107 protein-coding genes, 3 tRNA genes, 1 pseudogene and 1 riboswitch (2 of these 112 cut by a window edge) are annotated in these 115343 nt (G+C 63.4%); of the genes and pseudogenes, 53 read left to right on the top strand and 58 right to left on the bottom strand.

From position 1 onward, the window contains the following. From J3E61_RS15020 to J3E61_RS15005, 4 genes are all read right to left on the bottom strand, one after another. Positions 1-495: the 5' portion of a glycosyltransferase family 2 protein gene (locus J3E61_RS15020; protein WP_210084088.1), read on the bottom strand. 363 nt of this gene lie to the left of the window's left edge; only the first 495 of its 858 coding nucleotides appear in the window; its start codon is at positions 493-495; the stop codon falls past the left edge of the window. 188 nt (positions 496-683) lie between these two features. Further along, complete coding sequence (locus tag J3E61_RS15015; protein ID WP_210084087.1) at positions 684-1175, bottom strand: hypothetical protein; 492 nt, start codon at positions 1173-1175, stop codon at positions 684-686. Positions 1176-1191: 16 nt separating this feature from the next. Then, complete coding sequence (locus tag J3E61_RS15010; protein WP_210085572.1) at positions 1192-2562, bottom strand: exopolysaccharide biosynthesis polyprenyl glycosylphosphotransferase; 1371 nt, start codon at positions 2560-2562, stop codon at positions 1192-1194. Positions 2563-2683: 121 nt separating this feature from the next. After that, on the bottom strand, positions 2684-5008 hold the full coding sequence (locus J3E61_RS15005) for a nucleotide sugar dehydrogenase (protein ID WP_210084086.1): 2325 nt from the start codon (positions 5006-5008) through the stop codon (positions 2684-2686). Between the two features lie 435 nt (positions 5009-5443). Here J3E61_RS15005 and J3E61_RS15000 point away from each other — a divergent pair, with 435 nt between their 5' ends. Then, positions 5444-6211 (top strand): hypothetical protein, encoded by a 768-nt coding sequence (locus tag J3E61_RS15000; RefSeq protein WP_210084085.1) that lies wholly within the window; start codon positions 5444-5446, stop codon positions 6209-6211. A 178-nt stretch (positions 6212-6389) separates the two neighbouring features. Here J3E61_RS15000 and J3E61_RS14995 read toward each other — a convergent pair whose 3' ends face one another. Continuing rightward, positions 6390-7766 carry an O-antigen ligase family protein gene (locus J3E61_RS14995; RefSeq protein WP_210084084.1) on the bottom strand — a complete coding sequence of 459 codons (1377 nt, stop codon included), beginning with the start codon at positions 7764-7766 and terminating at the stop codon, positions 6390-6392. A gap of 509 nt (positions 7767-8275) precedes the next feature. Here J3E61_RS14995 and J3E61_RS14990 point away from each other — a divergent pair. From J3E61_RS14990 to J3E61_RS14980, 3 genes are read left to right on the top strand one after another with little or no spacing between them, the layout of a single operon-like run. After that, the gene (locus J3E61_RS14990; RefSeq protein WP_210084083.1) at positions 8276-9514 is read left to right on the top strand and encodes an NAD-dependent epimerase/dehydratase family protein; all 1239 of its coding nucleotides are present in this window, start codon (positions 8276-8278) and stop codon (positions 9512-9514) included. 8 nt (positions 9515-9522) lie between these two features. Next, positions 9523-10770, top strand: a complete 1248-nt coding sequence (locus tag J3E61_RS14985) for a glycosyltransferase (RefSeq protein WP_210084082.1) — start codon at positions 9523-9525, stop codon at positions 10768-10770. Then, positions 10767-12158 (top strand): UDP-glucose/GDP-mannose dehydrogenase family protein, encoded by a 1392-nt coding sequence (locus J3E61_RS14980; protein WP_210084081.1) that lies wholly within the window; start codon positions 10767-10769, stop codon positions 12156-12158. Before J3E61_RS14985 ends, J3E61_RS14980 begins: the two co-directional genes overlap by 4 nt. Here the strand turns inward: J3E61_RS14980 and J3E61_RS14975 are convergent. Then, entirely contained in the window at positions 12045-13457 is a 1413-nt protein-coding gene (locus J3E61_RS14975; protein ID WP_210084080.1) for an O-antigen ligase family protein, read from the bottom strand. The two genes, J3E61_RS14980 and J3E61_RS14975, sit on opposite strands and share 114 nt — an antisense overlap. Before the next feature lie 163 nt (positions 13458-13620). Here J3E61_RS14975 and J3E61_RS14970 point away from each other — a divergent pair, with 163 nt between their 5' ends. After that, positions 13621-14889, top strand: coding sequence for a hypothetical protein (locus tag J3E61_RS14970; RefSeq protein WP_210084079.1), 1269 nt, complete (start codon positions 13621-13623; stop codon positions 14887-14889). On the opposite strand, the gene J3E61_RS14965 is transcribed toward J3E61_RS14970, so the two are convergent. Together J3E61_RS14965 and J3E61_RS14960 are read right to left on the bottom strand one after the other, a co-directional pair. Beyond that, on the bottom strand, positions 14886-15689 hold the full coding sequence (locus tag J3E61_RS14965) for a glycosyltransferase (RefSeq protein ID WP_210084078.1): 804 nt from the start codon (positions 15687-15689) through the stop codon (positions 14886-14888). The two genes, J3E61_RS14970 and J3E61_RS14965, sit on opposite strands and share 4 nt — an antisense overlap. After that, positions 15686-16429, bottom strand: coding sequence for a hypothetical protein (locus tag J3E61_RS14960; RefSeq protein ID WP_210084077.1), 744 nt, complete (start codon positions 16427-16429; stop codon positions 15686-15688). Before J3E61_RS14960 ends, J3E61_RS14965 begins: the two co-directional genes overlap by 4 nt. Before the next feature lie 150 nt (positions 16430-16579). Here J3E61_RS14960 and J3E61_RS14955 point away from each other — a divergent pair, with 150 nt between their 5' ends. Further along, positions 16580-17344: an SGNH/GDSL hydrolase family protein gene (locus J3E61_RS14955; protein ID WP_210084076.1), complete on the top strand. Its 765-nt coding sequence runs from the start codon at positions 16580-16582 to the stop codon at positions 17342-17344. A gap of 10 nt (positions 17345-17354) precedes the next feature. Here the strand turns inward: J3E61_RS14955 and J3E61_RS14950 are convergent, their stop codons facing one another. Continuing rightward, on the bottom strand, positions 17355-18716 hold the full coding sequence (locus tag J3E61_RS14950) for a hypothetical protein (protein WP_210084075.1): 1362 nt from the start codon (positions 18714-18716) through the stop codon (positions 17355-17357). Between the two features lie 228 nt (positions 18717-18944). Between J3E61_RS14950 and J3E61_RS14945 the strand changes: the two genes are divergently transcribed. Continuing rightward, positions 18945-19589 carry an FkbM family methyltransferase gene (locus J3E61_RS14945; protein ID WP_210085571.1) on the top strand — a complete coding sequence of 215 codons (645 nt, stop codon included), beginning with the start codon at positions 18945-18947 and terminating at the stop codon, positions 19587-19589. A gap of 13 nt (positions 19590-19602) precedes the next feature. On the opposite strand, the gene J3E61_RS14940 is transcribed toward J3E61_RS14945, so the two are convergent. Then, positions 19603-20907 carry a sugar transferase gene (locus J3E61_RS14940; RefSeq protein WP_210085570.1) on the bottom strand — a complete coding sequence of 435 codons (1305 nt, stop codon included), beginning with the start codon at positions 20905-20907 and terminating at the stop codon, positions 19603-19605. A gap of 878 nt (positions 20908-21785) precedes the next feature. Further along, positions 21786-21932, bottom strand: a complete 147-nt coding sequence (locus tag J3E61_RS14935) for a hypothetical protein (protein ID WP_192722188.1) — start codon at positions 21930-21932, stop codon at positions 21786-21788. Between the two features lie 494 nt (positions 21933-22426). Here J3E61_RS14935 and J3E61_RS14930 point away from each other — a divergent pair, with 494 nt between their 5' ends. The 5 genes from J3E61_RS14930 to J3E61_RS14910 all read left to right on the top strand — a co-directional run bounded on the left by J3E61_RS14930 (position 22427) and on the right by J3E61_RS14910 (position 28296). Further along, complete coding sequence (locus tag J3E61_RS14930; RefSeq protein WP_192722189.1) at positions 22427-24166, top strand: DUF4012 domain-containing protein; 1740 nt, start codon at positions 22427-22429, stop codon at positions 24164-24166. 59 nt (positions 24167-24225) lie between these two features. After that, positions 24226-25341 (top strand): glycosyltransferase family 4 protein, encoded by a 1116-nt coding sequence (locus J3E61_RS14925; RefSeq protein ID WP_210085569.1) that lies wholly within the window; start codon positions 24226-24228, stop codon positions 25339-25341. A gap of 9 nt (positions 25342-25350) precedes the next feature. Further along, positions 25351-26256, top strand: a complete 906-nt coding sequence (locus tag J3E61_RS14920) for a methyltransferase domain-containing protein (protein ID WP_210084074.1) — start codon at positions 25351-25353, stop codon at positions 26254-26256. Between the two features lie 193 nt (positions 26257-26449). Then, positions 26450-27010, top strand: coding sequence for a CatB-related O-acetyltransferase (locus tag J3E61_RS14915; RefSeq protein ID WP_192722489.1), 561 nt, complete (start codon positions 26450-26452; stop codon positions 27008-27010). Further along, on the top strand, positions 27010-28296 hold the full coding sequence (locus J3E61_RS14910; RefSeq protein WP_210084073.1) for an oligosaccharide flippase family protein: 1287 nt from the start codon (positions 27010-27012) through the stop codon (positions 28294-28296). Before J3E61_RS14915 ends, J3E61_RS14910 begins: the two co-directional genes overlap by 1 nt. A gap of 41 nt (positions 28297-28337) precedes the next feature. On the opposite strand, the gene J3E61_RS14905 is transcribed toward J3E61_RS14910, so the two are convergent. Beyond that, positions 28338-29585: a Coenzyme F420 hydrogenase/dehydrogenase, beta subunit C-terminal domain gene (locus J3E61_RS14905; protein ID WP_210084072.1), complete on the bottom strand. Its 1248-nt coding sequence runs from the start codon at positions 29583-29585 to the stop codon at positions 28338-28340. Then, positions 29582-30631: a polysaccharide pyruvyl transferase family protein gene (locus tag J3E61_RS14900; protein WP_210084071.1), complete on the bottom strand. Its 1050-nt coding sequence runs from the start codon at positions 30629-30631 to the stop codon at positions 29582-29584. Before J3E61_RS14900 ends, J3E61_RS14905 begins: the two co-directional genes overlap by 4 nt. A gap of 355 nt (positions 30632-30986) precedes the next feature. Here J3E61_RS14900 and J3E61_RS14895 point away from each other — a divergent pair, with 355 nt between their 5' ends. Beyond that, entirely contained in the window at positions 30987-32360 is a 1374-nt protein-coding gene (locus J3E61_RS14895) for a hypothetical protein (protein ID WP_210084070.1), read from the top strand. On the opposite strand, the gene J3E61_RS14890 is transcribed toward J3E61_RS14895, so the two are convergent. The 11 genes from J3E61_RS14890 to J3E61_RS14840 form a co-directional block, all read right to left on the bottom strand. After that, positions 32307-33221: a glycosyltransferase gene (locus J3E61_RS14890; RefSeq protein WP_192722195.1), complete on the bottom strand. Its 915-nt coding sequence runs from the start codon at positions 33219-33221 to the stop codon at positions 32307-32309. The genes J3E61_RS14895 and J3E61_RS14890 overlap by 54 nt on opposite strands. A gap of 11 nt (positions 33222-33232) precedes the next feature. After that, positions 33233-34042, bottom strand: coding sequence for an FkbM family methyltransferase (locus tag J3E61_RS14885; protein ID WP_192722196.1), 810 nt, complete (start codon positions 34040-34042; stop codon positions 33233-33235). Positions 34043-34115: 73 nt separating this feature from the next. Next, complete coding sequence (locus J3E61_RS14880) at positions 34116-34307, bottom strand: hypothetical protein (protein WP_192722197.1); 192 nt, start codon at positions 34305-34307, stop codon at positions 34116-34118. Beyond that, on the bottom strand, positions 34304-34930 hold the full coding sequence (locus tag J3E61_RS14875; RefSeq protein WP_210084069.1) for a hypothetical protein: 627 nt from the start codon (positions 34928-34930) through the stop codon (positions 34304-34306). The genes J3E61_RS14880 and J3E61_RS14875 overlap by 4 nt, the downstream gene beginning before the upstream one ends. 3 nt (positions 34931-34933) lie before the next feature. Beyond that, positions 34934-36385 carry a polysaccharide biosynthesis tyrosine autokinase gene (locus tag J3E61_RS14870; protein WP_210084068.1) on the bottom strand — a complete coding sequence of 484 codons (1452 nt, stop codon included), beginning with the start codon at positions 36383-36385 and terminating at the stop codon, positions 34934-34936. A 100-nt stretch (positions 36386-36485) separates the two neighbouring features. Next, positions 36486-37436, bottom strand: coding sequence for an NAD-dependent epimerase/dehydratase family protein (locus tag J3E61_RS14865; RefSeq protein WP_210084067.1), 951 nt, complete (start codon positions 37434-37436; stop codon positions 36486-36488). Between the two features lie 29 nt (positions 37437-37465). Beyond that, positions 37466-38491, bottom strand: a complete 1026-nt coding sequence (locus J3E61_RS14860; protein ID WP_192722201.1) for a GDP-mannose 4,6-dehydratase — start codon at positions 38489-38491, stop codon at positions 37466-37468. Next, a complete protein-coding gene (locus J3E61_RS14855; RefSeq protein WP_192722202.1) occupies positions 38488-39690 on the bottom strand; it encodes a glycosyltransferase in 1203 nt (400 codons plus the stop codon). The genes J3E61_RS14860 and J3E61_RS14855 overlap by 4 nt, the downstream gene beginning before the upstream one ends. A gap of 76 nt (positions 39691-39766) precedes the next feature. Continuing rightward, entirely contained in the window at positions 39767-41071 is a 1305-nt protein-coding gene (locus tag J3E61_RS14850; RefSeq protein ID WP_210085568.1) for a sugar transferase, read from the bottom strand. Positions 41072-41858: 787 nt separating this feature from the next. Beyond that, the gene (locus J3E61_RS14845) at positions 41859-42329 is read right to left on the bottom strand and encodes a hypothetical protein (protein WP_192722491.1); all 471 of its coding nucleotides are present in this window, start codon (positions 42327-42329) and stop codon (positions 41859-41861) included. 261 nt (positions 42330-42590) lie between these two features. Beyond that, entirely contained in the window at positions 42591-43529 is a 939-nt protein-coding gene (locus tag J3E61_RS14840) for a nitroreductase family protein (protein WP_210084066.1), read from the bottom strand. 421 nt (positions 43530-43950) lie between these two features. Between J3E61_RS14840 and J3E61_RS14835 the strand changes: the two genes are divergently transcribed. Both J3E61_RS14835 and J3E61_RS14830 read left to right on the top strand, forming a co-directional pair. Beyond that, entirely contained in the window at positions 43951-46749 is a 2799-nt protein-coding gene (locus tag J3E61_RS14835) for an AAA family ATPase (RefSeq protein WP_210084065.1), read from the top strand. 10 nt (positions 46750-46759) lie between these two features. Then, positions 46760-47086 (top strand): hypothetical protein, encoded by a 327-nt coding sequence (locus J3E61_RS14830; protein WP_192722205.1) that lies wholly within the window; start codon positions 46760-46762, stop codon positions 47084-47086. A gap of 10 nt (positions 47087-47096) precedes the next feature. On the opposite strand, the gene rplA is transcribed toward J3E61_RS14830, so the two are convergent. The 12 genes from rplA to J3E61_RS14770 form a co-directional block, all read right to left on the bottom strand. Continuing rightward, positions 47097-47804 (bottom strand): 50S ribosomal protein L1, encoded by a 708-nt coding sequence (gene rplA, locus J3E61_RS14825; protein WP_192722206.1) that lies wholly within the window; start codon positions 47802-47804, stop codon positions 47097-47099. Positions 47805-47868: 64 nt separating this feature from the next. Next, a complete protein-coding gene (rplK, locus tag J3E61_RS14820; protein WP_192722207.1) occupies positions 47869-48297 on the bottom strand; it encodes a 50S ribosomal protein L11 in 429 nt (142 codons plus the stop codon). Positions 48298-48334: 37 nt separating this feature from the next. Further along, positions 48335-49165, bottom strand: coding sequence for a transcription termination/antitermination protein NusG (gene nusG, locus J3E61_RS14815; protein WP_192722208.1), 831 nt, complete (start codon positions 49163-49165; stop codon positions 48335-48337). Positions 49166-49188: 23 nt separating this feature from the next. After that, positions 49189-49632 carry a preprotein translocase subunit SecE gene (secE, locus tag J3E61_RS14810; protein WP_210084064.1) on the bottom strand — a complete coding sequence of 148 codons (444 nt, stop codon included), beginning with the start codon at positions 49630-49632 and terminating at the stop codon, positions 49189-49191. 68 nt (positions 49633-49700) lie between these two features. Continuing rightward, a tRNA-Trp gene (locus tag J3E61_RS14805) sits at positions 49701-49773 on the bottom strand. A 120-nt stretch (positions 49774-49893) separates the two neighbouring features. Further along, positions 49894-50421 carry a (3R)-hydroxyacyl-ACP dehydratase subunit HadC gene (gene hadC, locus J3E61_RS14800; protein ID WP_192722210.1) on the bottom strand — a complete coding sequence of 176 codons (528 nt, stop codon included), beginning with the start codon at positions 50419-50421 and terminating at the stop codon, positions 49894-49896. Between the two features lie 3 nt (positions 50422-50424). Further along, positions 50425-50853 carry a (3R)-hydroxyacyl-ACP dehydratase subunit HadB gene (gene hadB / locus J3E61_RS14795; RefSeq protein ID WP_192722211.1) on the bottom strand — a complete coding sequence of 143 codons (429 nt, stop codon included), beginning with the start codon at positions 50851-50853 and terminating at the stop codon, positions 50425-50427. Further along, entirely contained in the window at positions 50840-51319 is a 480-nt protein-coding gene (gene hadA / locus J3E61_RS14790; protein WP_192722212.1) for a (3R)-hydroxyacyl-ACP dehydratase subunit HadA, read from the bottom strand. Before hadA ends, hadB begins: the two co-directional genes overlap by 14 nt. Before the next feature lie 50 nt (positions 51320-51369). Further along, positions 51370-51537 (bottom strand): 50S ribosomal protein L33, encoded by a 168-nt coding sequence (gene rpmG / locus J3E61_RS14785; RefSeq protein ID WP_003929651.1) that lies wholly within the window; start codon positions 51535-51537, stop codon positions 51370-51372. Between the two features lie 37 nt (positions 51538-51574). Then, positions 51575-51648 (bottom strand) — tRNA-Met (locus tag J3E61_RS14780). A 42-nt stretch (positions 51649-51690) separates the two neighbouring features. Further along, positions 51691-51763, bottom strand: a tRNA-Thr gene (locus J3E61_RS14775). A gap of 82 nt (positions 51764-51845) precedes the next feature. Then, complete coding sequence (locus J3E61_RS14770; protein ID WP_210084063.1) at positions 51846-52481, bottom strand: DUF4352 domain-containing protein; 636 nt, start codon at positions 52479-52481, stop codon at positions 51846-51848. A 74-nt stretch (positions 52482-52555) separates the two neighbouring features. On the opposite strand from J3E61_RS14770, the gene J3E61_RS14765 reads away from it, so the two are divergent. From J3E61_RS14765 to J3E61_RS14725, 9 genes are all read left to right on the top strand, one after another. Then, positions 52556-53419 (top strand): NYN domain-containing protein, encoded by an 864-nt coding sequence (locus tag J3E61_RS14765; RefSeq protein ID WP_192722214.1) that lies wholly within the window; start codon positions 52556-52558, stop codon positions 53417-53419. A 9-nt stretch (positions 53420-53428) separates the two neighbouring features. Then, positions 53429-54139: an MBL fold metallo-hydrolase gene (locus tag J3E61_RS14760; RefSeq protein ID WP_192722215.1), complete on the top strand. Its 711-nt coding sequence runs from the start codon at positions 53429-53431 to the stop codon at positions 54137-54139. Beyond that, complete coding sequence (locus J3E61_RS14755; protein WP_210084062.1) at positions 54034-55158, top strand: DUF4352 domain-containing protein; 1125 nt, start codon at positions 54034-54036, stop codon at positions 55156-55158. Before J3E61_RS14760 ends, J3E61_RS14755 begins: the two co-directional genes overlap by 106 nt. A 19-nt stretch (positions 55159-55177) precedes the next feature. Next, a complete protein-coding gene (locus J3E61_RS14750) occupies positions 55178-55828 on the top strand; it encodes a hypothetical protein (protein ID WP_210084061.1) in 651 nt (216 codons plus the stop codon). Positions 55829-55935: 107 nt separating this feature from the next. Continuing rightward, positions 55936-56946 carry a DUF2235 domain-containing protein gene (locus tag J3E61_RS14745; protein ID WP_210084060.1) on the top strand — a complete coding sequence of 337 codons (1011 nt, stop codon included), beginning with the start codon at positions 55936-55938 and terminating at the stop codon, positions 56944-56946. 112 nt (positions 56947-57058) lie between these two features. Then, positions 57059-59392: a bifunctional diguanylate cyclase/phosphodiesterase gene (locus tag J3E61_RS14740; RefSeq protein WP_210084059.1), complete on the top strand. Its 2334-nt coding sequence runs from the start codon at positions 57059-57061 to the stop codon at positions 59390-59392. A gap of 248 nt (positions 59393-59640) precedes the next feature. Continuing rightward, positions 59641-60444: a hypothetical protein gene (locus tag J3E61_RS14735; RefSeq protein WP_192722492.1), complete on the top strand. Its 804-nt coding sequence runs from the start codon at positions 59641-59643 to the stop codon at positions 60442-60444. A 43-nt stretch (positions 60445-60487) separates the two neighbouring features. Then, the gene (locus J3E61_RS14730; protein WP_210084058.1) at positions 60488-61189 is read left to right on the top strand and encodes a crotonase/enoyl-CoA hydratase family protein; all 702 of its coding nucleotides are present in this window, start codon (positions 60488-60490) and stop codon (positions 61187-61189) included. Positions 61190-61196: 7 nt separating this feature from the next. Continuing rightward, positions 61197-61781 carry a TetR family transcriptional regulator gene (locus tag J3E61_RS14725; RefSeq protein ID WP_192722221.1) on the top strand — a complete coding sequence of 195 codons (585 nt, stop codon included), beginning with the start codon at positions 61197-61199 and terminating at the stop codon, positions 61779-61781. 245 nt (positions 61782-62026) lie between these two features. Here J3E61_RS14725 and J3E61_RS14720 read toward each other — a convergent pair. Then, positions 62027-62314: pseudogene (locus J3E61_RS14720) on the bottom strand (hypothetical protein); the annotation flags it as partial. 20 nt (positions 62315-62334) lie between these two features. Further along, a complete protein-coding gene (locus tag J3E61_RS14715; RefSeq protein ID WP_192722222.1) occupies positions 62335-62739 on the bottom strand; it encodes a hypothetical protein in 405 nt (134 codons plus the stop codon). Between the two features lie 196 nt (positions 62740-62935). Here J3E61_RS14715 and J3E61_RS14710 point away from each other — a divergent pair, with 196 nt between their 5' ends. From J3E61_RS14710 to J3E61_RS14695, 4 genes are read left to right on the top strand one after another with little or no spacing between them, the layout of a single operon-like run. Further along, positions 62936-63667, top strand: coding sequence for a hypothetical protein (locus J3E61_RS14710; RefSeq protein WP_210084057.1), 732 nt, complete (start codon positions 62936-62938; stop codon positions 63665-63667). After that, complete coding sequence (locus tag J3E61_RS14705; RefSeq protein ID WP_210084056.1) at positions 63664-65205, top strand: HD domain-containing protein; 1542 nt, start codon at positions 63664-63666, stop codon at positions 65203-65205. Before J3E61_RS14710 ends, J3E61_RS14705 begins: the two co-directional genes overlap by 4 nt. Before the next feature lie 49 nt (positions 65206-65254). Further along, entirely contained in the window at positions 65255-66010 is a 756-nt protein-coding gene (locus tag J3E61_RS14700) for an isoprenylcysteine carboxylmethyltransferase family protein (protein WP_210084055.1), read from the top strand. Beyond that, a complete protein-coding gene (locus J3E61_RS14695; RefSeq protein WP_192722226.1) occupies positions 66007-66990 on the top strand; it encodes a magnesium transporter CorA family protein in 984 nt (327 codons plus the stop codon). Before J3E61_RS14700 ends, J3E61_RS14695 begins: the two co-directional genes overlap by 4 nt. Here the strand turns inward: J3E61_RS14695 and J3E61_RS14690 are convergent. Beyond that, positions 66947-68155, bottom strand: coding sequence for an NAD(P)/FAD-dependent oxidoreductase (locus J3E61_RS14690; RefSeq protein WP_210084054.1), 1209 nt, complete (start codon positions 68153-68155; stop codon positions 66947-66949). The genes J3E61_RS14695 and J3E61_RS14690 overlap by 44 nt on opposite strands. A 6-nt stretch (positions 68156-68161) precedes the next feature. Here J3E61_RS14690 and J3E61_RS14685 point away from each other — a divergent pair, with 6 nt between their 5' ends. Next, positions 68162-68836, top strand: coding sequence for a DUF3060 domain-containing protein (locus J3E61_RS14685; protein ID WP_192722228.1), 675 nt, complete (start codon positions 68162-68164; stop codon positions 68834-68836). Here J3E61_RS14685 and J3E61_RS14680 read toward each other — a convergent pair. From J3E61_RS14680 to J3E61_RS14670, 3 genes are all read right to left on the bottom strand, one after another. Then, positions 68799-69173, bottom strand: a complete 375-nt coding sequence (locus J3E61_RS14680) for a hypothetical protein (RefSeq protein WP_192722229.1) — start codon at positions 69171-69173, stop codon at positions 68799-68801. The two genes, J3E61_RS14685 and J3E61_RS14680, sit on opposite strands and share 38 nt — an antisense overlap. 27 nt (positions 69174-69200) lie before the next feature. After that, a riboswitch (SAM riboswitch) is annotated at positions 69201-69312 on the bottom strand. A 19-nt stretch (positions 69313-69331) separates the two neighbouring features. Beyond that, the gene (locus tag J3E61_RS14675) at positions 69332-70237 is read right to left on the bottom strand and encodes an alpha/beta fold hydrolase (RefSeq protein WP_192722230.1); all 906 of its coding nucleotides are present in this window, start codon (positions 70235-70237) and stop codon (positions 69332-69334) included. A gap of 2 nt (positions 70238-70239) precedes the next feature. Beyond that, positions 70240-71409, bottom strand: coding sequence for a zinc-binding dehydrogenase (locus J3E61_RS14670; protein ID WP_210084053.1), 1170 nt, complete (start codon positions 71407-71409; stop codon positions 70240-70242). Between the two features lie 48 nt (positions 71410-71457). On the opposite strand from J3E61_RS14670, the gene J3E61_RS14665 reads away from it, so the two are divergent. From J3E61_RS14665 to recD, 5 genes are all read left to right on the top strand, one after another. After that, positions 71458-71739, top strand: a complete 282-nt coding sequence (locus J3E61_RS14665) for a hypothetical protein (RefSeq protein WP_210084052.1) — start codon at positions 71458-71460, stop codon at positions 71737-71739. Positions 71740-72090: 351 nt separating this feature from the next. Continuing rightward, entirely contained in the window at positions 72091-72693 is a 603-nt protein-coding gene (locus J3E61_RS14660; RefSeq protein WP_210084051.1) for an HD domain-containing protein, read from the top strand. 11 nt (positions 72694-72704) lie between these two features. Next, entirely contained in the window at positions 72705-75941 is a 3237-nt protein-coding gene (gene recC / locus J3E61_RS14655) for an exodeoxyribonuclease V subunit gamma (protein ID WP_210084050.1), read from the top strand. Further along, positions 75941-79096: an exodeoxyribonuclease V subunit beta gene (gene recB, locus J3E61_RS14650; protein WP_210085567.1), complete on the top strand. Its 3156-nt coding sequence runs from the start codon at positions 75941-75943 to the stop codon at positions 79094-79096. Before recC ends, recB begins: the two co-directional genes overlap by 1 nt. Then, complete coding sequence (gene recD / locus J3E61_RS14645; protein ID WP_210084049.1) at positions 79093-80700, top strand: exodeoxyribonuclease V subunit alpha; 1608 nt, start codon at positions 79093-79095, stop codon at positions 80698-80700. Before recB ends, recD begins: the two co-directional genes overlap by 4 nt. On the opposite strand, the gene J3E61_RS14640 is transcribed toward recD, so the two are convergent. The 3 genes from J3E61_RS14640 to J3E61_RS14630 form a co-directional block, all read right to left on the bottom strand. Further along, complete coding sequence (locus J3E61_RS14640; RefSeq protein ID WP_210084048.1) at positions 80689-81033, bottom strand: hypothetical protein; 345 nt, start codon at positions 81031-81033, stop codon at positions 80689-80691. The two genes, recD and J3E61_RS14640, sit on opposite strands and share 12 nt — an antisense overlap. A 136-nt stretch (positions 81034-81169) precedes the next feature. Next, positions 81170-82396 (bottom strand): L,D-transpeptidase family protein, encoded by a 1227-nt coding sequence (locus J3E61_RS14635; protein ID WP_210085566.1) that lies wholly within the window; start codon positions 82394-82396, stop codon positions 81170-81172. A gap of 209 nt (positions 82397-82605) precedes the next feature. Then, the gene (locus J3E61_RS14630; RefSeq protein ID WP_210084047.1) at positions 82606-83370 is read right to left on the bottom strand and encodes an alpha/beta hydrolase; all 765 of its coding nucleotides are present in this window, start codon (positions 83368-83370) and stop codon (positions 82606-82608) included. Between the two features lie 67 nt (positions 83371-83437). On the opposite strand from J3E61_RS14630, the gene J3E61_RS14625 reads away from it, so the two are divergent. Further along, complete coding sequence (locus tag J3E61_RS14625; protein WP_210084046.1) at positions 83438-83956, top strand: phenolic acid decarboxylase; 519 nt, start codon at positions 83438-83440, stop codon at positions 83954-83956. Here J3E61_RS14625 and J3E61_RS14620 read toward each other — a convergent pair whose 3' ends face one another. Next, positions 83957-84556 carry a DUF1942 domain-containing protein gene (locus tag J3E61_RS14620; RefSeq protein ID WP_192722239.1) on the bottom strand — a complete coding sequence of 200 codons (600 nt, stop codon included), beginning with the start codon at positions 84554-84556 and terminating at the stop codon, positions 83957-83959. A 187-nt stretch (positions 84557-84743) separates the two neighbouring features. Here J3E61_RS14620 and J3E61_RS14615 point away from each other — a divergent pair, with 187 nt between their 5' ends. Then, positions 84744-87089 (top strand): AAA family ATPase, encoded by a 2346-nt coding sequence (locus tag J3E61_RS14615; protein WP_210084045.1) that lies wholly within the window; start codon positions 84744-84746, stop codon positions 87087-87089. On the opposite strand, the gene J3E61_RS14610 is transcribed toward J3E61_RS14615, so the two are convergent. Continuing rightward, the gene (locus tag J3E61_RS14610; protein WP_192722241.1) at positions 87083-87508 is read right to left on the bottom strand and encodes a hypothetical protein; all 426 of its coding nucleotides are present in this window, start codon (positions 87506-87508) and stop codon (positions 87083-87085) included. The two genes, J3E61_RS14615 and J3E61_RS14610, sit on opposite strands and share 7 nt — an antisense overlap. Before the next feature lie 96 nt (positions 87509-87604). Here J3E61_RS14610 and J3E61_RS14605 point away from each other — a divergent pair, with 96 nt between their 5' ends. Beyond that, positions 87605-88618 (top strand): TIGR03617 family F420-dependent LLM class oxidoreductase, encoded by a 1014-nt coding sequence (locus tag J3E61_RS14605; RefSeq protein ID WP_210084044.1) that lies wholly within the window; start codon positions 87605-87607, stop codon positions 88616-88618. On the opposite strand, the gene J3E61_RS14600 is transcribed toward J3E61_RS14605, so the two are convergent. Further along, positions 88615-89214 (bottom strand): DUF4232 domain-containing protein, encoded by a 600-nt coding sequence (locus J3E61_RS14600; protein WP_210084043.1) that lies wholly within the window; start codon positions 89212-89214, stop codon positions 88615-88617. The genes J3E61_RS14605 and J3E61_RS14600 overlap by 4 nt on opposite strands. Positions 89215-89289: 75 nt before the next feature. Between J3E61_RS14600 and J3E61_RS14595 the strand changes: the two genes are divergently transcribed. Together J3E61_RS14595 and J3E61_RS14590 are read left to right on the top strand one after the other, a co-directional pair. Beyond that, positions 89290-90867 carry an FMN-binding glutamate synthase family protein gene (locus J3E61_RS14595; protein WP_210084042.1) on the top strand — a complete coding sequence of 526 codons (1578 nt, stop codon included), beginning with the start codon at positions 89290-89292 and terminating at the stop codon, positions 90865-90867. A 79-nt stretch (positions 90868-90946) separates the two neighbouring features. Then, positions 90947-91522 (top strand): hypothetical protein, encoded by a 576-nt coding sequence (locus tag J3E61_RS14590; protein ID WP_192722245.1) that lies wholly within the window; start codon positions 90947-90949, stop codon positions 91520-91522. On the opposite strand, the gene J3E61_RS14585 is transcribed toward J3E61_RS14590, so the two are convergent. Next, the gene (locus J3E61_RS14585) at positions 91510-93024 is read right to left on the bottom strand and encodes an MFS transporter (protein WP_210084041.1); all 1515 of its coding nucleotides are present in this window, start codon (positions 93022-93024) and stop codon (positions 91510-91512) included. The genes J3E61_RS14590 and J3E61_RS14585 overlap by 13 nt on opposite strands. 339 nt (positions 93025-93363) lie before the next feature. Between J3E61_RS14585 and J3E61_RS14580 the strand changes: the two genes are divergently transcribed. The 5 genes from J3E61_RS14580 to J3E61_RS14560 all read left to right on the top strand — a co-directional run bounded on the left by J3E61_RS14580 (position 93364) and on the right by J3E61_RS14560 (position 100007). Next, on the top strand, positions 93364-93930 hold the full coding sequence (locus J3E61_RS14580; protein WP_210085565.1) for a DUF2293 domain-containing protein: 567 nt from the start codon (positions 93364-93366) through the stop codon (positions 93928-93930). A gap of 111 nt (positions 93931-94041) precedes the next feature. Continuing rightward, complete coding sequence (locus tag J3E61_RS14575; RefSeq protein ID WP_210084040.1) at positions 94042-94488, top strand: transport acessory protein MmpS; 447 nt, start codon at positions 94042-94044, stop codon at positions 94486-94488. Further along, positions 94485-97340 (top strand): MMPL family transporter, encoded by a 2856-nt coding sequence (locus J3E61_RS14570; RefSeq protein ID WP_210084039.1) that lies wholly within the window; start codon positions 94485-94487, stop codon positions 97338-97340. Before J3E61_RS14575 ends, J3E61_RS14570 begins: the two co-directional genes overlap by 4 nt. Positions 97341-97460: 120 nt before the next feature. Next, the gene (locus tag J3E61_RS14565; protein WP_210084038.1) at positions 97461-97838 is read left to right on the top strand and encodes a hypothetical protein; all 378 of its coding nucleotides are present in this window, start codon (positions 97461-97463) and stop codon (positions 97836-97838) included. A 528-nt stretch (positions 97839-98366) separates the two neighbouring features. Then, the gene (locus J3E61_RS14560; RefSeq protein ID WP_210084037.1) at positions 98367-100007 is read left to right on the top strand and encodes a sigma-70 family RNA polymerase sigma factor; all 1641 of its coding nucleotides are present in this window, start codon (positions 98367-98369) and stop codon (positions 100005-100007) included. Between the two features lie 27 nt (positions 100008-100034). On the opposite strand, the gene J3E61_RS14555 is transcribed toward J3E61_RS14560, so the two are convergent. Next, positions 100035-100550 (bottom strand): hypothetical protein, encoded by a 516-nt coding sequence (locus J3E61_RS14555; RefSeq protein WP_192722251.1) that lies wholly within the window; start codon positions 100548-100550, stop codon positions 100035-100037. 57 nt (positions 100551-100607) lie between these two features. Here J3E61_RS14555 and J3E61_RS14550 point away from each other — a divergent pair, with 57 nt between their 5' ends. From J3E61_RS14550 to J3E61_RS14540, 3 genes are all read left to right on the top strand, one after another. After that, complete coding sequence (locus tag J3E61_RS14550; RefSeq protein ID WP_210084036.1) at positions 100608-102233, top strand: peptide chain release factor 3; 1626 nt, start codon at positions 100608-100610, stop codon at positions 102231-102233. A gap of 576 nt (positions 102234-102809) precedes the next feature. After that, a complete protein-coding gene (locus J3E61_RS14545; protein ID WP_210084035.1) occupies positions 102810-104444 on the top strand; it encodes a fatty acyl-AMP ligase in 1635 nt (544 codons plus the stop codon). 35 nt (positions 104445-104479) lie between these two features. Next, positions 104480-105280 (top strand): GAF and ANTAR domain-containing protein, encoded by an 801-nt coding sequence (locus tag J3E61_RS14540; RefSeq protein ID WP_210084034.1) that lies wholly within the window; start codon positions 104480-104482, stop codon positions 105278-105280. Here the strand turns inward: J3E61_RS14540 and J3E61_RS14535 are convergent. The 3 genes from J3E61_RS14535 to J3E61_RS14525 are packed head-to-tail and all read right to left on the bottom strand — an operon-like array spanning position 105277 to position 107925. Next, positions 105277-106035 (bottom strand): GAF domain-containing protein, encoded by a 759-nt coding sequence (locus J3E61_RS14535; RefSeq protein WP_192722255.1) that lies wholly within the window; start codon positions 106033-106035, stop codon positions 105277-105279. The two genes, J3E61_RS14540 and J3E61_RS14535, sit on opposite strands and share 4 nt — an antisense overlap. A gap of 49 nt (positions 106036-106084) precedes the next feature. Further along, the gene (locus J3E61_RS14530) at positions 106085-106795 is read right to left on the bottom strand and encodes an ANTAR domain-containing protein (protein ID WP_192722256.1); all 711 of its coding nucleotides are present in this window, start codon (positions 106793-106795) and stop codon (positions 106085-106087) included. Between the two features lie 5 nt (positions 106796-106800). Further along, positions 106801-107925 carry a glycosyltransferase gene (locus J3E61_RS14525; RefSeq protein ID WP_210085564.1) on the bottom strand — a complete coding sequence of 375 codons (1125 nt, stop codon included), beginning with the start codon at positions 107923-107925 and terminating at the stop codon, positions 106801-106803. Here J3E61_RS14525 and J3E61_RS14520 point away from each other — a divergent pair. Together J3E61_RS14520 and J3E61_RS14515 are read left to right on the top strand one after the other, a co-directional pair. After that, on the top strand, positions 107855-108016 hold the full coding sequence (locus J3E61_RS14520) for a hypothetical protein (RefSeq protein WP_192722500.1): 162 nt from the start codon (positions 107855-107857) through the stop codon (positions 108014-108016). The genes J3E61_RS14525 and J3E61_RS14520 overlap by 71 nt on opposite strands. A gap of 141 nt (positions 108017-108157) precedes the next feature. Next, positions 108158-108298 carry a hypothetical protein gene (locus J3E61_RS14515; RefSeq protein WP_192722257.1) on the top strand — a complete coding sequence of 47 codons (141 nt, stop codon included), beginning with the start codon at positions 108158-108160 and terminating at the stop codon, positions 108296-108298. Between the two features lie 69 nt (positions 108299-108367). On the opposite strand, the gene J3E61_RS14510 is transcribed toward J3E61_RS14515, so the two are convergent. Next, positions 108368-108571, bottom strand: coding sequence for a cold shock domain-containing protein (locus tag J3E61_RS14510; protein WP_192722258.1), 204 nt, complete (start codon positions 108569-108571; stop codon positions 108368-108370). A gap of 392 nt (positions 108572-108963) precedes the next feature. Between J3E61_RS14510 and J3E61_RS14505 the strand changes: the two genes are divergently transcribed. Beyond that, entirely contained in the window at positions 108964-109479 is a 516-nt protein-coding gene (locus tag J3E61_RS14505) for a hypothetical protein (RefSeq protein ID WP_210084033.1), read from the top strand. An 11-nt stretch (positions 109480-109490) separates the two neighbouring features. Here J3E61_RS14505 and J3E61_RS14500 read toward each other — a convergent pair whose 3' ends face one another. Next, entirely contained in the window at positions 109491-110774 is a 1284-nt protein-coding gene (locus tag J3E61_RS14500; RefSeq protein WP_210084032.1) for a DEAD/DEAH box helicase, read from the bottom strand. Positions 110775-111006: 232 nt separating this feature from the next. Beyond that, positions 111007-111810, bottom strand: a complete 804-nt coding sequence (locus J3E61_RS14495) for a transglutaminase family protein (RefSeq protein WP_210084031.1) — start codon at positions 111808-111810, stop codon at positions 111007-111009. Positions 111811-112426: 616 nt separating this feature from the next. Between J3E61_RS14495 and J3E61_RS14490 the strand changes: the two genes are divergently transcribed. The 3 genes from J3E61_RS14490 to J3E61_RS14480 are packed head-to-tail and all read left to right on the top strand — an operon-like array spanning position 112427 to position 114248. After that, on the top strand, positions 112427-113386 hold the full coding sequence (locus J3E61_RS14490; protein WP_210084030.1) for a PPE domain-containing protein: 960 nt from the start codon (positions 112427-112429) through the stop codon (positions 113384-113386). Beyond that, on the top strand, positions 113386-113691 hold the full coding sequence (locus J3E61_RS14485; RefSeq protein ID WP_210084029.1) for a hypothetical protein: 306 nt from the start codon (positions 113386-113388) through the stop codon (positions 113689-113691). Before J3E61_RS14490 ends, J3E61_RS14485 begins: the two co-directional genes overlap by 1 nt. A gap of 56 nt (positions 113692-113747) precedes the next feature. Beyond that, complete coding sequence (locus J3E61_RS14480) at positions 113748-114248, top strand: barstar family protein (RefSeq protein ID WP_210084028.1); 501 nt, start codon at positions 113748-113750, stop codon at positions 114246-114248. 175 nt (positions 114249-114423) lie between these two features. On the opposite strand, the gene J3E61_RS14475 is transcribed toward J3E61_RS14480, so the two are convergent. Both J3E61_RS14475 and J3E61_RS14470 read right to left on the bottom strand, forming a co-directional pair. Then, on the bottom strand, positions 114424-115227 hold the full coding sequence (locus J3E61_RS14475) for a CbtA family protein (protein WP_210085563.1): 804 nt from the start codon (positions 115225-115227) through the stop codon (positions 114424-114426). After that, positions 115212-115343: the 3' portion of a CbtB-domain containing protein gene (locus J3E61_RS14470; RefSeq protein WP_210084027.1), read on the bottom strand. It continues 93 nt past the right edge of the window; only the last 132 of its 225 coding nucleotides appear in the window; the start codon falls outside the window, past its right edge; its stop codon occupies positions 115212-115214. The genes J3E61_RS14475 and J3E61_RS14470 overlap by 16 nt, the downstream gene beginning before the upstream one ends.

The following is a 115343-nucleotide window of genomic DNA, read 5'->3' as shown; positions in this document are numbered from 1 at the left end:
CGTGGGCACAAACACGAGATTGCCGTTGAAGGTCTCGATCGACTGGAGTGTGCCGTTCGGCTCTACTGAAGCAAAGTTGAGCGGGTGCAACCCGCCTCTTCGAAACCCGGAGTACGTTAGGTGTCCTGTGTCGGGATCCCGCATCGCGCCCACAAGAACCGCTGAGGGACTGCTCTTGGCCGCCGCAAGCGCAGCGTCGAGGAAATCCCCGTCGAGTTCAACATCATCGTTCAGCCATACGACATAGCCATCATCGTTGTAGGCGTGAAGGACATGCCCCTCTGCCACCGCCATGCTGCGCGACCAAAAGGCCGAGCCGTCACCGGTGATGCGGGTGAGCGGCAGGTCGAGCGCGGCAAGCGCCTCCGCGGTGCCGTCGGTCGAACCGTCGTCGAAGACGGTGAAGTCGGCATCGGCACCAGCTGCCGTTGCGGCTTTTGCGAAGGTTGTTATTGCGTGCACAGTTAGTTCTCGACGATTGTGACAAGCGACCAATACGTGAAGTGGCATCGCTGGGGACGCCTCAGACCGGCCCAAGAGCACGCTCCGATCCATCTAGGAACCATGGCGTCACAATCGCCTTCAACGGCATTCCTCTTCTGCACATCACAGTTGCCCAAGTGGAGTTCAACTCAGTCAGCACAGCCTGAAATGGCCTTCCTCAGGCTCGATACAGTCGCCACTTAGGATTGGCCAGCCAGGTATTGTTTGGTTTCGGCGGCGCAACCACCGTATTGATCGCACATTGCTAGACACCATTTAGGATCCGTACAATACTCCGGATTACGGTTCCAGCCCATAATCTGACTTTGAATTGCCTTTGCGCGCGCACCCTCAGCAGTAGCCGCCGAGGCGCCGGGCTTACCCGGCCCGGCGACAATCTGATTGCAGTTCAGATCAAATAGCCACGTCCCGTTATGCGCGGACTTTCCTGACGAATCAAGAGTGATGGACTTGTGGGCGTTTGTCACCATGCAGTCATCGGTCGCCAGCTGACTACCGACGGTCGTCGAAACGACCGGCGTCCCGCCGTTACTCTTGACCGCTTCGGAGGCTTTCGCGAAAGTCTGGCCAGAATACTGGGAATCCCCAGAAGCCACGCCCGTGCCGAATATCGGCATCAGTATGGACGCACTCACGAGACTGCTCAAACCTGCGACCACAAAACTTTTCACAAATTCCCCCTCAGCATTAATAGGCCCCGCCTTGTCCAAACACAGCGCTTGGTGTTTGCGCCATGATCCGCAGATCCCACATCAGCGACCATGCCCGGACGTACGCAGAGTCGAGGTGCTGAAGATCGGCGTATGTGAGGTCACTGCGACCGCACACCTGCCAAAGTCCGGTGATTCCCGGCTTGACGTCAAGGCGAGCCAGCGCCGCGCCATCGATGCGGTGCGACTCCTCTGTCGGCAGAGGACGCGGCCCAACCAACGACATTTCACCTCGAACCACGTTGATGAGCTGAGGTAGTTCGTCGATGCTTGTCTTGCGGATAACGGCTCCGACACGGGTAACCCTCGGATCCTTTTCCATCTTGAACAACGGGCCGTCCGTTTCGTTAAGCCCCGCGACCAAGGCGCGCTGCTGCCACGCATCGGCTGTCATCGACCGGAACTTGAATATCTGGAATGGCTTGCCGGACCGGCCGATGCGCTCCTGACGGAAGAACACCGGCCCCGGTGTATCCAGCTTGATCGCCAACGCAATTAGAAGCAGGACCGGCGCGGCAAGCAGGAGCGCGCAAGTCGCCAGCGCTACGTCCATGAACCGCTTCATGATTCGTTCGCTTGCCGCCAACGACGGTGTGGGCAAGTGCATCAGCGTGAGACCGCGCAGCTCCTCAGTCTCGGTGCGCCAGTTGTGCAGCTCGAAGTAACGTGGTACCTCCGATATCGGTACCTGACCCTCGAGTCTGCGTAAAGCTTCGAAGACAACGGCGTCGCTCGCATTCGTAAAGGCAACAATCACACGATCAATCGCATGGCTGGCGCAGATCGCGGGAAGATCGCTGAGCCCGCCGAGGACGCGGGAGGTCGACGCCGGGTTGTCGTCGACGTGGCCGACCACGAGGGTATCGGGGCACCTATGCAATCTCGAAGTCAATCGATCCGAGATCGGTCCCGTTCCGATCACCAGAATGCGGGTGACGGTAGGGTCGAACGTCCGGACGATCAATCGACGTCCAAAAGGAACCAACGCAATGGCGGGCAATGTCATCGCGACGGAGGCTGTCAGCGTCATTCGCCCACCGCGAAGTATGAACGCGTCTACCGCGAGTGCGAGCAGGGCAGCAGTTGGCAGGCAACGCGCGATCACCCCGGGCCCCCACCACTCGCTGGGCCGGAGCCTCGATGCGGGCCGGCGGTATAGCCCGCGCAGGTGCAACGCGACGATCATCGCAACCGCGACGAGGACAGAGTCTCGGATGCCGAGGTTGCCAGCGCGCACGGGACTGATATGACTGAGCGTTACCGCACCTAGGACGGCGGAGGCGGTTATCGTCGCCGCGTCCGAGATCTGAAGGAGATAGCGATATCGTCGCCCGAGCTCAGGAGCGATTGGGTGAGCCCCGGTGTCAATCTCTGCTCGCGCCGGCGTTTGGCCACTGTGTCCGACGGCCCAAGCACGAGGAACCGAAGTGGGTGGTGTTGCTTCGATCGTCACATCCCCAGTCCCGCCGTTACCAGCCGAAACCGATAAGCCGTAAGCCGGATTCTTCAAAACTCGCTAGAGGCAGACAGTTTCGGCCGTCGACGACAAGATCACCGCGCATCACTCGGCGTAGGTTGGCAGGGTCGATATCGCGGAACTCCGGCCATTCTGTAACTACGACAACCGCGTCTGCTCGGTCGGCGGCGTCGTAGGCATCGCGCGTCATCCGTACCGCCCCAAGCTCTTCGGGCAGTCCCTTGACGACTGGATCGAAGGCCGAGACTGCAGCGCCGGCGGCCAGTAGCCGCCGAGCTATATCCAGAGCCGGGGCGTCGCGCAGATCGTCCGTCCCAGGCTTGAATGTCAGCCCGAGGAGCGCGATCCGGCGGCCTTTCAGCATGCGAAGCTCCCGTTGAAGCTTGCGCACCACACGCGCCCGCTGCGTCTTGTTGATCTCAACTGTCGCCTGCAGCATCGAGGGCGTGTAACCATACTCCTGGCCTGTCGCGATCAGCGCCGCGACATCCTTTCCGAAGCACGAACCACCCCACCCGACACCGGGATTCAGGAAAGCGGTCCCAACACGGTGGTCCGCGCCGATGGCGGGAAGCACCTGGCGGACGTCGGCGCCGAACAGCTCGCACATCTGCGCGATCTCGTTGGCGAAACTGATCTTCGTCGCCAGAAATGCGTTCGCCGCGTATTTGATCATTTCCGCAGACGCGAGTTCGGTCGTGATCAAAGATGGCCGAAGGTTTCGCCGTCCACCATCAAAGGACTGCTCGAGTACCGGCAGGTAGAGCTCCGCGACGCGGCTGATGTCCGAAGGTGCGCCTCCCAGCACGATCCTATCCGGGTAGAGGAAGTCGTCGATGGCGCAACCTTCGCGCAAGAACTCCGGATTGGAAACGACGTGGAACGAGAGCTCTCGGTTGCCCTCAAGGACATCCTCGAGAATCGTGCGGGTCCAGTTTCCCGAACCGACCGGCACTGTCGACTTGTTTACGATCACCGCGTCGGGCCGCAGATACGGGGCTAGGGATTCGATCGCGTACTCGAGCTGAGAAAGGTCCGGCGCTCCGTCCGGGCCCGGTGGCGTTCCGACGCAGAGGAAGATGTAGTCCGCTTCGGACAGTGCCTCCGCGGGGTCGTCGGTGAACCGCAGCCGGCCGGTCGACAACGTAGCCTTCAGCAACTCCGGCAACCCCGGCTCGTGGAAAGTCGCCTGACCGTTGTTGAGTTGGCCGGCACGCATCGAGTCGCTATCCAGGCCGCATACGGAGTGTCCCAGGAACGCCAAGCAGATCGAGGTCACCGCTCCGACGTAACCGGTGCCGATCACTGCGACCTTCTGGCGGGGGCTCTCGGGCTTGACGTGGACCTGACGCCGTGTGGACGAGCCGGCCTGCGGCATGGACCCGTCCTGATGGCGGAACCAGGCGATCGTCTGCGACACACCGTCGCGCAGCTCGACCTTTGGTTCCCAGTGCAATTCGGTGCGTGCGAGGGTGATGTCGGGCCGGCGCTGCGATGGATCGTCTTGGGCGCGTTCGATGAACTCGAGCTCTGAGTCGGATCCGGTGAGGTCGCGGACGACATTCGCCAACTCCAGGATGGTCAATTCGTGTGGAGAACCGATGTTGACCGGGCCCGCGAGGTCGGAGAACAACAGGCTTAACGCCCCTTCGACCAGATCGTTGACATGGCACACCGACCGCGTCTGGCTGCCGTCTCCCTGAACTGTGATGGGGGCGCCGGAAAGGGCCTGGTTGATGAAGTTCGGAATCGCACGGCCGTCGTTCGGGCGCATCCGCGGGCCGTACGTGTTGAAGATCCGCATGATGGCGGTGTTGACGTCGTGCTTCGTCCGGTACGAGGTGGTCAGTGCCTCGGCGAAGCGCTTGGCCTCGTCGTAGCACGCGCGGGGCCCGACCGGATTGACATTGCCCCAGTAGCCCTCGGGCTGAGGGTGAACGAGTGGGTCACCGTACGTCTCCGACGTCGACGCCAGCAAATAGCGGGCGCCTTTCTCCTTCGCCAAGCCGAGAGTGTGCAAGGTTCCGAGCGAACCCGCCTTCATCGTTTCAATAGGAAGCTCGGCATAGTCGACCGGTGACGCCGGCGAGGCGAAATGCAGCACGTAGTCAACGGGTCCAGGGATCGAAATATAGTCACTGACATCGCATTTGAGCAGTCGAAAACCCTCGCGGCCCTCTAGGTGAGCGACGTTCTCGGCCGAACCAGTCACGAAGTTGTCGAGGCATATCACGTCGACGTCGTGTGCTAACAGGCTTTCCGCTAGATGCGAGCCGAGAAACCCTGCGCCGCCCGTCAACACCGCTCGTCGCCGCATGACCTCTCCTTAAATCCGCGCCCCAAGCCGAATCCGGCGCGACAACTCCAGGGATCGGCGTGGTCCGAATCCACGGCCGCGGCGCTGCGTGGTGTTGAAGTCTCGACGGTCGCGGGGGGCATGTAGGAGCCCGACCAGCCTGAACACGGCGTACTGTCGACTTCGCGCGCACGCGCGAAGCGGGCCACTAGCATCCTCCACCCCCGGTGTCGTACCGAAACGACATTGCTGCCGAGACGTCGGAAGTCCCTGCCGGCGTTCCCGTCAGGCGCCTTCCGCAACCTCCCGACAATGCGTCTGTGCGTCTTCCCCAACCCCTCGTTCAGACGTTAGCTTATTAACCATGGGGGGTCTAGGGAATCGGGTGTTTCCCTATCCCTGAGTCTTATAACCCCGCCTACCAGCAGATTGCGTCGAGGATGCACCGCTCGGTTGATGAGTTCAGCCAATTGCTACTACTTTGCCAAATTAACGGAGTCGGTGAAAGTGTTGAGACTCGACGGCAAATCGCGCGAACCCGAGCGGCCCGACGCCCTAGGCCCCGGGCTAGACCCCAAATTCGCGCGTCAACTCTCGGCCCGTTTCCACGGATCTCCGAGAAACACACCGATACTGGTTGCAGTTCACGGATCGTCCGACACGAGGTTGAAACCGGAGTGTGGTCTGCGCGTACTGTTTGTTTGCACTGGAAACATCTGCCGGTCGCCTACGGCGGAACGACTTGCGACCGCGTACGGCGCTCGGCTGCAAATCCCTGACTTCATAGCAGCCAGCGCTGGGACCCGCGCGCTGATCGGGCATCCCGTTCACCCCGACGCGGCGCTCGTACTTGAGAGGCTCGGCGGTGAAGTATCCAACTTTGCCGCGCGACAACTCACGTCGAGAATAGCGTCAGGCGCCGATCTCGTTCTCACCATGACGAGGGCACATCGAGACGCAGTATTGGAACTCGCGCCCCGCCAACTACACAGGACCTTCACTCTGAGCGAAGCCTCCCGACTCGCATCAGAGTGCAACGCACGAAATGTGACAGACCTTGCAGCGCTCCGCCCGCAGTTGGCCGTGCAGGACGCGCCGGACGTCCTCGACCCGATTGGTCAGAACTCAGAGTTTTTTTCCATGGTTGGTCATCAGATCGCCGACTTCCTTCCGCCGATCCTTGAGCTATGCCGGCGGCGCTCCTCCTCTATCGGGTCCGAGTGATCTATCGCACCCGAAACCGGCGGCGGCCGGATACCGGCGGGTTCAGGTCGGTCCGAGGGATGCACCAATGTGCGTGACGAGACGGTCACCCATTAACGCAGCGCGCACGTAGTCGCCGGGCTCCAGCCCGGGGTCAGTGACAGATTCACGATCACACCTCCGGCTGATTAGTCAATTTCTAGCCGGCCCGGTGCCGACCCCGGGTCGGGGCGCGCCCCGGCTCTTTCGAGGCGTCCGAAGTATCCAAACCTGGCCGCCCGACGATTGACTCGCCACGGGGATAGCAGAGCAGCGCGCCGGGAACCACCCACATCACCCAGTCCGCGGTGTCGATGGGCCAAGGTCTCTCGCTCACGCCCAGCAGAAAAACCGGGAGAAGTACGCATCCGATGACGAGGCAGTATGTCCGTCCGGCCTGCCAGATGAGTAGGGCAAGAACGCCAACGAACAGGATGAACCCGATGAGCCCGGCGGAGTAGAGGACTTGCAGCCATTGGTTGTGTACCGAGTAACTGGCTGAGATGTGCACCATGCCGGCGTCTACGACGTGCTTCCAGGCGAGCATCCCAATTCCTTGGAAGAACGTGGCCGGGTGGATGACCTCGCCCCTCGCCAACATCCAGATGTGCCCGCGGCCGTCGAGGAAGTCCGGTTCGTTGACCACGAACGGCGTCGCTACACCCGACACGAACACCAGACCGAGCACGAGATAGAGCAGCGTCGTCCGTTTCGGCGCCCATTCAGGCCTCCTGATGCTGGGCCGCACCGCTATCAGTAGGACAAACGTCAGCACCGCCGCCACAGCAGCTGACCGACTTCCAGATAGCAGGACCATGCCGAGCAGGTAGGCGGACAACACAGGGCCCTCCCACGAGGCAAACCCGATGTACACGAAGGGCATTGCAAGCGTGAGGAATATGGCAAAAGTATTGGGGTGCTGGAAGATGCCGCGGAATTGGAAGCCCAGAATTCCGCATTTGTCCCAGGGGCACGGCATGACGCTGAAATCCTTGTGCACGGCAATCGCGAAACCGCTTGCGACAGCCGCGATCACGCAGATGGAGCCGATTCCAACATGGACACCTAGCCCGCGCGGGGCGACGGTGCATGCGGCCAGCACAGCCAGCATCAGCGCGGTTGCGGGTCGAATTGGGTTGTCGCCGTTGAGGAATGTCGCTGTTACCGAGACGACTAATAGCGCCAAGGCCAGCACTGCTGCAGGATTGTAGATGTTAGAAAACTTGTTACGGCGCACTGCCCGGAAAATGATGACCGTACAAGCAGCAGCGAGGGTGCCCCCCACGAGCATTATCAAGTAGTTGCCCCACTGTGGTTTGAGGCGTAGGTCTTGATTCTGTTCGGTCACCAGGTCCCAAGAACTGGAATAGGTCAGAACCAGGTACACAGAGCTGAACAGCACAACCGACAAGACTCCGAGGAGCGCGGCGCCGTTCCACGCCGAGCTCTTGGTCGACTTTCGAAGCGCACTGAGCAATACGGCGAGAGCTATCACTGACAGAGCAACCACAATCGCAGACGTGATCGCGCTCACCATCGGTCATCGCCCTCTGGGAACGACATGTACCGGCCTTTGACGCGGACGCTTCCCGGCTCGCCGCGCTTCACGGTTACCGCACCGTGACAAGAGCTGTGAACACGAACAGCAGGGACAACTGCGGCGTTGTCGCAATCTGCCCCTTCCATCGGTGCCCACGGCCAGCGGGCACCCTAGAGTGTGCGCGTTGATGGCATCCGCAAGCGTAGCCGCAGCGAACTCATACCGGAGAGAAAAACCAGATTCTGGAGTGCACTGATTCGCCGAGATGTCAGTGGCACAGCAACGGATCATGATCGAAGGAGCCGCGCGTTGGCGGCCATCGTCGCGGTTCCCGGGCAACCATCAACCAGCTCGACTCCCGCGAAATAGGAGCCCGACACTGCGCCCGCCCGGGCCGCGTCACCCAGACATCTTAGAGCCGGTAGCGACATGATATATCCGCAAACTTAACCGCTTGGCCCACAGAGGACGAACGCTCCGGGATCCCACGGGTTAGCGAACCATAATTGACGCTGACGACATTAACTTGGTCATTGCTGTCTACCGCCATTCATGCAAGTCAACTGCGCTTGAAGTGCCGCGTCGGTCTGCAATACGCCGACGAGCTTGGCAACTCAGGACCCGTGCGCCATGATGAGACGAATCGTTCATTTTGGCAAACGCAATATAGATCGCTGAGCTATCTTGAGCGAAGGGGGGACAACGTCGTGCCCCGGCACACGAAACAGGGGGTTGAAGTGAGCAAGCAACAGACGGTCTTAGTCGCCGGTGCGGGAGGTTTCATCGGGGGTCACCTCGTAGCCAGGCTGCTGGACCAGGGCGCCGCGGTGCGGGGCGTGGACATCAAACCGCTTCACGAGTGGTACCAGCTGCCCTACGGGGTGGAAGCCGAGCAGCTCGACCTATCCAAGATCGAGGCGTGCCACGAGGCGGTGCGCGGGGTCGACACGGTGTACATGCTCGCCGCTGACATGGGAGGCATGGGTTTCATCGAGAGCCACAAGGCCGATTGCATGCTCTCCGTGCTGACCAGCACCCATATGCTGCTGGCGGCGCGGGACGCGAACGTTGGCCGTTACTTCTACTCCAGCTCGGCCTGCATTTACCCGCTCCACATGCAGACCGCTGCCGACGTCCCGGCGCTCAAGGAGGCTGACGCCTACCCCGCCATGTCCGAAGACGGCTATGGCTGGGAAAAACTGTTCACCGAGCGGATGTGCCGGCACTTTCTCGAAGACTTTGGCCTGGTGACCAGGGTGGCGCGCTACCACAACGTCTACGGCCCGAACGGCACCTACGACGGCGGCCGTGAGAAAGCCCCCGCAGCCCTGTGCAGAAAGATCGCCGAAGCCGAACTCAGCGGCCACCACGAGATCGAGATCTGGGGCGACGGCGAACAAACCCGCAGCTTCATGTACATCGACGACTGCATAGAAGGCACGCTGCGAATCGCCGCCAGCGATAGCTCCGAACCCGTCAATCTCGGCAGCAGCGAGCTCGTCAGCATCAACCAGATGGTCGACATCATCGAAGAGATCGCCGGCATCACCGTCAAGCGCACCTACAAGCTCGACGCACCGCTCGGCGTACGCGGACGCAACAGCGACAACACGATGATCCGCGACATCCACGGCTGGGAACCTTCCATCTCGCTGGCCGACGGCCTCGAGCGCACGTACCGCTGGATATACGACCAAATGGCCACCGAAAGCGACTCGATCGCGATGCAGAAGGTGGCGCTGTAGGCCGCCAAATGAAGCCCAAACTACTGACTTTCGGCATCTCATATGCACCGGAGCCGATCAGCACCGGGGTAAACACCACGTGGCAAGCAGAGGCGCTGACGGAGCTCGGCTGGGACGTCACGGTGGTAACAGGAATCCCGCACTACCCGTGGTGGGAGGCCCGTCCGGCGCCACCGATGCCGCCTGACTACCCCGTCCAGGTAATCAGGCGTCGGCACCACGTTCCCCCGCGTCAGAGCGTGGGCCAACGCCTGCTGTACGAAAGCAGTTGGGTCGCTTCATCTTTGCCAGTGCTGACCGCTCGGCGCGAAGTTGATTTGGTGATGGGAATCGTGCCCAACCTGGGGGGCGCCGCGCTCGCCGCCGCGGCAGCTGCCCGGTATCGCGTCCCCTACGTGCTCCTGATTCAAGACATCGTGGGGCGGGCCGCAGAGCGTAGCGGCATCAGCGGCGCGGGCCGAGTGGCCGGCTCGGTTGCGAAAGTCGAGACGTGGCTTGCGCGGCGCGCCAGCGCAGTAGCTGTGGTCGCCGACGGTTTCCGCGACTACTTCGTTCAAGGGGGCGTCGATCCTGCGCGCATTCACCGCGTGCGTAACCCCGCTCGACTCCAGCCGCCCACAGAGGATCGCGCAAGTGTGCGGCGTCGAATGAACTGGGCTGCGGATGATTTCATCGTCCTTCACTCCGGGGCGATCAGTTACAAACAAGGTCTCGAGGGCTTGCTTCGCACGGCCGACCACGCGCGCGATCAAACGAACCTTCGCTTCATCCTTCAGGGCGAAGGCAGCATGCGGGCCGAGCTCGAAACGATGGCGCAGCAGCTGCAGCTGCCAAACGTCACATTCGCGCCACTAGCACCGGAGGAGGAGTACTCCAGCATCCTGGCAGCCGCGGATGCTCTCCTGCTCTATCAGCGCCCGACAGTCCGTAACATGTCTTTCCCAGCCAAATTGGGTAGCTACTTCGCCGCCGGCGTTCCGGTTATCGCGGCAGTAGATGAGGAAGACGAGACGGCTACCGAAATTCGTGGCGCGAACGCCGGCATCGTCGTAGCGCCCGATGATCCGCAGGCTCTGCTGTCAGCCATCGACGCCCTGCGCCGGAACCCGGAGAAGGCTGCGTGTCTCGGGGCGGCCGGACAAACCTATGCGGATCAAAAGCTGAGTCCGGACGCAGCCATTCAGCGGATCAACTCGGTTCTTCAGCAGGCACTTTCAGATGGACATCCGGAACTTCTTACGGGGGAAAAGAAATGACCAGGTATTCGGTGGTTGGGCTCGGCAAGCTCGGGGCCAGCATGGCCGCGGCGATCGCGTCCCGCGGACTGGATGTTGTTGGAATCGACGTAAATCGCCGGGCCGTCGACCTCTTGAACGAAGGAAGGGCGCCAGTCCAGGAGACCGACCTCGAACAGTTGATACAGGAGAATCTGTCGCGCCTGAGGGGCACGAGTGACTTCGCAGACGCCGTCCTGAATTCGGACGTCACCTTCGTCGTCGTCCCGACCCCGAGCGACGACGACGGAGCGTTCTCAATCGCATACGCCGAGGAGGCGTTTCACGAGATCGGTCGATCGCTGGCCCGCAAGACCGACTATCACCTCGTGGTGCTGACCAGCACCGTGCTGCCCGGCGCCACGCGTTACGGACTGATCCCGGTCATCGAACGGGCGTCGGGCAAGGTGTGCGGACGAGATTTCGGCGTGTGCTACAGCCCCGAATTCATTGCGTTGGGCTCGGTGATTCGAGACTTCCTCCATCCGGACTTCACGCTGATCGGCCAGTTCGACGATCGAGCGGGCGAGCTACTGCAGCAGTGCTATTCGGAAATCATGAAGAACAGCCCTCCGGTGCGGCGTATGAGCCTGGAGAACGCCGAGCTGACGAAGATCGCATTGAACTCGTTCGTCACCACGAAGATCACATTCGCGAACATGCTGGCGACAATGTGCGAACGCATACCCGGCGGGGACGTCGAAACCGTCAGCGACGCTCTCGGCCTCGACCATCGAATCGGGCGGAGTTATCTCACGGGCGGCATGGGCTTTGGTGGGCCGTGCTTCCCCCGCGATAACGTCGCACTGGGCTTTGTCGCGAGGGCCCTGGACGCAACAAATACATTGCCCGACATCGTCCACGGCTTGAACGAGGCCCGCCCAGACGTCCTGATTGAGCGTTTGCAACCGCACCTCCGCCCTGGCGTCAAAGCGTCGGTACTTGGACTGTCCTACAAGCCTCTTTCGCATGTGATCGAGCAGTCGCACTCGACGAAAATCGTCCGCAGATTGCTCAACCTCGGTGTGCGAGTAACCGCCTACGATCCCCTCGCGGGCGAGGCAGCACGTGCGGAATTCGGTGAGTCGGTGCGGATCGCCGAAACCATCACTGATTGTGTCGAGGACGCTGAAATCATTCTGCTGACAACGCCAGATCAAGTCTTTCGCGCTTTGACCAGAGAAGAACTCGGGCGCGCTGCTCGAGGCGCCGTCTTCCTCGATGTGTGGCGCTTACTGGACCCAGATCTGGTGACGTCAAGTGGCCTTCGCTACATGGCCACGGGCCGAAGCAGTCAAGATGCGTTGAACGCCTCCCGACTCGGGGCGCTGTGGGGCGATTCTGACGTGCGCGCGACGATGGCCGTTTAGGTCCTTAGGAACGCTCGCATTAGCGGTTGCAACCAACGCCGCAACACATCCCACCGTGAAGTACAGTTCGCGGTCGACTATCTGGTTCTCCACCACGCCGAGAACCAACCACACAGCGATGGATATCGTCAGGAAGCGCGCCAGGAGAATTCCGTAGCGCGATAGCCGGCAGCAGTCCCGCAAGATGCAGAGAAAGTAGGCGAGCATGCCCGCCACGAGCACGACTCCACCGGCGGCCAGGAGTTGCAGGTAGATGTTGTGCGCTTCACTGATGTGCCGTATGCCAGCACCGAACAGTGGATACTTCTGAAAGTCGGTCCACGCCTGATCCATTAGTCCAAGGCGCATTTTGTCGCTGCGTTGCGCTTCGTACGGGTCACCACCGCCGGTGAACCGGAGAAACCAACGCCGGTCATCAGCAAGCACCGTAGACAGCAGCACAGTCCCGGCTGCAACCAAGACGGTTGCGCTGACCGCGATGGCTCGGGCGATGGCGCGCTTGTTTGGCAGACATAGCACCGAGACGGTGGCTATCATAGGTGAAATTGCTTGAGCGCCACGGGATCCCGAGGCAAGCAGACCCGCAAACAAGGCGATGAGTGCGATGGCGGAGATCCAGGTTCGCCCTCTGCGCCCCATGAAATAGATCACGAACGGTAGCGAGATCGCGCATATCAGTCCGAGCATATTCGGATGATCCGCCAGCCCGGCCTGACGCTCACCCCACCGGTAGTCCAACGGGTTTGCAATTTCGCGGTGGTAGGTCAGGTTCGACGCGATATGGGTCAGCCTCAGGCTGTCGGTCATGGCCACGACGCAGGAGACCGCAACCCCTGACACGTACGCGCCGATCACCCATTCCACAACTCGGCGCTCAATGGCAGCGCTCGCGGTGATGGCCAGCGGAACAACGTACAGGGCAGCCAGCCAGATCAGCGCTTTATGAACGTTGTCAGGGTTCTGCTCCTGCACCTGCAACCTCAGCACGCGCCACGGATCTCGGGGTGGGTCGAGTTGCCGGACGAGTAGGCACACCGGGATGACGACGGCAGGGATGAAGATCCACCCGGGAATGCTGATTGGCCTACCACCGAGAAGCACGATCGGAACGGTGACAAGAAGCGAGAGCGCGAGTAGGTAGTCAGATATCGCGAGCTGACCGCCCAGCGGCTTCACGATCGACCACGTGCACGTGAAGGAAGCGAGTAGCAACGGGACGAGGGCGAGCCGAACCGCAACGGTATTACGCGGACCAGCTAACAGCTCGTCCTGCGCCCGGTAAGACTCAGTTGTGACCATGCTTCACAGTGTTGGCATAGGTTTTGCGACCTGTTCGGATTCTCGTAGCAAATCGCTCTGACCGCTCGAATCAGAGACTACACTCAGCCCTGCAAATGCGCATGACAGTGGTCGACGTCCGCGTGGGCAGTCAGTTGACCACGGCGCGGCAGAAGGGGTGCCGGTGAGCCAGGCGGCCAAGGCAGCAAATGTGACGAATCGTGGCGGCGGGCGTATCGGCGCCGGGCTGTCCCGACTGTTTGGCTTCGGGCTGTCCGTGCTCACTCTCGGAGTTCTGTCCCTTGCAGCCATTCCCGCAATGATCGCCACCGACGGCAAGGTGGCCTGGGGCGCCATCGCGCTGGGACAAGCCATCGGCACGAGCGGCGGTGTGATCGCCGCTTACGGCTGGGGACTGTTCGGCCCCGCCGAAGTCGCCACTGCCAACGCGTCAGAGCGGCGATCCGGATACCTCGAGTCGGTGACGACCCGGATGACGTTGGTCTTGCCGGTCGCCCTGGTCGCGGCCGCTCTGGCATCTGCGTTGGCGCCTGGCTGGCCGCTATTCGCAGCGGTCGGAGCGGTTTCAGCCACCAGCATGGGACTCAGCGCAAATTGGTACTTCGTAGGCTTAGCGCGGCCCTACGCCATGCTGCTACTCGAGACACTTCCTCGGGCATGCGGTCTCGCGGCAGGAATAGCCTTGATGGACAACGGCTTCAGCGCGGTGACACTGCCTGCTTGCGCGTTGGTCGGGATGGTCGCGGGGTTCGCCATCTCGACAACGTGGATCTTGCGCTCGACAGCACGTGAAGGTGCTCACCGCGTTGGCGCTCGTGCACTGCGCGAGGTACTTTCTGCACGCAGGCACGGCGTCGCGACCGACTTTGCGATGACGACCTTTGCCGCCGCACCGCTGATGATCGTGTCAACCGTCGCTCCAGCGATACAGCCCACGTTCGCGCTCGCGGACCGGTTCGGTAGACAGGCGGATGTCGCCCTCGCGCCGGCGCGTACCGTGCTGCAGGGATGGGTCCCGAGAGCCACCGGCGCAGCGCGCGCCAGACGCGTGCGGACCGCACTTCTGGCGTCTGTCGGATTCTCCATCGCCATGGGTCTCGGGCTGGTGGCAGTCGGCCGCGCACTCATGAGTTGGCTTGGTAATGGCGAGATCTCGGTGTCAACGGGGGTGGTCGTGCTGATTGCCGCCTGCATCGCCCTGAACTTTGCCGTGCGCGCCTTTGAACTTGTCGCGCTAGCACCGTCCGCCAGGCTCGACGTCGCGGCCAAAGCAATCGTCGCGAGCGCTGTGGTCGGCCTGCCTGCGGTTGGGCTCGGCGCGGTGTTCGCAGGAACTTCCGGTGCGCTGGGCGGTGTCCTGCTCGGCCTTGTCGTCTGCGGTGCTCTCGAATTCGTTCAGTACGCCCGCAGCGTTCGACCGAGCGAGTCTTAATCCGCTGTCGATCGAACAGCGCGAATAATCGGCCAAGTCACCTGCGCCAGACGCCTTCTGGACATCAGATACTCCGCGACGTAAGAGCGTCCTCGGCGCAGCAGGCTCTGCAGAATGCTCCCGTACCCCATGTGTAAGACGTCGCGCTGCACACGCACGCATTCTCGTGCATGGCGCACAGGGTGGCTGTGCGAGAAGGATTCCCCGCCGCGCTGGGCGACGACGAGGGGATCGTCGATGTAACTGCAGCTCTGATCGCGCAGGAAGACTCGGCAGATCGAGTCGTAGTCGCCGACGATGCGGTATGTCGTGTCATAGGGAACCTGCTGGTGAAGACGGCGATCGAAAAAGATCGCCTGATGCGAAGTCGGGTTGCTATGGCGGATGTAGGTTTCGACTCTTCGCGGCTTCTGGATCACGCAGTGCCCGTGAGGATACTGAAAAAGGGCTCCGCCCAAGATCATTGCGGGCGTCCGCGGCAGATGGGCAACTGATCGCGCGACGCTGTTCAGGGTGTTGTCGGCGGCGAAGCAATCTCCGGAGTTGAGAAACCCGACATAGTCGGCGCTCGCCCGCGCCAGACCCGCATTCATGGCATCGTAGATCCCGTCATCCTTCTGGGATTGCCAGTAATCAATCGACCCCCGGTATTCAGCGATCACGTCGAGTGTGCCGTCGGTCGAACCCCCGTCGATCACGATCCACTCGTATTCAGCATCCCTCTGTGCTACAACCGATTTGGCCGTTCGCGCAAAGCCCTCCTTGTTGTTCAGCACAACAGTGACTATGGAGAACTTCACGGCCCGACCACCTTGGCCGGTTCGCCGTCCAAGCCCACCGCTCGACCGTTACTCGGCGGTCCATCGCCGGTCGAATCCGCTGTGAGCAAGGTCGAGTCGGCACCGCTCGCGTCACCGACCTGCGTAATTCGTCCGTCTCGCAGCAACACTGCAAGGGCAGCAACGAACAGACCGATCGTCGCCGCTAGCACGACATTCATATTTGTCGTTGGAGCAACGGGTTCACTGGCGACAGTTGCGGGTGTCACTATCGACAGTCTGGCGGCCGGCTCGAACCCGCTCGCTGGGACTTCTAACGTCGCGACCGCCCGCGTCATCGAGTCCGCGATGGCGGCGGCAAGCTTCTGAGCGGCGTGCGGGTTCGAATCGCGCACCGAGACCGTCAGCGTGACAACTTCAGGCCTACTCTGCACCGTAATCTTTTGACGCGCCTCTTCGAGCGACCAGTCAAGACCCGCAGCCGAGAGGGCGGGGGTGAGCACTGCTCCGGAATAGGCGAGCTGACCGTAGGTGTCGACCCGCTGCTTCGACGCCTCCACGATGTCGTTCTCCGAGGAGGCACCGGTGGTCCCCGCGGTGATGTAGAGGGTGGTGACGGCTTCGTACACCGGCTTCTGTAGCAATGAAAACGTAAGTGCGGCGTACCCGAAAACAATCGCCGTGCCGACGATGACCGCCCACCTCTTCTGAAGCAGCGCAGGGATGCTGTCCTTGCGCCCGCGCCAAGAGATGGTCGCCATACCCAGTCCTTCGGTTGTTGCTGACGTGGATCGTTCTCGGGTTGCTGCTCTAAGAAAACCTTACTCGACCAGCCAGATATACGGAGATGTATGATGACAGGCGCATGAGCGATAATTCGCTATGCTAATCCGGGCTCGAGAGGCCGACCGATGGCTACTGGTTCTGTCACCAAACGGAGGTGGCCGGGGTCGATCGTCGTGTTGAGCCTCATCACACTGATCGGCGGCGTGCTGTGGGCAAACCAGCGTGATCGGATCACGCCCCCGCCGTCGGCGCCCGTCTCGCTCGAGGTACCGGCCGGTCAGGCATACCCGACGTTCGCGGTGCTCGGCGACAGCTATGCGGAGGGTTATGGACCTGGTTGGGCCAGCGGCTGGGTCCGCCTCCTCAGCGACAGGATGTGCTGGACGTTGACGCCGGCCTCGGGCGAACACGGGGCCGGCATTCAGCACGGGACCGGTTTCACCACCGCGGGTCGCGATCCGGGGACGGCGCGTTATCTCGATCGGGTACCGGCGGTGACCGCAGGAAAGCCCGACGTTGTCCTTGTCGAGGGCGGTCTGAACGATCAGGGCGCACCCACGTCTGAGGAGATCACCGCGATCGCCGCGAGAACGTTTACCGCGATCAAGGAAAGGATCCCCACCGGCACTGTGGTCGCAATCGGCCCCCTGATGACGACCGGACAGTACACCGTGCCGGAAGAACTAAAGCGCGTATCGGCTGCACTGGCCGCGGCCGCGGGCGAAGCTGGAATTCCCTACATCAGCCCTATCGACGAGCAATGGCTGGCCACCGATCCAAACATGTTCAGCTCAGACGAGATTCACCCGAATCGGGACGGCTACCGGGAGTTCACTCGACGGCTGATGGACGACTTGAAAACGATCGGTTTGACATCGTCCTGCAAGTAGCGGCGAAAACTTATGACAATCCGGCCAATTCGACTGCTGGCTGCTTCATGTACGACGGCGGATCGACGCCAAACAGCCGCAGGATAGTGGGTGCCACTGCCGTCAACGGCATCTTCTCGTCGATCCGACGCGGCACCGACGATTGCACCCAGAAGCAGCCGTCGGGGTGATGCACGCCGCTGCGCAGGCTGTGAATCCTGTAGAACAGGTTGTCGAAGCGATCCTGTCGCCCGTCGGGCAGTTCGACGAGTTTCTGGCCCTCGACATTCCAGTCATTTACCGCGCAACATAGCTTGACCCGCAACGGCTCGTTCTGCAGGATCCGGAACAGCGGTTCGTCGCCAATACGAGAGGCCTTGAGTCGCACCATCGCGTCGTCGACGGCCGGCCCGTCGGCAAAGGACAAGAAGAACTCGTCGGCCATGACGGGTTCTACTGTGGCGCTGAGCTTATCGATGCCCAGCGCCTCGAGTAACCGGTCAAAGTCGTGAGGCCGATACGTACACCAGGAGGTGTCCCACGGTTCTTGACTCAAGGCGGTGGCGAAGATCAACCGCTCGTTGGGGAAGTCCGATCGGAATCGGCCGATCAGACGGTCGTAGTTCTTGTATCCGGTGAGTACGGCATCGGACAGCGAGGGATGGTCCTCCGGCGGCGGTGGTGTCGAAAAGCCCTGGGGCCGAAAGTTTCTCCAAAAGTAATGCTGGAAGTGGGCGGTGGAGTTAGAGAAGAACGTGGCATACGCGACTTCGTGACGGCGCATCAGGCTCCGAAACAAGTCATACGACATGGAATCCAGGACGAGGGAACGTCGCCACTTCAGTCCGGGATCGCGTCGTTCGTCGAGGAGTTGTCGAACTGCGGCGACTACAGTCGCCGCCGAAAGGCCGTGGCTTGCAAGGTAAGCGAGAAACGGGATGGCCGCTCGCTTGTCCAGCCGATCCGCGGAGTTCTCCTGCACAGCCGAGTTGACGAAATCGGTAAAGGCCCGCAGCGAAGCAGGATGCGGAGTCGCCTCGGGGTTCCACGGATCCGGCACGACAAACGAGTCGAGAGGTCCGTATTCGAGATTCATCGAGCCGAACACTCCGACCTTGAACCCGGCGGCCGCCAATTCGCGGGCCACGCCCCGGCCCTTGACACGGTTCGCCTCGCCGAGATCCCGGATGCCGTGTTCACTGTCGTCGATGCCGGTGTGAAGCGTCGGCCACTGGACCCAGGGGTTGAGACTGACTTCGTTCGAGGCATCCGTGACAAAGACTTCCGAACTATCGCGCAGCAGTCGGAAGTTCGGTAGCTCGCCGGCTTCGATGAACTCGTCGATCAAGACCGGACTCAGCTCGTTGAACTCAACCTGAATCGTTCGCTGCATCCCGATCCCCCTGCTCCCCTCGCAGTGCACAATACCATTTATTGGCGGCTGGGGGGTCCGTAAAGTGTTTGCTGGAGTTTGCCACAAGTTGAAGCTGTGTGCCGATATCCTGGCTGTGCCGAGGGAGTGAGGGTGAAGTTGGCGATCAGCGCGCGTGCCAGGGACCAGAACCGTCGATGGTTGCGAAAAGGAGCGGTCGTCCTGAGTCACCCGGCCTTTGTCCGGGCAATGGTCGGCCATCGCGTCGCCGCCGCCACTGAACACCTGGAGGCGATTCGTCTGTGCGCGGCCAACACCTTGGTCGATGTCGGCGCGAACAAAGGCCAATTCAGTCTTGCGTTCCGGGCTGTGCGTCCCGACGCGCAAATCATCGCCTTCGAGCCGTTGCCCGAAGCGGCTGACGTCTACGAGAAGGTCTTCGCTCAAGACGGCTTGGTCAGCATCCAGCGTGTAGCGCTCTCGACCAGCAGTGGCAAGGCGCAGTTCTACGTCACCGACAGGACCGACAGCTCTTCGCTTCTCAGACCGGCCAAGGGCCAGGACCGCTTACACCGAGCAAGGACAATCGAGGTGCCGGTCCGGCGACTCGATGAGTGCGTCGACGTCGCATCGCTCAATCGCCCAAGCCTGCTGAAGGTCGATGTGCAAGGCGGCGAGCTCAGCGTCTTTGCGGGCTGTGACGCGCTTGCGGAGTTCGACTTCGTCTACGCAGAGCTCGGGTTCGTGGAAGTCTACGAGGCCCAACCGCTATTCCGGGAGGTCGCAGAGTATCTCGCCGGCCGCGGATTCACCATCGCAGGCGTCTTCGATCAGATCGCCACACGTGAGTACGGACCAACTCAAGTCGACGCGTTGTTCAAGCGCACGCAGTGAATGGCCTTGCCGCTCAGCATCCGCGGCGAAGAAGCACCTCTCGGAATGTTCTGAGAATGATTTTGATGTCGAGCCACAGCGACCAGTTTTCGATGTAGAAGTTGTCGTGGCGGGCCCGCTCGGCGATCGAGGTATCCCCGCGTAACCCGCTGACTTGAGCGAGGCCGGTGAGTCCCGCTTGGACGCGATGACGTTGGGCATAGCGGTCGTACTGAGCAGAAAACAGCTCCACGAAGTGCGGCCGTTCGGGTCGGGGCCCAACCAACGTCATATCGCCGCGAACGATGTTCCACAGCTGCGGTAGTTCGTCGATCGAGGTGCATCGCAAGAACCGTCCCACCGGACCGATGCGATCGTCGGTTGCTACACACCACTTCGTTTGGGACTCACGCTCATCAGCAGGTCGCATGGAGCGAAACTTCAAGAGCTCGAACCGTTTTCCGTCGCGTCCCACTCGGACTTGGCGGAAGATCACGCCGGGGCCACCCTCGAGACGCACCGCAAGTGCGACAGTGATCAGCATTGGCGACAGCACGATCAGCGCCGACATCGCGAAACCGATGTCGAACACCCGCTTGACCAGTCGCGCCGGCCCTCGGAGATTGGGGTTGCGGATACGCATGATCGGAATCGAGCCGATGTGATCAGCCACTCCGGTCTGAGTATGGAAGTGATGCATCCGCGGGACCACGAGCAGGTCTGCCGACTGGCACTCCTCGGTGCGCACCGCGTGGGTCAACTCGCGTTCGTCGAAGTTGCCATCGGCGACCAGCAGGGTTGTCGCGTTTGATGTTTGGACAGCGATGTCCAGATCAGACAGGCGGCCCAACCGAGGCAGGTGGTCTTCGGCGGGGAACTGCTCGCCGTCGTCGACGAACCCGTCCACCGTGAGACCGTAAACCGGGTGCTGCTCAAGGATTTTGGCCAACTCAGCGGCCATGGGGCCGCCGCCGATCAGGATGGTGTGATATTGCGCGATCCCCCGGCGTCGCGCGAATCCGATCAACCGGGTGGTGATGACACGACCCACGACAAGGAGCGCTATGGCCTGCCATGCAGTCTCGAGGAACGTGATGACGGCATCCCGCTGATGCAGATAGAGGATCACCGCGGTCACGATTGCGGTCGCGGTCAGCATTCGGGTCAGGATGGTCGGCAGCTCATCCAGCACGCTCAGGTGCAACCGTGCGCGATAGCGACCTCCACCGGTCAAGAACAGCGTGCCCAGCACCGCCATAGCCACCATCGCGTGAAGCTGATGCGGCCGCCATACCAGTGGCAGCATGATCAGCACGAAGTCGACCAGCGGTACGAGCATCCAGGCCCGGATACGGCGCAGGACCAGCACACCGACGCCCTCGGGTGGGGCCGTCGTGAGGGTCGAATCTTCTCTCAGCGCAGAGGCGTCAAGTTTCGAAACGAGCGGGATCGGCCCGCTCGGGTGCTCCGAAGTCCATGGACCAGCCGGCCGGCCCGGATCGACGACGGTCACGGCAAGACCCCCGCATAGCGACCTCGGCACACGTCACTCCCGCGCCCCCGCGCGACGCTCGGCGTCAGCATTCTCAACCCCCCGGTTGTTGTACGTCGGCACCTTTGCTGATGAGAGCCGGGAAACTGTGCGCTGTCTTTTCGACGTCTTCTCGCCTGCTGCAACCCCTCGTGCGAACCAACAGCACGGCCTCCAAACTTCTCAAAGTGAAACATAGCGTATTAACCAGGTAGTGGCCAGCGAATCAGGCGTTTCCCTATATTTATGTTCCAGTAACCCGTTCTACCTCGTATTAATGGCCGTTGAGCGATCGCACGCTCGCGATTACAGGAACGTGGTAAAACTTTGCTATAATTAACGCTGCCGTTTAAAACGCCTGAGTTACCGAGCACGCAGGTTTGCATCAGGCAAACATTGGAGCAGCCTTGCGCAGTCGCGATCGGCCAGCGGCAATCAGCGGGGCGCAGGCGCGTATCCGGTTAGCTACATCTGGCGTCGACTGTTCGGCGGACAAGGTTCGCGGCCGAGGCAGTCGACGCACTCCGACAACCCTGAGCCGGAACGACCACTAGGGGGGTTCGGACGGGACACAGCGTTAGGGAAACAACCGATTCGCGTGGGGGTGCGCATGGCTAACCTCGACTTATTGACAGCAATGTCGAATAGGTCAAGGGGGCCGCGATGAACAAGCTCGGTACGAAGCTTCAGATTGGCACTGCTACATGCGCGGTCGCCGCTGCTGCAGTGTTGATGCCGCTGCCGGCGGCCCAGGCGGCCTCGCCGGGTTCACTGGGCGGGTCGGCAGGTGGCGGAGCTGAGCTCATCGCCATCCCGACGGACTGCGTCCCCACGACGCCGTCAGATTGCGCCACCACGCTCGCGCCGAGCGCGGCCGCACTCCCGAGCCTTCTTCCTGGCGGTAACACAATCTTGCAAAATCCGTTGTGGTGGTTCGGGCCGCCCAATACGAATCCCCCGACACAAACGCCTGTCTTCACCTTTTACCCGCTGAACTTGCTTCCGGGTTTCATCCGGCCGCTCTTCAGTTGGTTCGCAGACATCAACTACGAAGCGTGCATCTTGGGCTTCACGTTGCACATCGGGCCTTACGGCGCCGTCAGTGGCTCATACAGTCGAGGCTGTGCCTAGTTTTAGTCCGACGCGAGTCACCCAGCTAGTGCGGCGCCCGAGCTAGTCCGGTCGGTGCTGCACCCCTCGTAGCACGGACCTCGCCTTAGAGCACGGGAACTCTCAAGTGCATATCCTTTCGCGACAGCCGTTTAGCGATGAACCGAACGGCGGAGATCACCAGTCCCCGAAAAAGACGTCTCGGCGTCACCGCCGCATGATGTGGGCTGGGCTGGCACTGCTGATAGGCGGCATAGCGTTCGGTTGCTGGCTGGGCGTTCGAGCCCTCGAAGCAAAGTCGAATCTCGAACAGGCGCGTTATAGCGCCCAGCACGCGAAAGATGCTCTGGTCAAAGGACAAACCGCTGACGCCGCGCGCTTCGCGGACGACGCAAATTCGCAGGCTCTATCCGCACGAGCGGCCGCTCACTCATTGCCGTGGAACATTGTCGCGGCTGTACCGTGGTTAGGCAGCCCGTTCAAGAGTGGTCAGCAGATGACCGACGTTGTTGTGGACCTGACGACAGAGGTGCTGCAGCCCACTACGCGTATCGGCGTAGCGATCTCGCCGGACCGGTTGCTCAACAACGGCCGGGTGGACTTAGAACTACTCCGAAACGAAGAACCCCGACTCAGCAAGATATCGGCGGATGCCGCGCGATTGAATGTTGAGGCCAAGGCAATCTCAGACCCCACATATGTCTCGCGTCTCCGCGAAGCTCGGTCCGCGATTCAGGGGCAAACGTCGGAAATCGCAAAGGTACTTGAAAACACTGCCCTAACCGCGCGTCTTGCGCCATCGATGATGGGCGCCGATGGGCCGCGCACATATTTCATGGGCTTTCAAACGAACGCAGAAGCCCGAGGGACTGGCGGGCTCCTCGGCGGATTCGGGATACTTCGGTTCGACAACGGAACCGCGACCGTGGATACATTGGCAGCCGACACTGAACTCAAAGGCGCGTCCGCTTCCCTTGATCTCGGCTCGGAATTTTCGGGCGTGTACGGGTTCACCAATCCTTTTACGGACTTTCGCAATAGCAATTTGAGCTCCCACTTCCCATACGCTGCCCAAATTTGGCAATCCATGTGGGCGCAGCGGTCCGGGATGAACGTAGACGGGGTCATCGCTATCGACCCCGTCGCGTTGAGTTATATCCTCGGCGCGGTCGGCCCGGTTACGATTCCGAATGGTGAGGTGGTAACGAAAGATAATGTCGTTGAATTAACGGAGTCGACTGCCTATCGCCGGTTCCCGACAGACCAAACTGCGCGCAAGCAATATCTACAGGACATCGCAAATCAAGTGGTGAAACGAATGACTGGACGGGTAGACTCACCACGCCAGCTGCTCGATGCCCTGGGCAGAGCTATCAGCGAGCGTCGCATCGCGGTATGGAGTTCATCGCCTGCCGATCAGAAGCTACTTGAGGAAACGCCGCTGGCACATGTAATTCCCGACGACTCCGCCCCGTACGCCGAGGTTGTGATCAACAATCTCGGCGGCAATAAGCTTGACTATTATCTGCGACGGCACATCGAATACACGGCGGACGGATGCGCAGGAGATACGAGGAAATCTATAGTAGTCGTCCAGATAATGAGTATTGCGCCGGACAAATCTCTTCCCGACTACGTATCTGGTTTAGCTGGCATATCACCCCAAATACCGATCGAGGCGCCGGCCGGCACAATGCTCACCTCCGTCCGCCTACTCGCAACGAAAAATGCCAAACTGCTGAGCGTACTTGCAAATGGCCAGAAGGTGCCCGCCTTCACGAACACAGAACGGGGCCATCCGAGCTTCGAGGTACAGGTCGCCATACCCCCCGGCAAGTGGGGCGAGCTGCGCTTCCAGCTGTCCGAACCTACCTCCCCCGGCACACCGCAGGTGCCCACCCAGCCACTCGTCGACAACATCAGTCCCGTCGTCAAGGTGCCCGAGTGCAGGGGATAAGCCGCACCAGCGGCATTGACTCGACGGCTACGTCGACCTTCACGGCGAAGAAAACCACATTGGACCAGGTTGATCTGTTATTCGATGCGCGACACATTCGGCAGACCGGCATCGGCAGCTACATAAGCGCCCAATTACCATATCTGGAAGAGGCGCTGTTTCAACGTCAGAAGTCGCTCGCCGTCTTGGCGGATGAAGACGCAGTACCACCTGTCCGTAGAAGCACGAAAGTTATATCATCTCCTCAATCCGCCGCTCCAATGTATTCAATTCGCGAGCAGAAAGCTTGGAGTGATGCTTTGGACTCGGTTCGGCCACGCGCGGTTTGGCTGCCACATTATCCATGCCCGCTTGCTCTATTTCGACCGCGCAATAGTGAAATCAAGCTCTTTGTCACGGTGCTGGATACGATCCACCTCTTGGAAAGAAATATCAGCGGCTTGGGATTCGGGCGCCGAATGTACGCGCGCACAATGCTAAGCCTCGACGTGCGAAGATGCCGTCAAATAATTACACCTTCGTACGCAACGGCGAGGAATCTCCTTCGCCTGGCGCCAACCGCACCGGTGACAATGGCACCGATCCCAATTGACAGTTCCTGGTTTGAGCCCGTCGACACCACCCTGTCACCCATCCAAGGGAAGTACATTTTGTATGTCGGGTTGCCCAAGCGCCATAAGAACCTACCCCTTCTAATCAATGCTCACGCCGCAATTGCGTCGGAGGTACCCCACAAACTCGTGATAGCCGGGGGCGGTAATGTTGCCAGCAGAGTCGACGAAAGAGTCGAACTTCTCGTCGGCAATAACGCGCACAACATTGAGCTGGTGGGGAGACTCGACTTCGACGCTCTCCGTTCGCTTGTCGCAGGTGCAGATCTTCTGGTTTTACCGTCGCTGCACGAAGGTGCTGGACTCCCTCCGCTCGAAGCAATGGCATGCCGCACTGCTGTACTCGCGTCAGACATCCCAGCGCTGAGAGAAACCTGCGGGGATGGCGCCGACTACTTCGATCCCCACGATCCTGAAGAACTGGCATACCTCATGCGAAGGTATTGCTCCGATCAGGAGGCCCGTGCGCAACTGACTGAACGCGGCTGGTCTCACGTCACTCGACGACAATCGACGATTTCATTCTCCGCGGCCGCGGAGGCCATATGTTCCGGGCTGGAATGAGGGCCGATAATGTACGCGCCTGATTCGATGATGCACATCAACGAAGACGTCATCCCCAGCGACGGCGGGCATGAGATCCGAGCCGGGAAGACCGGCCCAAGATTCCTTAATCGGGGCTGGCTGATGTTCTGCGACGCTCTGCGTCAGTTCGTCCAAGCGAACGTCGAACTCTGCGACCGCATCACGCCTTCCATCGTCCAGCGGACACATGCGTACGAAAAGTATCGAGAGGCAGGCGTAGCCCTACTCCAGCGCGAGCCGCGGTGTGTCCTCGACGTGGGCGCCGGAAGACAATGGCATTTCGAACCTTCGCTCAAGACGCGGGACATGGTTCTGATCGGCTTTGACATCGACAGCTCCGAGATGGCGCAGAATCTATTGCTCGATCAGAGAGTCTCCGGAGACGCGTGCGCAAGCCTGGGGGTGCCCGACCAATCCGTGGATCTGATCATGGCGCGGGCCGTGATCGAGCATCTCCATGACAACGGGGCGTTCCTGGTGAACGCAAATCGGGCCCTTCGCGAAGACGGCCGTCTCATTGTCACCTTTGCAAGCAAGCATGCTCCATTCGCGCTGTTGAACCAGGCTCTCCCCCAACGTGTTTCGGAATGGCTCCTATCACGCCTCGTGCCAGGCACGTCTGGGCTCCTCGGCTTCAAGGCATTCTATGATCGCGCGAGTTACCGCGAATTCAAACGACTTCTGGTCAACTCTGGCTTCGAGGTCGAGCGCGCGTACGCAAGCTTCTTCTCCGCGGGATATTTTCGGTTCTTCGTGCCCCTGTTCCTCGCACACCTCGGGTTCGACTACCTGCGCAACGCGCTCGGCAACCCCCGCCTGGCTTCCTATTTCATGTTCATCGCGAAGAAGAAGCCCTCGACAGTGCCATCGGACCAGTCAAAAACTGAAATTTGAACGAATGAAGAGCGGACCCACTGCCTCCCGTGTATCTCGACGATCTGACACGACCGCCGAGACGAACGAACGCGTTACTCCTGTCCTCCAGAGAACAAACCTCGAAATCAGTCACGCTGAAACAGTCATGCGTAGCAGCGCGTTCGGCCGATGGTTTTCCCAGCACTGCCGCCGCATCCCTTGGCGGGATCGAATGCTGGCGCTGATTGTCAAGGTCGAAGGGGGCCAGCTCTATTCGACCACTCTCAGAGCAGCCTTGCGGCGGTGGTACGACGTCGAGGTCGGGCCGTATTCGTACGGATCTTTGCTAATTCCGGGAAATGCTGATCGCCATACGGTCATTGGAGCGTACGTCTCTATCGGGCCGAATGTGCGCAGATTCGGTGCTGCTCACCCCATGTCGAGTCTCAGCCTGCATCCCTTTTGGTACAACCCGGCGCTCGGCGTAGTACCCAGCGGTAGCGACGTTCCGCGCACGGCGATATCGATCGGTCACGATTCGTGGATTGGAGCCAACGTCACGATCCTTCCAGGCTGCAGAAAGATCGGTGTGGGCGCGGTGATTGGCGCGGGATCAGTTGTGACCAAGGATGTCCCCGACTTCACCATGGTAGCGGGCAACCCCGCACGAACCATTGGCACGCGGCTCACTGAGTCCGAGCGCGACGCGCTCTTTGACGCGAAACCGTGGCTCCTGCCCCCCGCAGAAGCAGCACGAGCGCTCATCTCAATCCGTGACAAGCCGCGCGGCTAGTGTTCGCAGCCAATCGATCTGCGACAGCAGCAGCGCCTCGCCGCCGATCACCGTCACTTCTCATCATTGGTCGCCTTGGTGCCGTATCCCTGGCACTTGTAAGTGCGCCCATAGTCGCGCGGACCCTTGGCCCGCAGGGCCGCGGCGAAACGGCCGCCGCCCTTGCCCTGTTCCTCATCGTGCCGGTCGTCCTCGGGTTGGGAATCCCGTTAGAAGTACGGCGACAGGCCGCGACGTCCGACGGGCACGCTGTCATGCGCACAGCCAGAACACTTGTCGTTCTTTCAACGACCGGCGCCGCAGCGATCGCGGCGCTCACCTACTTCACAATCTTTTCCGGCTTCAGCTCTGGCGGACGTGCAATCGCAACGTTGGGCATCGCGTTAGCGCCGTTGTCGACGAGCTGGGCGATTGACGTCAGCGTCCTCGTCGCGCATCGGCGGTACGGCGCTGTCTTACTGATGCAATTGTTACAGCCGGCCGTATACGTCGCACTCATTCTTCTGTTCTGGGTCCTCGACATTGCGACGGTGGCAACCATTCTCTCGGCAAGTATTGGCGGCACAGCAGCCACGTTCTTCGCCGGGCAACTGCTGGTGCGTGTTTCGGTTCGAGGTCAGCGTGTCGACGCGAAATCACTCTTGCGGAAGGGTCTTTCGTTCTCTGGAAGCGCTGTCGCGGAGGCGGCGACCAGTAGAGCGGATCAGGTACTGGCGTTGCCCCTCATAGGTGCTTACCAAGCGGGGCTTTACTCAGTTGCCGCCACGATCGGTGCAGTTCCGTTGGCAATTGGGCATGCGCTGGGTGCCAGCTATTTCGCTCCGGTCGCGCAGGCAGAGGGTAAACGCCGGTTACAGATACAGAGCGAGGCAATCCGCGCGGCTATCGCGGTCGCGTTGATGACTACACCGCTCATTGCAGTGATGGCCTGGGTTGCAATACCTGTGCTGTTCGGCGAAGCGTTTTCGGCCTCCGTCCCGGTGACCATGATCTCGCTGCTGGGAAGCGCCGCGATGTTGGCCGCCTATGTTGCATCGATGTCACTCGCCGCCGCCGGTAGAGGAATCAAGATGACAATCGCCCAAGTGGTCTCGCTCATTACTGGGCTCCTCGGCTTGGTGGTCATGGGCCCCGCGCTTGGCGCAGTCGGAGCAGCAATTGCCTCGACTCTCGGCTACTTCACGCTCTTAGCGATACTGCTTGGCTCCCATCGTGTTTCGTCACGAACGTTTGTTCCTCACGCGCGTGACTTCACCGGCGTGATCCAACGGCTGAGACGCGATTGACGACGGAACGGATCGCTGCCTCATCAGACCCGCTTGCATCGTCATAATTCTGGAGTTCGGTACCTAGCCTTGAAGAGACTCCGTTCGAGTGTCCCTAAGAACGCTTTGGCCAACTTCTTCGGATTCAAAGTCGTAGAAGCAACAAGGTGATAGCCGTGGTAGCTCGGAACCGGTCGGCCCGCGAGTACGCGCCCGATAAGCCGGACGACCAGGGTGCGCTTGCGTTCAGTCTGTAATGGCTGGACTCGGGCCACGCCATCCAGGTCGATGCTGGAGAGGTGGAGTACACCCTCGCTGGCTGCCCGCAGGAGCCAGTTATGCCCACGCTCGGTCCTGGCGATAACAACCGACGTTCCGTCCCTGTCGGAAAATGTTGGAAACCCACGCTCATCTGCTTCCCAGAAGTCGCCTACCGCGATGTCGGCAGATGCTCCGGTCCCGTCGGGGCACAATTTGCATCGCCAGGGCAGGTCACGCCCAAGGTGCTCACCCCAGGATTTCTCGTACGACAGCCGTTTCGCGTTGCCGTATTCGTCCTCAAATGTGAAGTCGCCCGGCCACCCGTTGCCGCGATACCTCAGGATGCGAGCCTTCGCCGGTTCCGTCCCGAATGAACGGATCAGATCATCGGTAGCAGCTTGGCTCGGCACGCCGGCGCAGAAGAAGCTCAGCGATGGAGGCCGATCGCCGGCGGGAACAAGTCGATAGTCTTGCAGCTGACGAAGCGCGCCTGCCTCACACGGCCTGCCCACATAGACATCTCGCCCTGTGACATCGTAGGCGGCTAGCGTGGAGACGGGCGCGTAACGCGAACCGGCGGAGCGCAGCGCCTCTTCGCGCTTCATGACGGATACGGAGACGGTCCGGCGCGACTCGTCGGCATCTGGAGCGACGCCGACCGCGCCTTTCGCGATTCCAGAGTCGATCATCCATAACGTCAACGCGGTGAGTACGCCTGCGCTGCCTCCGGCGAAACGGATCTGCGCATCGCTTGCCTGACCCTCCCACGCCGAAACGTAGCCGCCAAAAACCTTGTGATGCTTGAGCTTTGCGAGGTCAGGAGCCTCTAACCGGAGGCCGGGACATATCGCGTCGAATTGGTGTCGTTCCTCGCGGGCTTCCGCCGCCGTAGCTGGCGGACAACTGACCCGCGGCCGTAAGTGACCACGCTCGTCCAACGCAAGGGTCACCCTAGACGACACATGCGAACAGGCGCCGCAGCCCGAGCAGGTATCTGCTCGGCGGACGACATGTGCGATGCGTTCTTCAAGTTCGTCTCGACCAGTCATGGCCTTAGGCGCCTTAGCGTCGAGACCGCTTCTTCCAAACGGCTTTGAGCGATGGCGAGACTGATCGGCAGCTGCTCTAGAAGACGTCCCTCGAGTGTCATGTCGTCGAGCAATTCAGACAATCGGCAAGAGAAGTCCGGAGTTTCTCGAAGGTCGATGATGTGATTCCACCCGATGTCCCTCAGGAGTGGCTCGAACTTGCGGGAGTAGGCAAGGGGTATGGCTGGAGTACCCATGGACAGCGCATTAAGGCAAGCGTGCATCCGCGAGCCAATGACGAGCCTGCCGCTACCTAGAATCGCCCGGGCCACAGTGAGATTCGGCGGGGCCAGAAACTCGAGGCTGCTGTCCCCGCCATACTCTCGCTCCAAGAGCTTCAAGGGGGGTACGTCATTGTCTCCGGCACCAGGTTCATTAATGGGAACGTCTGGACCCACAACATGGGCCAACAGCGTCACCCGGCGGCCCCGATTGAGGAGATCTTTGATCGAGCTGCGCACTGCCCGCTGGTAAGCGAGATTATCCACATGATGGTTCGGCGGCCACAGCAAGCCAGACACGTTGAAGATGACGTCCCGGGTCTTCTCTACCGGAACTTGCGGTAGCGCGAACACCACGTCAGTTGAGATCGCGTCTGCCGGTCGAGCCAGCCGTGCAACAGCTTCCGCACTAACGCTGTCCCGAGTAACGATGCACGCGACGCGGGAGATCGCGCGGCGCGCCAACATCTGACCGATACGGGTGCTAAATGGCCCGATCGTCTGTGGACCAAAGACGACTGGGATACCAAGCCGATGCGCAACGCTCTGGACGTAAACCATGAGCAGGAGGCGCTTGAAGCCGTAGGCGTCGGTGAAGCTATCACCCGCGCCTGAGTCAAGGACCATATCGAAGTCGCTCAAGCGCTTCGTGATTGGCCCTCTAAACGAAAGAAGCTCTTGAGCGGCCGATCGTTTGCCAAAACTAACGCCGGATTCGCCCCACGCGAAGTCCTGTAGTTCGACCTGGGTGTCGTCACCCCACGTCCGCCGAGCCAGCATCGACATGCCCTCTGCTAGCGCTCGTACACCAAGGTTGTAATTCTTGGTTCCGTCAGCCCAAAGGACCAAAACCCGCATCGCCATTTTCCCTACGCCCGCAGATTCCACGTTTGTACAACGCCAGCTTAGCCACGTACCACCTCTCCCGTTCGATCTCGACAAAATTCTAATGAGGACGCCGATTTTGCAGCAGCAGCAGCTCTTTCTGAGCTCGATCGATAACACAAATAACTACTGACACAGCATTCACTTGCGATCAACAAGAAACGCCTTTTGGGCGCCGCCGCCGATCCCTGCACACCGCGAATGTTGACGCGGCGAAAGCCACACAAGACAGCTAGGCTACGCCTACAGTTACTAGGTGACCATCGTTCGCGAACCGGCTGCCGCAAGAACTATCGCAGTAACCGCGCCCGCCGGCGGACTCCTACTCGTCAAGGCGCTGGTAGTTGTTGCAATGTTCAGCGGGTTTATCAATCTGATCCCAGCTGGCGAATTCATGCCCGCCACATTCCTCATTGACTCGATCATCGCCGCTATGGCCCTTTTAGCGTTCATCGCCTTGTGCCGTGGTGCTTCGTTGGAATTCTGGATGATTGCTTTGATTCTATTGCTCGTGGCCAGCGTGGTACTAATGCTTCAGGGACCCGAGGCCGTAGGACCACAGTTCCGGGCGGTCCGCAATCAGGTCTTCTACGCATTTGCGGGCTTATATACCGCTGTCGCAGTTCGAGACAGAGATGGTGCAATGTCGATCATGACCCTCGTTATGCGATTGGGTCTGGTGCTCGCGGCGTTCGGCTGTGTGCAGTTTTTCTTCCGCGATGTCTTGCCCGAATGGCTCCTTTTCTCGCGTGACACTATTCTGTTTTCCTATTATGGCACGGACATATCCCGTTCAACTGGATTGGTAGGTAACTCGATAATTTTTGCGACGCTGTTGGTGCTCATTTACTCGCTCTGGCTGGCCCAGGCGCTGTGGCGTCCTCGCGTCATGACCTTCGCGAACGCAGCGCTAATGGCGGCCGGCATCGTCACCACCTTTTCCCGTGCATCCATACTCTGCGCGGCATTGATTAGTTTCTGCATGCTGGCCGCTGTGCTGTGGCGCATCCGTCCGAGCCGCCGCATCCCGCTGCTGGCGTCATTGTCGCTGGCTGGTGCACTCTTGGCGATCGGCTTCATCGGCAACGAGAGCTGGCGGGATACGCTGACGGGATCCTTTATCTGGAAAGGACTTTTCCTCGGGGAGAATGCCACGGCGGCAGGATCAAATAAACGACATTACCAATACGCGACATTTGCGATTGAATCGTTTTCACGACATCCTGTGTTCGGGATTGGTCTTGGTACCCAGAGCCAATACTCAGAGAACGCGATGTCGTCAGTGGTGATCACAGATGGATTCCACTACTCTACCTTAGTCGAAGGTGGGCTATTCCTCTTCCTTCCGACGCTTCTGTTTTTGTTGGCAGTCATTTTTCGAGCGGTGCGGGCGTACCACAGCTTCCCCCTCAGCTTCAAGCACATTCCATTCGCAATTGCGATATATTTCTTTTCTCAGGTTGCGATTGCCGGGTTCATCAACACTGGTTTCTATGGCAAGGTTGCGAACCTGATCGGATGGATTGTTTTTGGCGCAATGGTAGCCCTTGCTCGCGCAAACACGGCCGAGGGAGCGCTAACGCAGGCCCTCAAACGCGATGTATGCCGGACCCGTTACTGTTCGACCTAATCGCCAACCTTCAGTTATGTACCGGGCTCGGCATCCATCTCCCGACAGCAACGAACGAGCCAGCCTCGCCCATAGGCGAAGGACGCCGATCCATATTCGACCGCCGGCATGCAGGTGTAAGAAGTAACGAAATGAGGCTGTCTCATACGCTGTCACACGTGTACCTGCACGAGCGTGGGATGACGCCACTTCATGGATCAAATGAGCAGAGGGCACCACAGCGAATCGCAAGGAGGCTTGCTTCATTCGCAATCCGAAATCTACGTCCTCCCAGTACATAAAGAATCGTTCGTCGAGCAGTCCGATTTGTCGAAATGCTGAGGCGCGCACCAGCACACAAGCCCAGGTCAGAAAATCTATGTCGCCCCGGCGACTGCGCTCGTCCATGTTCCAGGTCCAACGATTAATGACACCGCCTGAGGAGATGAGTTCGCCTTGTGGCGTCAAGTTTTTCGGGCCGACCATTGACAACGATGTGTCGTCATTCAGAGCGGCGACCAATCTTGCTAGGGATTCAGCCGAAAGAACGGCATCATTATTTATCACCAAGACTGATTCAACATTCGGATGGCTCAGTAAGTCGCGGATACCCGAATTGACTCCGGCAGCAAAACCAATATTCAGACGGTGCTGAATGATGCGTATCCTCGCATCCGAGGGGAGCGCACTTTCGAGGCTACCGTCAGATTCGTTGTCCACAGCGACGATGTTCGTCAGCAGCGGAGATCTGATGAGCTCGGAGACACAGCGTGCAGTCTTCTCGGTATCGCGCCACGTCAATACAACTGCTCCAACATGCCCGGCAGCCTCTATCGCGCCCGATGCTTCGCTCATGCGCACCGTGTCCCGAACGTTAGGCATGCGGTTCATCGTTACCTGGGTCGCACGGAACAGATCAAGTCGGAGCCGCCGTAGTAGTAGTCGCGGCGGACAGTCTGGTAGAGCTCTGGAAGTCGACTTCGTTCCACGACGCGCTTGTCGGTGGTCAGTGAAAAGCATTGGAACTGAGGAGGAATCCGCTCAACGAACTGCTCGAATGAGCACCCGTAGGCGTGTTCGACGTGGTTGGGCACGATCTCGCAGACGAAATGCCTTGCACTCGAGAGAATGCGCTGCATGCCTGCCATCGCGCGGTATTCCGCACCTTCGATGTCCATGATGACGACGTCGAACTGTCCACTTAGTTCGTCGTCCAGGCTAGCGCCGCGCACGCTGATGATTTCCGGTTGGTCGTAGAAGAACTCAAACTGTCGATCGGGCGGCATGATCTTCGCGCCACCGCTGTTCGCCTTCGACGCCACGAACTCGAGCACACCGGGCGCTTCGGACGCCGCCAGGTTGTAAAGCCGGCAGTTTGTCAGTCCATTGATCGCCACATTCATCTCTAACAGTCGGTAGCTCTCGGGATTCGGTTCGACCCCGACCGCCTCCCGTACGACTGCGGCAAGCGGCAACATGATGGCGCCGACGTGGGTACCGACCACCAACAGCCGCGTCTCGGGCGTCACCAGGGACCGGTACTCCTCGAGGTTTCGCGCGTCGTAGCAGCCATCGAACGCCAATCTGCGTCCGACACCGAAATCCCTAGCCGCGGCGATCAGGAACATGCCGTCTACCTCGTTGAGGAAGCCGAGGCAGTGTGGCCCAGCGATTTTCGCCCTTATATCCGAAACAGTCGCCAACACACGAAGTTTCGAGTGTACCCAAGCTGTCTTCAATTCAAGCCTCCCAGCGCAGAAAGGGCTATCGTGTTGATCATCCGGGGCTAGGTGTCGTCTCGAAGGAGGACATCGGCAGCAGCATTTGCCCGCCCAGGTCTACATGAGGCGGACGCAGCGACGCCGACACCAGCATGATGTTTGCAATCACCATCACGATGAGGGCGATTATCTGCCACCTCCATAGCAACATCCCCCGACTGTTGGCCAGGGTCTTCTGGTTCTTCATGCGGCCACCTCTGATATCGCCGCTGAGGCTGCGCGCTCGATTCGCGCGACGGCATTGGCGATGAGGGCGGCCGACGCCGCGTACGCGCCATCATCGCGGCCGTATGGATCGGGTATGTCGTCATCGGCGAGATCCGCTGGCGGAACTGCGAATCCGCGTCGAGAAGCGACGATGCGAACAAATGTAGACATCATCTCCGGCACCGGAACCCTTTCCTTGAAACGCAAGAGTCCCGCAGCGCGGGCGTCTTCTGTCAACCGGGCAAACTCGTTGAGTGTGAAGGAAACCCGGCTCTTCGAGGGCACGAGCAGTGCGGTCTCGCGCCGGTGATTGCGGGTCATCGCGAGGACTAAGTCAGCCTGTTCGGCTTGTAGTCGGTCCAACTGACGCGCAGTGCGGCTCGTGACGTCCACAACAACATCTCCTGCAAGAACGGCCATTTGGGGTGCAATCACGGCGCCACGTAGTGCCTCAGTTCCGGCACTAATAATCTCAACTCCGTCAGCCCACCCGAGACGAGCGATCGCCGCGCGTAGCAGCAGCGCGGCATAGGGGGATCGGCAGACGTTCCCGGTGCATACCGAGAGGATGCAGAAGCGTGCAGACTGAGGTGCGCCGGACAAGTTTCAGGTTCCCCTCGTATTGGTCACTGTCTTGCTCATGTTCAGAAATTGGCCCGGGTCCAAAGGTGACCCGTTCGTCTCTCGAGCGGCGATCCCGTACGCCCGGTATCCATATCGGGCGTACCCGTACGCCTCGGCCCCCTTAGTCGGCATCATCGTTAACACGATTCCGGCAATCCGGGCATCGACGTTGTTCAGGGCATCGATTGCCGACTGGAGCTGCGCCTTATGCGTACGCCCGGATGCGACTACCAGTAATGCACCACGTACATGCTTTGACAGCACGGCGGCGTCAGTAACGGGCAGCAGTGGCGGGGTGTCAACCAACACGACGTCATATTCCTTCTCCACCAACTGAAGCAGTTTCATCATCGCTTCTGACCCAAGTAATTCGCTGGGGTTCGGGGGGATCCTGCCGGCGGGCAAGATGTCGAGATTTCGCAGGCCCCAGTTCTGCACTGCGTCAGGCAGCTCCACTTTTCCGATGAGTACATCTGTAAGCCCGACTGCGCCCTCCAGGCCGAAAATAGGAGCGACGTTGGGATGCCGCAAGTCCGCGTCGATCACGAGCACGCGGACATCGGACTGCGCGATGACGATGGCAAGATTCGCGGTCGTTGTTGACTTACCTTCGGCGACCGATGCTGACGTAATGACGAAGCTTCGCGGGCCGCCTTCGACATCAAGGAACTGCAGGTTGGTGCGTAGGCTTCGGAATGCTTCCGCCCGTGGATCTGTCGGCGCAGACTGGACGATCAGGGGGCGCGTCTGCGCGGATTCGTCGAACGCGACGCCACCTAGGATTGGTGCATCGGTGATGCCGCGGACATGCTGACGACCGCGGATGCGCGTGTCGAGCGCGTCGATCAGCACTGCCGTGACGACGCCAACCGCAAGGCCCACAAGCAGGCTCGCGGCAAGGTACAACTTGGTTCTGGGCACCACTGGGGCAGTTGGGACTTGGGCTGGCGTCAGAATCGTCACCGCCACGGGGGACTGCTCATCTGCCCGGGGGCGGGTCAGCATCGACGCTTCATCGCGAAAACTGGCGGTGACGGCGTTCGCGATGTTCGCGGCCTCTACTGGGTTCTCACGTGTAACGGCGATTTCAATGTTCACCGTGTTTGGCGCTACCTTCGCTGTGATGTCAGATGCGAGATCCGCGACCGTCTCGGTGAGCCCGAGTTGCGGGTCATCTACAACCTTGCTCAGTACTGCTGGCGAGGAAATCGCCTCAGTGAACGACTTGATCATGCTTTGGGTGTAAAGAGCTCCCTGATTGAACTCCTGCATCGTCCCCGCGTTCTGCACGGAGACAAAAGACAGCGTCCTTGCTTCATACTGCGGGGTAATCAGGATGCTCGCAGTAGCACCGATGGCGAGCCCAGCCATTGCTGACAAAGCGATAAGTAGCCATCGTTTCCGGATCACTCGGATGTAGTCGCGTAGCTCCACTCGTCCTACTCCTTACATCCGAGTATCTCGTGCAATCGACACCGGCCACGGCCCGAGCGCGAAACTATGTGTCCGCCCAGCAGAGGCACAACAAAAGTCGTCATCGGCAGGCTCCGACCATTGCGCCGCCGTCGGCCGAGCCGAGTGAGCTGCTTGAGTCAACCGCGATGCTCACATAGTCCTCGACTGATGACTGCAGTTGGATTCCTGGCCGCCATCCCGTCTCGGCGCAAAGGCGTTGAGCATTCCCGATATTGGCCGAAGGATCGATTACGCGATCAACTGTGACGTCCGTGGGCGGGATCGGCTTACTTAACGCGGCGCACACCGCCTCCAGCATCTGCCAGCCTGATCGGGCGATGCCGGTGCATACGTTGTAGGTCGTGTGGCGCGGCTCAGGCTGCTCTAGCAGAAGCCGGTACGCCCAGGCAATGTCGCGAACATCGGTGTAATCTCTTGCCGAATCGAGGTTTCCAACAGACATTACTGTTCCTGGTCCCCATTCTTTCACCTTCGCAACCAGATCGGGCACGATGAAGTTTGGGGATTGTCCCGGCCCGACGTGGTTGAACGGGCGAACAACGACCGCGTCAACTCCTCGCTGCATGTAGTACTCAGTCTGCCGTTCCACCAACAACTTTGAAACGACGTACGGTGACGTAGCCAGCAGCGGAGATCCTTCTGTCAGCCCGAGGCTCTCTCGGGTGTTGTCATAGACGGCGCCGGAGCTGACAACGATCGCTCGCCCCCGCCATTCGGCTTTGAGAGCGCTTTCGAAAATGTGGGTCACCATCGAGCTATTGGTGTTGATGTATTCCTGGGGGTTGTCGAACGACGGTCCGACAGCCGCCAAGCCGGCCAGATGAACCAGCCCATTGATCGGGCCTACCTTCGGCCAGCCTCGCGTCAGGTCGACGGGGTAATACTCCTCTAGCCACTGTGTGATACGCGCAGGCGGCTCGTCCGGATCGGATATCCCGATGACGCGATAGCCGGCGGTCGCGAGGTTTTCTACCAACACTTGGCCGACGAAACCCGTTGCGCCCGTCACTGCGATCCGATCCCCTGGGCGGACGGGCCTCATGCGCTAACCGGAATTGCAAGGGCACCATAGCGGCCGCGCTGTAATGCGATGTCGTGGTGGACCATTCGGCTAACCAGCTCCGGGAAATCTACTTCACGCTTCCAGCCGAGTACCGTCTCCGCCTTCGCCGGATTGCCCAGCAAGATGTCGACTTCGGCGGGGCGCACGAACGCCGGATTACGTTTGACATATGGCGACCAATCGTCAATACCAATCTCCTTGAACGCCAAGGTCAAAAAGTCACCAATCGAGTGTGTCTCACCGGTAGCGAGGACGAAATCGTCCGGTTCATCGTGTTGCAACATTTGCCACATTCCGCGAACGTAGTCGCCGGCGTAACCCCAATCCCGCTCTGGCCAAAGGTCACCTAGCTCCACGTACTGTTGTAGGCCGAGGTAAATCCGGGCGACCGCATGGGTGATCTTGCGAGTTACGAATTCGACGCCACGTCGCTCTCCTTCGTGGTTGAACAAGATGCCGCACGACGTGAAGATTCCGTGGCTCTCGCGATAGTTTCTCGCGATCCAGTGACCGTATAGCTTGGCCGCCCCATACGGGCTACGGGGATGGAAGGTTGAGTTCTCGTCGTAGCCCAACACAGGGCGGTTATATTCGAGGCCGCCGAACATCTCAGATGTCGACGCCTGATAGAACCGCGTCTTGCCGGACCTGCCCGTCATCCGAATTGCCTCGAGGCAGGCCAAGACCCCTCGACCCGTAGTGTCCATCGTCAGTGCCGGATTTTTGAACGAGTACCCGACGTGGCTGATCGCCGCCAGGTTATAGAACTCATCCGGATCAGACTGGTCGACGGCGCGGAGAATTGACGCTGGATCCAACAAGTCCGCCTCGAGGAGGACGGCAAAGGGAAACTCCTCGAGGATCTGCTCCTTCTTGAGGTTGCTCTGACCGCGCACTATCGCGTAAACGTGATAGCCCTTCTCGTGCAACAGGGCCGCAAGATGCCCACCATCTTGTCCGGTGATGCCCGTGACAAGAGCGTTTTTGCCGTGTGTGTTCACTTGACCTCCTGCGGGTGATACCTGTGAGTGAATGTGAGTGGTTGACGTGTTGAGCGGGCATTTCGCGCATTGCGCATCTCGTCGGGGCTGGGACCGCCGGTGACCCAGGCGACGAGGCGTTCAGCGAATCTGGATTCAGAGAGCTCCAGCAGTTCGCAGAGGGTCGGGCGACATCCCTCGTTTATCAGCTGTCGTGTCTGCTCTGCGACTTCATGGAGATCCGCGAAATCTACTGCTGCGCTTGCCAACGAACTCGCAACCGCCTCCCGGGCGCCGCCGGCGAAGTTCACAATTGTGGGTGCTCCCGCCGCCATCGCCTCGACGGGCATCATGCCGAAGTCTTCGACGGACGGAAACACGTAGGCGGCCGTTCTCGCGTAGAGCGCATGAAGAAGGGCATCCGAAGGTGACAACACCAACTCGACGGGCACTGCGGCACTTGCCGCCAGAGCTTTCAGGCGCGACTCCTCTGGGCCGCTACCTGCGATCACGACTGGGAGTCCGATGAGTTCACCGACTTTGATTACCTTGTCCAGCCCTTTGTAGGGGACGAAACGTGATGCACCAAGGATGAATTGGGCTGGCAGTTGGTCAATGACGCGGCGATCAGAATCGCTTAGGCCTGCACCGGTTCGCGCAGACTCTGCGATCGCCTCCACCGCGACGGGCGGAAAGATCACTTTAGCGTCCCGATTCCAGTACCTGCGGATGCGATCTCGCACGTATCCGCTGATTCCGGCGATTGCAACGGCCTCAGCGGCCCGACGACGGTCGAGCTGCCGGTAATGGGACGAAGCGACGCGTACGAGTGGATTGTTACCACGAATGTCAACTTCCGGTGTCCAGATATAGCGCGCCGGCGTATAGGCGTACACAAACTTCGGCGCAGACAGATTCACACCCGAGAACCGAGCATGATGAGCGAACAGGTGAGAGCTCGCCAAGACCCAGTCGTACTGATGATCACTCCGAAGCGCACGCCACGTCGTGGGCATAAAGGGCAACGCAAGAGCCTTGGAACGACGGAGTGGTGTACTCGAAAGCCACGATTCGGAGATATCGCGTCCGGCCATAACGGATCCGGAATCGCGCCAAAGCGTGCGCAAGTCCGCATCAGGAAATGCTCGGCTCATCGCCGCGAAAACCTTTTCAGACCCGCCGTGTGCCGATATCCACTCGTGAATGATGACCCCCGCCATTATGTAATGTCCGCCCTTGCAGGCATGGTTACGGGGCGGGCGGCCCCACTGAGGCATTGTGCGTTCGACATGGAGATCACCGACCCCGGTAGCAAAAGACCTGGCGGAATGTCCGCAAGATGATCTTGATATCGAGCCAAAGCGACCAGTTTTCAATGTAAAAGTTGTCGTACCGAGTGCGGTCGGCGATAGACGTATCACCTCTGAGGCCACAGACCTGAGCCAAGCCGGTAAGCCCGACTTGCACGCGATGACGCGCGTTATACCGATCGAACTGCATGGAGAACTGCGCCACAAAGTGCGGCCGTTCCGGCCGCGGACCTACCACAGCCATGTCGCCTCGAAGAATGTTCCACAGCTGAGGCAACTCGTCGATCGAAGTGCATCGCAGAAACCGTCCGACCGGGCCAACGCGGCTGTCATTGGCCACACACCACATCGTTTCTGACTCGGCATCATTGGCAGGCCGCATAGAACGAAACTTAAGAAGCTGGAAGTGCCTTCCATCGCGCCCAACTCTGACTTGCCTGAAGATGACCCCGCGACCACCCTCGATCCTGGTGGCCACCGCAGCACCAATGATGACCGGCAGCAAGACAATCAGCGCGACGGTCGCAACTACGACGTCCAGCCCTCGCTTTACGGCCTGGGCGGGACCGTAGAGACGGGGACTGCGGATACGCATGATCGGGATGGAGCCAATACGGTCAGCTCTCCCCGTCGCGGTGTAGAAGTGATGCAAACGTGGGACAACGAGCAGCTCCGCGTCTCGACACGTCTCGGTACGAACCGATTCAATCAAGGCACGTTCATCAATACCGCTGTCCGCCAACATCAGACTGTCTGCACCAGTTGACAACACCACCCTGTCTAGATCAGCAAGATGGCCGAGGCATGGTAGATAGTTCTCGACTGGACAGTGGTCGCCATCATCGAGGAAGCCCGTCAGATCGAGTCCATACTCCCTGTGCTGCAATAGAGTTCGTGCGAGTTCTGCTGCTACCGGCCCGCCGCCGATGAGGATAGCGCGACGCCGCATTATCCCTCTTCGCCGACTTATGACAAGTATCCACATGATTAGGACCCGGCCGAAAACAACCAGAAGGGCTGCCTCGCACGCAGTTTGGAGGAAAGGCACTACCTCCGGCCGTGGGCGAAGGTAGAGGACGGCTATGGACGCAATCGCCATGGCGGTCAGCAACCGACCGACGATAGAGGGCAGCTCATCTAGCGCGCTGATGTGCAGGGGTACAACGTACCGACCGCCATCAGACAGGAGGTAGGCGCCCAGCACTGCCATCATCGCCATCGAAGAGAACTGGGCGGGACGCCAGAGAAGGGGAGCAAGAATCAGGACAAAGTCGACAATCGGGACGACCATGCGCGCGGAGAAATGACTGTCGGATCGCACGCTGAGACCACTGTTGCAGTTATACGAATTGGTACGACGCCCATCTTCTGCACTATCGAGAACCGTTGTGCGATCATTGCTCCCGGCAGCCGCAGGTAGATCAGGGCCCGCTAGTGGATTGTCGAGGGTGAGGACGCTGGTCGGTAGATCACCGCGAGCATTGACATCGGCGACCGGGGACTGCCGAGGAGCAGTCACCGTCATGGGATCGAGGACACCGGTCACTGTTTCACACCCCGCGTGCGGACGTGGACTGTCGGCCGTCCCCATGTCGGAGCTGCGTTGGCCGCAAGTGCATGTTCGCGCGCGTCCTGCCAAGAAAACATCCGTAGCCCCCTGTTGCCGCCGATAACGACTTGGCCCGTGAGAGTGACAGTCTCAGAGCCGACTTGTCGGTGCCGAGTGACACTGCCTCACCTGATCTTTAGCCTATTCACCCCGGGCGCTTTACGAAATGAGGTGTTTCCCTAACGTTTTTGGCGTGAGTACCCCCGGAATTCACAGCTATAGGCGCATTCTTTAGGGATAGACCCGTCGGCGCTCTGTCTGCGCGACAGGGAATTGCGTGGGCACCCTCACGCCGCGAGCCCATGCGTTAGCGCAACACCGTGATCGGCGGGTCCCATTCAATCCGCAAGGTCGCGCAACGAATTACGTTGAAATGATTGGGCAATCTGGGTTGCGCGTTCGAGAACTAAACGGCAGAGCCGTTTTTCGCCACGTGTGCACTGGGTCACCAGCCGCGCCTTCCGCCCGCTCAGATTTCACATAGCCCTGAACGTTTGCAGATGACCTGGCATTGATGCAGGCGCTCGTCGCTCGAATTGCACCATGTGGGGTCCTTGTTGATGATTGCCGCTGCTTTCTGATCTCTCTTCCCCATGGCGCCTTGCGGGGTCATCACCGAGTTGCCGGGATGACCCGGCGAGGCGACGCGGTTGGTGCAGTTTAAGTTGAGTATGTACTCGTTTTTCCGCATATTGTGACCGCTGGCATCGAGGAACTTCGACATGTGCCAACTCGTCACGATGCAGTCGTCCGTCGTCAGTTCGCTTCCGGTGATCGTCCCAATCACGGGCTTGCCGTTCCACTTGGCGATCGCCGATGCAGCGTCGCCGTATTTCTGCCCGGCCAATGGGTCAGCTGCGGACGCGATGCCGCAACTGAGCACCGCCGAGAGGACCGCCGCACCAGCGACACCGAGTATCCGTCCAACCAAACCGTTGATCACGAACCCCTCCTCGTGGCAACACGCATCACGTCGCACCGGTTCCACCGCATATTGCCGGCGCGTCCGAAGCCGCTCGATGCGGCCACTGTCGCTATTGAACCGACACTATTGCGAGGGGGAATGGTGATGAATCGGTTGTTTTCCCCTGCTTTGCCTCGCCTACCCCCAGCCGTTTGCCGCCCAGGACCGCAGGTACCCGCCAGCTAACGACTGTGCGCAGAGCAATCAGCAGATCGTTACAACAACGTGTCAGCGACGTCAGGCGCTGGTCAGCGACTGATCGTTCGGCCACTGACAGACCTCCGCCAACGGCCGGCGCGGAGTCGAAGGAAGCGGATCGGCGTCCACCTGAGGCCAGCCGACACGCATCAAAATCTGCGGAACTCCAACCACACTGAACAAGTTTGTGTGCATGGTGTCTCGTACGTCGCCGCACTGAAGCGCCTCCGTGACAGGACAACTCGCAAGTCCCAACGCGGTAGCCGACAGCAGCACCACGCTCATCGCTTCACCAGCGCGCAGGCGTGCGAGCCTACTGTCATCTTTGGTTCCAAGCGCCAATACGACCGCGCTGTCAACCGCGGCATCAGCGTCGGATTTTGCCGCGTTCCAGTGCGGACCGTCGGCAAACGTCACATGGCGTTCGCTTTGGCCGGCCGCGTCGCCGTGGTGTTCGTGGCCTGTCCGGTGTCGCCAGACTTCTTGGGCCACAACGTGTTGCACATTCTGCACCCCTTCGACTCGCCGCGTCGTCACCCCTGTAACTGCGGTGCGTGCGCCGATCAGCGCCAGGTCAGCGGCGGACACCGGCCACGAGCTGTATGGCCGCCAGTCATTCCGCTGCCTCGGTATTGCGGAGGCAAGCGCGACGTCGAGTGCACTGGCCGAGTGCGGATACAACTCCAAGTCCGCGAGATGTTCGGGTTCGGCGGCATCGGGCAATCGCTGCACCCTCGCACGCCAGCCCATCGCCGCCAGCGCGACGAGGCAGTGGTGCAGCGACGCGCCACAGCTCAGCAATACGTCTCGATCTTCCGCGTCCGTGTGAGCGCCGCGCCGGTTCGCGTCCGCGTAGAGATGCAGACTCTGCGTGCCCACCCGCCATAGCCACGGTTGGCAGTCGCCGACCGACGGCGCACGCGTTGCGAGCGACAGCGCCGTATGGATTGTGTTCTCTTTGGGAAAGCAACTAATCATTTGCTGCCCTCGCTTTCCGGGCCCCCCGGCCCAGCCCGAACCACCGCTCCCGGCGACGGTGATTTTGAGTGATTGGGACATCGACTCGGCCGTCGAAGCGGCCATTGCTTGCTATATCTGCACCGCTGTGCGTGTTCGGCGCAGTAGCCAATGTCCAATTTGCGAAGCTGCCATCCCGCCGCTGCGACATACTGCCGCCAGGAAACACACTGTTCAAGGCCGATATCATAGGCAGCGGCGGGCTCTGGTTCAGCGCAGCGGACGGTTGCGGACGCAAAAAGTTGATTTTCGGTCTGCGCCGAACAGTCAGCTTTGCCATCTCTGCACCCCGCGGGAAACTTATTAACGCCTAGGTAAATCATAACGAGAAACTTGAAGGATTCTGGCAAAATCGGGATTTGCTAGGTGAATACTCCACCCTGTGTCGGGGGTCGGCGTGAACCGCTTTGGGAAGCTGGCGGCGGTAGGGGACTTCTTGACGGAGGCCAGTGCGCAGCCGTCGTGCCTTGTCGTCGACGGCGAAGCCGGCATCGGCAAGACCACACTCTGGCTGGCTGCGATCGCACAGGCGCGCGAGCGTGGCTTTCGAGTGCTTTCCGCCCAGGCGGGCCAGGCCGAATCCTGGCTGGCCTACGCGGCCGCAGCCGACCTGGTCGGCGAGATCGAAGCGTCTGTCTTGGACCAACTTCCAGAGGTGCAACGTGTCGCGCTGGACCGTGTTCTGTTGCGATCCGACCTCAGCGGCGGCATGCCTTGCGACCAACGGGTCGTCGCAACCGCTTTCCTCTCTGTGGTGGAAGGACTCGCACACACGACACCGGTGCTGGTGGCGATCGACGACGTCCAATGGCTGGACCCGTCGAGCAAGGCCATACTCGCGTTCGTCGCACGTCGTTTGACGGGCCGCGTCGGAGTGCTCGTCACCGAACGGTCGCAACGCGGCGTCGAGACCGCGACGTCGTGGCTGCGGCTGCGCAGACCCGACGGCGTCGAGCGAATTCGCGTGCGCCCGTTGAGCCTAGGCCGTCTACGCGACTTGTTCGATGAGAAACTTGGTCGATCATTTCCCCGCCCGACAATCGTACGAATAGCCGAGATATCCGGCGGCAACCCGTATTTCGCGCTCGAGTTGGCACGCACAATGCTCACGGGCTCACCATCTGAAGAATCAGACTTACCCGCCACGCTCGCCGACCTGGTACGCGCACGAATCGGACGCCTGGACACCCAAGCGCAGGAGATGTTGTTGGCGACCGCCTGCTCCGCCGAGCCGACGGTCGACCTATTGGCAAGGGCCACAGGGAATTCCATTGAACGAACCGTCGAGTTACTCGAAGAGGCCGAGAGTGAGGACATCATCGGCATCGACGGCAACCATGTGCAGTTCTCCCACCCGCTATTGGCCCGCGGCGTCTATACCGACGCCACACCGTCGCGCCGCCGAGCAATGCACCGGGCACTCGCTGACGTCGAGGCCCTGCCCGAACTGAAGGCCAAGCACCTCGCGCTTGCCACCACCAATACCGACCCGGTCACTCTTCGCGCACTCGACGAAGGCGCGGACGCCGCGCGGGCCCGCGGAGCCCCAGCGGCGGCAGCCGAGTTGGTCGAATCGGCGATTCGACTCGGCGGTGACACCCCATCGCGCCGGTTGCGGGCGGCCGACCACTACTTCCAGGCCGGCGATAACAAGCGGGCCCGTGCCCTGCTCGAGCCGACGATCAGCCAGCTCGAACCCGGACCGCAGCGCGCGACCGCACTCACCCTGTCCGCCGAAATGCTGATCGCTGACGGTAGTTTCGAGCAGGCCGTCGATCTGCTGTGGACAGCGCTGAGCGACGCCGCAGACGATCACCCATTGTTGGTGCAAATACTGCTGTTGTTGTCGAACTCACTGATCGCCACGTGTGAATACGACGAAAGCCTGCACCACACCCGGCAAGCCGTGGTGCTGGCAGAAGAACTCGGCAATCCGATGCTGAGCAGTCAGGCGCTGGCGATGTGGGTGAAGGTGAGTTGCATGTGCGGCCAGGGAGTCGACGAGCTCAGCCTCTCGCGTGCACTGGAACTCGAAGACCCCGAGCTCGACGTGCCGTATCCGATGCGCGCCAGTACCGCCTACGCCCTGACACTGGCCTGGACAGGACGACTGGCCGAGGCGCGCAGACAGATGTACGAGGTGCGCCGCCACTGCATCGAACGTGGTGCAGAGGGCCTCCTCATGGACCTGTCCCTGCACTGCGCCTTGATCGAAATCTGGCGCGGGAGCTTCGTTGACGCCGCACAGATTGCCACCGACGCGATGGAACGCGCAGAGCAACTCGGCGGCGACCAAATGCTTGCTGTCGCAATGGCAATCCAATCCGCGGTCGACGCATACGCCGGCCACGACGAGGAGGCCCGCGCCCATGCGCGCACCGCATTGGAGGCCGCCGAGCGCTGTGGGGCGCGCAGCCTGACCCAATGGCCCGCCGTGACTTTGGGATTCCTGGAAGTCTCGCTCGGCAACTACGCCGAGGCGCTCGCTGCGTTGGAGCCTTTACTCTCCGACTTCGACGCGATACCAGGCACTGAGATCATCACCGCCTCGTTTCTGCCCGACGCGATCGAGGCGATGATTGCCGTTGGCAGGCTCGACGATGCCGAACTGCTCATCGACGCGCTGGAGCACAACGGCCAATGGCTCGACCGTCCTTGGATGTTGGCCGTGGGGGCCCGCTGTCGAAGCATGTGGCTGGCCGCGCACGGTGATGTCGCAGCTGCCGATCAGATGGCCCAACAAGCGCTACACGAGCATGAGCGATTGGCCATGCCTTTCGAGCGCGCGCGCACTCAGCTACTGCGCGGCCAGTTGTTACGTCGGCAACGCCGAAAGGATCTCGCGGCAGCCGCTCTGCACGAGGCGCTCGACGCATTCGAGGAGATGGGCACACCCCTGTGGGCGGAGCGGGTCCAAGCGGAGATCGCGCGCACCCGTGTCAGCGCGACCCACGATTTGGGGCTGACCCCGTCAGAGCTGCGTGTAGCCGAACTCGCCGCTTCGGGGATGACCAACCGCGACGTCGCCGCCACCCTGTTCATCAGTCCGAAAACCGTTGAACACAACCTGGCACGCGCCTACCGCAAGCTCGGAATCCACTCCCGCGCCGAATTAGGGCAGCAGATCAGCCAGCTCAATCTGGGGGAATCAACCGATTCGCACAGCGCCGGGGGTCATTAACCTAACGACGGTGAGCAACGTTTCGCCGTCGTCGTGCTTCCTCGCGGAGTGGTATCGACCCGACGTCACCTCACGAACCATCGACGACATCGTCGCCGCGCTCCAAACCGCCGCCAGTGCAATGCGTGCCAAAGGCATTCAGGTGCAATTGCTGATGACACTCGCCGTCCCCGCCGACGAAGTGCTCTACGCAACCTTCAGCGCGTACTCCCCCGACAGCGTCGTCCAGACATGCAAACAAGCCGGGATTCCCGTCGAGCGACTCAGTTCGGATGTGTTGCTCGGATCAACGTGGCCACCAGCCGGGGGTACCCCAGCGGCTCACGCCGTCGGGTAGGCGTTGACTCCTACGCCTCGGCGAAGTTGCGAGTGATCTGCGGGTCGACCGGGATACCCGGACCGGTGGTCGTCGAGACGGTGACCTTCTTCAGGTAGCGGCCCTTCGACGACGACGGCTTGGCACGCAGGATCTCGTCAAGCGCAGCACCGTAGTTCTCGGCGAGCGACTTCTCGTCGAACGACGCCTTGCCGATCACGAAGTGCAGGTTGGCCTGCTTGTCGACGCGGAAGTTGATCTTGCCACCCTTGATGTCGTTGACCGCCTTGGTGATATCGGGCGTCACGGTGCCGGTCTTCGGATTCGGCATCAAACCACGCGGACCGAGGATGCGCGCAATGCGGCCCACTTTTGCCATCTGGTCGGGCGTTGCGATCGCGGCGTCGAAATCCAGGAACCCGCCCTGGATCTTCTCGATCAGGTCGTCACTGCCGACGATGTCGGCGCCGGCCGCCGTGGCCTCCTCGGCCTTGTCGCCGACGGCGAACACGGCGACCCGGGCGGTCTTGCCGGTGCCGTGCGGCAGGTTGACGGTGCCGCGCACCATCTGGTCGGCCTTACGCGGATCAACGCCGAGCCGGATCGCGACCTCGACGGTGGCGTCCTGCTTCTTCGACGACGTCTCCTTGGCCAACTTCGCGGCCTCGAGCGGGGTGTACAGCCGCTCGCGGTCGATCTTCTCGGCGGCTTCGCGATATGCCTTGCTGGTCTTGCTCATTGAAATCTCCTAATTGATGAGTTGTGGTTGGCGGGCCGCAGCTGGCCCTCCCACGGGAGCCGTCTTATTCGACGGTGATCCCCATCGACCGGGCAGTGCCGGCGATGATCTTGGCCGCCTGATCGATGTCGTTGGCGTTCAAGTCTTCCTTCTTGGTCTCGGCGATCTCGCGCACCTGATCCCAGGTCACCTTGGCGACCTTGGTCTTGTGCGGCTCGCCCGAGCCCTTCTGCACACCGGCGGCCTTGAGCAGCAGCTTGGCCGCGGGTGGCGTCTTCAGGTTGAAGGTGAAGCTGCGGTCCTCGTAGACGGTGATCTCCACGGGGATGACGTTGCCGCGCTGGTTCTCCGTCGCGGCGTTGTACGCCTTGCAGAACTCCATGATGTTGACGCCGTGCTGGCCGAGTGCCGGACCCACCGGCGGGGCGGGGTTGGCCTGCCCGGCCTGGATCTGCAGCTTGATCAGCCCGGCGACTTTCTTCTTCGGGGCCATGAGTGTTGGTGTTCCTTTCTAGGGATCGCGTCCGCGATCAGATCTTGGCGACCTGGTTGAAGGTCAGTTCGACAGGTGTTTCGCGACCGAAGATGGACACCAGCACCTTGAGCTTCTGTTGTTCGGCGTTGACCTCGCTGATCGAGGCGGGCAGCGTCGCAAACGGCCCGTCCATGACGGTGACCGACTCGCCGACCTCGAAGTCGACGAGGATCTCCGGACGCTCCATCGATGCCTCGGAGGACGCGGCCGCGCCTGCGGTGCTCTTGGCCGGCTTCTTGGCGGCCGCGGGCGGCAGCAGGAACTTCACCACGTCGTCGAGCGACAGCGGCGAGGGTCGCGACGTCGCCCCGACGAAGCCGGTGACGCCCGGCGTGTTGCGCACCGCGCCCCAGGACTCGTCGTTGAGCTCCATGCGCACCAAGATGTAGCCCGGCAGCACCTTGCGGTTGACCTGCTTGCGCTGGCCGTTCTTGATCTCGGTGACCTCTTCGGTCGGTACCTCGACCTGGAAGATGTAGTCGCCGACGTCGAGGTTCTGCACGCGGGTCTCGAGGTTGGCCTTCACCTTGTTCTCGTAGCCCGCGTAGGAGTGGATGACGTACCAGTCACCCGGCCGGGTGCGCAGGTCCTTCTTCAGCGCGACGGCGGGATCTTCGTCCTCGTCGACTTCCTCGGCCGGCGCCTCGTCAGCCGCAGCCTCGTCAGCCGCAGCCTCCTCGACCGGCGCAGCGTCTTCCACGGCCTCGGCGGCTGTGCTGTCTTCCAGACGCTCAGCGGCCTCGTCCACGATCACGGTCGCCGGGTCCGCTGCCTCGGCGAGCGCATCCGACACGGCCGAAGGCGATTCGCCCTCGAAGGAAGTCACTTGTCAGTCCTCTCTAGTTCTCGTCAGCCGAACACCAGCATGACGAGCTTGGCCAGGCCCAGGTCGACCAGGCCGATCAACGCCACCATGAACGCCAGGAATACCAGCACCACCGCGGTGTAGTTGACCATCTGCTTGCGGTTCGGCCAGATCACCTTGCGCAGCTCGGCGACGACCTGCAGCAGGAAGTTCCAGACGAACGTGAACGGGTTGCGTGACGGCCGATCGGCGGCCTTCTTGGCCGTCTTCGTCGCGGTGCCCCCGCCGTTCTTGGTGGGGCTGGCCTTCGTGCCCGTCTCCAGGTCGACGGCCTCGCTGTCGGCATCCACCGCGCCGCGCCGCGACCGCTTGCCTGTCGGACGCGCCGGACGGGTCACCACCGCGGTCTGACCGGTGCTGTCAGTGACGCTGTCGGTTACCGTGCCGTCGTCTATCGAGTCGCGGCGTGCCGGGTCGGAATCGCTCACCGCATGCCTTTCGTCTGGGTTTGTGTGGTCACCTACCAGTGTCCACACTTGTCGAGTATTCAGTTGAGCAGGGGCGACAGGACTTGAACCTGCAACCTGCGGTTTTGGAGACCGCTGCTCTGCCAGTTGAGCTACGCCCCTTCAAACCCGGGGCTCACACAATTTGCGCGCTCCCCGTTCGGTCGCTTGGTAACCGATGGACAGCGCGCTGGACTGGGAAAACCCCGAGGTCCGAGTGTAGCGCGCCACCCGTACTAGTTACTAATCCGCGGTCTGCCCATTCTTGGCGACGGCAGTGCGCACAACCTGGCCAGTCTCGGGATCCCACTTCGCCGAAATCGAGTTGTCGCCCTCGTGGCCCATGAGCGTCGTGAACGCCTCCATCACGACCTCACCGTCGACATCGGTGCAGACGTTGCGGGTGGTGACGATATCGGCGCCGAACCGCTCGTCGACAGACTCGATGTGCATGGTTCCTGTCAACGCGTCACCAACCTTGATCGGCCGGTGAAACTTGAACTTCTGATCCACCTGGACGATCTGCATGGTCTCCAGGCCGACGTCGACGTGCTGAAAGAAATGGTTCTGGATCATCACCGCGAAGATCGAGGCGAAGGTGAGCGGCGCGATGAGCGCGTCATGCCCCAGTTCGGCGGCGGCCTTGTCGTCATGTGTGGCCGGATCGAGCGACTTGACCGCCCGCGCGTACTGCCGAACCTGCTCGCGTCCCACAACGAAGGTGTCCGGGTAATGCCAGACCATTCCCCGAATATCGGTTTTGAGTGCCATCAGTTATGCCAGCTTTGCGGTCGCGACAGCGCGGCCGAAGATCTTTTTCCCCCCGGTGGTGGCCGACAACGCGATGGTCACTGACTTCGTCTCGGGTTCAACGGATTTCACGCGTCCATTGAACACGATTTCCGCGCCGACGCCGTCATTTGGGACGGGCACCACAGCGGTGAAGCGCACGTTGTATTCGGTCACCGCGGCGGGATCGCCCACCCACGACGTCACGTAACCGCCGCCAAGGCCCATCGTCAGCATGCCGTGGGCGATCGCGGTGTCCAGACCGACCTGCTTGGCGATGTCGTCATCCCAGTGGATCGGGTTGAGGTCGCCGGAAACGCCGGCGTAGTTGACCAGGTCCTGCCGCGTCAGCGGGATCACCTTCTCGGGAAGCGTGTCACCCACCTTCACCGAATCGAACTCACGCAGTGGCATCGGAAAAACCCTCTTCTCCTTCTTCACCCGTACGACCCGCCAGGGTCGTGTAGGACTCCTGCACGATGTCACCTTTGTCGTTGGTGACGATGTTCTTGGTCACGATGATGTCTGTGCCGTGCGCCTGACGGACGGAGTCCACGTAAACGTCGCAGTGCAGCGTGTCGCCGGCATGAATCGGCTTGACGAACTTCAGCGCCTGGTCGACCTGGACGATCTGCATCTCGGTGATCCCGATGTTGGCGGCGGCGAAGAACGCCGACTGCGCCTGGTAGCCGAAGATCGAGATGAACGTCAGCGGGGCGGGCAACGCATCGTGCCCGAGTTCGGCAGCGACCTTCTCGTCGAAGAACGCCGCGTCGTCGTTCTTGACGGCGACGGCGTACTCACGAAGCTTCTCCCGGCCGACGACGTAGTGGTCAGGGTGCCGGTAGTGCATGCCGACGATGCTCTGTGACAAGCCCACGTTCGATGAACCTCTGGTCAACCCCGGGCAGGCGCCCTCGGGTTGGCGCGTTAGCGCGATTCCTTGTGAGCTTGGTGCTTGCCGCAGTTCGGGCAGAACTTCTTGATCTCGAGCCGGTCGGGATCGTTGCGACGGTTCTTCTTGGTGATGTAGTTGCGGTGCTTGCACACCTCGCAGGCCAAAGTGATCTTCGGCCGTACGTCTGTACTGGACGCCACGTCAAGTGCCTCTTTCTCAAATACTGCGGTTGTCTTGTAGCGGTGGGGGGACTCGATCCCCCGACCTCACGATTATGAGTCGTGCGCTCTAACCAGCTGAGCTACACCGCCATCCGGGTGCCACTTCGCCTTGGAAAAGCTTGGCGACCACCGAGCCCCCTAACGGAATCGAACCGTTGACCTTTTCCTTACCATGGAAACGCTCTACCGACTGAGCTAAGGGGGCCTGACCCGCGCAGCCGTGGCGTGGGCCTTAAAGAGGGTACATTCTCGCGGTTTAACGCGCCAAACCGCTGGTCTTCGCCGCGCTACAGCGCGACCGTGACGCCTGTCGAGGTTGGCCCGTCGTGCAGGTCGACGGACTGGACCTCCGTGCCCCTCGGCACGTCGAACACGACGGCGGTGTCGAAAGAGTCGCCGGAGTTGAGCCGTGGCGGTAAGTGGCCGAAGTAGAGCCAGGCCTCGTCGTCGGATTTGTAGACCGTGCCGCCGTCGGACAGCGTGTTGAACGACCCGGAATAGGTCTGCGGTTCGGCGCTGGTGTTCGTCACGGTCATCTGGACAACGACGTATTCGCCCTGCGCCGTCTTCTCGATGTCGGGGTGCTCGGGATTGACCACGGCATCCATGCGCTGCACGCCGGTGACGACGAACGAGAAGTCGCCGTCGCGCACCTCCTGGCCCATCGCGGCAGGCGGCACGTCGGGCCTGGCGACGTCGGCCGCCGTGGGTTCGGTCGCAGTCGGTCCGGGCACCGCGGCCGTAGCCGACGGTGCTGCGCTGCTGGTTTGCGCCGTGACAGTCGGTGCGGCGACATTCATCCTCAGCGCCAGGATCACTCCCGCAACGATGGCACCGATGACGGCGACGACCGCCACACCCATGCCAACGAGCAGGGCCCGCTCACGACCCGACCGCTTGGGGGTGGCGGCATGTCTGGGCACGCAGCAATTGGAACCCCGTTAGCCATGACTTCGATGGCGGCGCGCCGGGGCCGAGGAGGTGATAGACCGTAAGCGTGACTGATCCCGGCGCACCCCGCGTGGCCGTCTACCTCGACTTCGACAACATCGTCATCTCCCGCTACGACCAGGTGCACGGCCGCAACTCGTTCCAGAAGGACAGGACGGCGGGCTTTCACAAGCAGCCGGGGCGGCTTACCCAGGCGACCGTCGACGTGGGCGCCATCATCGACTTCGCGTCGTCGTTCGGGACGCTGGTGCTGACGAAGGCCTACGCCGACTGGTCGGCCGACGTCAACGCCGACTACCGCGGCCAGTTGGTCGGCAGGGCGGTCGACCTCGTCCAGTTGTTTCCTGCCGCCGCATACGCCAAGAACGGGGCCGACATCCGGCTGGCCGTCGACGCGGTCGAGGACATGTTCCGGCTGCCCGACCTGACCCACGTCGTGATCGTCGCAGGCGATTCCGACTACATCGCACTCGCCCAGCGGTGTAAGCGCCTTGGCCGCTACGTCGTGGGCATCGGCATCACCGGCTCGATCAGTAAGTCGCTGACGGCCGCCTGTGACGAGTTCGTCAGCTACGACGCGCTGCCCGGCGTCCCCGTCGCCGAGCCGAAGAAACGGGCAAGGCGCGCCAAGGCGGCCGAACCCGACGACGAGCCCGAGCAGCCCGATCCGCAGGCCGCCGCGACGGGACTGCTGGAGCGCGCCCTGCGGATCGGCCACGAGAAGGACGACGCCGACTGGTTGCACAACTCGGCGGTCAAGGCGCAGATGAAGCGAATGGACCCGTCGTTCTCCGAAAAGTCGTTGGGTTACAAGTCGTTCAGCGACTTCCTGCGCGCGCGCACCGACGTGGTCGACCTCGACGAGAGCAGCACCACCCGCCTGGTGCGGCTCAAGACCACCGCCACCTAGTCTGAGCACATGACCGACCGCCTGTATTTTCGGCAGCTGCTCTCGGGGCGCGACTTCGCGGCAGGCGACATGATCGCCGCGCAGATGCGCAACTTCGCCTACCTGATCGGCGACCGCGAAACCGGCGACGCTGTCGTCGTCGACCCTGCCTACGCCGCGGGTGATCTGGCCGACGCTATCGAGGCCGACGGCATGCGGCTGTCCGGTGTGCTGGTCACCCACCACCACCCAGACCATGTCGGCGGGTCGATGATGGGCTTCGAGCTGAAGGGCCTCGCCGAGCTGCTGGAGCGGACCAGCGTGCCTGTGCACGTGAATTCCCTTGAGGCGGACTGGGTTTCGCGCGTCACCGGGATCGCCCGGTCGGAGCTGACCGGACATGAGCACGGCGATGTCGTCAAGGTCGGCGATATCGACATCGAGTTGCTGCACACTCCCGGCCACACCCCTGGCAGCCAATGCTTTCTCGTCGACGGACGGCTGGTCGCGGGCGACACACTGTTCCTCGAGGGCTGCGGGCGCACCGACTTCCCCGGCGGTGACGTCGACGCGATCTTCCACAGCCTGCAGGCGCTGGCGCAGTTGCCCGGCGATCCGATGGTGTTTCCCGGCCATTGGTATTCGGCGGAGCCCAGTGCGTCGCTGTCAGAGGTCAAGCGGACCAACTACGTGTATCGGGCGAGCAATCTGGATCAGTGGCGCATGTTGATGGGCGCGTAACCCCGCCCCCTACTGTGTGCGTGAGCAAAACGCGCGCCGCTTCATATGAATCGGGATATCCTCCCGCGGTGACCACACCCGCAGGTTGGTATCCGGATCCCGACGGCTCAGGCGGCCAACGATATTGGGACGGGTCCACCTGGACCGAGCACCGCGCCCCCGCCGCGCAGGAGCCGGCGGACGAGCACATCGGCTCCCATCGGGCGCCCGAACCCGATTCGAAGACGGAGTCCGAGCCCGGGCCGACCGCTGTCATCAACCTGGACGCGGTGCCGAGCGCGCCGAGCGAGCAGGCCACGTCGGTGATCCGCAGGCCCCAGCAGGCCTTCGAGCCCACGTCGACCGCGTCTGAACTCACGTCGGCCACCGAGCCGCCGTCGTTCGGTGCCGTCGGCACGCCACAGGTGTCGGATCCCCGCCGCAGCCTGATCGTCAAGTTCGTCGCCGCATGCGCTGCGCTGCTGGCGGTGCTGGTCGCTGTCGTCATCTACGGGCTGTTCTTCACCAAGTCCGACGACACCACCCAGGCGTCCTCAGGAAAGACCAGCACATCGAAGCCCGCACCTGCGACCACTTCGTCGGACAACGGCTGGGGCAACAGCACCGAAAGCCCGAGCCAATCACCAAGCGCCCCTTCAGGTTCCGGGCCGCAGGCATCCGACGGCGGACTGACCTTCGCGATCACCGGGGTAGAGAACGCGCCGACGGTCAAGTTCCAGGACGCGCCGGTGGAGAAGCAGGCGCAGGGCGAGTTCCTGATCGTCCACATGACCGTGCTGAATTCCGGTGACGCGAAAGGCACGTTCCTCGCGACGTGGCAGAAGCTCAAGGCAGGCGGCACCACGTACGACGTCGACGACCAGGCCACCGCCTATCTCAACGGCACCTGGGCGGACCTGGATCCGAACGGTTCTGCAGATGTAGCAATCGCTTTCGATGTGCCACCGGGGACCTCCGCCGAATCGCTCGAAGTGCACGGGGAGCCGACGAGTACCGGCGTCGACGTCCCCTTGTCGTAGTTGCCCGCAGACTGGAAGTGTGGCTGACACGCTCTACGCCGATGTGTCCGAGTGGCAGGTCGGTGTCAACGACAGTTATCCGTATCCGGTGCTGTGCATCCGGTCCAACGACGGCACGCATCGAGATCGTCGCTGGGCCAACAACTATGGCTGGTGTCTGCGCAACGCCGAGGTCGGCAGGCTGACCTTCTTCATCGTTTACTTTGTCTGGCGGCCCAATTGGCAGCAAACGGTCGAGGTGTTCAAGGAGATGGTCGGCAGGCCGCATCCGAAGATGGCGGTGATGCTCGATGTCGAGTCGTGGAGCGGACAGATCCGCGGCAATCAGTCGGCGGGCATCAACGCGGCATATGAGGCCGTCGGTGCGTTCGTCGGCTCGACTGCCAAGGTGATCGGGTACGGCAATGTCGGTGACCTGAACAACCTGTGGCCGAACAAACCAGCGGGCATCCGACTGGTGGTGGCCGCCTACGGACACAACCCGCCCTACCCCGGGAAGGTCGCCCATCAATACACCGACGGCTCCGGGTACGGCGGCGGCCTTCCTGAGGGCGCACCACCGTTCGGCCGCTGCGACATGAACTCGGCCGACGGGCTGACGGCGGAGGAATTCGGCCGCGCCTGCGGCATCACGATCGCGGATTCCGCGCCCAGTGAGGTCGCGCTATAGCGAATCCGCAGTGATTCGCAATTCGAGTAGTGCGATACGCAGGACACGGCGAATTTTGCGGAGCAAACTTATCCCCAACAGCGTCAATAGTTCCGTCGGGGGTCACCGTGAAGAACATCGTGCTGTGCTTTGACCGGGCGCCAGACCATCCTGGACCCCGTGATGCCACCAACGTCGAGGCGTTGCTGCGTCTGCTCGACGAGAGCGACGAACAGATCACCTGGTACCACCCGGGCGCGCAGGTGCCCGCCGCCGACCGCGATCCGTTGGCCAGGTTGCGGTGGCGCCAGGCCGCGACCGACGAGGCACGGACCACGATCGCCGAGGCCTACGAATTCTTGGTCGACAACTGGGACCGCGGCGATCGGATCTACCTGTTCGGCGTCGGCCGCGGCGCATATTGTGCGCACGCGCTGGCCCGACTGCTCGGCACCGTGGGTGTACTCCCCGACCTGATGGACTACGTGCTCGCCGCCTATGCCGTGCCACGAACCCGGCGCAGCCCGCAGGATTGGCGGCGGCTTCGGGTACTGGCCGCGCGGTTGGCCGGCCATCGCGAAATCGGCGTTCCCGTACAGTTTTTGGGGCTCTGGGACATGGTCGGCGTGCCGGGTCACGCGGCAGAGGAACCGCTGAAGAAAGTCGTCGCGGGACGGCACGCGGTCGCAATCGACGGCCGGTTGGGCTCACACCATCTGGTGTCGTCACCCGAGAGCGTCGAGGAGGTCTGGTTCCGCGGGGCGCACTGCGACGTCGCGGGCGGACCAGGAGCATGCTGGCCGCTGGCGGACATCGCACTCGATTGGGTGCTCGACGGTGCGGTGCACGCCGGTGTGGCAGTACGCGCCACCGGCCACAGGGACGCGCCTGCGCCAACCGAATTCGACGCACTGGCAGGCAGCGCCCGCACGGTGTCGCTGCGACGGCTGCCCGCCGACTCGCTGCTACACGCGAGCGTCGACATCTATCTGCGCGCGCATCCGGAGTACTGGCGGCGATTGCCCGGCCATGTGGTGTGGGTCGACACCGACTGGCTCGCCCGCGGCGAACGACTGGTGCAAACCGAGTCGACGGCCGTGCCTGCCGAGCCCAAGGTATTCGCCGCGGCGGCGTCCTAGCTCAGGCGAGATCCCGCATTCACGTACTTTGCTAATTCCTACCACCTGCGTTAGTACATCGACGTCGTTGCTCCATTTCCCCAGCTAACGAAAAGTTGCTAGCCTATGACGGGTGCCGGCAATCGGATACGTGACGGGTTTGGCCGCGGCGACAGCCGTTGGCTTTTCCGCGTGGCTGGTCGGCGGGTGGGGCGGCAAGTGGGCCACCCACGTGGGCTCCACCCTTGGATTGCTGAGCTTTGCGGTATTCGCGGCCATATGCGCGGCGTTGGCAGCGAAGTCGGCACGGGGCCGGCAACGGACGGCGTGGATGTGTCTGACCGTCGGTATGGTCGGCTGGGTAGCGGGCGACGTATTCTCCGACTACTACGAGTTGATTCTCAAGCAGCCAACCCCATTTCCGTCGCTTGCCGACGCCGGTTACCTGTTGTTTCCGGTCGGAGCGTGTCTGGCGTTGGTGTTGTTTCCGACCGGATACTCGAAGCAGTCCCGCGCCCGTCTCGTGCTAGACGCGCTGATCATCGCGGGCGCCCTGTTCGAGGTGTCCTGGGTACTCGTCCTGGAGAACGTTTACCGGGCCGGGGCTGAGAGCGCTTTCGCGCTGGCTGTTTCGCTGCTGTATCCCGTGAGTGACATCGTTGTCGTCACCGTTGCGCTCTTGATCCTGGGGCGGGCACGGACCAGGCAGCGCACGACGCTGGTGTTGCTGCTGGCCGGGAATGTGTTGAATGCTTTTTCGGACAGCGCCTACCTCTTCGTGGCAGGCAACGAGGACTCCAACGGCGGCAGTCTGATGGACATCGGCTGGTTCGCGGCATTGCTGGCGCTGAGCTCGGCCGCGCTCGTCAGCCTGCGGACCCCACACAGCGACGAGCTCGAGGCGGAAGCGCCATCGCGGGCATCGATGTGGATCCCCTATCCGCCTCTCGCGCTGGCCGTCCTGGTATGCCTCCCGAAATTCACGCCCATATCTGGTCTGGGTCCAATACTCGTCACGTCCGCCCTGCTGGTTCTCGTAGTCCTGGCAAGGCAATTCATTGTCGTCGGCCAAAACCGGCGGCTAATGGCAACGGTGGCCGATCAGGCGTTGCGCGACCCGTTGACGGGGCTGGCGAACCGGGCGCTGTTCAACGACCGACTGACACACGCCATGCAACTTCACCAGCGCGACAACCAATCGGTGTCCGTGTTGTCGCTGGATCTCGACGATTTCAAACTGGTCAACGACAGCTTGGGGCATCCGGCGGGAGACGCGTTGTTGGTCAGGACCGCAGAACGGATACTTGGCTGCGTGCGGACAGGCGACACAGTCGCCCGGCTGGGTGGTGACGAGTTCGCCATAGTGATGGAGGGCAGGCCCGAGCACTCGCGCCTTGTCGCGCACCGGGTGGCGAACGTCTTCGATGAACCGATACCCATTGACGGGCACGATCTACTGTTGCGGCCCAGCATCGGACTTGCCGTCGCCACCGGCGACCAGCCCGACATCACCGCCGATCAGCTGCTGAAACAGGCTGACGTAGCAATGTATTCGGCAAAACGCTCGCGGACTGGCGGTGTGCATACCTTCACGCCGGACATGCACTTGTTTGATCCGAGTGAACTCGGAGCGATGAGAGACATCAGTAGAAGCAGAGCGCGCGACGGAGCGATCGCATTGAGGCTGCTCGGCCAATTGCGGCACGCGATCGACAATCTCAACTTGAGCCTTGTCTATCAGCCCAAGTTCGACTTGCGCGACGACAAGATCGTCGGCGTCGAGGCGTTGGTTCGATGGCCGCATCCCGAACGCGGCTTGCTAGGCCCGGACCACTTCCTGCCGATGGTGCGTGAGCACGGACTGATGGGATCGGTGACGGACCTCGTCTTCGCTCAAGCTCTCGACGACGCGGCGCACTGGCAGTCGAGAGGACTGCGAGTTCCCCTTGCAATCAACGTCTTTGCCCCTTCACTGGGTGACCTGGGCCTGCCGAGCCGGATAGTGCGTTTACTCAACGACCGTGGCCTGAGCGCAGACGCACTGACCATCGAGATCACCGAAGACCTCTTGCTCGACAACATCGACCGGACCCGCGTCGTTCTCGACAACCTGCGAGGGCACGGCATGCGGGTTGCGATTGACGATTTCGGCAGCGGCTACTCGGCGCTGCGGTATCTACGCGATCTGCCCATCGACGAAGTCAAACTCGATCGACAGTTCATCGGACCGATTCTCGTTAACGAACGGGCCGCGGCGATCGTAGAGGCGGTCATTGATCTCGCGCACGTCCTTGGCGTAACGACCGTCGCGGAGGGCGTTGAGAACAGCGCCACGGCGGCCAAGCTGCGTGAGTCCGGTTGCGAAGTGGCCCAGGGGTATTACTACAGCCCGCCCCTCACCGCATCGGAACTGCTCGAGCATCTGTTGTCGACCAAAAATGCGCCGACCGCAGTGAGATCGCTTTGATGCCGTAGCGGAACGAGAGCCAAGAACACGCCGATTCGTCCGAACCCATAGGCGTTCACGCTGAGCGACCACCCGATGCCGGCACCGGCAATGCTCCCGAAACCCCCTTAGGCACTCCAGTCTCTATTTACCCATAAATCCACACCGTCCCAGCAACCGGCAAAGTCGCACCCCGGCGAATGATGTAACGACGCGCCGACCGTGGTTTACTGCGGTGCGTGGATTGGTTTTCAGACCATGTACTCGGCATGTCGGCGGGCGGCTGGACGGCGCTGGCGGCATGGCTGGCGGTCATGGTCGGCATCGCGGCGTTGGTGTACGCCTGGCGTCAGTACCAACAGGCCAAGGCACAGAGCGCGGAGCTGACGCAGCCCAACGTGGCGATGTTCATGGAGCCCGCCGCCAACGACTGGCATCTTGTGGAGCTCGTCGTCAAGAACTTCGGAAAGACCCCGGCGTACGGCATCCGATTCGAGTTCGCGAACCCGCCGACCGTCGGGAAGTACGAAACCGCTTACGAGGACCGCTATGTCGACATCACGGAGTTGAACCTGCCCGCGGAGATCCCTTATCTGGCGCCGACGCAGGAATGGCGCATCGTGTGGGATTCCGCGCTGGACCGCCGCGAGTTGGGCGAGGCCATCGCGTCGCGCTTCCACGGCGCGGTGACCTACTACGACCAACCCAAAGCCAGCGGGCGCACCAAGCAGAAGCGCACACAGTTCCGGTCCACCGCGGTGTTGGACTGGGCGACCCTGCACCCCGTCGAGCGCCTCGAGCTGCTCACCACCCACGACCTGGCCCGCCAGGAGAAGCAGAAGCTCGAACTGCTGCGCCACCTGCTGACCTATTACCACTACGCGGCCAGTGAGAGCCGCGAGGACGTGCTGCGCGTCGAGATCAACCGCGTGCGGGCGGCCGCCGACGACCTGCGTGAGCGCTACCGCGACCAGTACCAACTGAACGACGCCGCGGCGAACAACAACCATGTCGACACGGCTTTCGAGGACGCGCACACCACGATCATCAACGGCAGGCATCGCGCCATCTAGCAGGTGTTGGCTTTCGTAACCTTGTTACGTAACATCGTTAGCCATGGCTGACACCGTCACATACGAGCTCAACGAAACCGTCGCGACGATCACCCTCGACGACGGCAAAGTCAACGTGCTGGGACCGGCAATGCAGTCGGCGATCAACGAAGCGCTCGACAAGGCCGAGAAGGACTCGGCCAAAGCGGTCGTGATCGCCGGCAACCAGCGGGTGTTCTCCGGCGGCTTCGACTTGGCGGTGTTTCAGTCGGGTGACGCCAAGGCAGCGTTGGGCATGCTCGCGGGCGGCTTCGAATTGTCGATGCGTTGCCTGACGTTCCCGGCGCCGGTGATCATGGCGGCGACGGGCCCCGCGATCGCGATGGGATCGTTCCTGCTGCTTTCGGGCGACCATCGGATCGGCCAGCCCAAGTCGAGGTGTCAGGCCATCGAGGTGGCGATCGGCATGACGATTCCGATCTCGGCGATCGAGATCATGCGGGCGCGACTGACGCCTGCCGCGTTCGAGCGCGGCGCGTCGATGGCCGCGACCTTCGCAGGCGACGAGGCGGTCGCTGGCGGCTGGCTCGACGAGCTCGTCGAGGCCGACCGGGTGTTGACCCGGGCGCAGGAGGTGGCGCGCGAGGCGGCTTCGACGTTGCACGCCGGTGCGCACCTGGCAACCAAGCTGAAGGCGCGCGACTCCGCTCTCAAGGCGATCAAGGCCGGAATCGACGGGCTCGCAACCGAATTCACGCTCGGCTAGGCCTTCGATGCCAAGGGCCAAGCAGCGCACGCCCGAGCTTCGGGACCGGCTGCTCGAGGTCGCGATCAGCACGCTGTCCGACGAGGGCATCGCCCGGTTCACCACCCGTCGGGTGGCGGAGCGGGCGGGCACATCGGTGCCCGCGGTGTACGAGCTTTTCGACGACAAGGCCGGCTTGGTGCGGGCGATGTTCTTCGAGGGTTTCCGGCTGCTTGGCGCCGAGTTGGCGAAGGTTCCCGTCACGTCAGATCCGCTTGGGGACGTCGAGCGGCTGGTTCCGGTGTTCCGGTTGTTCTGCCGGGCGTATCCGCGACTGGCGCAGGTGATGTTCTCGCGGCCGTTCGCGGATTTCGAGCCGGGACCGGAGGAACTGGCGGCAGGGGCGTCGGTTCGCGAGGTGTTCATCGGGCGGATCCAGCGCTGCATCGACGCGGGTCTGCTGAGTGGCGACGCGAACGACATCGCACACGTATTGCTCGCTCTGGCACAGGGTTTGGCGGTGCAGGAGGCGGGGCGCTGGCTTGGATCCGGGACGCTGATCGAGCGACGCTGGAAGCTGGGGGTGACGTCACTGCTAGCCGGGCTGCGATAATCCTCCTATGGCCGGTCGCGTCGGCTCGATGTTCGGGCCGTACGAGTTGCCGGACGGCAGACGGTCGGACGCCTCGGGAAACTCGTATGTGAAATTGCCCGGCTCTGAGCGACTTTGTCGCTCCCGGCGACTTTGTCGCTCAGAGCCGGGCAATTGGGAGGTCATGCCCTGGGGCAGAAGATCCCGAGAATCTGCGCGCAGTTGTCGCGGTTGATCAGCGCAGGCGGTGGTGGCGGCGGCGGGGGCGGAGGCGTATCGCCCTCGAAGATGTTCTGCGCGACGTTGCCTTGACCGAAGTACACGTACCAGTAGGTGTGGCAGACACTTTCGTCCCAAACCACTGGATTGGTGATGTGATTGCCGGTCTGAACCGGAGGGTCCCCGGGGCACCAGCGACACGGCCCCTCCGGGTGGTCGTTCGGGCAGCCGGGCCACGCATCGGCATGTGCGGTGCCGGCAGCCAACCCGAAACCGCCCAGGCTCAGACCCGCGGACACCAGCAATGTCATTGCGAGCCGCGAAACTCGTTTCATGTCAACACCTTTCGTCAGACCTACAGCCCGCCGCACCGCGAGGGCGCGAGGAACGGCGACCACGGTGGGCAATCCGGGGGCAACGGCTGCGGAGGGGGCGGCGTGTAGGGCGGCAGTTCCGGCGGCGGCGGACCCGCGTCGTGCGGAACGCCGTGCCACGGGTAGATCATGTTGGAGTTGACGTCGACGACGCCCTCCGAGTTCCAATACCAGTCGTGGCAGACGTTCCAGTCCCAGGGAATCATGTTGCTCCAGGAATACAGCGCGTCGCCCGGACACCAGTGCGTGCACGTCATGCTGCCCGGACAGTTGCCGCCCTGATAGCTCGGGCCCCAACCGGGATCGGCGTGAGCCGTGGCCATCGCGGCCAGGCCGACTCCGCCGGACACGACGACAGCGGTTGCGAACCGTGACATTCGGCCCATGGTTGCTTCCTTTCGTAAGGCGCCACCCCGCTGGCGATGCGGTCACTACCACCCCAACCTGCGGCGGGCGCCTTGGAGGATTCTTGGAGCCCTGCATGTCGGGGAAATCCAGTACAGCGCCGTCGACCCGCTACCGATCCCAAGTTGAGGCAATTGCCCCATGCCCTGGCCGGCTCGGCCGGCACACCATTGGCCCATGACAAGCACCCCACAAGCCGCCGCGGCCGCCACCAAGGATCTAGAGTTGCCGCCCGGGGACGACGAGCGCGTTGTCGGCTTCGGTGTCATGGGCCTACCGTTCGCCAACGGCCACTACCTGGCGTTCCGCGACTTCCCCGCGACCTCGTTCGCGCCCGGCTACCTTTCGGTGTGGCATCGCACTCCGGACGGCGTCTGGACTTTCTACGCCACCACGCCGGGCCCGCAGAGCTGCTCGCGCTACTTCAGCTCGGCGACCCCGGTCGAGCCCGTGGTGTGCGATATCCGCTCCACCTGGCTCACGCCGTGGTCGCTGCTGATCTCGATCGAGGATGTGCTGCAGTGGCGGGTCGACGTCGAACAGACGTGGCCGACCCGCCTGATGAGCGTCGTCGGCAGCCACCTGCCCACCGCGGCCTGGACCAGCCGCGGCACGCTCAAAACGATGGGCGCCGTCGTCGGTCCGCTGCTCGGCGTCGGAAGGATGCGGCTGACCGGGCACCTGCCCAACGGCCAGGAGTTCCGGATCGCGCCCAAACAAGTCTGGGCCGTGGCCGATTCGACGGCCGTGGTCAAGGGCGAGAACCTGGGCCGCGTCGGCCCGCACGCCGTGCAGGGCAACCTCGCCGACTTCCAGCTCCCCCAACGCGGCATCTGCGCCGTCGCACAAGGCCGCTTCGAGCCGTTCGACATCGCGCGGCATCTCGACGGGGACAGAATCGGCATATGACTACCCGCGCTGAGGTGCTGGCCGCGCTGTCGGTGGCCGTCGACCTCGGCCTCGGCCAACCCGCGGAGCACATGCTGCGGTCGGCGCTGATCGCCACGCGGCTCGCCGAACGCATGGGACTGCCGCAGGCGCAACGGGATCACATCTACTACACGACGCTGATCATGTGGATCGGCTGTCACGCCGATTCGCACGAATACGCGCGGTGGTTCGGCGACGACATCTCGGTGCGCCGCAGCTCGTATCTGGTCGACTGGTCTGGGCTGCCGTATCAACGCTTCCTGCTCACCAACATCCGGCACGGCGAATCGCTGCTGCAGCGACTGAAGACCATCTCGACGCTGTATCTCAACGCCCGCGGTCAGATCTCGAATCTCATCCATTCGCACTGCACGTCGGCGGCCCTGCTGGCCGAGCGCATCGGCCTGGCCACCGACGTACAGACCGCGCTGCGGTACACCTTCGAGCGGTTCGACGGCGGCGGTCTGCCGAACGGCGCTGCGGGCGAGGCGATCCCGATCGAGATGCGCGTCGCGCAGGTGGCCGACATGGTCGAGGTGCATCAGCGCGAGTACGGCACGGTCGGCGCGGTTGCGATGGCGCGCAACAGGCGCGGCGGGCAGTTCGATCCCGCGGTCGTCGACGCGTTCACCGCGGACGCGGAATCGCTGCTCGCCATCCCGTCGACCGGAGACGTCTGGACGATGGCGCTACAGCAGGCGCCCGATCGGCACATCACGCTCGACGAACAGGCTCTCGACCACCTCATCGTCGCCATCGGAGACTTCGTCGACCTGAAATGTCCATTCACGCTGGGACATTCGCGGGCGACCGCGCAGCTTGCTGCCGACGCCGCGGCGGCCGCGGGCCTCGACTCCGATGCCGTCACGTCGACCCGCAGGGCCGCCCATATTCACGACATCGGCCGGATCGGCGTATCCAACCAAATCTGGTCCAAGCCAGGCGAATTGACGATGGCCGAATTCGAGCGGATGCGGCTGCATCCGTATCTGACCGAGCGCATCCTGCATCGGGTGCCCGGGCTGAAGGACGTGGCCGAGATCGCCGCGAATCATCATGAGTGCCTGAATGGCTCGGGATATCCGCGGGGTTTGTCGGCGCGGCAGCTGACGATGCCGGATCGGCTGGTGGCGGCCGCGGTCAGCTATCAGTCCGCACTCGAGCCACGGCCATATCGCGAGGCGATGTCGCCGGAGAGCGCGGCGCGACGGCTGCGAAACCGGGTGCGCGACGGTGAGCTCGACGAGATCGCCGTCGACGCGGTGCTGCACGCCGCAGGCCACGCGTCGCTCAAATCCAAGCCGCGGCCCGATGGGCTGACGGCACGCGAAGTCGATGTGCTTCGCCTCGTGGCGCAGGGCGCGACCAACAAGGAGATCGCCGCGAAGCTGGTGATCAGCGAGAAAACCGCCCGCAACCACGTCGAACGCACCTACGCCAAGATCGGCGTTTCGAACCGGATCGGCGCCAGCATGTACGCGCTCGAACGAGGACTGGTCGGGCGCGTCGAGAGTTGAGGCAAATGCCCCATGCGCGGAGCACCAGTTCGGCGCGACGCTGAGAGCCATGAACCGTTATCTCGCAATCACTTACGGCGCGATCAGCTATGCGCTGTTTCTCGTCGTGTTCGTCTACGCGATCGGCTTTATCGGTGGGTTGACCCCGCGCAGCGTCGACAACGCGATCTCCGCTCCCGTCGGCCAGGCGATAACCATCGACGTCGCGCTCCTCACCCTGTTCGCGGTGCAGCACAGCGTGATGGCGCGCCCGGCGTTCAAGCGATGGTGGACGCGCTACGTTCCTCAGCCCGTCGAGCGCAGTACCTACGTGCTGCTCGCGAGTCTTGTTCTGGCCCTGCTGCTTTGGCAGTGGCGGGAGCTGCCCGCCGTCGCGTGGGCTGTGAACTCGCAGCCGGTGCGGCTGGTGATCTGGGCGCTGTTCTGGCTCGGCTGGGCGATCGTGCTGGCGTCGACGTTCATGATCAACCACTTCGAGCTGTTCGGGCTGCGGCAGGTGTTCGCGGTCTGGCGGTCGCGGCCGCAGGCGCAGACGGGCTTCCGCACGACGCTGTTCTATCGCGTGGTGCGTCATCCACTGAACCTCGGCTTCATCGTCGCGTTCTGGGCGGCGCCGACGATGACCGCCGGGCACCTGCTGTTCGCCTGCGTGACGACAGCGTGGATCCTGGTGGCGATGCAACTGGAGGAACGCGACCTGACCGCCACGCTTGGTGCGCGCTACGACGCGTACCGCCAGACCGTCCCGATGCTGGTGCCGCGGCCACGCGCGCGGATGCGCCGCCCTGACATGATGAAGGGGTGACGCACGTCCGAGGCCGGGTCTGGCGGGCCGGCAAGCCGCAGGACGATTTCGACTTCCCGTCGATCTCGGACTACCTGGCCGAAGAGGACACCCTGGTGTGGTGCGACATCTACGACCCCGACCACGCGATCCTCAAGGACCTGGCCGAAGAGCTGAGCCTGAACAGCTGGGCCGTCGAGGACGCGATCGCCGAGTCCGAACGCACCAAGGCCGTCGTCTACCGCACCCACACCTTCGTCACGGTGTACGGCGTCTCCACCCGCGAGCCCGCCGATGACACGGAGTCGATGCTCGACGTGCACCGCATCTCCGGGTTCGTGTTGCCGCGGGGGTTGATCACGGTGCGGCTGTCACCGCATTTCGACATCGATGCGGTGTCGCAGCGGTTCGACGAACTCGGCGGCCAGGAATACGGGGTCGGCTCGCTGGTGCATGGGCTGCTCGACGTGGTCGTCGACGGGCACTTCGACGCGGTGCAGAAGCTCGACGAAGGCATCGAGAGCGTCGAAGACGACCTGTTCGAGAACAGCCCGCGGAAAGACTTCCAGCGCAAGACATTCCGAATGCGTAAGGACCTCGTCGAGCTGCGCCGCGTCGTGCTGCCGATGCGCGAGGTCGTCAACTCCATCCAGCATCGGCGTCTCGACGCGAAGACGGCACCCGAACTCGATCCGCTGTACTCGGACCTCTACGACCACGTGCTGCGCGTCTCGGAGTGGACAGAGTCGTTGCGCGACATGGTGACAACCGTGTTCGAAACGAACCTGTCGCTGCAGGACGCCCGGCTGAACACGGTGATGAAGAAGCTGACCGGGTGGGCGGCGATCATCGCGGTGCCGACCGCGATCACCGGGTTCTACGGCCAGAACGTCGAGTACCCGGGCATCAACACCTTCTCGGGATTTCTGGTCAGCACGTCGGTCATCGTGCTGATGGTCATCGTGCTGTACTGGATGTTCCGCCGGCGAGATTGGCTGTGAGGACGCCGACGACATCGCCCTCCGACTCGTAGTAGACGGTGAATCCGTCGCGGTGGTCGTCTAGTCGGGTGTTGTCGTAGTCGGTACCCCAGCCGCGGTACTTCAACGTGGATTCGCCGATGACGCAAGAGAATTCGGGAATTTTGCGCCAGGATGCAGGCTGGCCGGCCGCGGTCAGCCCAGCGATGCGGCCCTGCTGCGCGGCGTCTCGCCAGTGCTCGGCGCGGATACGCCTGCCTGCGGTGACGTTGTAGGCCAATGCGACATCGCCTGCGGCGTAGACGTTGCGTGCCGAGGTGTGCATGTGCTCGTTGACGACGATGCGGCCGTCGCAGGTGTCAAGCCCGGCGTCGACGGCAAGGTGCGCATCGGGGCGCACGCCTGTCGCGGAGACGACGACGTCACCGTCGATGCTCGCACCGGTGTCGAGGTGAACGTGGGTGTCGTCGATCGCGGTCACAGCCGTCGACCCGATGAAGCGAACCCCGTTGTCCAACAGTATCTTTGCGACTCGTTCGCCGACCTCGTCGCCGAATCTGCGCTGCAGTGGCACGGGTTCGGCAGCAACCATCGTGGTGGGGACGCCGCGGGCGGCGAGTGTGGCCGCGGCTTCGCAGCCGATCAGCCCGCCACCGATCACGACCGCGGAGTCGGCGGTGCGGGCGGCCATCCGCAGGATCAGCGCGTCGGCGAACGACCGCAGCGGAAGCGCGGCCTCGGCCCCGGGGATCGCGAGAGGGACAGGACTGGCGCCGCAGCCCAGCACGAGATGCCAGTACGGGTAGCGGCGGCCGCCCTCGGTGACGACCTCCTGGCCGACCACGTCGATGTGGTCGACGGTGATCCCACGGACCAGTTCGACGTCGTGGCGGGCGAACCAGCCGGGGCTGTGCAGATCGCGCTTGGCTTCGCGGCCGCAAAGATAGTCCTTGCTCAGCGGCGGCTTGGCGTAGGGCAGGGCGGCGTCGTTGGTCAAAATCCGCACGGGGATGTGCGGGTGCTTGCTGCGGAACGTCTCCGCTGCGCTTAACCCTGCCGGACCGCTGCCGATGGCGATGAAACCAGCTGCCACCACACTTCCTGGGTACCACTTCAGCCGACGTTGCACGCCCCTCGTCAGCAAATTGTCACATTCGTTGAGGGCACCTACTGTCTGTGGGACCATCTGCGCATGAATCCACAGGACGACCCCGAGGCTCGGATCAGGGCGCTCGAGCAACCGCTGGCCGATACGGCGCGGGCGACCGAGTTGGGGACGGGGACGACGCCGTACACGGCACCCGATCAGGCGTACGCACCGCCGCCGTTGCCGCCAATGCCGCCGCCGGCCCAGGGTCCGTACACGCCGCCGGGGTACGGCGCGCCGTGGGCGCCGGCGCCGCAGCGCAAGTCGTCGGCGGGCATTCCGTGGGCGCTGTTCGCGGGCATCGCTGTGGTGTTCCTGATCGTTGCCGCAGGTGTCGGGTTCGTGGTGATGCAGAAGGCGACGCGCGACATCTCGAGCTTCCCCGGCATCTCCATCCCGAGCATTCCGTCGATGCCCTCGATGCCAAACGCTCCCTCGCAGCCCACCGCGGCGCCGCCAGGTAGTCAGCTCAGCGTCGCTGGGATGGGCGCGAACAAGACGCTCGAATGCAACGACAATCCGGTGAGCATCAGTGGCGTCTCGAACACGGTCACGATCACGGGCCACTGCACGACGGTGTCGGTGTCGGGCATGCAGAACAAGGTCACGCTCGAGACGTCGGACCAGATCAGCGCGTCGGGGGTCGAAAACGTGGTGACCTATCACTCCGGCTCCCCGGACATCAATAACTCGGGAAACAACGTGGTGCAGCAGGGCTGAGAGCCTCGCATTCGGTGCGCTCGGAAGCGAGCGTGAACACGTTTCGCTCGTCGGCGAGTACGGCGCCGGGCACCAGCAGGACCTGCCATTCGGGCGCCCACTCGGCGTGGCCGTCGCTGCTTCTCAGCGCATGCGCGACGTCGTCGGGCCGGTGATGCCAGAGGATTTCGCCGGTGTCGAGGTGGACGAGCCCATCGCGGACGTGGGCGCTGACCGGAAAGGCCACCGCTGATTTCGCGACGGCCATGAAGTAGCGGCCGATGTCGACGTGGTGACCGGGGTCCGCGGACGCGCAGACGGGATCGGCGATGAAGGCGCGGAAGAAATGCTTGCGCATGTTGCTCCCTCGTCGGGGCCTCCGGTGGAGGCGCTCTTGTCGGCACCGGTCGGTGCGGACCGCTTCGTCATCCGAGCCACCCACGAGCGTGGGGTTGGCGTGCCGTCCAGTCGGAGCTTGGCGACGGCAACTCGTGAAGCTGTTTTCAGTCTAGAGCGTCAGGCTCGGGCAGGGTCCCAGGCCAGCATCCGGGCGGCCAATTCCGGGCCGCAGTCCTCCTGAACGAAGTGGCTGCCGTTGATACGGGCGTGGGGCTGACCCGCGGCGCCGGGCACATGCGCGATCAGGGGGCGATCGGCGCGACCGAGGATGGGATCTTTGGCGCCGAAGACACACAGGAAAGGCTTCTCCCACCGGCCGAGGGCCTCCCACGCGGCGCGGTTCGCCGGGAGCGCGGGGTCATCCGGCGTCGTCGGCACCAGGGTTGGGAATGCCCGCGCGCCTGCCTGAAAAGTCTTGTCGGGAAAGGGCGCATCGTATCCGGCTCGGATTTCGGCTGAAATCTTCGTGACGGTGCCCGCGGATACGATGCGTCCGCACGGCAGCACCGGCGTGTAGCGCGCGAAGGCCCGCCACGTGCGGAAGGCGATGTTCGCGGGCTGCTGACCGGCAGGCAAGTACCCGTTGCCGACGACAATGCGGCCGACGAGGTGGGGTTGCTCTGCGGCCATGCGCAGTCCGATCAGCGATCCCCAATCCTGCACGAACATTGTGACGTCCCTCAGGTCGAGGGCGTCGAACCATGCCGTGACCCATTCGACGTGCCGCAGGTACGTGTAATCGGCGATGGCGCTGGGCTTGTCGGAGCGACCAAAGCCGATCAGGTCTGGGGCGAGCACGCGACGGCCTGCGTCAACGAGCGGCGGAATCATGGTGCGGTACAGATAACTCCAGGTGGGCTCGCCGTGTAGGAGGACGACTGGTGCGCCGTCGGCGGGGCCCTCGTCGACGTAGTGCATACGAAGGCCATCGGTGTCGCTGGCGGCAACGTCGACGTAGTGCGGCGCGAACGGGTAGCCGTGCAGGTTCGCGAAGCGGGAGTCAGGGGTTCTCAGGACATTCATCGTCAGCTCCCTAGAGGGCTTGTGGCGTCGCTCTTCGGATCGATGAGTATTTTGGCGTGTGCGTCGGGATCGGCCAGCGCTTGGAACGCGTTGTCGACGCCGGCGAGTCCGACGGTGCCGGTGATGAGTGGCGTTGCGTCGACCTTGCCGTCGGCGAGCATGTGCAGTGTGTCGCGGAATTCCATTGGGGTGTAACCGAGTACGAAGCGCAGATCGATCTCTTTGTTGATCGCCATCGACGGCCGGACCTGGTCGGCGCCCATGCAGACGCCGACCACGACGACGCGGGAGAACAGCGGCGCGCCGGTGATGATGCTCTCGATGATGCCGGGGACGCCGACGCATTCGAAGACGACGGGGTGTTTGGGAGTGGCGGCACCGACCGCGTCGGCGGCGCGCCAGACGTGCCACCACGGCAGGCGCACCCGCTGCAGCTTCTCGATGGTGCCGATCGCGAGATCGAAAGCGTCGAGCGGTGTTTCGAGATGGCCATGGCCTTTCGCGGCCTCGTACGGCGAGTCGAGCGCCGGGTCGACGACAATGTCGGCGCCGCACTTGATGGCCAGCGCGCGACGGCCGGCGGAGTAGTCGCTGGCGATCACCGTTCGCACACCCTTGGCCTTGAGCATCAGGATCACGGCGAGGCCGATCGGTCCGCAGCCGATGACGATGGCGACTTGGCCTCTGCCGATGTCGGATCGGCGGACGGCGTGCCAGCCGACGGCCATGGGTTCGGTGAGCGCGGCCTGTTCGACGGGTAGGCCGTTGGGGACCGGCAGCGCGAGGGACTGCTCGACGACGACGCGTTCGGCGTAGGCGCCGGGGGCCCGCGTGCTCAGCCCGAGCGCGTGCACCTCCTTGCCGCGTCGCAGCAGGGGTAGCGCGACGACGGGTGTGCCGGACTTGAGTGTCTTGCGGGTTTTCGGACCGTGGTCGAGGACTTCGCCGCAGAACTCGTGGCCGAAGACCACGGACTGGTGCGAGCGCATGAAGTCGGGGTAGCCGGTCTCGGCCATCACTTCGGCGACCTCGTCGCAGTGGTTGCGCGCATGCAGGTCCGAGCCGCAGATGCCGCAGCGAATGACGTCGAGGAGCAGTTGGCCCTTGGCCGGCGTGGGTGTGGGTTGGTCGACGACGTCGAGCTTGGCGTTGGTGCAGGTGACTGCCTTCATAGGCCGAGCGTAGGGAACACTCGCCCTCGAGCCGTCACAATTGGCGGCATGACGAACGAGGCGCCAATTAGTGACGCGGAACTCGACGCGATGCAGCAGCGCGCGGACGCGACAAGCAAGGGGCCATGGAAGTCGTGGATCGAAGGCCGCGACATGACGTGCGGATCGACTTTCATTCAGATCGGTGACGACGATGACCGCGACGAAGACATGTACGTGTCCCGCGACGACCGGCCGATCAGCGACGCCGATCTCGACTTCATCGCCGCCGCTCGTCAAGACGTCCCTCGGCTGGTCGCCGAAGTCAGACGACTGCGAAATTCGCGATAGAGCGGCAAACCCCGATCACGCTGAGTCGGCATGCTCCATCCCACGCCGTGCCGTTGGGTTCATTCTGCCGAACGGAATCGATTGGGACGCAAGGGCAGACGACATGATTCCGGTGTACGGATGCAATCCCGGCGTCGCTGCGATCGACCGGTCCGGGCTGGGGTGGTGGTGCGGGTGGGTGCACTGGGCCCGCGAGACCGAGGCGCCCCGGCGCGGAATCCCGACAGCACCCTTCCTTGTGCCCACCTCTTGGCGACTTTGTCGCTGCCGTCGACTTTGTCGCGTAGAGCCGGGCAAAACGTTCATGTCACCCCCTGCGGCTATGGTCAGACTGAAAGGGGAGAAATCGCATTGAGTGAGCAGACCTCCACACCGATACTGACCGACCAGTTCTCCAAGGCGCTCGTCTACGCCGAGCACAAGCACCACAACCAGGTGCGTAAAGGTGGCGACATCCCTTACATGGGCCATCTCCTGAGCGTGGCCGGGCTCGTCATCAACGACGGCGGCTCCGAAGCCCAGGCCATCGCGGCGCTGTTGCACGACGCCGTCGAGGACCAGGGCGGTCCCCCAACGCTGGCCGAGATCCGAACCAAGTTCGGCGACGACGTCGCGCGCATCGTCGCCGAGTGCAGCGACACCGACGAGGAACCCAAGCCGCCATGGCTGGACCGCAAGCGCCGCTACGTCGACCACCTTGCCGAGGTCGGCGTCGACACGCTTTTGGTTTCCGTCGCCGACAAGCTCGACAACGCACGCTCGATGCTGCGCGACTACCACGAGCACGGCCCGAAACTGTGGGAGCGCTTCAACCGCAAGGACCCGCACGATCACCTCTGGTACTACGGCGAACTGCTGAAGGCCTACCGTGCTCGCGGCCTGGACAGCTGGATGGTCGACGAACTCGACCGTGTCGTCGACGAACTGGCCCGCCAGGTCGACGGAGGCTCCTAAGGTGAGCACTGATGGCGCTTCACCTCCATCGCGCTGAGCGCACCGATCTCCTCGCCGACGCCCTCGGCCATCTGCTGTCCACTCCGCTACCCGACCCGTTCGCGCAAGAGCTGATCATCGTCCCCGCCAAGGGCGTCGAACGGTGGCTGAGCCAGCGGCTCTCCCACATCCTCGGCCGCGGTGCCGGCCAGGACGGCATCTGTGCAGGCATCTCGTTCCGCAACCCGCATTCCCTGATTGCGGAGATCACCGGTACCGCGGACGACGACCCATGGTCTCCCGACGCCATGGTCTGGCCGCTGCTCGAGGTCATCGACGCCAGCTGCACTGCGGACTGGTGCAAGACCCTGGCCACTCATCTCGGCCACTTCGAAGTGGGCGAGGAGAAGGAGTTGCGCCAGGGCCGCCGCTACGCCGTCGCCCGCCGGCTCGCCGGCCTGTTCGCCTCCTACGCCCGGCAACGGCCGCAGCTGCTGATCGATTGGGAACGCGATGTCGCAGGCGACATCCCCTCCGACCTCGACTGGCAGCCGCCGCTGTGGCGCGCGCTGCTCGACAAGGTCGACGCCGACCCGCCGCATGTCCGGCACGCTAAAACCCTTGTGCGGCTACAAGAATCGCCCCTGGACCTGCCGGAGCGGATGTCGCTGTTCGGTCACACCCGGCTGCCGTCCACCGAGGTCGAACTCCTGACCGCGCTGGCCACCCACCACGATCTGCACCTGTGGCTGCCGCATCCCAGCGACGACCTATGGCGCAAGCTCGCCACCGACAGCGGCCCGATCCCCCGCCGCGACGACACCAGCCACCGCAACGTCGCCCACCCCCTGCTGGCCACCCTCGGCCGCGACCTGCGCGAGCTGCAGCGCAGTCTGCCCGACGATCCCGCCACAGACGAATATCTCAGTGGCTCAACGCATCCCGACACCCTGCTCGGTTGGCTGCAGTCCGATATCGCCGCCAACGCCGTCAGTCCGGACGGCCGCACACACACGCCGACAGACCGCTCCATCCAGGTGCACAGCTGCCACGGCCCGGCCCGCCAGATCGACGTGCTTCGCGAGGTCCTGCTCGGCCTGCTCGCCGACGACCCCACCCTCGAGCCTCGCGACATCCTGGTCATGTGCCCGGATATCGAGACCTACGCGCCACTGATCGTCGCCGGCTTCGGCCTCGGCGACATGATCCGCGGCGTGCATCCCGCGCACCGGCTGCGCGTACGCCTGGCCGACCGCTCCCTCGTGCAGACCAATCCGCTGCTGGGCGTCGCGAGTCAGCTGCTCAGCCTCGCGGGCAGCAGGGCCACCTCCAGCGAGGTGCTCAATCTCGCGGCCGCCGCGCCGGTCCGGGCCCGATTCGAGTTCAGCGACGACGACCTCGAGGACATCACCCGTTGGGTGCGCGAAGCCAACATCCGCTGGGGTTTCGACAAGGAAGACCGCCAGCCGTTCGGCGTCGACTTCATCCAGAACACTTGGCGATTCGGCATCGACCGCGTCCTGGCCGGTGTCGCGATGTCCGACGATTCGCATGCCTGGCTTGACACCACGCTGCCGCTCGACGACGTCAGCAGCAACCGCGTCGAGCTGGCTGGGCGGCTCGCCGAGTATGTCGACCGGCTGCACCGTGTCACCGAATCACTCACCGGCACAAGGTCACTGGAAGAGTGGCTGACGTCGCTGGAACACGGAATCGACCTGCTGGCCAAGGTCAGTGATGACGACGCATGGCAGATCAGCCAGCTGCAACGCGAATTCAACGACGTGCTGCGCCAAGCGGGCTCACGCGCCGGCACTCTCATGCGGCTGCCCGACATCAAGGCACTGCTCGAGCGCCATCTCGCCGGGCGCCCCACCCGCGCCAACTTCCGCACCGGGACGCTGACGGTCTGCACGATGGTGCCCATGCGCTCGGTGCCGCACCGGGTGGTGTGCCTGGTCGGCCTCGACGACGGGGTATTCCCGCGGCTCGGGGTGGTCGACGGCGACGACGTGTTGGCGCGCACTCCGATGACCGGCGAGCGCGACATCCGCTCTGAGGACCGGCAACTGCTGCTCGACGCCATCCAGGCCACCACCGAGCACCTCGTGATCACCTACACCGGCGCCAACGAATACTCCGGACACGAACGCCCGCCCGCGGTGCCGCTGGCCGAATTGCTCGACACGCTGGACCTGACCACGCCGGACAAGGTCCGCGACGCCGTCGTCGTTCGACACCCGTTGCAGCCCTTCGACACTCGAAACGTCGTGCCGGGCGGCCTTGTCCCCGACAAACCGTTCACCTTCGACCCGACGGTGCTGCGGGCGGCCCGCGTCCGCTCCGCCGGCCGTGCCGAGCGGCCACCGTTCATCTCCGGTCCGCTGCCGGCCCCGCCGACCGAGGACGTGGTGCTCGCCGACCTCGCGGCGTTCTTCCGGGATCCGGTGAAGGGGTTCTTCCGCGCACTGGACTACACGCTGCCCTGGGAGATCGACGGGGTCCAGGATGCGATGCCGGTGGACATCAACGCGCTCGAGGAGTGGACGGTCGGCGACCGCATGCTGCACGACATGCTCGACGGCATGCAGCCCGACCAGGCGCGCGAGGCCGAATGGCGGCGCGGCACACTGCCACCCGGTCGACTGGGATGGCGCAAGGCCACCGAGATCCGCGACCAGGCCACGCAACTGGCGGAGGTCGGGCGGCACTACCGCGGCGCGCAGTCGCGGGCCCTTGACGTCGACATCGATCTCGGCGGGCGGCGGTTGACCGGCACCGTCTCGCCGGTGTTCAGCGAGCGGCTGGTCGCGGTGACGTATTCGAAGCTCGACGGCCGGCATCTGCTGCAGTCGTGGATTCCGTTGCTGGCGTTGCTCGCTCACGCGTCGCGCACAGACTGGTCGGCTGTCGTCATCGGCCGACCGAAACGCGGCACCACGCCGCGCGAGGAGGTGCTGGGACGCCCCGCGGAATCCGCTGTCGAACTGCTCGCTGACTTAGTGGCGATCTACGACGCGGGTCGACGGGAGCCGCTGCCGCTGCCCGTCAAGACCTCCTACGCGTGGGCGGAAGCCAAACACTCACACGGCGACCCGGAACGGGCGGCAATGTATCGCTGGCGCTCCGATCGCTATCCCGGCGAGGACGCCGAGAAGGCGCACGAACGGGCATTCGGCAAGGGCGCGTGGCTATCCGAACTCGTCGAAAGAGGGCTTGACGAGTATGCCTGCCGGTTGTGGCTGCCGATGCTGAGGGCACTGGGATGATGGACCGCTTCGATCTGTCCGGTCCGCTGCCCGGCCCGTGTTCGACCACGGTGCTGGAAGCAAGTGCGGGCACGGGCAAGACGTTCGCACTGGCCAGCCTCGTCACGCGGTATGTCGCCGAGGGTGTCGCGACGCTGGACCAGATGCTGCTCATCACGTTCAGCCGCGCGGCAACCCAGGAGCTGCGCGACCGGGTCCGCCGCCAACTCGTCGAAGCCGCGGCCGCGGAAGAACAGCCCGACCGCCGTCGACGGCTCCGAGATGCATTGGCGGCCTTCGACGCAGCGACGATCGCCACCACGCACCAGTTCTGTCAGCTGGTGTTGCGTTCGTTGGGTGTCGCGGGCGACACCGACGCAGGGGTGACGTTGGTGGAGAGCCTCGACGAGCTGGTCACCGAGATCGTCGACGACCTGTATCTGCGGCACTTCGGCCGCGAGCGTGAGGACCCGCTGTTGGCGTACGCCGATGCGCTGCGGTTGGCCCGCGAGGTGGTCAACAAGCCGGCGACCGAACTGCGGCCCAAAGATCCCGATCCCGATTCGCGCGCCGCAGTCTGCGTGAACTTCGCGAAAGACGTTGTGGCCGAACTGGACAAGCGTAAGCGGCAGCGGGGCATCCTCGGCTACGACGACCTGCTGAGCCGCTTGGCTGACGCGCTGGACGCCGACGACTCACCGGCGCAAGTGCGCATGCACCAGCGGTGGCCGATCGTGTTGGTCGACGAGTTCCAGGACACCGACCCGGTGCAGTGGAAGGTGATCGACCGCGCGTTCAGCGGCCGCTCGACACTGATTCTGATCGGCGACCCGAAGCAGGCGATCTATTCGTTCCGCGGCGGCGACATCGTCACCTACCTCGACGCGGCCGCAACCGCAGGGGTGCAGAAGACGCTCAGCACGAACTGGCGCAGCGACGGCGATCTGGTGCGGCGGTTACAGGTCGTGCTGAAGGGAGCCGAACTCGGCGACCCGCGCATCATCGTGCATGACGTCGACGCCCACCATGTCGGGTCGCGACTGAAGGGCGCCGGAGATCCGTTCCGGCTTCGGGTGGTACGACGGGAAACACTGGGCCGCAGCGGAACTCGCACACTGCTGATCGGCGACTTGCGTTCGCATATCCCCCGCGATATGGCCGCCGACATCGGTCGCCTCCTGACCGGCGGCGTCACGTTCGACGACCATCCCGTCTGCGCGGGCGACGTCGCGGTGATCGTCGAGAAGCACGTCGACGCCCGAGCCTGTTACGAGGCGCTGTGTGAAGCCGGCATCCCTGCCGTGTACACCGGCGACTCCGACATCTTCGGGTCCGACGCAGCCGAGGACTGGCTGTGCCTGCTGGAAGCGTTCGACCAGCCGCACCGACCCGGGATGGTGCGGGCCGCCGCGGCGACGATGTTCTTCGGCGAGACGGCCGAATCGCTTGTGGCAGGCGGCGACGCGCTGACCGACCGCGTCGCGGAAACCCTGCGGGAGTGGGCAGGCCACGCCCGCGAGCGGGGCGTCGCCGCGATCTTCGAGGCCGCGCAGCTGAGCGGAATGGGCGACCGCGTGCTGTCGTGGCAAGGCGGCGAACGCTTGATGACGGATCTGTCGCACGTGACGCAGCTGCTGCAGGAGGCAGCGCATCGCGAGCACTTCAGCCTGCCGGCCCTGCGTGATTGGCTGCGTGCCCAGCGCGACGAGCGGAGCGGTGCAACGGAACGCGCGCGCCGGCTGGACAACGACGCGGCCGCCGTGCAGGTGATGACGGTGTTCGCCGCCAAGGGCCTGGAGTTCCCGGTCGTGTATCTGCCGTTCGCGTTCAACCGGTACGTCCGCGATCCCGAGTTGGTGCTGTACCACGAGGGCGACACCCGGTGCCTGCACATCGGCGGCCCCGACAGCCCGGATTACAACGCGGTCGTGAAGCTGGGGCGGGCCGAGGACGCCAGCGACGACAGCCGACTGACCTACGTCGCGCTGACCCGCGCGCAGGCTCAGGTGGTGGCGTGGTGGGCGCCGTCGAACGACGAGCCCAACGGTGGGCTGTCGCGGCTGCTGCGGGGCCGCAAGCCGGGCGAGGCCGAGGTGCCGAATTCTGCTCAGCCGGCGAAGGTCTCGGATGCCGACGCGATGGCGCGGCTGCGCGAATGGGAAGCCGCGGGCGGTCCGGTGATCGAGGACTCCGTGATCGCGCCGATGCCCGAGCTGCCAAGCGCTGTGCCGCCGACGGATCTTGACGTCCGCCACTTCCACCGCGGCATCGACACGTCGTGGCGACGCACGTCGTACTCCGGCCTGATTCGCGACGCCGAGGCGACGCCGGTCAGCAGCGAGCCGGAGGTCGTCGAGTTGGACGACGAGGTCGCCGAGATTCCGGTCGTGGCGTCGGCGGCCGGCGACGATGTGCCCTCACCGATGGCTGACCTGCCCGCAGGAGCGAAGTTCGGCACGCTGGTGCACGCGGTGCTGGAGACGGCGGACCCGTTCGCGGTCGATCTGGCCGCGGAGCTGGAGACGCAGATCCGCGAGCACTCGGTGTGGTGGCCGGTCGACGTCGAACCTGAGGTGTTGGCGGCGGCGATGATTCCGATGCACGACACTCCCTTGGGCCCGCTTGCCGACGGTCTGACGCTGCGGCAGATTGGTCTGCGAGACCGCATGTGCGAGATGGACTTCGAATTCCCGTTGGGTGGGGGGCATCTGCGCGAGGTCGGCGAGCTGCTGCGGACGCATCTGCCGAAGGATGACCCGTTGGCGTCGTATGCCGATCGACTGACGGGAGCGGCGCTGGGCGGCCAGCCACTGAACGGGTATCTGTCCGGCTCGGTGGACGCGGTGCTGCGAATCGGCGACCGGTATGTGGTCGTCGACTACAAGACGAACTGGCTCGGCGATCCGGCGCGGCCGTTGACCGCCGCGGACTACACGCAGCCGCGGCTCGTCGAGGCGATGCTGCATTCGGACTATCCACTGCAGGCGCTGCTGTACAGCGTTGTGCTGCACCGGTTTCTACGGTGGCGGCTGCCCGGATACGAACCGGCCACGCATCTCGGCGGCGTGCTGTACCTGTTCCTGCGCGGCATGTGCGGACCGGCCGCCCCGGCCGGGGTATTCAGTTGGCAGCCACCGGTGTCGTTGATCACGGCGGTATCGGAGCTCGTCGCATGACGCTGGAACTGGTGGTCGACGACACTGGCTTCTTCGCACCCGCGGATGTCCATGTCGCGCAGCGACTCACCGCGCTGGGCAAGGAAACCGACGAGCGGGTGGCGTTGGCGGTCGCGCTCGTGGTGCGAGCGTTGCGCGGCGGCTCGGTATGCGTCGACCTGACCTCGCCGGAGATGGTGGATCTGGCGGCGGCAGTGAAGGCCAGCCCGCTGCTGACCGACCCGCCGGTGCTACGTGTCGAGGGCGATCTGCTGTACCTCGATAGGTACTGGCTGGAAGAGCAGCAGGTGTGCGAGGACATCCGCGCGATGGTCTCGGCCCGGCCCACCGAGGTGTCCTCCGACATCGACCGGCTGTTCCCGGCGGGGTTCGAGGAACAGCGGGTGGCTGCGGAAATCGCTCTGTCGCAAGGGCTGACGGTGTTGACGGGCGGCCCCGGCACCGGCAAGACGACGACGGTGGCGAGACTGTTGGCGATGCTCGCAAGCGGTGGGCGGTTGCGAATCGCGTTGGCCGCGCCGACAGGCAAGGCGGCGGCGCGCCTGCAGGAGGCGGTGCAGTTGGAGGTCGGCGCGCTGTCGCAGGCGGATGGAGAGGCGTTGGCGGGCTTGCATGCCACCACGCTGCACAGGCTGCTGGGCAGCAGACCGGACACGTCGGCGCGGTTCCGGCACAACCGCGGAAATCGGTTGCCGCACGACGTGATCGTCGTCGACGAGACGTCGATGGTGTCGCTGACCATGATGGCCCGGCTGTTGGAGGCGGTGCGGCCGGACGCAAGGCTCATACTCGTCGGCGACCCGGATCAGTTGGCGTCGGTGGAAGCGGGCGCGGTACTGGCGGATCTGGTCGACGGATTGGGCGAAACCAAGATCGCGGCGCTGAAGACGTCGCACCGTTTCGGTAAATCGATCGGCGCGCTGGCGACCGCGATCCGCGTGGGCGATGCGGACCGGGCGATCGAGGTATTGCGGGCCGGTGACGAGCACATCGAGTGGATCGACGCCTCGGATCCGCGGGACAAGTTGCGCAATGTGCTTGTCCGACATGCCGTTGCACTGCGGACTGCGGCGATCCTTGGCGACGACCGGGCGGCGTTGAAGGTGCTCGACGAACATCGGCTGTTGTGCGCACACCGGCGGGGGCCGTTCGGCGTCACCCACTGGAACCGGCAAGTCGAACGCTGGCTGACGGAAGAGACGGGCGACCCGATCTGGTCGTCGTGGTACGCGGGCAGGCCGGTGTTGGTGACAGCCAATGATTACGGACTGGGCCTCTACAACGGGGACACGGGTGTGACGGTGGTCCGCGACGATGCGCTGCGAGCGGTCATCGGGGAGACGTCTTTTGCGACGAGTCGCCTGGCGGATGTCGAGACGATGCACGCGATGACGATCCACAAGAGCCAGGGCAGCCAGTCCGAAGAGGTGACGGTGTTACTGCCGCAGGAGGATTCGCGGCTGCTGACGCGAGAGCTGTTCTACACCGCGGTGACGCGCGCAAAGGAACGGGTCCGGGTGGTGGGCTCGGAGGCGGCGCTGCGGACGGCGATCGAACGGCGGGCGGTGCGCGCGTCGGGCCTGGCGCAGCGGCTACGCGAGTAGCGCGTCCCAGAACGCGGCGTCGTTGTCGGCGTGGCTGGCGATGGTCGCGGCTTCCTCGCGAAGGTCGAGCACCCGCTGATGTATCCGATACTCGGTGGAGCGGGGCATCTCGCCGGGGCCATAGCGGCCGCGTTTGAGGCGGATCACTCGGCCGTGCGCGATCTCGGCGCGCAATGCGTCGGACACCACCTTCGAGGCTCGGCCGGGAATCTCGAAGCATTGGTATTCCAGTGCCTCGATGAGGTCGGCGACGGTCTTTGCGCCGTGCTGGAACAGAAACATGGTGAGCGCGTAGCGAAGCTCGACGCCGCGGAGCTGTCGTCTGTGTGTCATGGCTCGACGGTGTCAGGGGCGACCGACATCATCGGCGAGCGCCGCCAGGGACACTATGTGAATTGCCCGGCTCTAAGCGACAAAGTCGGCACGAGCGACAAAGTCGCCGAGAGCCGGGCACTTTGGAAAGTGGCCCCTAGGACAGGGCGCTGCCTTTGCGCCACTCGCTCCACGGCATCGTCCAGTCGCCGTTGTCCCACAGCTTCAATGGCGGACCACCGGTGTTCCGTACCTCGACGACATCGCCGGGAACCGAAAAGTCGTAGAACCATGCCGCGTTGTCGCTGTTGAGATTCAGGCACCCGTGGCTGGTATCGGTGTTGCCCTGCGCCCACACCGTCGCGTTGAGCTGGTGCAGATAAATGCCGTCCTTGCTGATGCGCGTGGCATACGGAATCGTCTCGCGATACCCGAGCCGCGAATTGATCGGCAGCCCGAACGTCGACGAATCCATGATCACCGGATTGGCCTTGTCCATCACGGTGTAGACACCAGGCGGCGTCCAAAAGCTCAGCGTCGTACCGCCAATCGTCTCGGTGCCGCCCATACCCATCGAGGTCGGCATCGTGCGGACCAGCTTGCCGTTGTCGTAGACGCTGACCTGCTTGGTGTTGTCATCGGCGATCGAGACGTGCGAGTCGCCGATTTTGAACGACACATGCTCGTCCTCTTGGCCGTACAGCCCGTCACCGACAAGGGTGCCGTACAGATTGGCCGACACGTCAACCGTTGTACCTGGGGCGTAATACTTTTCGGGTCGCCAGTGCGCGGTCTGATCGTCGAGCCAATTCCACGACCCGGACACGGGCGGGTTGGTCTTGACAACGAGGCGGCGTTCGGCGTTGGCCTTGTTCTCGATGGGCTCGTCGAACTTCGCGACGACGACCATGCCGACGCCGTACGTTGCGCCGTCCTGCAGCAGACCGCCCGCAGTGGTCTCGAGGTACACCTGCGTCTGGTTGCCCGGCGACAGCGTGCTGAAGCTCGACGTCTGGCGCGTCGGCATGCCGTTGGGCCCGCGAGCAGAAATGCTGAGCGTGTAGGTGCGGCCATAGCCCAGCTGAGCGGTCGGCTTCCACACCGTGCCGTCCGGGGTGAGCACGCCGGGGATCACCTTCCCCGAATCACTGCGCATCTCGACGCCGGTGATCGTCCCCGAGGTGGCGGTGACCAGTACGGGACCCGAAGGGCTGACCTCGTCCGCGCCAGGAGCCGGCGCCGTCCACACCGCGGCGGGCTGCGGAGCTGTCGGCTTCGATACCGCCTGCGGAACGGGAGTCGCCGTCACCGTCGGGCAGTGGTCTCCGCATTCAGGGGTGGTTGACACCACGACCCCGCCAAGTACTGCGAGGATGGCGAGCACGACAGCCAGGCAGGCTCCCTGGACACGGCGAGTAGACGTCAAGTGTTCTCCGTTGGGGTTCGGCGAGGGCCGGGACGGCTCATATCCTAGCCACACGCCAGCGGGCTCGCCGCAGCACCGCCGACCAGCACTGATTCGTAATCGTCTTGTTGCGTGGGCGAATTCAGGCCTTCACCGTCGAGCTTCCGTTAGGGCCGCAACAACGCAGGTCAGTCGGGTTTACGGTACGGCCGCCACTGCCCTTCCGGCTGAGCCAGACGGTCGCTGATCACACGCAAGGTTTCCACGTTGTGCCCGTAGCCGAGGTGGGTGCTGTGCACTTCGACGTTCTCGGTCTCGGGCGCAGGCAGGCTCAGGCAGCACTGCCACGCGACGATGCCGTCGGACTTGCTGTAGATGCAGGTGGTGGGAACCTGAAGCGGCGCCTCCCGCGCAATCCGGGCGGCCTCCGAAACGACTTGGCGGGCTTGTGATTTCCGATTCAGCAGCCGCCACATGCGCCACGCGTGAGTGGCTTGGTGGTTGCCGCGGATCGGCGAGCCGAGCGTGATCACCATCCGCACGTCGTCCGGCTGAGCCCTTGCCAGCTCGCGCGCGAAGATGCCGCCCGCGCTCCAGCCGACCACACTGACTTTGCGTCCGTCATTGCGCGCTCGGATGTCGTCGAGCCGGGCAGGCAAATGCTTGATCATCCCCGGCCGGACTCCGAGGTTGGTACCGAGGCGCCAGTCATACGCGCGGTATCCGAGCCTGCGCAGTAACTGCCTCAGGAACTGAGTGGACGCCGCGCCCGCGAGGAAGCCCGGCAACACCAGTACCGGATGACCGTCCCCGCGCGGCCAGTGCGCCGTCTGGCTCACCGCCCGGCGCGCGGCGACATATTCACCGACGGTGCGCCACTCGCGGGCCAGCAACCAGTAGTCCGGCGGCAGGGCGGCCTCGGCGTCGGGCAACTGGTCACGGTCGTCGCGCATCATGTCTCCTACTACCCCGTTTAGGACAGTGTTGGTCGGGCACCCCGGCCTGTCGAGGAGGTAAATGGTGACCAGCGTCGAAAACCCGGTTCCACCGCAGGATCTGAGCGGCATCGTCGGGCATCGGTTCATCTACACCTATGCCAACGGCTGGCGGTACGAGATGTACGTCAAGAATGACCACACCATCGACTATCGAATACATTCCGGCCACGTCGGCGGCCGTTGGGTGAAGAACCAGGTCGTCGACCTCGTCCAGCTCGACGACGACAGCTTCAAGGTGTCCTGGACCGAGCCGACCGGTACCTCCGTGGCGGTCAACATCATGCCGAGTAAGCGCCGCCTGCACGGCGTGATCTTCTTCCCGCAGTGGATCCGTGAACACGGCGAGCGGACGGTCTGCTTTCAGAATGAGCACCTCGAGCAGATGCACGCGTACCGCGACCAGGGGCCGACGTATCCGATCTACGTCGTCCCGGAATTCGCCTACATCACCTTGTTCGAGTACGTCGGCGCCGACGACGACTCAGTGATCGACACGGCGCCCAGCCAGCTACCGGCTGGCTGGGCCGACCGCGCGAATTGATCAGCGGCGCCCGCCGCCGCCGTTGAAGCCTGGCTCGGCCACCTCACCCGGGGTGAGCTCAAAGGGGGCCGGCGCCTCGACTGCAGGAGCGAAGTCGTTGCCGCCCGTCTCATCGCCGCCGCCGGTCGGGGCGCCCCCGATCTCGTCGGTGGTCTCGCCCGCGACGTCCGGGGCACCGCTGGAGATCGGCTTCGGGGAGACCCACACCAGCAGATCCTGGACACCGTCGTTGTAGACAACGCTGTTCGGGGTGTCGCCGACGACGTCGAAATAGATCTTGCCGGGGATTCCGCCGCCGATGAATCGGTAGTTCTCCCCGCTCTCAGCGCGGGCGTTGAACAGCGCGGCGATGGGAATGCCGCCGTCGTTCGTCACCATCGCTTCATACAACCGGCCGTTGTGGGGCACCGCGTCAGAGCTCTTCCTCAGTCCCTGAACCGTGTACGTGATCATCGGGTTGCCGTAGACATCGTTGAGTGACTCCGGCGTGCCGAACGTCTTGATGTTGTTGGCCGCCCCGGCAGGCGCGGCGGTGACTGCACCAAAGCTGAATGCGATTGCTGTGGCGGCTACTACTCCCGCCAGTTTGTTGACCTTCACCTTGACTCCCCTCGTGTGACGACGCTTTAACCTGCGCGAACGTTACCCCTCCGCAGGAAAATCGAAACGCAAATTTCTGATCTTGTTCCGCCCGTGTCGTGTTAACACATGACACCGCCGCCACAATTACCTCTTTGGCACCATTGACCCCACATGCTGGGCTTTCCGCCGCCGCTACCTTGGTCCCGTGGAGATCGTCCTCACCGACGAGTTCAGACACGCGCTGGCGTTACTCGCCGAGGGCGAGCACCTCTTCCTGACTGGTAAGGCCGGCACCGGTAAGTCGACGCTGATCCGCCGCTTCATGGCCGAGACCGACCGCAACGTCGTGGTGGTCGCGCCCACCGGCATCGCGGCGCTCAACGTCGACGGCTACACGATTCACCGGCTGTTCGGGTTCCGCACGACCACGACGCTGCATGATGTCCGCGATGGCGGCTATCGCCCTGGCCGGTTCACCAAAACGCTGGCGTCGCTGGACACATTGATCATCGACGAGGCATCGATGGTGCGGGCCGACGTCTTCGACATGTTGGCCGCGGCGCTCGAGCGGTTCGGCCCGTCACCGGGTCAGCCGTTCGGCGGCGTGCAGATCGTGCTTGTCGGGGATCTCTACCAGCTGCCGCCGGTGGTCACCGAAAGCGAAGCCGGCTTCTTCTCTACTACGTACGAGACCCCGTACTTCTTCTCCGCCAACACTTTTCGGCGTGACGATTTCCCCACCGTGGCACTGACGACGGTGTTCCGCCAACTCGGCGACGACCGAATGACCGCCATTCTCAACGAGATCCGTGAAGGTGTGCTGTTGGGTCATGCCCGAGAACAGCTCAACGCCCGGACGAATCCCGACTTCGTACCGCCCGATGGCGAGTTCTGGCTGACGCTTGCGCCGACGAACCGCCTTGTGACGGCGCGCAACCGTCAACAGCTCGAACGCCTGCCCGGCGACGAGTTGGTCCACCACGCTCGGGAATCGGGCGACCTGTCGTTGTTCGACCCGCCGGTCGAGCAGACGCTGCGGTTCAAGGTCGGGGCGCAGGTGATGATGCTCAACAACGATCAGGGCAATCGCTGGGTCAACGGCACCATCGGCCGAATCGTCGGCGTGGACTACGACCGCTTCGGAGCCGTCGTCGAGGTGGAGTTCCCCGACGGCTCATGTGCGGACGTCAGCCCCTACACCTGGGAGGCGACACGGCCCGTGGTGGCGGGTGGCTCGTTGACCCGAGAGGTGATCGGGTCGTACACACAACTGCCGTTCAAGCTGGCGTGGGCCATCACGATCCACAAGAGCCAAGGCCAGACGCTGGACCGGTTGATGGTGGACCTGACGGGCGGGATGTTCTCGACCGGCCAGCTCTATGTTGCGCTGAGCCGGTGCACGTCGATGAACGGGCTGGTTCTGAAACGCCCTGTGCTGCCGAAGGATTTGAAGGTCGACCGCCGCATCGCGCGTTTTCTGCGCGGCGCGGTGCGCGATGACCGGGTGCGGCGGTATTGCGCGATCGACATCCTGACGGTCGGCGACGAAGGCCGGATGTCGCGGCCGCGGCCGGTCGAGCTGGCGGTGGCCTTCGACGACGGGACGGCGCTGTCGACCGTGGTCAATCCGCAGCGCGATATGGCCGACGCGCGGCAGGCATATGGGATCACGGTGTCCGACGTGTTGTTGGCACCGACACTGCGAGAGGCGTGGGCGGTGATCGCGCCGATGCTGGCCGGCTACACGCCGGTCGGTTTCGGGATCGACGAGACGCTCGGGCTGATCGACTTCGAGCTGAAGCGGCTGGGGCATGTCGCGCCGATGCCGTTGGGACTGAACATATCCGGAAGCGCCCGTGCGTCGACGGCACTGGAGCTGGCACAGGCTGCGCTGCAAGCGCATGCCGGCTCGCAGATTGACGACGGTGGCGTGTCGGCGTTCGACGAGCCGGAGCCCGTTGAATCCGTGTCCGGCCTGCTCGTCAGCCGCGACGGCGACGCACCGACACCCGAAGCTGGCCATCTGCCTGGTTTGTCGGCTTTGCTGCGGGTGAGCCGCGATGTCGGCGCGATCGTGTTGCGGGGCGCATCGGCGGCAGACGTGCAGGGCGCTGAGGAGACGCCGTGGATTGCAGCGGCGCGGCAGTCGGTGGCCGACCAGCTGTGCGCGGCAGCCTCCCGGGCGACGCTGACCGATGAGGTGGTCGAGCGGCTCAGGGAGGCGGAGACATTTCTGGGCGCCGAGATTCTTTCTGGCGCTTGCATTTCCGAACATCACGATATCGGCGCGACCCTGGTGCCGGGCGCACGGATCTGTTTCACGGGGACGGCGCAGGACGCCAGCGGGCGGGTCGTCGAGCGCGAGGAGATGGAAAGGCTGGCGTCGCGGGCAGGCCTTGCGCCGGTCAAGTCGGTGACGAAGACGCGATGCGAGGTGCTGGTGACAGCCGAGGCGGGCACGCAGTCGGGAAAGGCGCGCAAGGCGCAGGAGTATGGGAAACCGGTGTTTTCGGCCGACGAGTTCTTTGCGTGGGTGCGCAGTCGTCAATAGGACGAGACGCCGTCTATGGAAACGAACATGCCGTGGCCGCTGACGTCGTTGGTCAGCCGGGTGCCGTCGAAGCTCGGCATGACCGTCCATCCCTTGATCCGGTAGGTGTCGCCGTACGTCAGTACCAGGTCTTGGTTCTCGGCGCCGCCGCCGATGTTGCCGTCGGACCAGTTGAAGTTGCCGTCTGCGTCTAATCCTGCGTCGTGCCAGTGACCGTACTGGCCGGCCGGGGCATCGGGAAACCCGTCGGGGCTGGTGCGCTCGCACGTTGCGTGGGCCGCGCTGATGACGCATCGCACCTTGCCGGATTCGGTACGGACATATTGATAGTCGTTGGGATCAGCGAAGGCCGACGGGGCCAACACTCCCACTAGTACAAGCGAAGTCAAACCGATGACTGCACCCGTTCTTGCACCCATGATTCCCCCTCGGTCACCACGATTGTGCGTTGCATCCGACACCGCGCGCAGCAAAAGCAGCAAACAGGCGCGCCTGCCAGGCGTAGTGTGCCGATGGTGCGCGTCGATGTGATGACGGTTCCGCAGCCACTCGGCAAGGTGAGCGATCTGGCCCGGCGAACGCAGGCGGCCGGGTTCGACGGGATGCTGTTCACCGAGACCGGCCGCACCGCATATCTCACCGCGGCCGTTGCGTCGCAAGCCGCACCCGGTCTGGAACTGTCGACCGGTGTGGCGGTCGCGTTTCCGCGCAGTCCCTTCGTGACGGCCGCGACGGCGTGGGAACTGCAGGAGGCCACCGGCGGCAAGTTCCGCCTCGGCCTCGGCACGCAGGTGCGCACGCATGTGGTGCGGCGCTACGGCGTGGACTTCGAAAAACCCGGCCCACGGCTGCGTGACTATGTGCGCGCGGTCAAAGCCTGCTTCTCCGCGTTTCGCACTAACAAGCTGGACCACCACGGCGAGTACTACAACCTGGACTTCATCACACCGCAGTGGAGTGCGGGACCGATCGAAGCGCCCGATCCGAAAGTGGATGTGGCGGCCGTGAATCCGTGGATGCTGCGGATGGCGGGCGAAGTCGCCGACGGTGTGCATGTACATCCGCTCGGCGAGCCGGGTTATCTATTGCGACACGTCGTACCCAATGTGGCTGAGGGAGCGGCGAAGTCGGGCCGGTCGACCTCCGACATCGCAGTGATCGTGCCGGTGATGACGATCGTCGGCGACAGCGACGAGGAACGCCACAACGAACGCGAACTGGTACGCGCCAGCATGAGCTTTTACGGCAGCACGCCGAACTACGCGTTCATCTGGGACGAGGCGGGGTTCGAGGGGACGACCGCACGCATTCGCGAGAAGCAGAAGGCCGGCGACTTCAAAGGCATGGCCGACCAGATCACCGACGACCACATCGCCACCTTCGCAACCGAGTCGACATGGGATGGCCTGGCCGACGCGCTCACGGCCAAGTATGACGGGGTCGCGACTCGCATCGTGCTGTACAACGCGCTCGGTGATCAGGACCGCTTCGAGCGCTATGGCGCTGTGGCGCAACGCATATCGAACTAGTCCACCGAGCCGATACTGGCATCGCAGATCGGCACGTCGACATTCATCGGGTGCGAAACGAATCCGTTGGGCGGCGTGACCACCAGATTGCCCCAACGCGGGCACGCGTTTCCGGTCGCGGTGTCGATCGCATAGGCCGTGACGTCAGCGGTGGCGACGTCGCCGGGATTCAGCGTCAGGTGGTGCGCGGCATTGGCGGGGCGCCGAGGCACGTTGATCAGCAGACCACCGACCGGCGTGACCAGGTCCGCGCCCGGATAGCCGAAGAGCGTGCACGAATGCGACGAGGTGTTCTTGAACGACAGGTTCACATGCCGTTGCGTGTTCGCGGACTCCAGCGGCCCATTGCTAACCGCGAGATCGTCGTCAGTGCAGGGGCCGGCCGCCTCAGGCGCAGGTGCCTCAGGCGCCGGGGCCGCGGGCGTGGTGGTCACGGTGACCGTGGCCGGCGCAGCAGGCGGCGCTGCGGTCACCGAAGCCGACGGCGTGGCGGTGACTGTGACGGTCGAAGCCGGTGCGGCAGGCGTCGTCGTCCGCTCGGCCGAACAACCGGCCAGCAGGGCGACCGCGAGTAGAGGCAGCGCGATTTGCTTCATGTCCAACAGGATGGTGCCATCCACTTGGCGGATTCTTGGAGTTTCGGGCCACCGCCACGGGGAAACACTGAGCGCATGAGCCGGGCCGTTCGTACTGTCGCGGCCGCAGCCGCTTCCGCCGTGGGCGCTGTCGTCGCGCGCGACCTCTTCCAACGCAATCACGCACTCCTGCGCAACTTCCCGCTACTCGGCCACGCCCGCTACCTTATCGAAGCCATCGGCCCCGAGCTGCGGCAATACATCGTCGCGGCCAACGACGAGGAGCGCCCGTTCACGCGCGACCAGCGTCGCTGGGTGTACGCCTCGGCGAAGAAGGAGAACAACTACTTCGGCTTCGGCACCGACAACGACCTCGAGTACACCGCAGGCTATCCAGTGATCAAACACCGCACGTTCGGTCGGGCCGTGCCGCGGTCGGCACCCAACGCCTCGCACGAGGTCGACCTGCCGTGCGCCAAGGTGATCGGCGCCGCCCGCAACCGGGCCAAGGCGTTCCGGCCGAAATCCGTCGTCAACGTCTCCGCGATGAGCTTCGGGTCGCTGTCGGGCAACGCCGTCGAGGCGCTCAACCGCGGTGCCGCGCTGGCCGACTGTCTGCACAACACCGGTGAAGGCGGAATCTCGCGCTATCACCGCCACGGCGGCGAGCTCATCTTCCAGATCGGCACGGCCTACTTCGGCTGCCGCGACGCCGAGGGCCGCTTCGATCTCGACAGGCTCAAGGACGTTGTCGCGGGCGCACCGGTGCGGGCCCTGGAGATCAAGTTGAGTCAAGGCGCCAAGCCAAGCCTCGGCGGGCTGTTGCCCGCGCCGAAGGTGTCGGCCGAGATCGCGGAAGCGCGCGGGGTGCCCGAGGGTCGCGACTGCATCAGCCCGTCGCGGCACGCGGAATTCACCGACACCGACGGCCTACTCGATTGGGTGGAAATGCTCGCCGCCGAGACTGGCCTACCCGTCGGTATCAAGTCTGCGGTCGGCGATCTCGAATTCTGGTATGAGCTAACCGATCTCATGCGCGAGACGGGACGCGGCGTCGACTTCGTCACCATCGACGGCGGCGAAGGCGGCACAGGCGCGGCGCCGATGATCTTCACCGACGCCGTCTCGCTGCCGTTCCAGCTAGGCTTTGCTCAGGTGTATCGGATCTTCGCCGAGCGCAATCTGCATGAGGACATCACGTTCATCGGCTCCGGCAAGCTCGGCTTGCCCGACAATGCGGTGGTGGCCTTCGCGCTCGGCTGCGACATGGTCAACGTCGCTCGCGAGGCCATGCTCTCGATCGGCTGCATTCAGGCCCAGAAGTGCCACACCGACACGTGTCCCACCGGTGTCGCCACCCAGAACGCCTGGCTGGCCCGCGGCTTGGTGCCCGAGGTTAAGGCCGTGCGCATGGCGAACTACATCAAGACGTTGCGACGCGATCTGGTCAAGGTGGCCGAGGCCTGCGGGGTGGAGCACCCCGGCCTGATCACCACCGAGTCGGTCGACATCCTCGACGGCCGGACCGCCGCGACACCGCTGCACGAGGTCTACGGGTACAAGCCCGGCATGGGCCTACCGTCGGCGGCCGATCGCGAAGAGATCGTCCGGTTGATGACGGCCACTGAGCCGCAAGGCGGTTCGGCACAACCGTCGCAGTCCGCCGTCGGATAGGGCAGGGAGCGTAGGCGACCGCCCGATCCGCGGGGCCAGTTTGGGATCGGTAGCGCGAGGTCGGTCCTAGCCTTGGACGATGGACACGATCTGGATCGGCCCTGTCGTCTTGATTCTGTTCTTCGGTCTGGCGGTGTATATCAATCGTCGTCGAATGAGCCGTTGGAGTAGGGAAAGTCAGGATTACGAATATCCGGCCAGACAGACCAAACCGCCTCGCTACCTACCCAATCCACGGGTTCCGGGATCGATGGCGAACTATCTGTTGGCGATGACACTTCCCGTGGCGGTTGCACTCGCGGTGGTCGGCTTCTGGCTCGGCGTCACTGACCTCCAGAGATATTCGGAAGGCACGCCGACGAGGGCGACGGTCACCTATTGCGGGGTCGGCTCGCGTAGTAATTGCGAGGCGACATGGAGCATCGGCGGAGTCTCGCAGACCGGGGTGATCAACGGAGGCTTTTGGGATGGCGCCGATCGCGTCGGATCAACGCTCGATGTTCGGGTGAACAACGGCGAGGCCTATACGGCGGGATCAGTTCCCGTCGGTTTCGCGATCGGCGGCGGTTCCGCCGTGGTCGCGATTTCTGCCCTCGTAGCGCTGATTTGGAGGCGCGTCCGGAGTCGTCGCGCTGTCGGCGCTCAGGGCGTGTAGGGCCGAGCGGCACCCTCCGCGCGGACCGAGCCCCTGCGTCGCCCGACGCCCTCGGCGGCCAGCGGCGTCGCGATCTCCTCCAACGACTTGCCTTCGGCGTCGACCGCAAGGAACCAGGCGGTGAGGCCACCGGCGATCATCACGGCGGCACCAAGCAGATAGCCGAGGAACAGCAGGAACGGTTGAGAGCCGTCGCCGATCAGCGCGCCGTAGACGACCGGGCCCAGGGCACCGAAGCATTGCGCGATGGAGAAGAACACCGCAATTGCCTTGGCCCGGACCTCGAGCGGAAATATCTCGCTCACAGTCAGATACGCGGCGCTGGCGCCTGCCGACGCGAAGTAGAAGATGATGCACCAGGCGATGGTCTGGGTGATGGCATTGAGCATCCCGGCGTTGAACAGCACCGCGCTGACGGCGAGCAGCAGACCGGACAGCACATATGTGCCTGCGATCATCTTCTTGCGGCCGATCGTGTCGAAGTAATGCCCAATGGTCAACGGGCCGGTGAGATTCCCGACGGCGAACGCGATCAGATAGAGCGGGGTCGAACCGGAGGCGACGCCGTAGAACTTGCCGAGCACCAAGGTGTAGGTGAAGAAAATCGCGTTGTAAAGAAATGACTGACTGATCATCAGCACCGCGCCGAGGATGGACCGACTTGGGTAGTCGCGGAACAGGACTCGGGTCAGCGCGATATAGCCGATCTTTTCGGTCGGCCGCAGCTCGATGGCCTTGCTCTCGTCCACCGGAGGCAGTGTCTTGCCGGTGGCCTCCACCTCTTGCTCGATGTAGGAGATCGACTGCTCGGCGGCATCCACGCGGCCGTTCATCACCTGCCAACGCGGGCTCTCCGGCAGGTTGCGTCGCACCACCAGAATCACCAGGCCCAACACGGGGCCGATGAGGAATGCCAGCCGCCAACCCAGGCTGAGGTCAATGGCTTTGAGGAAGACGAACGTGCCCAGCGTGCCGAGAATCGCACCGCCCCAGTAGGTTCCGTTCACGGCGATGTCGACGCGGCCGCGGAAGCGGGCCGGAATCAGCTCGTCGATCGCGGAGTTGATCGCGGCGTATTCGCCACCGATACCCATGCCAGCGATGAACCGCGTGATGTACAACCACACGACCCAACCCGGCCCGTTACCGAGTGTCAGCGCAGTGAGGCCGCTACCGAAGAGGTAGACGCCCAACGTGATCATGAAGAGGTTGCGTCGGCCGAGCTTGTCCGAGAGCCGGCCGAAGAACAGCGCGCCGACGACCTCGCCGGCCAGGTACACGCTGGCGATGAAGCCGACCGCGGCCGACGACAGCCCAAGCGTCTCGGGCTGGGTGAGGGTGTCGGCCACGGAACTGGCCACGGTGATCTCTAAACCGTCCAGGATCCAGGCCACACCGAGCGCGACGACGATGCGGGTGTGGAACGGCGACCACGGCAATCGATCGATGCGTGCGGGAATGGTGCTGCGGATTATGCCTTGCGTCTCGGCGGGCGCTGCCATGATCGCCTCCTTGCGAACAGGACAAATAATGGACACCGCTTTCCCGCGGCGGTGTGATCGCAAACCTGTCGCCATAACTGCCGGCGAGCGGCGAGTCCACAGACCAATGCAGAAATGCCCGGCTCGAAGCGACAATGTCGCTGGCACCGACACTGTCGCCAAGAGCTGGGCATTTCGACAACCACTGTGGTGGAGAGCCAGCCTTTGCAGCACGCAAAATTCGTGAAACCGCCGTCGGCGGACACCCCCTAGGCTCGATTTGTGGGACGCATCGTCGTGGTGTCTGCGGATCGCGGATGGACATGCGCATCCTGTGGCGCCACCGGCGATTTCCTACGCATGCACAGGTCCGGTCCGATGTGTCTTGACTGCGCCGACCTCGGTCACCTCGAGTTTCTGCCGTCCGGCGACGCGACGCTCACCCGGCGCGCCCGCAAGGCCAGCGGACTGTCCGCCGTCGTGGTGCGTTGGAGCGTGCGACGCAGTCGCTATGAGCGGCAAGGCATTCTGGCGGAACCGGCTGCAGTCGAACGCGCCGCACGCGAATGTCTCTCCCACACCGGTGTGCGCACTCGCCGAACCGGTCAGCGGGTGCAGTTTCGCGCCGAGTTCGCCGCCGCGATCCGCGAGCAGTTTCCGGGGTGTCCACCTGACCGCGCCGAGGCGATCGCACTTCATCAGGCGGCGCGCTGCAGCGGCCGTTGGGGACGCAGCGCAGCCCGGCCGGTCCTCGACGCCGACGCCGTACGACTCGCCGTGGTCGCGTCGGTTCGCCACGTCGACACCGACTACGACGACCTGCTCATGTCGGGTCTCGACCGCGAAACTGCTCGCGTGCGGGTGCAGCAGCGGGTCGAGGACGTCATCGATGCGTGGCGCCACGGGGTCACGATGCTCGACGGATAGCCCTCCGCTTGTCCGGTCCGCCCCCGTACCGTAGTGTCAACCAAGTTGATATCCCACGGAGGGATGTCATGCCGTCCGTCAACGTGTCACCAGTCGTCGAAAGGGTCACGGATGCAGCGGGTTTCCATCGGAAGCCGATTGTTGCGACGGTGGACGGTGCTGGTGGCAGTAGTCGTTGTGGCGATTGCTGGGTTCGCTGTGTATCGGCTGAACGGCATCTTCGGTTCCAAGGACGTCACCTCAACTCCCGACGCCGCGGCCAATGAGATTCATCCGTTCAACCCCAAGCACGTAGTCATGGAGGTGTTCGGCCCCCCTGGCACGGTCGCGACCATCACCTACCTGGACATCAACGCCCAACCGCAGCGGGTCGACGCCGCGCAGCTGCCGTGGGCCTATGACACGACCACCACCCAACCGGCCGTCTTCGTCAACGTCTCCGCCCAGGGCGACAGCGACTCCATCGGCTGCCGGATCAAGATCGACGACGTCGTCAAGGACGAAAGAACGGTCAACACGTTGAACGCCTTCACCTACTGCTTGGACAAGTCCGGATGAGCCATTACGTCGCCGACCGCCCGACTCTGACGAATCGCGTCGCCAAGTGGATTCGTTGGTTCTGCGTGCCGATCGTGTTGTTCTGGGTGGCCGTCGCAGCACTGACCAACGTGTTCGTCCCGCAGCTCGAAAAAGTCGGTGAAGAGCACAACGTCGCGTTGAGCTCCCCGAGTTCGCCTTCGCTGCAAGCATTTCAGCGCATCGGCAAGGTGTTCCACGAGTTCAACTCCGACAGTGCCGCGATGGTGGTGCTCGAGGGTGACCAGCCGCTTGGCGCCGACGCACACCGCTACTACGACGAGCTGGTCAAGCGGTTCAACGAGGACACCAAGCACGTCCAGCATGTGCAGGACTTCTGGGGTGACCCGCTGACCGCGGCGGGCTCGCAGAGCGCCGACGGGAAGGCCGCATACGTCCAGGTGTTCCTCTCCGGCAACCAGGGCGAGCAATTGTCGCTGAAGTCGGTCGACGCGCTGCGCGACATCATCGCCAAGACGCCAGCGCCGCCGGGTATCCACGCCTACGTCGCCGGCTCGGCAGCCCAGATCGCCGATCAGTTCGCGGTGGGCAACGAAAGCACCAATTTCGTCACGGCGCTGACCGTCGGCGTCATCGCCATCATGTTGCTCATCGTCTACCGGTCGCCGGTCACCATGCTCCTCGCGCTCGTCACGGTGCTCATCGAGATGGCCGCGGCCCGCGGGATCGTGTCGTTCCTGGCGAATGTCGGACTCATCGGGCTGTCGACGTATTCGACCAACATCCTCACCCTGTTGGTCATCGCCGCGGGCACCGATTACGTCATCTTCTTGCTCGGCCGCTATCACGAGAGACGCAACGAGGGCGACGAGCGTGAGGTCGCGTTCTACGACATGTATCGCGGCACGTCGCACGTGATACTCGGGTCAGGGCTGACGATCGCGGGTGCAGTGGCCTGCCTCTACTTCACCCGACTGCCCTACTTTCAGAGCCTCGGGATTCCGGCCGCGATCGGGGTGGTCGTCGCGCTGCTCGCCTCGTTGACGCTGGCGCCCGCGGTGCTGGTGATCGGCGGTCGCTTCGGCCTGCTGGATCCCAAACGCAAGACCGCCAAGCGGGGTTGGCGGCGGATCGGCACGGCGATAGTTCGTTGGCCAGGGCCCATCCTGGTCGCCACGCTGGCGCTGGCCTTCATCGGACTGGCGTCGCTGGCGGGTTACACGGTGAGTTACGACGTCAGTCAGTACATGCCGGCGAGCGCGCCGTCCAATGTAGGAAACGCCGCCGCGGAACGTCACTTCTCGAAGGCACGTCTGAATCCGGAACTGCTGATGGTCGAAACCGACCACGATCTACGCAATCCCACCGACATGATCCTGTTGGAGCGGGTCGCCAAGGCCGTCTTCCACACCGACGGCGTTGCGCAGGTGCAGTCGATCACCCGGCCGTTGGGCACGCCGCTGGACCACACGTCGATTCCGTTTCAGATCAGCGCGAACAGTGCGGCGCAGCTCAACAACCTGCCTTTCCAACAGGACCGCGCCAACGACCTGCAGAAGCAGGTGAGCGTCATCAACGACTCGATCAACATCCTGCGGCAGCAGTACGCGCTGCAGCAGCAGTCGAGTGCGGTGACGCACGAACAGACGGTGGCTTTTCAGCAGACGGTGGTCGTGGCGCAGGAGTTGCGTGACAAGATCGCGAACTTCGACGACTTCTTCCGGCCGATCCGCAACTACTTCTATTGGGAGCCACACTGTTACGACATCCCGATCTGCTGGGCGTTGCGCTCCCTGTTCGACGCGTTGGACGGCATCAACGACTTGACCGACCAGCTGGCCAATGTGTCGGGCAGCATCGCGAAACTGGATGAGCTGCAGCCCAAACTGCTCGCGCTGATCCCGCCGCAGATCACCAATCAGCAGACCAACCGCGACTTGACGATGACGAACTACGCGACGCAGTCCGGTCTCTACGACCAGAGTGGGGCGGCGCTGCAGAATTCGACCGCGCTTGGCCAGGCGTACGACGCATCGAAAACCGACGACTCGTTCTACCTACCGCCCGAGGCGTTCAGCAACCCCGAGTTCCTGCGCGGGCTGAAGTTGTTCCTCTCGCCGGACGGCAAGGCCGCGCGGATGATCGTCACCCACGACGTGGATCCGGCGACGCCCGAGGGTCTTTCGCACATCGAGGCGATGCGGCACTCCGCGATGGAAGCGGTCAAGGGCACGCCGTTGGCCGGGTCCAAGATCTATCTCGGTGGAGAAGCCTCCACGTACAAGGACATTCAAGACATGGCGCGCTACGACCTGATCATCGCCGGCATCGCGTCGCTGTGCCTCATCTTCCTGATCATGTTGTTCATCACGCGCAGCCTGGTCGCGGCGCTGGTGATCGTGGGCACGGTGGCGTTGTCGTTGGGCGCGTCGTTCGGCCTTTCGGTGTTGGTGTGGCAGCACCTACTCGGCGTGGACTTGTACTGGGTGATATTGCCGTTGGCGGTGATCCTGTTGCTGGCCGTCGGATCGGACTACAACCTGCTGCTGGTCTCCCGATTCAAGGAGGAGATCCATGCCGGCATCAACACCGGCATCATCCGGTCGATGGCGGGCAGTGGTTCGGTGGTGACCGCGGCGGGGCTGGTGTTCGCCTTCACCATGGCGTCGTTCATCTTCAGCGACTTGCGAGTGCTCGGTCAGATCGGGACGACGATCGCGCTGGGGCTGTTGTTCGACACGTTGATTGTGCGGTCGTTCATGACGCCGTCGATCGCGGCGCTGCTCGGCCGGTGGTTCTGGTGGCCGGTGCGGGTGCGCCAGCGGCCGATCCCACAGAGGTTCGGAGAGGATCGGCAGCTGGCGCTGTTCTAGCTGGCAAAACGAACCTCTTCAGATTTCTTTTCAAAAAAGTGTGGGAGACGGGACCGCCGGCCGCTCCTAACGGGTGAACGCAGCCCACCAGGGGCTGCGACGACCCTGAAGGAACAAATCATGACCAGCACCAACACCACACGGAAGCGGTGGATCGCTGCGACCGCCAAGATCGTCATCGCATCCGGCGCCATCGCCGCCGGCGCCATGGCTCTGTCCCCCGCCGCTCAGGCGGACGCCCAGTTCGACGCGTTCAAGCAGTCCTGCGTCAGCAACCCCGGCGCGTATGTGGCCGGCGCCGTGCGCGGCGAATACAGCGAGGGGGACATCGTTCCCGGCCTCTATACCGACCAGATCTGCTCGCTATACGGCCCGGCCAAGTATGTGTGGGTGCTGGGCCATCCCGTCCCGGCTCCCAACAGCAATAAGCACCTTGGCGACTACACGCGGCGGGCCTACACCCCTCCGCCTGGTCCTGGCCAGGTGAACCCCGGTTAACCGACGACACCACGACCTCGAGAACATCATGGCCAGCACCAGTTCCACACGACGGCGACTGAGGGCTTTAATCCTTTTGGTCCTCCTCGTTTTCGGCCGTTTGGGTGTCGTTGCCGCCATCACGGCGCCCACGTCATCCGCCCCACACGCAGACCCGCAGTTCGATGCGTTCAAGCAAACCTGTACTGCCGACCCGTGGTCCTATGCACCACGGGCGGTTCGCGGCGTCTACCGCGAGCGGCCGGCCGCTAGCGGTGCGATTGACCAGATTTGCTCGCTGTACGGTCCGCCGGAGCCTTCATTTCCCGAGGGCAAATGGCTGCGTGACTACACAATGCGGAACTGCCCCCAGCCACAGGGCGCCCGACCCGTTGACACTCCACCGCCTCCGACAGCTGTCGGTTCAGCGGCTTCGCTGGCAACCCCGATGACGGCGGGGTAGGTCGTGGTGATTTTCATTGCACAGCGCTGGCAAGGAGGCCATGATGAGGTACTTACCATTTGCCGGGAGCCGGCTGGGGGCAAGCTATGACGAGTACCCATGTGGCACCCGCGCTGGCCGATGACGACGCCACGCTTGCCCGCGCCGCCGCGGCCGGAAACCAGAAGGCGTTCGCGGCGATCTATGACCGCTACGCCGACCGGCTTCATGACTTCTGCGTCGGAATGCTGCGTGATCGGCACGCCGCCGCGGACTGTGTGCAGGACGTGTTCGTGACGGCCGCCAGCCGACTGGCCCAGTTGCGAGAACCGGAACGCCTGCGTTCGTGGCTGTACGCCATCGCCCGCAACGAGGCGCTGGCCGTGATCCGGGCCCGGCGGCGCGAACTCCCCAGCGAAGAACTGCCGGAGATCACGAACCGCCAGCCCGACCTCGCGACCCTGGCCGCGCGGAGCGAGCTGGCCGATCTCATCAGCGACGCATGCGGTGGGCTCGCAGAGCGTGATCAGGTGGTGCTCGAGCTGTCGTACCGAAAAGGCTTGGCGGGGCCGGAACTTGCTGAGGCCCTTGGTGTTACGCCAAGAAACGCCAATGTCCTGGTCGAGCGGTTGCGCGACACCATCGCGCGGTCGCTGGGCGCGCTGCTCGTCTGCCGCCAGGTGCGCGCCAACCCTGCCAAGTGCCCAGAATTGGCTGCGCTGATTGAACATTGGGATGGCCAGTTCACGGTGTTGATGCGTAAGCGCGCGGCTCGCCATATCGACGGCTGCCCTCGATGCGAGCAGCAGCGGGCGAGCATGGTCACTCCGGCAGCACTTCTCGGTGCCGCACCAGTGATCGTCCCGGCCCCCGCCTGGTTGCGCGAGCACACCCTGTCACAAGGCATGAAAGCGTTGCCATCCGGACCGTCGGCGTCGACCGGCGGCGGTGCGTCGAGCAACGAATCATGGTGGCCCGCAAATGATTTGGATACTACCGATCTTCCCGACGGTCCGCTCGACGCTGCCAAGCCGCCCTCTGAAGCGGCATCGGCATCCGGCGGAACGACGAAATTCCTCAAGCGCCATGTCTGGGCGGCGGTCGGAGTGGCGGGGGTAGTCGTCGCAGGCGGCGTCGCCCTCGTCGAGGTGCCGCAGATCTATTCCGTGCACCCGGCCGTCTCGACTGACCATCCCACGACAGCACCGTCACCATCGGCGTCGGCAACGGCGACCGTGCCGAGGCCGTCGGGCAACGTCGCGAAGACCGGATCACCGGATTCCCCGACTACATTGCCTCCAACGCCTGCCTCTACCGTGACTCCAGGTGGCTCGCGTGTCCCTGTGCAGACGCCGGAACCAAGCGAGGCCCTGCCAACACCGACGCCCGGCAGGGGCCGCCAGAGCGAGCCGCCGCCCAGTACCCCGACTAAACCATCTGCGCCACAAGGTAATTCGGGCGGACCGACCAAACCGCCAGCCGGATCCGGTGGATCGGGCCAACCGCCGGGCGGGTCGGGTGGCTCGGGCTCGGGCGGGTCGACCGGTGGCTCGGGCTCGGGCGGGTCGTCCAGCGGATCCTCCGGTGGTTCGTCGGGAGGTTCCGGTGGCGGACCAACCGCCCCGACCTCCCAAGCAGGCAAGACAGCCGCGCCTGGACACCTACCGTCTGGTGAAACCGGCATCGGTGGCGGCCCCAACAACTGCGTCCCGCCGACGTGCATACCGACCAACGGGCCTGCCAGGTAAACCGTCAGAACTGTTGGCGCGCTGCGCCTAGCAGTCAAACACCGACCAGCAGAGGTCATTTCGCAAGCGTTGGTCGTCGACGACGAGATCGCGGATCGCCGCCGGGAGTTGCTCACGCTGCCATTGGCATTCACGCCTTCCAGCGGCCTCACCTTCGCCGTGCGGCGCGGCAGCACGTACCGCCTTTATCGCGTAGGCGGCTGCACCAAGCTCGTGTGCTGCGACATGTGCGACGACTGCGGCCTGGCCGGCAGCGTAGGCGGCATACCGGGGCGCCCCACGCAAGTCCCTGGCCGCGCCCATGGCGTGGCCGCCGGCGGCGCGCGCTTGCATCATCTTGACCTCGCCGCGCACCCAGGCGCGGGCATGCTCGATCGCTTGACGCGGCCTCGGGTCCTGCGGTCGAACCGACTCGAAACAGTGAAGGACATGCTCAGCGCACTGTGCTGCCCACAGCGCAAGGAGATGATGGTCTGAATCTGTGAGCGTCCCGCCGCGGCGGATCGTCACCAGGCGAGGGTCCCGGACTTTCGAAAGGATCATCGCACTCCATTGTCGATTACTGGTTTGACCTCGCGGGCCAATACCATCGCTGGTGCTATGACCGACAATGCCCTGGTCGCTCCCGCGACCCCCGACACCGTTTCAGCTGGCCGTATCGGGGCTGAGGCGGCCCGCCGCCGTACCTTCGCCGTGATCAGCCATCCCGACGCCGGCAAATCCACGTTGACCGAGGCGCTGGCGCTGCACGCCCGGGCCATCACCGAGGCCGGCGCGGTGCACGGTAAAGCGGGCCGCCGCTCGACGGTGTCGGACTGGATGGAGATGGAGAAGGCCAGGGGCATCTCGATCACCTCGACGGCGTTGCAGTTCCCGTACCGCAGCTGCGTGATCAACCTGCTCGACACCCCGGGCCACGCCGACTTCTCCGAGGACACCTACCGGGTGCTCACGGCCGTCGACTCCGCGGTGATGCTGATCGACGCCGCGAAAGGCCTTGAGCCGCAGACGCTGAAGCTGTTTCAGGTGTGCAAGCACCGACGGATCCCGATCATCACGGTGATCAACAAGTGGGACCGGCCCGGCCGCCACGCCCTGGAGCTGATGGACGAGATCCAGGCCCGCATCGGGCTGCGCCCCACTCCCCTGACCTGGCCTGTCGGCATCGCCGGCGACTTCAAAGGCGTGCTCGACCGCCGAAGTGGCAACTACGTCCGGTTCACCCGGACCGCAGGTGGCGCCACCGCTGCTCCCGAAGAGCACATCGCCGTGGCCGACGCCCATAGCGCCGCCGGAGTCGACTGGGAGAACGCCGTCGAGGAGTCTGAACTGCTGTCCGCCGACGGTTCCGACTACGACCGCGAGCAGTTCCTGAGCGGCGCGACCACCCCGGTGCTGTTCACCTCCGCGGCGTTGAACTTCGGGGTCAATCAGCTGCTCGACGTGCTCGTCGACATCGCGCCGCCACCCAGCGGTGCGCTCGACGTCGACGGGACACGGCGCGGCACCGAATCACCTTTCAGCGCTTTCGTTTTCAAGGTGCAGGCCGGAATGGACTCCGCGCACCGCGATCGCATCGCCTACGCGCGCGTCGTCTCGGGCACCTTCGAACGCGGCGACGTGCTCACCCACGCCGCCACCGGCAAGCCGTTCGTCACCAAGTACGCACAATCGGTGTTCGGGCAGCAACGCGCCACGCTGGATACGGCATGGCCAGGAGATGTCATCGGACTGGCCAACGCTGCCACCCTGCGCCCGGGCGACACGCTGTATCGCGACGTCCCGGTGCAATATCCGCCGATACCGAGCTTCTCTCCCGAGCATTTCGCGGTGGCCCGCGGCACCGATCCCAGTAAGCACAAGCAGTTTCGCCGCGGGATCGAACAGCTCGAGCAGGAGGGCGTCGTTCAGGTGCTCCGCTCAGACCGTCGCGGTGACCAGGCTCCGGTACTTGCCGCCGTCGGTCCGATGCAGTTCGAAGTGGCTACTCACCGGATGGCCACCGAGCTCAGCGCCCCGATATCGCTGGAGTCACTGCCCTACCAAGTCGCGCGGATCCTCGACCCCGCCGACGCCGAATTCATGGCCAAGCAGGTGTCCTCCGAGGTCCTGACACGCACTGACGGGGTGATGCTTGTGCTGTTCTCCACCCGTTGGCGGCTGGAAGGTTTCCAACGCGACAACCCCGACGTGAAGCTGGGATCGTTGGTGGCGGCGGAGGGGTAAACCCGGCAAACAGCACCTCAAGGCTCTTTCGGGCTCGCCGCGGTCGCAAGCAAGGACATAACGACGTCATCACAAAGGGGTACGGCAGATCTCGACCGGCCAGAAATGTCGACCTGAGGGCGGTCTAGGCGGTACGGTCCAAGCGGGTTGACTCTCCAGCCTCGCGGAAACGTCACGGCGGCGATCTGACCTCCCCGCCGAAAAGGGCGCCTGAGCCCCGACGTCAGCCGATCTTCACGGTTGCGCATGACGCAGGGGGGTCCCGTGTCTGCTTGTTGGTCGTTTATAACGACTTGGGCGGATCTCGGCGCGCGTGTGCGTTGCCCCGCTACCGGGTCTGTACAGTCTGTCTGTCTGCAACGCAAGGCACCACGCTTCATCCGGGGCGAGGTGACCATCTGGGGTGTACACAGAGGAGACCCGCACCTCCGCACTCATCGTCGGCCCCTTGGCAGGGCTGGACGACGGTCGAACCCCAGCGGCTCGCGCATCATCGCCACGCGCAGCGTCCCCAGCTCGCTGGATGACTCGAACAACCTCCACAGGCGTCAAAACGTCTATGTCTAAAGGACTTTCGTGAGCCAATTCACCGAGACAATGTTCACCAATGCGAAATGGAGCATGCGGAGCTTCATTACCGGAGAGCCGCATGCACCGCTTCGGCAGAGCTGGGCCGAAGTTCACCAGCGCGCCGCGCGAATCGCGGGCGGACTGGCCGCCGCCGGCATCGGGCACGGTGACGCCATCGCGGTGCTGGCGGGCGCGCCCGTCGAGATAGCGCCTACCGCCCAAGGGATTTGGATGCGCGGCGCCAGCGCGACGATGCTGCATCAGCCGACGCCCCGCACCGATCTGGTGCGGTGGGCAGACGAGACGACGGCCGTCATCAACATGATTTCGGCGAAAGCCGTCATCGTTTCCGATCCGTTCATGGCCGCGGCGCCGGTGCTGGCCGAACTCGGCATGACGGTGCTGACCATCGAGGCACTGCTCGCGAACGCCCCTGTTGGACCCGTCAAGAGCTACGACGACGACATCGCGTTGATGCAGCTGACATCGGGCTCAACGGGTTCGCCGAAGGCCGTCCAGATCACGCACGCCAACATCGTCGCCAACGCCGAGGCGATGATGGAAGGCTGCGACTTCGATCTCGACAGCGACGTGATCGTGAGTTGGCTGCCGTGCTTCCACGACATGGGCATGACGGGCTACCTCACCGTGCCGATGTACATCGGCGCCGAGCTCGTCAAGATCACGCCGATGGACTTTCTGCGGGATACGTTGTTGTGGGCCAAGCTGATTGACAAGTACCGCGGCACCATGACCGCTGCTCCGAACTTCGCCTACAACCTGTTCGCGAACCGGTTGCGCAAGCAGGCCAAGCCCGGGGAGTACGACTTGTCGTCGCTGCGGTGGGCGCTGTCGGGGGCGGAGCAGGTGGACCCCGTCGACGTCGAGGATCTCTGCGAGGCGGGCGCCCCATTCGGGCTGCGCCCTGAGGCGATCATCCCCGCCTACGGCATGGCCGAGACGACGGTGGCCGTGTCGTTCTCCGAATGTGGCGGCGGCATGAAGGTCGACGAGGTGGACGCCGATCTGCTGTCCGTCCTGCATCGCGCGGTCCCCGCGACACGCGGAAACACCCGGCGACTGGTCACCCTGGGCCAGCCGCTGAAAGGCATGGAGCTACGCGTCATCGATGAGGACGGCGCGGTGCTGGGATCGCGCGCAGTCGGCGTCATCGAGGTGCGCGGCGAGCCTGTGACCCGCGGATACACCACGGTGGCCGGGTTCATCGAGGCGCAGGACGCGCGGGGCTGGTACGACACCGGCGACCTCGGCTACCTGACCGAAACCGGCGATGTGGTGGTGTGCGGACGCCTCAAGGACGTCATCATCATGGCCGGCCGCAACATCTACCCCACCGACATCGAACGTGCGGCGGGCCGCGTATCCGGGGTGCGCCCGGGATGTGCGGTCGCGGTGCGGCTGGATGCCGGGCTGTCGAGGGAGACCTTCGCGGTCGCGGTGGAGTGCAAGGAATTCGATGATCATGAAGAGATTCGCCGGGTGGAACGCCAGGTAGCGCACGAAGTTTTCGCCGAGGTCGACGTGCGGCCGCGAAACGTCGTCGTGCTCGCGCCCGGCATGATCCCGAAGACTCCGTCGGGCAAGCTGCGACGCGCGCACGCATTGTCACTCGTCAACTGACATGGCCCTGCCCGGCGAGTAAGTTCCAACGCAGGATGGCTGATTACGACGCGCAGCCCGGTCGGGTATCGGCACCGGAGCCGGATCTGTCTGCCGCCCAACGCGAAGCCGACGAGGACGACCTGCATGCCGCGCTCACCGGTGTGGCCGGCATCGTCGCAGGCGCCCGCAGCCTGCTCGCGGTGCTCGGTGATGTGGCGGAGTTCGCGCAGCAGGCGATTCCCGGCGTCAACGGTGCCGGCGTCACACTCGTCGACACCGGGGCAGATTCGATCGAAACATGGGCAGTCACTGGGGAGTTCGTCGAAGACATCGACAAGGCGCAATATCTCGACGTCCAGGAGGGTCCTTGTCTGACATGCATGTCTTCGCGGCGGGCCACCGTGAGCGGGTCGCTGGGAAGTGACAGCCGGTGGCCGCACCTTGGTGGCCGAGTGGCCAGGATGGGCGTGCATTCCGCACTGGCACTGCCACTCATCGTGGACTACAAGGTGATCGGCGCCATCAATGCCTACGCCTACCGGCGCGACGCGTTCGGAGAGCACGCGGTGCAGTTGGGCACTCAGTTCGCCGGACCGGCTGCAGTATCGGTGTACAACGCACAGCTGCTCGACAGTGCCCGGGAGCGCACCAACCAGCTGCAGCGTGCGCTGGACAACCGCGCCGTGATCGATCAGGCGATCGGGATAATTCGGAGCCGGTCGGGCGCCGGCGCGGAAGAGGCGTTCAGCCGATTGATGCGGCTGAGCCAGGCGCAGAACATCAAGCTGCACCTCGTGGCCCAGCGGCTGGTTGACGAGGCGGTGCGGCGCGCGCAAGCCCGCCGACGCCCTTAAGCCCTTGGGGACGTTGCGAATTCAGCGATCGCCGCGACCAGCACCGGCCGCGCATGACGGTCGGTCATCAATCGGCGGGCCACAACCGTGAGGTGTTCATTGTTGGCCCTGGCGTAGGCCCGCAGCACCGCGAACGCGTCCTCCACCGACACATCGAGGGCTTCGCGCAGGAATCCCTTGGCCTGCTCGATCAGCACCCGGCCGGCCAGCGCGGCGCGCAACTGCGGGATGACGGTCGACGGGGTCGGTGCGTGCTCGCGCAGCAGCGCGACACTCGCTACGTGGGCGAGGGTCTGCGCTACGAGGCGGTCGGCGTCGTCGAGTTCGCCGGGGCCGCTGCCGAACAGTCCGAGCGCACCGAGGACGAGGCCCGCCGCGCGCATCGGCACAGCGTGTACGGACGCGAACCCTGCCTGCAGCGCTGCCGGGACGAACCGGGGCCATCGCTCCTCGGCCGCCGTCAGGTCCGCGACCGAGACCGGCTTTCCGGTGGAATAGCAATCGATGCACGGGCCCTCGTCGGCCTGCAACTGGAACAGTTCCAATTCACGAGCCCGTTCGGTGGTAGCGGCCAGCAGATGCAGCTGGTCGAGCGGGTCGGCGAGCAGGAAGCCTGCGGCGGCGACGTCAAGCAGCTCCACGCAGCGCTCGCTGAATTCGGTGAGAAGTTCTACGGTGTCGAAGTCCTCGAGCACGGTTTCGACGAGGGAGACCACCGCGTCGAGTGCGCTGGTTTCGCGGGCGGGTTCAGTCACGATGCCCTCCAATGTCGTCGTGCAGCGGTGGCGGTTTGCGGACCTGCATTCAATCCTCCTCCCCGAGCCTCAACCGACGGTCGAGGATGTCGCGGGCCACATCAGTGGCGCTGCGGCCGGTCGCATAGGCGTGGGCACGCAGCCGCACCAGGGCCTCGGCGGGTTCGACCCCGAGCTGAGCGACCAGCATGCCGGTGGCCTGGCTGACCTCGGCGCGCGAAAGGGTGTGGAGGTCGGCCCAGGCATTGCTGTCGGGGTCGTCGAACGCGGCCTGCATGTCGGTGTCGAGAAGATCGAGCAGTGGGATGCTGGCCAGCTCGGCGGCGGCGATGGCTCCGGCGAAGTGGTGGTCCTCCAGACGCTTGGGCTCGGTGCGAAACAGGTCGAGTGCGCCGATGTATTCGCCTGCGACCAGGACGGGCATCGCATAGACGCCGTGCACCTTGAGGTCCAGCATGGCAGGGCCGTACACCGGCCAGCGCTCTTCGTCGGGGTCGGCGAGGTCGACGACGGCGACCGGTGAGCGGCGGGCGACGGAGTCCAGGCAGGGGCCCTCGCCGAGGATGAACTGGAGCTCGTCGTACATTCGCGCGGGTTCGCCGCTGGAGCCCAGCGTGCCGCTGTTGGCCCCGTCGAACACCAGCGAGATCGCCGCGGCGTCAACATCGAAGAGGGTCACACACGCCTCACAGAGCCGATCAGCGGCGTCTACCCCACGCGTGCCGTCGACCGCGGCGAGGAGCTCGTCGTGGATGGCCATCTAATTCATGCTCGCGAGCGCCATTCGGCCAGAAGGCTGTGGGCCAGTCGGACGTAGGCGGCGGCCACCACCGGCCATGTCAACTCCGCTGCGCGGTTGCGCGCCTCGGCGGCCATGGTGCCGGCAAGGCGGGGCTGCCGGATGACCGTACGCAGCGCCGCCGCCAGCGCCTCGGAGTCGTCGGGGTCAACGATGATGCCGGCCCCACTGTTGAGAAGCTCGACGGCATGCGGAAATTCGGATGCGACAACAGGTCTGCCGTTCGCGATCGCATCGACGAGCACGCCGCAACTCACATGCTCGTCGGAGTCGAAGGGCAGCGCGATGACAGCTGCCTGCTGAATCAACGCCGTCAGCATCGGCCCCGAGTAGTAACCGGGGTCGAATTTCACCGAATCCGCCACGTCGAGGCGCCGGGCTTGTTCGATTCGTGCGCTCCGATACGCCTCGCCCTCGGCGGCCATGACTCGCGGATGGGTGGGACCGGCGACCACGTATCGGGGCCGCCCCGGCAAATCCTTCAAATGGGGCATCGCGTCGATGACTTTTTCGATGCCTTTCCCCGGGCCCATCAGCGCGCACGTCAAGATGATCGGCCTGCTGGGAACTTTCACCCGAGGGGCCTCGGGGACCGTCGCACCCAGCGGAATCATCGCGACTCTGCGACGGTCGACCTGATAGGTCAGGCATAGCTGCCGGCGTGCCGCCTCGGACGTGACGACCAGGTGGCTCGCGGTGGCCGCGATCGCTTCGAGAACCGAACGCTGTTGTGCAGTTGGCTTTTTGGGAACAGCGTGGGCGATGACGATCGAAGGAACACGCAGCCCACGAAGAACATCTATCACGCTTTCGCCGTCGATGCAGTCGACGGCATTACCGTATTGGATGACCGCGACGTCAGCCTGGTCGAGCCGGCTGCGGCACGAACCGATCTCTTGCTGCCCTGAAGAAAATTCACCGTCGGGCACCCAAATGACGTCTGTGTCCGATCCGTGAGCACGCAATGCAGCGGACAAACCGGCGCTGAATTTCGCAGCCCCGCAGGGGGGTGACGTTTGGGTGCTGAGAATCGCGAACCGTGCGGTGCGGGAAAGTCGTTGCGGTGCAGCAGGACTCGCCGATTCGACGATGGTTGGAGCGTTCAACGTGATCCCGACATTCCGGTACCTGCGTGTCCGGCATGAGCGGTTGCTCGGCGCGATCAGCGGTCAGGACGGCTGACACAGCCCGGAGTGGCTGGGTTTCCAACGGGTTTTACGGTACACCCGAGGCCCGCCGCGGTGAGGCAGGAATCGCATGTTTTGTGGCGTATGGTCGAAAGAATCGGGACCAATCAGGCCCCCATAAAGCAAGGGGCCAGCAGTGTCTGACAAGTCTCCGCGGCAAGCGATGTCCAAGAAGTCCGGAAAGTCTTTGAAGGAGAAACGGGCGGACAAGAACGCGAAGTCCGCAGCCAAACTCGCGGCCACGGAGTCGATCACGGATCTGAACAAGCGGCGCTGAGTCTGGCCATTGAAATGAGATGTGGGCTGGCGGGAATGATCCCACCAGCCCACAGTTAGACCGGACTCGTTAGAGCGCCGTCACTCCGACCGCCTGAGGGCCCTTGTTGCCCTGTTCGATGTCGAACTGCACGCGCTGGTTCTCCTCGAGCGACCTGAATCCGCCGCCCTGGATTGCCGAGTAATGAACGAACACGTCTTCGGTGCCGCCGTCTGGGGTGATGAAGCCGAAGCCCTTGTCACCGTTGAACCACTTCACAGTTCCCTGTGCCATACTTTTCAACTACTTTCATTCTTGAACGGATGCACCTGAGCATCCTCGACAACGCTAACACGGACGGCCCCTTTCGCCCACTTCAGGCGTTGTTTATGGCCGGTTTTCGACGTTTGGACGCAACGGTTTTCGCGCCTGGCAGATGGCACTTTGCAGCGTTTGCTCGCCGAGTCGCGTCGCATGTCGCCGGGTGTATCGTCAATGGTGAACCGTTTCGTTTGTCAACGTGATCCTGCCCCCGTGGGGCCGAACCAGATCGACGTGCGATCCGATTTGCATGCCGGTCGCGTCACTGTATTCGTCTCGATCGGTTTCGAAGCGAAGGACAAGTCCGTGGATCACGCGTTGAATATCAAAACCTCTGCGAACCAACTGATTTCGGCTATTCGTCCATGAGCCGCCCAGATCCCAGACGGTTGGCCAAACCGACCCGGGTCACGTTGGCGACCGTGCTGATCGACAATGAGGTCAACGGGGCATGGTGGCCGCACAGTCCATCGGTGGCACGCGAGCTACCCGGACTGATGGACGCGGTTCGCGATCGACTGGGCGATGTCGTCGACATCGGTGTCAATTGGTCGGCGATCGACGGGGTGCTCGACCTCGATTCCTTGACTCGTCGGGGGGCTGACGTGCTACCCGGCTGGAAGACTCGCCGCCAACGCGTCATGACGGTTACTGGCAGCCTGGCCCGAGCGAACCTGCTGGTGGTGCCCTGTGCGACGAGCACGGCGCTGGCCGTGATGGTGCTGCGCCGGGCCGCCTGCCTACCGGTGTTTGCCAGCCACATGGAGTCCGCCGCTTACCGCGCGGCCGACGAGATCGTTCGTGCGGCGCAGGCGGAATGCGGGCGGTCGAAATCCGGCGCCGGCCCGGCGACGCCGATTCAGCCGGTGAGCAGCCTCTAAGCCGCGTGCGATCAGGCCGCTCGCCTGGTGCTCCGGCGACGCCTGGGGCGGCCGCCGGCAGGCGCACGTCGCTGCGATCCTTGCGCGTGCGGCGCGGCGTTGGCGGGCTGCAGGGCCTTCGGAGCCTGATATGGGGCGATTTCCCCGACGAGCGCCTTGACGGGTTCCGAGTGCGCTGAAACCTCTTGCGGGCGAACGCTGATGCCCGCTTTGCGCATGACGTGCTGCAGCTCGCGGCGTTGCTCGGGCAGCACCACGGTGACGACGTCACCGGCGTTGCCTGCGCGGGCGGTGCGGCCGGAGCGGTGCAGATAAGCCTTGTGCTCCACCGGAGGGTCAACGTGCACAACCAGTTCGACGGCGTCGACGTGCACACCACGCGCGGCGATGTCGGTGGCGACCAGTACGCGGGCGGTGCCTGCGCTGAACGCCGCGAGGTTACGGTCCCGTGCGGGTTGAGAGAGGTTGCCGTGCAAGTCAACTGAGGGCACACCGGATTCGGTGAGCTGACGGGCGAGCTTGCGTGCCTGATGTTTGGTGCGCATGAACAGAATCCGGCGCCCGGTGCCAGAGGCAAGGTGGCGAACCAGTTCCGTCTTGGCCTTGGTGTCGGCGACGTGGAAGACGTGGTGAGCCATCTCCTGGACCGGCGAGTGCGCCTCGTCGACGGAGTGGGTGACCGGGTTGCGCAAGAAGCGCTTCACCAGCTTGTCCACGCCGTTGTCCAAGGTGGCGGAGAACAGCAGCCGCTGTCCGCTTGCGGGGGTGGCGGCCAGGATACGGGTGACGCCGGGAAGAAAGCCGAGGTCAGCCATGTGATCGGCCTCGTCGACGACGGTGACCTCCACCGCGTCGAGGGAGATGACGCGCTGCTTCATCAAGTCTTCCAGCCGGCCCGGGCAGGCCACGACGATGTCGACGCCGGCGCGCAGCGCACTGACCTGGCGGCTCTGCGGCACGCCACCGAAGATCGTGGTGACCTTCAGGCCGTGCGCGGCCGCGAGGGGTGTGAGAGCAGCAGCAATTTGAGTCGCGAGCTCCCGCGTCGGCGCGAGGACAAGTCCGGTGGGCCGCTTCCGTTGCGGCAACGCCGCGATCCGGGTGATCAACGGCAGCGAGAAGGCAAGTGTCTTACCGCTTCCGGTTTTGCCGCGTCCCAACACATCTCGGCCTGCGAGGGTGTCGGGAAGAGTCTTCTCCTGGATCGGGAAGGGATTGAGGATGCCGCGCGCGGTGAGTGCATCGATGAGCGGCTGGCCAACGCCGAGGTCGGCGAAGGTCGGTTGGGTTGTCACGTTGAGAGATGTCTTTCGGTGGTTGCGCTGTGCGCGGCGAGGCTCGACGCGCACGAGTGCAAGGTGGCGAGATTGCCGGTGGGCAATATCGATCGCCGCGAGAAAACCAAGTGCGTGTGCACGGGTGAGAAGTGATCCACGACGTACCGGCGTCGAATTTCCCGACGCCTGCGTTACGCCCAGCGTACAGGGTCGATGGTTTCGTAGGAAATCACTGCGGCCTGGCCGGCTGTTAGCCGATCGACACCAATTGGTCGATCGAGTCGTTCGGAAGGTCCCCGTCGACGATCGCCATCACCTCCATTTTGGTGAGTTCGATTGCGCCCTTGTGGTTGTCGAGGAACGCGATGTCGGCAGCGTCACGCCCGGTGGCGATGCGCACCAACGACTGACGAGGTGCCAGCAAGGTCCCGTCGACCACCCGCCATTGCCCGTCCACGAATGCCTCGGCCACCGCATGGAAGTCCATCGGTGATAGTCCCGGCGCGTACACCGAGACGACTCGGGCGGGCATTTTCACGGCCCGCAACAACGCGACAACCAAATGTGCGTAGTCGCGGCAGACTCCGGCGCCGGCAAGCAGGGTGTCGACCGCGCCGTCGATCGGGTCGCTGGATCCGGGTACGTAGTTGAGTCGGGTGCCGACCCACGAGGACACCTTTTCCAGCAACGTCGTCGAGTCGGCGTAGTTGCCGAATTCTGTTGCGGCGAAACCGAAGAATTTGTCGGCCTCGGCGTAGCGGCTGGGGCGCAGATACATCGACAGGTCGTACTCGGTGACGGGCGCGGGTTCGGCTCGGCCGACGATCGCTGCGGCGTAGTGGACGCTCAGGCTGCCGGCTGGCACTTCGAGTTTGTGGATGCGGTTGCCGTGTACACCGCTTACCTCCAGCGGCTCCACGTTCGAGCCGTTCAAGTTGAACGACAGGGTCTCCGAAACCGAGGCGTTGGGATGCGGCGCGACCGCAATCTGGAACTCCAATGTCGTCGGCGATGTGATTTCGATCTCTAGTTCGGCCGCGACCTCTCGTCTCACTTCAGTCCCTCTCGTCCATCGCACCGTGACTCGGCACCAAGTCATTGACGTACCGTCGATGGACGCCGCGCTTTGCAACGTCGAGATCAGTCGCTTCACCCATCGTATCCGCCGCCAGGGCGAATGGGGCGACTGCACGAAGCCGTCACCGCGCGCGGCCACGCCCGGTGATCAGCTCGATCTCACATCGGATGCCTGGGACGCGAGCATTGGTGCGCTGAGACACCCACCGAGAGCGATATCGTGATTCCTCGGTGCTGAGTCGATTTCGGAGGAGTCCGACGATATGACGGGGCCAGTTCTCGAGGTCGACATCGATGCGCTGAATGCCGACGGTGGGCGGCTACAGTCGCTGGGGCATCCGTTCAAGCCGTCGAACTGCGCGCCACCAGGTTCTGACTCCACATCACTTGGCGCAGCGAGGACGCTGAACGCGCATGAGACCGCGCTGATTGAACTACTGGAATACGCGGCTCGGGTCCGAGAGTATGGCGGCGCTGTTATCAAGTCAGCAGCTGTGGTGTTCGAACTGGCAGATCGAGCGGGAGCCGCCGCCATCCACCGTGTCGATAACTCTGACGCGCCGCCGGTCACATCGTCGTCGGGTCCACTGCAGATGCCGGTGCTGCCGCCGATGCCGCATCAGCCGCCGATTGCGATCATTCCCGAGCCGCCGGCACCGCCGTCGATCGGGGGCGAGCAGTTCTCCAAGGATTTGCATTCAGGTCCGGGTTCGGGTGATCTGCGGGACTTTTCGCGCGCGTGGCACAACTACAGCCAAGACATAACCCACGCTGCTGACGACACCCGCTCGGTCGCTATGAAGGTCACCGACCATTGGTCTACCGGCGACGTGGCAGCCAACAACATCATGGACCATGCCAAGTGGTTGGACTCTGCAGCCGCGTGGGCAGAACGACTTTCCGTTGAGGCGGAAGGGGTGGCGCATGCATTCGACATTGCGAAGGAGAACACACCGACCCCGGATGAGTTCGCCGATGCCGAATCAGACGTGATGAAAGCGGCGGCGTTGATGGCTGTTTCGCCGGCGATCGGCATGATCGAGTACCAACAAGCGACATCTCGTTATGCCGAGTTGGTCACGAAGGCGGAGGACGCCGAGAAGCAGTATCACGCCGCAGTCAGCGACGCCCTAACGGGAGTCGGCCACCCGATAGCGCCGTGTCCACCGATCGCCACCCAGTCGGACATCCCGTCACCGCCAATGGAGCCCCAACTCGGGCCCGGTGTGAAACTCGCTCCAGAGACGCCGCTCATCATCGCACGCTCACAGATTGAGGCGAAGTTCAAACATGCCCAGGACTTTGGCGTTACCGAGCCGCGCGGGAAAGCAGGCTTCGACGCATTTGAGAACGCTGTGCAAGAGCAAGTGAGCGACCCTGCCACCATGCACATCGCAGGCACGTACAGGGGTGATCCGGCCATCCTCAACTACAATCCGTCAACCGGTACGGTGGTTGTACAGAGCCCGACTGGTGAATTCATTTCGGGGTGGCGTGTTTCGCAGGCGCAAGCGACCAATATCTTGAACCAAGGGAAGCTCGGAGGTGGATGATGCCCGCAGATGAAGCCAGCGTGTCCCGAATGCTCGAGAATTATCGGGAATTGATCCACCGCTTTGTAATTGGGGATATCTCGGCCGACAGGTTTGAGACGGACTACCTAGCTCGGTTCAAAGATGACCCGAACCAAGTGATCGGCGAGCAGTTCGACATCCTGGACGAACTCTTCGCCGACGTCGACGACTACGTCAGCGATCCCGCCCTCAGAGAGCGCACGGGTGGCATCAGCGGCGAAGAGCTAAGGGCTCGGGCGCGCGACGCCTATGCTCGCCTCTACGAAGGCCGCGAATGCCCTTAGCGACGTCTTGTTGTCCATACCAGGAACAGCAGTGATCAGAGGCGAGGAGGCGTCGGATGGCTGAGGAGTTGTTTGATCCTGACGGCCCAGCTCTCTCGGTCATGGGCGCCACCCCATCGACGGTGGCAGACCACCTCATAGCATGGACGCCTGCGCACCCAGAGTGGGACATTCTTCGCGTTCGAGGCCCCAAATCCTTTGACGAAGCACGCTTTTTCGACGAAGTGGCTGCTGCGTTGCAGTTTCCCTATTACTTCGGCGAGAACTGGAATGCATTGTGGGACTGCATAACCGACCTCAACTGGCTACCAGGGCTGAGTTACTTGATCATCTTTGATTCGGCGGAGCATCTCCTCTCGGAGTCCGACCGTGGGTTTCAATCCTTACTTACAGTCCTTACAGATGCGCATGAGAGATGGCATCAAGAGACCGCAGACTTCGGCGCCCGTGGCCGCCGGCCAATCGCGTTTCAATCAATACTGGCGTGCGACCCTGACGCTGTTGACGCGTTGGTAGCGAGGATAAGCGCCGCAGGCGCCACGTTCGCTCGCCTCTGATGCTCTCGCCTGCGGAGTCGCGGATATTGATGAGGTGGACGCCCCGACCGACGAGGACTCGCGGCCAATATCGCTCCGGGGTCGCAGCAGCCCCGATTCGAGCTGTCCGCAGAACCACTGCCGTACTGGCGGCGTCATCAAATGTTGACACGCTGCGGTGCCGTCCTGGTTACCTCTACTGCTTGCGCATACCGACAAGGTCCTTGGCCGACATCCGCGGCACAGCTGCGAGGCAAGCCCACGTCACGCCGATCACCATCCACAGCAAGGCCTGGTTCACCAACGAATACAGCCGGAACTCGGCCAGCACCTCGGCCGGAAAGCCGCCCAACACCAGGCCGTCAGGTCCGCTCAGCGGGCCGGGGACTTCGTGGAAGCTGGGCAGCAGCGCCATCGCGCACAGCATCACCGCCACGTAGCCGCCGGCCGCAACACCAGTGGCCCGCCAGGCACCCCACCGACGCGACCAAGCCAGCCCAGCAGCCACCGCGACGCATGCACCCACGACGGAGACCACCGTGATCGCCAGGAACGACGAACTACGCGCTCCGATCGTGTCTTCCAGCCCCACCGTCGGCGGATTCGCCGGATACTTCAGGCTCGGCACCAACACAATCACCACAAACATGCCCGCGGATAGCGCCAACGCCAGACCGGTCGAATCCGGCGTGATGCCCCGTCGTCCCAACACGGTTCGAATCGCGTTGTAGGCCACCGCGAACAGCACACCCATGACGATGCCGAACACGACGACACCGACCGCAGCGCCGACGTTCTCTTGCACCGCACGGGTGAACACCTCATGACCGTGGTCATGCTCGCCCCCGGCAAGTTGTGACTCGGCGTGCTCGCGAGCACCCTCGTAGTCCACCGCGGCGCCGATCAGCGGTTCGATCATCACGCGGCTGAACGCGTATGACACGATGCCGGCCACCGCGCCGGGCACCAGAAAACGAACAGCGGTTAGTGACACGGGAATCCGAGCAGGTGCCGCGCATCATGCAGGAACTCGTGGATGTGGGTGTCCGAGCCGAACACCGACACCGCACCTTGGTCGTATCCCACGAAGTAGTACGCGATCAGCGCGAGCATAGT

The sequence above is a fragment of the Mycobacterium sp. OAE908 genome (assembly GCF_017872775.1).
In the GTDB taxonomy this organism is placed as follows: Bacteria; Actinomycetota; Actinomycetes; order Mycobacteriales; family Mycobacteriaceae; genus Mycobacterium.
The sequence above is the reverse complement of the archived record's forward strand: the minus strand, read 5'-3'. Positions and strand labels throughout refer to the sequence as shown.

Excerpts from the sequence above, each read along its gene's own strand:
- J3E61_RS15005 (WP_210084086.1), bottom strand. The coding sequence starts at position 5,008 with ATGCGGCGACGAGCGGTGTTGACGGGCGGCGCAGGGTTTCTCGGCTCG.
- J3E61_RS15000 (WP_210084085.1), top strand. The coding sequence starts at position 5,444 with ATGAGTTCAGCCAATTGCTACTACTTTGCCAAATTAACGGAGTCGGTG.
- J3E61_RS14995 (WP_210084084.1), bottom strand. The coding sequence starts at position 7,766 with ATGGTGAGCGCGATCACGTCTGCGATTGTGGTTGCTCTGTCAGTGATA.
- J3E61_RS14985 (WP_210084082.1), top strand. The coding sequence starts at position 9,523 with ATGAAGCCCAAACTACTGACTTTCGGCATCTCATATGCACCGGAGCCG.
- J3E61_RS14980 (WP_210084081.1), top strand. The coding sequence starts at position 10,767 with ATGACCAGGTATTCGGTGGTTGGGCTCGGCAAGCTCGGGGCCAGCATG.
- J3E61_RS14975 (WP_210084080.1), bottom strand. The coding sequence starts at position 13,457 with ATGGTCACAACTGAGTCTTACCGGGCGCAGGACGAGCTGTTAGCTGGT.
- J3E61_RS14960 (WP_210084077.1), bottom strand. The coding sequence starts at position 16,429 with ATGGCGACCATCTCTTGGCGCGGGCGCAAGGACAGCATCCCTGCGCTG.
- J3E61_RS14955 (WP_210084076.1), top strand. The coding sequence starts at position 16,580 with ATGGCTACTGGTTCTGTCACCAAACGGAGGTGGCCGGGGTCGATCGTC.
- J3E61_RS14950 (WP_210084075.1), bottom strand. The coding sequence starts at position 18,716 with ATGCAGCGAACGATTCAGGTTGAGTTCAACGAGCTGAGTCCGGTCTTG.
- J3E61_RS14945 (WP_210085571.1), top strand. The coding sequence starts at position 18,945 with ATGGTCGGCCATCGCGTCGCCGCCGCCACTGAACACCTGGAGGCGATT.
- J3E61_RS14940 (WP_210085570.1), bottom strand. The coding sequence starts at position 20,907 with ATGCTCGTACCGCTGGTCGACTTCGTGCTGATCATGCTGCCACTGGTA.
- J3E61_RS14930 (WP_192722189.1), top strand. The coding sequence starts at position 22,427 with ATGATGTGGGCTGGGCTGGCACTGCTGATAGGCGGCATAGCGTTCGGT.
- J3E61_RS14920 (WP_210084074.1), top strand. The coding sequence starts at position 25,351 with ATGTACGCGCCTGATTCGATGATGCACATCAACGAAGACGTCATCCCC.
- J3E61_RS14915 (WP_192722489.1), top strand. The coding sequence starts at position 26,450 with ATGCTGGCGCTGATTGTCAAGGTCGAAGGGGGCCAGCTCTATTCGACC.
- J3E61_RS14905 (WP_210084072.1), bottom strand. The coding sequence starts at position 29,585 with ATGACTGGTCGAGACGAACTTGAAGAACGCATCGCACATGTCGTCCGC.
- J3E61_RS14900 (WP_210084071.1), bottom strand. The coding sequence starts at position 30,631 with ATGTCGATGCTGGCTCGGCGGACGTGGGGTGACGACACCCAGGTCGAA.
- J3E61_RS14890 (WP_192722195.1), bottom strand. The coding sequence starts at position 33,221 with ATGCCTAACGTTCGGGACACGGTGCGCATGAGCGAAGCATCGGGCGCG.
- J3E61_RS14880 (WP_192722197.1), bottom strand. The coding sequence starts at position 34,307 with ATGAAGAACCAGAAGACCCTGGCCAACAGTCGGGGGATGTTGCTATGG.
- J3E61_RS14855 (WP_192722202.1), bottom strand. The coding sequence starts at position 39,690 with ATGGCGGGGGTCATCATTCACGAGTGGATATCGGCACACGGCGGGTCT.
- J3E61_RS14850 (WP_210085568.1), bottom strand. The coding sequence starts at position 41,071 with ATGGTCGTCCCGATTGTCGACTTTGTCCTGATTCTTGCTCCCCTTCTC.
- J3E61_RS14840 (WP_210084066.1), bottom strand. The coding sequence starts at position 43,529 with ATGATTAGTTGCTTTCCCAAAGAGAACACAATCCATACGGCGCTGTCG.
- rplA (WP_192722206.1), bottom strand. The coding sequence starts at position 47,804 with ATGAGCAAGACCAGCAAGGCATATCGCGAAGCCGCCGAGAAGATCGAC.
- rplK (WP_192722207.1), bottom strand. The coding sequence starts at position 48,297 with ATGGCCCCGAAGAAGAAAGTCGCCGGGCTGATCAAGCTGCAGATCCAG.
- hadC (WP_192722210.1), bottom strand. The coding sequence starts at position 50,421 with ATGGCACTCAAAACCGATATTCGGGGAATGGTCTGGCATTACCCGGAC.
- hadB (WP_192722211.1), bottom strand. The coding sequence starts at position 50,853 with ATGCCACTGCGTGAGTTCGATTCGGTGAAGGTGGGTGACACGCTTCCC.
- J3E61_RS14760 (WP_192722215.1), top strand. The coding sequence starts at position 53,429 with ATGACCGACCGCCTGTATTTTCGGCAGCTGCTCTCGGGGCGCGACTTC.
- J3E61_RS14735 (WP_192722492.1), top strand. The coding sequence starts at position 59,641 with ATGTCGGCGGGCGGCTGGACGGCGCTGGCGGCATGGCTGGCGGTCATG.
- J3E61_RS14730 (WP_210084058.1), top strand. The coding sequence starts at position 60,488 with ATGGCTGACACCGTCACATACGAGCTCAACGAAACCGTCGCGACGATC.
- J3E61_RS14725 (WP_192722221.1), top strand. The coding sequence starts at position 61,197 with ATGCCAAGGGCCAAGCAGCGCACGCCCGAGCTTCGGGACCGGCTGCTC.
- J3E61_RS14715 (WP_192722222.1), bottom strand. The coding sequence starts at position 62,739 with ATGGGCCGAATGTCACGGTTCGCAACCGCTGTCGTCGTGTCCGGCGGA.
- J3E61_RS14710 (WP_210084057.1), top strand. The coding sequence starts at position 62,936 with ATGACAAGCACCCCACAAGCCGCCGCGGCCGCCACCAAGGATCTAGAG.
- J3E61_RS14705 (WP_210084056.1), top strand. The coding sequence starts at position 63,664 with ATGACTACCCGCGCTGAGGTGCTGGCCGCGCTGTCGGTGGCCGTCGAC.
- J3E61_RS14700 (WP_210084055.1), top strand. The coding sequence starts at position 65,255 with ATGAACCGTTATCTCGCAATCACTTACGGCGCGATCAGCTATGCGCTG.
- J3E61_RS14690 (WP_210084054.1), bottom strand. The coding sequence starts at position 68,155 with ATGGTCCCACAGACAGTAGGTGCCCTCAACGAATGTGACAATTTGCTG.
- J3E61_RS14685 (WP_192722228.1), top strand. The coding sequence starts at position 68,162 with ATGAATCCACAGGACGACCCCGAGGCTCGGATCAGGGCGCTCGAGCAA.
- J3E61_RS14680 (WP_192722229.1), bottom strand. The coding sequence starts at position 69,173 with ATGCGCAAGCATTTCTTCCGCGCCTTCATCGCCGATCCCGTCTGCGCG.
- J3E61_RS14675 (WP_192722230.1), bottom strand. The coding sequence starts at position 70,237 with ATGAATGTCCTGAGAACCCCTGACTCCCGCTTCGCGAACCTGCACGGC.
- J3E61_RS14670 (WP_210084053.1), bottom strand. The coding sequence starts at position 71,409 with ATGAAGGCAGTCACCTGCACCAACGCCAAGCTCGACGTCGTCGACCAA.
- J3E61_RS14665 (WP_210084052.1), top strand. The coding sequence starts at position 71,458 with ATGACGAACGAGGCGCCAATTAGTGACGCGGAACTCGACGCGATGCAG.
- recC (WP_210084050.1), top strand. The coding sequence starts at position 72,705 with ATGGCGCTTCACCTCCATCGCGCTGAGCGCACCGATCTCCTCGCCGAC.
- recB (WP_210085567.1), top strand. The coding sequence starts at position 75,941 with ATGGACCGCTTCGATCTGTCCGGTCCGCTGCCCGGCCCGTGTTCGACC.
- recD (WP_210084049.1), top strand. The coding sequence starts at position 79,093 with ATGACGCTGGAACTGGTGGTCGACGACACTGGCTTCTTCGCACCCGCG.
- J3E61_RS14640 (WP_210084048.1), bottom strand. The coding sequence starts at position 81,033 with ATGACACACAGACGACAGCTCCGCGGCGTCGAGCTTCGCTACGCGCTC.
- J3E61_RS14630 (WP_210084047.1), bottom strand. The coding sequence starts at position 83,370 with ATGCGCGACGACCGTGACCAGTTGCCCGACGCCGAGGCCGCCCTGCCG.
- J3E61_RS14610 (WP_192722241.1), bottom strand. The coding sequence starts at position 87,508 with ATGGGTGCAAGAACGGGTGCAGTCATCGGTTTGACTTCGCTTGTACTA.
- J3E61_RS14600 (WP_210084043.1), bottom strand. The coding sequence starts at position 89,214 with ATGAAGCAAATCGCGCTGCCTCTACTCGCGGTCGCCCTGCTGGCCGGT.
- J3E61_RS14595 (WP_210084042.1), top strand. The coding sequence starts at position 89,290 with ATGAGCCGGGCCGTTCGTACTGTCGCGGCCGCAGCCGCTTCCGCCGTG.
- J3E61_RS14590 (WP_192722245.1), top strand. The coding sequence starts at position 90,947 with ATGGACACGATCTGGATCGGCCCTGTCGTCTTGATTCTGTTCTTCGGT.
- J3E61_RS14585 (WP_210084041.1), bottom strand. The coding sequence starts at position 93,024 with ATGGCAGCGCCCGCCGAGACGCAAGGCATAATCCGCAGCACCATTCCC.
- J3E61_RS14580 (WP_210085565.1), top strand. The coding sequence starts at position 93,364 with ATGCACAGGTCCGGTCCGATGTGTCTTGACTGCGCCGACCTCGGTCAC.
- J3E61_RS14575 (WP_210084040.1), top strand. The coding sequence starts at position 94,042 with ATGCAGCGGGTTTCCATCGGAAGCCGATTGTTGCGACGGTGGACGGTG.
- J3E61_RS14570 (WP_210084039.1), top strand. The coding sequence starts at position 94,485 with ATGAGCCATTACGTCGCCGACCGCCCGACTCTGACGAATCGCGTCGCC.
- J3E61_RS14565 (WP_210084038.1), top strand. The coding sequence starts at position 97,461 with ATGACCAGCACCAACACCACACGGAAGCGGTGGATCGCTGCGACCGCC.
- J3E61_RS14560 (WP_210084037.1), top strand. The coding sequence starts at position 98,367 with ATGACGAGTACCCATGTGGCACCCGCGCTGGCCGATGACGACGCCACG.
- J3E61_RS14555 (WP_192722251.1), bottom strand. The coding sequence starts at position 100,550 with ATGATCCTTTCGAAAGTCCGGGACCCTCGCCTGGTGACGATCCGCCGC.
- J3E61_RS14550 (WP_210084036.1), top strand. The coding sequence starts at position 100,608 with ATGACCGACAATGCCCTGGTCGCTCCCGCGACCCCCGACACCGTTTCA.
- J3E61_RS14540 (WP_210084034.1), top strand. The coding sequence starts at position 104,480 with ATGGCTGATTACGACGCGCAGCCCGGTCGGGTATCGGCACCGGAGCCG.
- J3E61_RS14530 (WP_192722256.1), bottom strand. The coding sequence starts at position 106,795 with ATGGCCATCCACGACGAGCTCCTCGCCGCGGTCGACGGCACGCGTGGG.
- J3E61_RS14510 (WP_192722258.1), bottom strand. The coding sequence starts at position 108,571 with ATGGCACAGGGAACTGTGAAGTGGTTCAACGGTGACAAGGGCTTCGGC.
- J3E61_RS14505 (WP_210084033.1), top strand. The coding sequence starts at position 108,964 with ATGAGCCGCCCAGATCCCAGACGGTTGGCCAAACCGACCCGGGTCACG.
- J3E61_RS14490 (WP_210084030.1), top strand. The coding sequence starts at position 112,427 with ATGCCGGTGCTGCCGCCGATGCCGCATCAGCCGCCGATTGCGATCATT.
- J3E61_RS14485 (WP_210084029.1), top strand. The coding sequence starts at position 113,386 with ATGCCCGCAGATGAAGCCAGCGTGTCCCGAATGCTCGAGAATTATCGG.
- J3E61_RS14480 (WP_210084028.1), top strand. The coding sequence starts at position 113,748 with ATGGCTGAGGAGTTGTTTGATCCTGACGGCCCAGCTCTCTCGGTCATG.